Annotated in this window: 107 protein-coding genes and 3 pseudogenes (2 of these 110 cut by a window edge); 57 read left to right on the forward strand and 53 right to left on the reverse strand. The window is 41.8% G+C overall.

The genetic code is table 11. The features are described from left to right. The 5 genes from JFY49_RS10485 to JFY49_RS10505 form a co-directional block, all read right to left on the reverse strand. On the reverse strand, positions 1 to 187 hold the 5' end (the start) of the coding sequence (locus JFY49_RS10485) for a DUF4845 domain-containing protein (protein WP_200222771.1). The gene continues 188 nt to the left of window position 1, outside the view; the window shows 187 of its 375 coding nt (coding positions 1-187); its start codon is at positions 185 to 187; the stop codon falls past the left edge of the window. 22 nt (positions 188 to 209) lie between these two features. Next, positions 210 to 1,037: a signal peptidase I gene (lepB, locus tag JFY49_RS10490; RefSeq protein WP_200222773.1), complete on the reverse strand. Its 828-nt coding sequence runs from the start codon at positions 1,035 to 1,037 to the stop codon at positions 210 to 212. 20 nt (positions 1,038 to 1,057) lie between these two features. Next, on the reverse strand, positions 1,058 to 2,875 hold the full coding sequence (gene lepA, locus JFY49_RS10495) for a translation elongation factor 4 (protein WP_200222775.1): 1,818 nt from the start codon (positions 2,873 to 2,875) through the stop codon (positions 1,058 to 1,060). 172 nt (positions 2,876 to 3,047) lie between these two features. After that, entirely contained in the window at positions 3,048 to 3,509 is a 462-nt protein-coding gene (locus JFY49_RS10500) for an acyl-CoA thioesterase (RefSeq protein WP_200222777.1), read from the reverse strand. A 137-nt stretch (positions 3,510 to 3,646) separates the two neighbouring features. Then, positions 3,647 to 5,029: a Do family serine endopeptidase gene (locus tag JFY49_RS10505; RefSeq protein ID WP_200222783.1), complete on the reverse strand. Its 1,383-nt coding sequence runs from the start codon at positions 5,027 to 5,029 to the stop codon at positions 3,647 to 3,649. Between the two features lie 201 nt (positions 5,030 to 5,230). Between JFY49_RS10505 and JFY49_RS10510 the strand changes: the two genes are divergently transcribed. Both JFY49_RS10510 and nadB read left to right on the forward strand, forming a co-directional pair. Next, a complete protein-coding gene (locus JFY49_RS10510; protein WP_001223318.1) occupies positions 5,231 to 5,932 on the forward strand; it encodes an IS1-like element ISPa14 family transposase in 702 nt (233 codons plus the stop codon). A gap of 122 nt (positions 5,933 to 6,054) precedes the next feature. Next, entirely contained in the window at positions 6,055 to 7,698 is a 1,644-nt protein-coding gene (nadB, locus tag JFY49_RS10515) for an L-aspartate oxidase (protein ID WP_200222785.1), read from the forward strand. A 67-nt stretch (positions 7,699 to 7,765) separates the two neighbouring features. Here nadB and JFY49_RS10520 read toward each other — a convergent pair whose 3' ends face one another. From JFY49_RS10520 to pabC, 4 genes are all read right to left on the reverse strand, one after another. Next, the gene (locus JFY49_RS10520; RefSeq protein WP_200222787.1) at positions 7,766 to 8,182 is read right to left on the reverse strand and encodes a PaaI family thioesterase; all 417 of its coding nucleotides are present in this window, start codon (positions 8,180 to 8,182) and stop codon (positions 7,766 to 7,768) included. 74 nt (positions 8,183 to 8,256) lie between these two features. Next, positions 8,257 to 8,862 (reverse strand): dTMP kinase, encoded by a 606-nt coding sequence (gene tmk, locus JFY49_RS10525; protein ID WP_200222789.1) that lies wholly within the window; start codon positions 8,860 to 8,862, stop codon positions 8,257 to 8,259. 9 nt (positions 8,863 to 8,871) lie between these two features. Then, positions 8,872 to 9,918, reverse strand: a complete 1,047-nt coding sequence (mltG, locus tag JFY49_RS10530) for an endolytic transglycosylase MltG (protein WP_200222791.1) — start codon at positions 9,916 to 9,918, stop codon at positions 8,872 to 8,874. Position 9,919: 1 nt separating this feature from the next. Next, positions 9,920 to 10,732, reverse strand: a complete 813-nt coding sequence (pabC, locus tag JFY49_RS10535; RefSeq protein ID WP_200222793.1) for an aminodeoxychorismate lyase — start codon at positions 10,730 to 10,732, stop codon at positions 9,920 to 9,922. Positions 10,733 to 10,892: 160 nt separating this feature from the next. On the opposite strand from pabC, the gene JFY49_RS10540 reads away from it, so the two are divergent. The 8 genes and pseudogenes from JFY49_RS10540 to JFY49_RS10575 all read left to right on the forward strand — a co-directional run bounded on the left by JFY49_RS10540 (position 10,893) and on the right by JFY49_RS10575 (position 18,295). Continuing rightward, positions 10,893 to 11,897, forward strand: coding sequence for a sulfate ABC transporter substrate-binding protein (locus tag JFY49_RS10540; RefSeq protein ID WP_200222795.1), 1,005 nt, complete (start codon positions 10,893 to 10,895; stop codon positions 11,895 to 11,897). 178 nt (positions 11,898 to 12,075) lie between these two features. Next, positions 12,076 to 13,089, forward strand: a complete 1,014-nt coding sequence (locus JFY49_RS10545; RefSeq protein ID WP_200224860.1) for a sulfate ABC transporter substrate-binding protein — start codon at positions 12,076 to 12,078, stop codon at positions 13,087 to 13,089. 27 nt (positions 13,090 to 13,116) lie between these two features. Then, on the forward strand, positions 13,117 to 13,722 hold the full coding sequence (locus JFY49_RS10550; protein WP_200222797.1) for an alpha/beta hydrolase: 606 nt from the start codon (positions 13,117 to 13,119) through the stop codon (positions 13,720 to 13,722). Between the two features lie 85 nt (positions 13,723 to 13,807). Then, entirely contained in the window at positions 13,808 to 14,641 is an 834-nt protein-coding gene (gene cysT / locus JFY49_RS10555) for a sulfate ABC transporter permease subunit CysT (protein ID WP_200222799.1), read from the forward strand. Continuing rightward, positions 14,638 to 15,536, forward strand: a pseudogene (gene cysW, locus JFY49_RS10560) (sulfate ABC transporter permease subunit CysW). Before cysT ends, cysW begins: the two are co-directional and overlap by 4 nt. An 11-nt stretch (positions 15,537 to 15,547) precedes the next feature. Beyond that, positions 15,548 to 16,609, forward strand: coding sequence for a sulfate/molybdate ABC transporter ATP-binding protein (locus tag JFY49_RS10565; RefSeq protein ID WP_200222801.1), 1,062 nt, complete (start codon positions 15,548 to 15,550; stop codon positions 16,607 to 16,609). A 53-nt stretch (positions 16,610 to 16,662) separates the two neighbouring features. Next, a complete protein-coding gene (locus tag JFY49_RS10570) occupies positions 16,663 to 17,586 on the forward strand; it encodes a CysB family HTH-type transcriptional regulator (protein WP_166167198.1) in 924 nt (307 codons plus the stop codon). A gap of 499 nt (positions 17,587 to 18,085) precedes the next feature. Then, complete coding sequence (locus JFY49_RS10575) at positions 18,086 to 18,295, forward strand: hypothetical protein (RefSeq protein ID WP_227609439.1); 210 nt, start codon at positions 18,086 to 18,088, stop codon at positions 18,293 to 18,295. Between the two features lie 70 nt (positions 18,296 to 18,365). On the opposite strand, the gene carO is transcribed toward JFY49_RS10575, so the two are convergent. After that, positions 18,366 to 19,118 (reverse strand): ornithine uptake porin CarO, encoded by a 753-nt coding sequence (gene carO / locus JFY49_RS10580; RefSeq protein WP_200222809.1) that lies wholly within the window; start codon positions 19,116 to 19,118, stop codon positions 18,366 to 18,368. Between the two features lie 301 nt (positions 19,119 to 19,419). On the opposite strand from carO, the gene dapD reads away from it, so the two are divergent. From dapD to JFY49_RS10605, 5 genes are all read left to right on the forward strand, one after another. After that, positions 19,420 to 20,241, forward strand: a complete 822-nt coding sequence (gene dapD, locus JFY49_RS10585) for a 2,3,4,5-tetrahydropyridine-2,6-dicarboxylate N-succinyltransferase (RefSeq protein ID WP_086196159.1) — start codon at positions 19,420 to 19,422, stop codon at positions 20,239 to 20,241. Positions 20,242 to 20,371: 130 nt separating this feature from the next. Further along, on the forward strand, positions 20,372 to 21,082 hold the full coding sequence (gene queE, locus JFY49_RS10590; RefSeq protein ID WP_086196160.1) for a 7-carboxy-7-deazaguanine synthase QueE: 711 nt from the start codon (positions 20,372 to 20,374) through the stop codon (positions 21,080 to 21,082). Between the two features lie 38 nt (positions 21,083 to 21,120). Next, positions 21,121 to 21,792, forward strand: a complete 672-nt coding sequence (gene queC / locus JFY49_RS10595) for a 7-cyano-7-deazaguanine synthase QueC (protein ID WP_086196161.1) — start codon at positions 21,121 to 21,123, stop codon at positions 21,790 to 21,792. Between the two features lie 13 nt (positions 21,793 to 21,805). Beyond that, positions 21,806 to 22,219: a hypothetical protein gene (locus tag JFY49_RS10600; protein WP_166167210.1), complete on the forward strand. Its 414-nt coding sequence runs from the start codon at positions 21,806 to 21,808 to the stop codon at positions 22,217 to 22,219. A 155-nt stretch (positions 22,220 to 22,374) separates the two neighbouring features. Further along, entirely contained in the window at positions 22,375 to 22,833 is a 459-nt protein-coding gene (locus JFY49_RS10605; protein WP_200222810.1) for a peroxiredoxin, read from the forward strand. A 76-nt stretch (positions 22,834 to 22,909) separates the two neighbouring features. Here the strand turns inward: JFY49_RS10605 and JFY49_RS10610 are convergent, their stop codons facing one another. Next, on the reverse strand, positions 22,910 to 23,509 hold the full coding sequence (locus JFY49_RS10610) for a LysE/ArgO family amino acid transporter (RefSeq protein WP_200222812.1): 600 nt from the start codon (positions 23,507 to 23,509) through the stop codon (positions 22,910 to 22,912). Positions 23,510 to 23,630: 121 nt separating this feature from the next. Between JFY49_RS10610 and JFY49_RS10615 the strand changes: the two are divergent. Then, positions 23,631 to 24,521: pseudogene (locus JFY49_RS10615) on the forward strand (LysR family transcriptional regulator ArgP). A gap of 40 nt (positions 24,522 to 24,561) precedes the next feature. On the opposite strand, the gene JFY49_RS10620 reads toward JFY49_RS10615, so the two are convergent. Further along, a complete protein-coding gene (locus JFY49_RS10620; RefSeq protein WP_200222813.1) occupies positions 24,562 to 25,131 on the reverse strand; it encodes a YceI family protein in 570 nt (189 codons plus the stop codon). Positions 25,132 to 25,170: 39 nt separating this feature from the next. Then, positions 25,171 to 25,758: a nicotinate-nicotinamide nucleotide adenylyltransferase gene (locus JFY49_RS10625; RefSeq protein WP_200222814.1), complete on the reverse strand. Its 588-nt coding sequence runs from the start codon at positions 25,756 to 25,758 to the stop codon at positions 25,171 to 25,173. A gap of 104 nt (positions 25,759 to 25,862) precedes the next feature. Here JFY49_RS10625 and JFY49_RS10630 point away from each other — a divergent pair, with 104 nt between their 5' ends. Continuing rightward, positions 25,863 to 26,663: an enoyl-CoA hydratase gene (locus JFY49_RS10630; RefSeq protein ID WP_200222815.1), complete on the forward strand. Its 801-nt coding sequence runs from the start codon at positions 25,863 to 25,865 to the stop codon at positions 26,661 to 26,663. A 98-nt stretch (positions 26,664 to 26,761) separates the two neighbouring features. Further along, on the forward strand, positions 26,762 to 27,523 hold the full coding sequence (locus JFY49_RS10635; RefSeq protein WP_200222816.1) for a nitroreductase family protein: 762 nt from the start codon (positions 26,762 to 26,764) through the stop codon (positions 27,521 to 27,523). A 194-nt stretch (positions 27,524 to 27,717) separates the two neighbouring features. On the opposite strand, the gene JFY49_RS10640 is transcribed toward JFY49_RS10635, so the two are convergent. The 4 genes from JFY49_RS10640 to purL form a co-directional block, all read right to left on the reverse strand. Further along, the gene (locus tag JFY49_RS10640) at positions 27,718 to 28,035 is read right to left on the reverse strand and encodes a YqfO family protein (protein ID WP_086196170.1); all 318 of its coding nucleotides are present in this window, start codon (positions 28,033 to 28,035) and stop codon (positions 27,718 to 27,720) included. A gap of 331 nt (positions 28,036 to 28,366) precedes the next feature. Then, the gene (locus JFY49_RS10645) at positions 28,367 to 29,068 is read right to left on the reverse strand and encodes a hypothetical protein (protein WP_200222817.1); all 702 of its coding nucleotides are present in this window, start codon (positions 29,066 to 29,068) and stop codon (positions 28,367 to 28,369) included. A gap of 310 nt (positions 29,069 to 29,378) precedes the next feature. Beyond that, a complete protein-coding gene (locus JFY49_RS17660; protein ID WP_265092667.1) occupies positions 29,379 to 29,510 on the reverse strand; it encodes a KGW motif small protein in 132 nt (43 codons plus the stop codon). A gap of 221 nt (positions 29,511 to 29,731) precedes the next feature. After that, complete coding sequence (gene purL / locus JFY49_RS10650; RefSeq protein WP_200222818.1) at positions 29,732 to 33,568, reverse strand: phosphoribosylformylglycinamidine synthase; 3,837 nt, start codon at positions 33,566 to 33,568, stop codon at positions 29,732 to 29,734. Between the two features lie 532 nt (positions 33,569 to 34,100). On the opposite strand from purL, the gene JFY49_RS10655 reads away from it, so the two are divergent. The 3 genes from JFY49_RS10655 (at position 34,101) to ruvB (ending at position 37,427) form a co-directional block, all read left to right on the forward strand. Further along, a complete protein-coding gene (locus tag JFY49_RS10655) occupies positions 34,101 to 35,441 on the forward strand; it encodes a deoxyguanosinetriphosphate triphosphohydrolase (protein WP_200222819.1) in 1,341 nt (446 codons plus the stop codon). A gap of 122 nt (positions 35,442 to 35,563) precedes the next feature. Then, positions 35,564 to 36,166, forward strand: coding sequence for a Holliday junction branch migration protein RuvA (ruvA, locus tag JFY49_RS10660; protein ID WP_200222821.1), 603 nt, complete (start codon positions 35,564 to 35,566; stop codon positions 36,164 to 36,166). A gap of 253 nt (positions 36,167 to 36,419) precedes the next feature. Then, on the forward strand, positions 36,420 to 37,427 hold the full coding sequence (gene ruvB, locus JFY49_RS10665) for a Holliday junction branch migration DNA helicase RuvB (protein WP_200222822.1): 1,008 nt from the start codon (positions 36,420 to 36,422) through the stop codon (positions 37,425 to 37,427). Positions 37,428 to 37,441: 14 nt separating this feature from the next. On the opposite strand, the gene JFY49_RS17550 is transcribed toward ruvB, so the two are convergent. Together JFY49_RS17550 and JFY49_RS10675 are read right to left on the reverse strand one after the other, a co-directional pair. Continuing rightward, complete coding sequence (locus tag JFY49_RS17550) at positions 37,442 to 38,170, reverse strand: hypothetical protein (protein ID WP_227609441.1); 729 nt, start codon at positions 38,168 to 38,170, stop codon at positions 37,442 to 37,444. Between the two features lie 318 nt (positions 38,171 to 38,488). Further along, on the reverse strand, positions 38,489 to 39,070 hold the full coding sequence (locus tag JFY49_RS10675; RefSeq protein ID WP_180081481.1) for a hypothetical protein: 582 nt from the start codon (positions 39,068 to 39,070) through the stop codon (positions 38,489 to 38,491). A 304-nt stretch (positions 39,071 to 39,374) separates the two neighbouring features. Here JFY49_RS10675 and JFY49_RS10680 point away from each other — a divergent pair, with 304 nt between their 5' ends. The 7 genes from JFY49_RS10680 to pal all read left to right on the forward strand — a co-directional run bounded on the left by JFY49_RS10680 (position 39,375) and on the right by pal (position 45,999). Then, entirely contained in the window at positions 39,375 to 40,730 is a 1,356-nt protein-coding gene (locus tag JFY49_RS10680) for an amidohydrolase (protein WP_413784582.1), read from the forward strand. 240 nt (positions 40,731 to 40,970) lie between these two features. Then, positions 40,971 to 41,381: a tol-pal system-associated acyl-CoA thioesterase gene (gene ybgC / locus JFY49_RS10685; protein ID WP_086196177.1), complete on the forward strand. Its 411-nt coding sequence runs from the start codon at positions 40,971 to 40,973 to the stop codon at positions 41,379 to 41,381. Between the two features lie 25 nt (positions 41,382 to 41,406). Beyond that, positions 41,407 to 42,105, forward strand: a complete 699-nt coding sequence (gene tolQ / locus JFY49_RS10690) for a protein TolQ (RefSeq protein WP_200222823.1) — start codon at positions 41,407 to 41,409, stop codon at positions 42,103 to 42,105. Further along, entirely contained in the window at positions 42,105 to 42,554 is a 450-nt protein-coding gene (tolR, locus tag JFY49_RS10695; protein WP_086196179.1) for a protein TolR, read from the forward strand. Before tolQ ends, tolR begins: the two co-directional genes overlap by 1 nt. Positions 42,555 to 42,557: 3 nt before the next feature. Further along, positions 42,558 to 43,883, forward strand: a complete 1,326-nt coding sequence (gene tolA / locus JFY49_RS10700; RefSeq protein WP_200222824.1) for a cell envelope integrity protein TolA — start codon at positions 42,558 to 42,560, stop codon at positions 43,881 to 43,883. Positions 43,884 to 44,089: 206 nt separating this feature from the next. Beyond that, positions 44,090 to 45,373 carry a Tol-Pal system beta propeller repeat protein TolB gene (gene tolB, locus JFY49_RS10705; RefSeq protein ID WP_180042297.1) on the forward strand — a complete coding sequence of 428 codons (1,284 nt, stop codon included), beginning with the start codon at positions 44,090 to 44,092 and terminating at the stop codon, positions 45,371 to 45,373. Positions 45,374 to 45,429: 56 nt separating this feature from the next. Then, on the forward strand, positions 45,430 to 45,999 hold the full coding sequence (pal, locus tag JFY49_RS10710) for a peptidoglycan-associated lipoprotein Pal (protein ID WP_200222825.1): 570 nt from the start codon (positions 45,430 to 45,432) through the stop codon (positions 45,997 to 45,999). A gap of 39 nt (positions 46,000 to 46,038) precedes the next feature. On the opposite strand, the gene JFY49_RS10715 is transcribed toward pal, so the two are convergent. Then, positions 46,039 to 46,233 (reverse strand): NF038105 family protein, encoded by a 195-nt coding sequence (locus tag JFY49_RS10715; protein WP_086196183.1) that lies wholly within the window; start codon positions 46,231 to 46,233, stop codon positions 46,039 to 46,041. A 186-nt stretch (positions 46,234 to 46,419) separates the two neighbouring features. Here JFY49_RS10715 and JFY49_RS10720 point away from each other — a divergent pair, with 186 nt between their 5' ends. From JFY49_RS10720 to JFY49_RS10740, 5 genes are all read left to right on the forward strand, one after another. Further along, on the forward strand, positions 46,420 to 47,394 hold the full coding sequence (locus tag JFY49_RS10720; protein ID WP_166167271.1) for a class 1 fructose-bisphosphatase: 975 nt from the start codon (positions 46,420 to 46,422) through the stop codon (positions 47,392 to 47,394). A gap of 56 nt (positions 47,395 to 47,450) precedes the next feature. Then, the gene (locus JFY49_RS10725; protein WP_166167274.1) at positions 47,451 to 48,227 is read left to right on the forward strand and encodes a TrmH family RNA methyltransferase; all 777 of its coding nucleotides are present in this window, start codon (positions 47,451 to 47,453) and stop codon (positions 48,225 to 48,227) included. A gap of 166 nt (positions 48,228 to 48,393) precedes the next feature. Next, positions 48,394 to 49,008 (forward strand): RNA polymerase sigma factor, encoded by a 615-nt coding sequence (locus JFY49_RS10730; protein WP_086196186.1) that lies wholly within the window; start codon positions 48,394 to 48,396, stop codon positions 49,006 to 49,008. Beyond that, complete coding sequence (locus JFY49_RS10735; RefSeq protein WP_086196187.1) at positions 49,005 to 49,325, forward strand: hypothetical protein; 321 nt, start codon at positions 49,005 to 49,007, stop codon at positions 49,323 to 49,325. The genes JFY49_RS10730 and JFY49_RS10735 overlap by 4 nt, the downstream gene beginning before the upstream one ends. Next, complete coding sequence (locus tag JFY49_RS10740) at positions 49,315 to 49,719, forward strand: DUF3106 domain-containing protein (protein ID WP_086196188.1); 405 nt, start codon at positions 49,315 to 49,317, stop codon at positions 49,717 to 49,719. Before JFY49_RS10735 ends, JFY49_RS10740 begins: the two co-directional genes overlap by 11 nt. A gap of 61 nt (positions 49,720 to 49,780) precedes the next feature. Here the strand turns inward: JFY49_RS10740 and JFY49_RS10745 are convergent, their stop codons facing one another. From JFY49_RS10745 to cxpE, 4 genes are all read right to left on the reverse strand, one after another. Further along, entirely contained in the window at positions 49,781 to 52,198 is a 2,418-nt protein-coding gene (locus JFY49_RS10745; RefSeq protein WP_200222826.1) for a CSLREA domain-containing protein, read from the reverse strand. 18 nt (positions 52,199 to 52,216) lie between these two features. Further along, entirely contained in the window at positions 52,217 to 54,019 is a 1,803-nt protein-coding gene (gene rbtA, locus JFY49_RS10750) for a rhombotarget A (protein ID WP_200222827.1), read from the reverse strand. A 118-nt stretch (positions 54,020 to 54,137) separates the two neighbouring features. After that, positions 54,138 to 54,842, reverse strand: a complete 705-nt coding sequence (hda, locus tag JFY49_RS10755) for a DnaA regulatory inactivator Hda (RefSeq protein WP_086196191.1) — start codon at positions 54,840 to 54,842, stop codon at positions 54,138 to 54,140. 15 nt (positions 54,843 to 54,857) lie between these two features. Then, positions 54,858 to 56,078: a chloramphenicol efflux transporter CxpE gene (gene cxpE, locus JFY49_RS10760; RefSeq protein WP_200222828.1), complete on the reverse strand. Its 1,221-nt coding sequence runs from the start codon at positions 56,076 to 56,078 to the stop codon at positions 54,858 to 54,860. 134 nt (positions 56,079 to 56,212) lie between these two features. Between cxpE and purM the strand changes: the two genes are divergently transcribed. Then, the gene (purM, locus tag JFY49_RS10765; RefSeq protein ID WP_086196193.1) at positions 56,213 to 57,280 is read left to right on the forward strand and encodes a phosphoribosylformylglycinamidine cyclo-ligase; all 1,068 of its coding nucleotides are present in this window, start codon (positions 56,213 to 56,215) and stop codon (positions 57,278 to 57,280) included. A 9-nt stretch (positions 57,281 to 57,289) separates the two neighbouring features. After that, positions 57,290 to 57,919 carry a phosphoribosylglycinamide formyltransferase gene (purN, locus tag JFY49_RS10770; RefSeq protein WP_180042193.1) on the forward strand — a complete coding sequence of 210 codons (630 nt, stop codon included), beginning with the start codon at positions 57,290 to 57,292 and terminating at the stop codon, positions 57,917 to 57,919. 79 nt (positions 57,920 to 57,998) lie between these two features. Here the strand turns inward: purN and JFY49_RS10775 are convergent, their stop codons facing one another. Both JFY49_RS10775 and sppA read right to left on the reverse strand, forming a co-directional pair. Continuing rightward, positions 57,999 to 58,802 (reverse strand): alpha/beta fold hydrolase, encoded by an 804-nt coding sequence (locus tag JFY49_RS10775; RefSeq protein WP_180042191.1) that lies wholly within the window; start codon positions 58,800 to 58,802, stop codon positions 57,999 to 58,001. Further along, positions 58,799 to 59,824, reverse strand: coding sequence for a signal peptide peptidase SppA (gene sppA, locus JFY49_RS10780; RefSeq protein ID WP_200222830.1), 1,026 nt, complete (start codon positions 59,822 to 59,824; stop codon positions 58,799 to 58,801). Before sppA ends, JFY49_RS10775 begins: the two co-directional genes overlap by 4 nt. A gap of 131 nt (positions 59,825 to 59,955) precedes the next feature. Here sppA and JFY49_RS10785 point away from each other — a divergent pair, with 131 nt between their 5' ends. Further along, positions 59,956 to 60,939, forward strand: coding sequence for a lysophospholipid acyltransferase family protein (locus JFY49_RS10785; RefSeq protein WP_200222832.1), 984 nt, complete (start codon positions 59,956 to 59,958; stop codon positions 60,937 to 60,939). A 7-nt stretch (positions 60,940 to 60,946) separates the two neighbouring features. Here JFY49_RS10785 and JFY49_RS10790 read toward each other — a convergent pair whose 3' ends face one another. From JFY49_RS10790 to JFY49_RS10800, 3 genes are all read right to left on the reverse strand, one after another. After that, positions 60,947 to 63,397 carry a DNA internalization-related competence protein ComEC/Rec2 gene (locus tag JFY49_RS10790; RefSeq protein WP_200222834.1) on the reverse strand — a complete coding sequence of 817 codons (2,451 nt, stop codon included), beginning with the start codon at positions 63,395 to 63,397 and terminating at the stop codon, positions 60,947 to 60,949. A gap of 85 nt (positions 63,398 to 63,482) precedes the next feature. Then, the gene (gene lolD / locus JFY49_RS10795) at positions 63,483 to 64,166 is read right to left on the reverse strand and encodes a lipoprotein-releasing ABC transporter ATP-binding protein LolD (RefSeq protein ID WP_086196199.1); all 684 of its coding nucleotides are present in this window, start codon (positions 64,164 to 64,166) and stop codon (positions 63,483 to 63,485) included. Then, the gene (locus JFY49_RS10800) at positions 64,159 to 65,394 is read right to left on the reverse strand and encodes a lipoprotein-releasing ABC transporter permease subunit (RefSeq protein ID WP_086196200.1); all 1,236 of its coding nucleotides are present in this window, start codon (positions 65,392 to 65,394) and stop codon (positions 64,159 to 64,161) included. Before JFY49_RS10800 ends, lolD begins: the two co-directional genes overlap by 8 nt. A 23-nt stretch (positions 65,395 to 65,417) precedes the next feature. Between JFY49_RS10800 and JFY49_RS10805 the strand changes: the two genes are divergently transcribed. Further along, entirely contained in the window at positions 65,418 to 65,987 is a 570-nt protein-coding gene (locus tag JFY49_RS10805; protein ID WP_086196201.1) for a PilZ domain-containing protein, read from the forward strand. Positions 65,988 to 65,991: 4 nt separating this feature from the next. Here JFY49_RS10805 and JFY49_RS10810 read toward each other — a convergent pair whose 3' ends face one another. Continuing rightward, on the reverse strand, positions 65,992 to 66,903 hold the full coding sequence (locus JFY49_RS10810) for a DMT family transporter (protein WP_180081501.1): 912 nt from the start codon (positions 66,901 to 66,903) through the stop codon (positions 65,992 to 65,994). Positions 66,904 to 66,915: 12 nt separating this feature from the next. Then, positions 66,916 to 67,386 (reverse strand): YaiI/YqxD family protein, encoded by a 471-nt coding sequence (locus JFY49_RS10815; RefSeq protein ID WP_200222836.1) that lies wholly within the window; start codon positions 67,384 to 67,386, stop codon positions 66,916 to 66,918. 270 nt (positions 67,387 to 67,656) lie between these two features. On the opposite strand from JFY49_RS10815, the gene JFY49_RS10820 reads away from it, so the two are divergent. Both JFY49_RS10820 and JFY49_RS10825 read left to right on the forward strand, forming a co-directional pair. Beyond that, entirely contained in the window at positions 67,657 to 68,586 is a 930-nt protein-coding gene (locus JFY49_RS10820; RefSeq protein ID WP_200224862.1) for a hypothetical protein, read from the forward strand. A gap of 486 nt (positions 68,587 to 69,072) precedes the next feature. After that, positions 69,073 to 69,213 (forward strand): hypothetical protein, encoded by a 141-nt coding sequence (locus JFY49_RS10825; protein ID WP_200222837.1) that lies wholly within the window; start codon positions 69,073 to 69,075, stop codon positions 69,211 to 69,213. An 84-nt stretch (positions 69,214 to 69,297) separates the two neighbouring features. On the opposite strand, the gene serC is transcribed toward JFY49_RS10825, so the two are convergent. Then, complete coding sequence (gene serC / locus JFY49_RS10830) at positions 69,298 to 70,377, reverse strand: 3-phosphoserine/phosphohydroxythreonine transaminase (protein WP_200222839.1); 1,080 nt, start codon at positions 70,375 to 70,377, stop codon at positions 69,298 to 69,300. A 351-nt stretch (positions 70,378 to 70,728) separates the two neighbouring features. On the opposite strand from serC, the gene JFY49_RS10835 reads away from it, so the two are divergent. The 5 genes from JFY49_RS10835 (at position 70,729) to gltP (ending at position 77,216) form a co-directional block, all read left to right on the forward strand. After that, on the forward strand, positions 70,729 to 72,219 hold the full coding sequence (locus JFY49_RS10835; RefSeq protein WP_200222843.1) for a TolC family protein: 1,491 nt from the start codon (positions 70,729 to 70,731) through the stop codon (positions 72,217 to 72,219). Positions 72,220 to 72,237: 18 nt separating this feature from the next. Further along, on the forward strand, positions 72,238 to 73,416 hold the full coding sequence (locus JFY49_RS10840; RefSeq protein WP_200222844.1) for an HlyD family secretion protein: 1,179 nt from the start codon (positions 72,238 to 72,240) through the stop codon (positions 73,414 to 73,416). 2 nt (positions 73,417 to 73,418) lie between these two features. Then, a complete protein-coding gene (locus JFY49_RS10845) occupies positions 73,419 to 74,549 on the forward strand; it encodes an ABC transporter permease (protein ID WP_200222846.1) in 1,131 nt (376 codons plus the stop codon). Then, a complete protein-coding gene (locus JFY49_RS10850; RefSeq protein WP_200222847.1) occupies positions 74,546 to 75,652 on the forward strand; it encodes an ABC transporter permease in 1,107 nt (368 codons plus the stop codon). Before JFY49_RS10845 ends, JFY49_RS10850 begins: the two co-directional genes overlap by 4 nt. Before the next feature lie 268 nt (positions 75,653 to 75,920). After that, positions 75,921 to 77,216: a glutamate/aspartate:proton symporter GltP gene (gltP, locus tag JFY49_RS10855; RefSeq protein ID WP_200222849.1), complete on the forward strand. Its 1,296-nt coding sequence runs from the start codon at positions 75,921 to 75,923 to the stop codon at positions 77,214 to 77,216. Between the two features lie 647 nt (positions 77,217 to 77,863). On the opposite strand, the gene gyrA is transcribed toward gltP, so the two are convergent. The 4 genes from gyrA to JFY49_RS10875 form a co-directional block, all read right to left on the reverse strand. Then, positions 77,864 to 80,869 (reverse strand): DNA gyrase subunit A, encoded by a 3,006-nt coding sequence (gene gyrA / locus JFY49_RS10860; protein WP_200222851.1) that lies wholly within the window; start codon positions 80,867 to 80,869, stop codon positions 77,864 to 77,866. Between the two features lie 535 nt (positions 80,870 to 81,404). Further along, the gene (locus JFY49_RS10865; protein WP_200222853.1) at positions 81,405 to 82,337 is read right to left on the reverse strand and encodes an FAD-binding protein; all 933 of its coding nucleotides are present in this window, start codon (positions 82,335 to 82,337) and stop codon (positions 81,405 to 81,407) included. 18 nt (positions 82,338 to 82,355) lie between these two features. Further along, complete coding sequence (locus tag JFY49_RS10870) at positions 82,356 to 83,108, reverse strand: electron transfer flavoprotein subunit beta/FixA family protein (RefSeq protein WP_200222855.1); 753 nt, start codon at positions 83,106 to 83,108, stop codon at positions 82,356 to 82,358. Positions 83,109 to 83,611: 503 nt separating this feature from the next. After that, positions 83,612 to 84,217 (reverse strand): LysE family translocator, encoded by a 606-nt coding sequence (locus tag JFY49_RS10875; RefSeq protein WP_180042169.1) that lies wholly within the window; start codon positions 84,215 to 84,217, stop codon positions 83,612 to 83,614. A 113-nt stretch (positions 84,218 to 84,330) separates the two neighbouring features. On the opposite strand from JFY49_RS10875, the gene JFY49_RS10880 reads away from it, so the two are divergent. After that, positions 84,331 to 84,825 (forward strand): Lrp/AsnC family transcriptional regulator, encoded by a 495-nt coding sequence (locus JFY49_RS10880; protein ID WP_180042167.1) that lies wholly within the window; start codon positions 84,331 to 84,333, stop codon positions 84,823 to 84,825. A gap of 196 nt (positions 84,826 to 85,021) precedes the next feature. On the opposite strand, the gene JFY49_RS10885 is transcribed toward JFY49_RS10880, so the two are convergent. The 7 genes from JFY49_RS10885 to JFY49_RS10915 form a co-directional block, all read right to left on the reverse strand. Next, a complete protein-coding gene (locus JFY49_RS10885) occupies positions 85,022 to 85,393 on the reverse strand; it encodes a hypothetical protein (protein WP_166167842.1) in 372 nt (123 codons plus the stop codon). A gap of 276 nt (positions 85,394 to 85,669) precedes the next feature. After that, complete coding sequence (gene xerA, locus JFY49_RS10890) at positions 85,670 to 86,563, reverse strand: site-specific tyrosine recombinase/integron integrase (protein ID WP_180043199.1); 894 nt, start codon at positions 86,561 to 86,563, stop codon at positions 85,670 to 85,672. A 35-nt stretch (positions 86,564 to 86,598) separates the two neighbouring features. Further along, on the reverse strand, positions 86,599 to 87,222 hold the full coding sequence (locus JFY49_RS10895) for an alpha/beta fold hydrolase (protein ID WP_180043194.1): 624 nt from the start codon (positions 87,220 to 87,222) through the stop codon (positions 86,599 to 86,601). A 105-nt stretch (positions 87,223 to 87,327) separates the two neighbouring features. After that, entirely contained in the window at positions 87,328 to 88,170 is an 843-nt protein-coding gene (dapF, locus tag JFY49_RS10900; RefSeq protein ID WP_180043193.1) for a diaminopimelate epimerase, read from the reverse strand. Between the two features lie 14 nt (positions 88,171 to 88,184). Continuing rightward, complete coding sequence (gene lysA, locus JFY49_RS10905) at positions 88,185 to 89,429, reverse strand: diaminopimelate decarboxylase (protein ID WP_180043192.1); 1,245 nt, start codon at positions 89,427 to 89,429, stop codon at positions 88,185 to 88,187. A 38-nt stretch (positions 89,430 to 89,467) separates the two neighbouring features. Continuing rightward, on the reverse strand, positions 89,468 to 89,689 hold the full coding sequence (gene lptM, locus JFY49_RS10910) for an LPS translocon maturation chaperone LptM (protein ID WP_180043191.1): 222 nt from the start codon (positions 89,687 to 89,689) through the stop codon (positions 89,468 to 89,470). A 134-nt stretch (positions 89,690 to 89,823) separates the two neighbouring features. Beyond that, on the reverse strand, positions 89,824 to 91,227 hold the full coding sequence (locus tag JFY49_RS10915) for an amino acid permease (protein ID WP_200222857.1): 1,404 nt from the start codon (positions 91,225 to 91,227) through the stop codon (positions 89,824 to 89,826). Positions 91,228 to 91,511: 284 nt separating this feature from the next. On the opposite strand from JFY49_RS10915, the gene radA reads away from it, so the two are divergent. The 3 genes from radA (at position 91,512) to JFY49_RS10930 (ending at position 94,628) form a co-directional block, all read left to right on the forward strand. Next, positions 91,512 to 92,903, forward strand: a complete 1,392-nt coding sequence (radA, locus tag JFY49_RS10920) for a DNA repair protein RadA (protein WP_086196223.1) — start codon at positions 91,512 to 91,514, stop codon at positions 92,901 to 92,903. Between the two features lie 114 nt (positions 92,904 to 93,017). After that, positions 93,018 to 93,974 carry a Tim44 domain-containing protein gene (locus tag JFY49_RS10925; protein ID WP_200222858.1) on the forward strand — a complete coding sequence of 319 codons (957 nt, stop codon included), beginning with the start codon at positions 93,018 to 93,020 and terminating at the stop codon, positions 93,972 to 93,974. A gap of 138 nt (positions 93,975 to 94,112) precedes the next feature. Then, a complete protein-coding gene (locus JFY49_RS10930; RefSeq protein ID WP_200222860.1) occupies positions 94,113 to 94,628 on the forward strand; it encodes a tetratricopeptide repeat protein in 516 nt (171 codons plus the stop codon). 93 nt (positions 94,629 to 94,721) lie between these two features. On the opposite strand, the gene JFY49_RS10935 is transcribed toward JFY49_RS10930, so the two are convergent. Both JFY49_RS10935 and JFY49_RS10940 read right to left on the reverse strand, forming a co-directional pair. Beyond that, positions 94,722 to 95,297, reverse strand: a complete 576-nt coding sequence (locus JFY49_RS10935) for a hypothetical protein (protein WP_200222861.1) — start codon at positions 95,295 to 95,297, stop codon at positions 94,722 to 94,724. A gap of 140 nt (positions 95,298 to 95,437) precedes the next feature. Continuing rightward, complete coding sequence (locus JFY49_RS10940) at positions 95,438 to 95,944, reverse strand: cysteine peptidase family C39 domain-containing protein (RefSeq protein WP_200222862.1); 507 nt, start codon at positions 95,942 to 95,944, stop codon at positions 95,438 to 95,440. Between the two features lie 223 nt (positions 95,945 to 96,167). On the opposite strand from JFY49_RS10940, the gene ahcY reads away from it, so the two are divergent. The 7 genes from ahcY (at position 96,168) to JFY49_RS10975 (ending at position 106,932) form a co-directional block, all read left to right on the forward strand. Continuing rightward, positions 96,168 to 97,550, forward strand: coding sequence for an adenosylhomocysteinase (gene ahcY / locus JFY49_RS10945; RefSeq protein ID WP_166167372.1), 1,383 nt, complete (start codon positions 96,168 to 96,170; stop codon positions 97,548 to 97,550). Between the two features lie 227 nt (positions 97,551 to 97,777). Then, positions 97,778 to 98,614 (forward strand): methylenetetrahydrofolate reductase [NAD(P)H], encoded by an 837-nt coding sequence (gene metF, locus JFY49_RS10950; protein WP_180043186.1) that lies wholly within the window; start codon positions 97,778 to 97,780, stop codon positions 98,612 to 98,614. A 29-nt stretch (positions 98,615 to 98,643) separates the two neighbouring features. Continuing rightward, positions 98,644 to 99,360, forward strand: coding sequence for a 16S rRNA (uracil(1498)-N(3))-methyltransferase (locus tag JFY49_RS10955; protein WP_200222864.1), 717 nt, complete (start codon positions 98,644 to 98,646; stop codon positions 99,358 to 99,360). A 171-nt stretch (positions 99,361 to 99,531) separates the two neighbouring features. Continuing rightward, positions 99,532 to 102,393, forward strand: coding sequence for an EAL domain-containing protein (locus JFY49_RS10960; RefSeq protein ID WP_200222867.1), 2,862 nt, complete (start codon positions 99,532 to 99,534; stop codon positions 102,391 to 102,393). A gap of 145 nt (positions 102,394 to 102,538) precedes the next feature. Then, positions 102,539 to 104,818 (forward strand): NADP-dependent malic enzyme, encoded by a 2,280-nt coding sequence (locus JFY49_RS10965; protein WP_086196232.1) that lies wholly within the window; start codon positions 102,539 to 102,541, stop codon positions 104,816 to 104,818. 81 nt (positions 104,819 to 104,899) lie between these two features. Next, complete coding sequence (locus JFY49_RS10970) at positions 104,900 to 106,135, forward strand: multifunctional CCA addition/repair protein (protein ID WP_200222870.1); 1,236 nt, start codon at positions 104,900 to 104,902, stop codon at positions 106,133 to 106,135. Positions 106,136 to 106,245: 110 nt separating this feature from the next. After that, positions 106,246 to 106,932 (forward strand): hypothetical protein, encoded by a 687-nt coding sequence (locus JFY49_RS10975; protein WP_200222872.1) that lies wholly within the window; start codon positions 106,246 to 106,248, stop codon positions 106,930 to 106,932. A gap of 42 nt (positions 106,933 to 106,974) precedes the next feature. Here JFY49_RS10975 and epmA read toward each other — a convergent pair whose 3' ends face one another. The 4 genes and pseudogenes from epmA to JFY49_RS10995 all read right to left on the reverse strand — a co-directional run bounded on the left by epmA (position 106,975) and on the right by JFY49_RS10995 (position 110,798). Next, positions 106,975 to 107,955: an EF-P lysine aminoacylase EpmA gene (gene epmA, locus JFY49_RS10980; protein ID WP_200222874.1), complete on the reverse strand. Its 981-nt coding sequence runs from the start codon at positions 107,953 to 107,955 to the stop codon at positions 106,975 to 106,977. Continuing rightward, complete coding sequence (locus tag JFY49_RS10985) at positions 107,952 to 109,019, reverse strand: 4-phosphoerythronate dehydrogenase (protein WP_200222876.1); 1,068 nt, start codon at positions 109,017 to 109,019, stop codon at positions 107,952 to 107,954. Before JFY49_RS10985 ends, epmA begins: the two co-directional genes overlap by 4 nt. Positions 109,020 to 109,232: 213 nt before the next feature. Next, positions 109,233 to 109,798 (reverse strand): annotated as a pseudogene (locus JFY49_RS10990) (CoA transferase). Positions 109,799 to 109,940: 142 nt separating this feature from the next. Then, positions 109,941 to 110,798 carry an SDR family oxidoreductase gene (locus JFY49_RS10995; RefSeq protein ID WP_200222878.1) on the reverse strand — a complete coding sequence of 286 codons (858 nt, stop codon included), beginning with the start codon at positions 110,796 to 110,798 and terminating at the stop codon, positions 109,941 to 109,943. Positions 110,799 to 110,925: 127 nt separating this feature from the next. On the opposite strand from JFY49_RS10995, the gene JFY49_RS11000 reads away from it, so the two are divergent. Both JFY49_RS11000 and JFY49_RS11005 read left to right on the forward strand, forming a co-directional pair. Beyond that, positions 110,926 to 111,285, forward strand: a complete 360-nt coding sequence (locus JFY49_RS11000) for a winged helix-turn-helix transcriptional regulator (RefSeq protein ID WP_200222879.1) — start codon at positions 110,926 to 110,928, stop codon at positions 111,283 to 111,285. A gap of 106 nt (positions 111,286 to 111,391) precedes the next feature. Beyond that, positions 111,392 to 111,832: a winged helix-turn-helix transcriptional regulator gene (locus JFY49_RS11005; protein WP_200222881.1), complete on the forward strand. Its 441-nt coding sequence runs from the start codon at positions 111,392 to 111,394 to the stop codon at positions 111,830 to 111,832. Positions 111,833 to 111,894: 62 nt separating this feature from the next. On the opposite strand, the gene JFY49_RS11010 is transcribed toward JFY49_RS11005, so the two are convergent. The 4 genes in view from JFY49_RS11010 to JFY49_RS11025 are tightly spaced (at most 49 nt apart) and all read right to left on the reverse strand, a layout consistent with a single transcriptional unit that may run on beyond the window. Next, on the reverse strand, positions 111,895 to 113,145 hold the full coding sequence (locus JFY49_RS11010) for an NADH:flavin oxidoreductase/NADH oxidase family protein (RefSeq protein WP_200222883.1): 1,251 nt from the start codon (positions 113,143 to 113,145) through the stop codon (positions 111,895 to 111,897). An 18-nt stretch (positions 113,146 to 113,163) separates the two neighbouring features. Continuing rightward, complete coding sequence (locus JFY49_RS11015) at positions 113,164 to 113,541, reverse strand: helicase (RefSeq protein ID WP_200222885.1); 378 nt, start codon at positions 113,539 to 113,541, stop codon at positions 113,164 to 113,166. Between the two features lie 49 nt (positions 113,542 to 113,590). Continuing rightward, positions 113,591 to 114,454 carry an alpha/beta fold hydrolase gene (locus JFY49_RS11020; RefSeq protein WP_200222887.1) on the reverse strand — a complete coding sequence of 288 codons (864 nt, stop codon included), beginning with the start codon at positions 114,452 to 114,454 and terminating at the stop codon, positions 113,591 to 113,593. A 24-nt stretch (positions 114,455 to 114,478) separates the two neighbouring features. Beyond that, positions 114,479 to 115,343: the 3' portion of an alpha/beta fold hydrolase gene (locus JFY49_RS11025; RefSeq protein WP_200224863.1), read on the reverse strand. The gene runs 149 nt beyond the window's last position; the window shows 865 of its 1,014 coding nt (coding positions 150-1,014); its start codon lies off the right edge, out of view — the gene reads right to left on this strand; its stop codon occupies positions 114,479 to 114,481.

Below are 115,343 nucleotides of genomic sequence, written 5' to 3' on the forward strand. Positions count from 1 at the left end.
GACTTGCAAACTTTGAAGGATCAGTATCGGCAGGGCTACTTTGCAGCAACTCTGTAATCTGGCTATCTACAACCCGATCATCCCAGTATGGTGACCAAACAGCGATGGCAATTTTTGCTAAGAAAGCAAAGCCAATGATTGCAATTAAAATTGCAATATAAGATGCCCCTTGTTGATTTTTACGCATTTGTTATTTTTTCCAATCATGCTTAATCAATTACACCGTTGCGCTTAAATGACGGTAATTTAAATCCAGGTTCTTTATGCATCCAGATATAAAATGCACGACCTGTTAGATTCTGTTCCGGAACGAAGCCCCAAAAACGGCTGTCAGCACTCTGATCACGATTATCCCCCATCGCGAAGTAGTGACCTTCAGGTACTTTCACTTCCCAATATAAACCATTTTCAGATGAATATTTACCATTTTCAACATAGTTGATAAAGGGTGCTTGACGGGCCACATTTACACCTTCAAGCTCACGCATTTTAAAGGTATGCTTGCCTAATGTTTCATGATGGTAAATTGAAGTTGGTGTGTCGAGAATATCTTTTTCGCGGCTAAATTCTACCGGAACTTTCGCCACTTTTTGTCCATTGATAGTGAGTTGACCATGATCATAAACAATATGATCTCCCGGCAAACCCACCACACGTTTGATATAACTGATGGTCGGTTGTGGCGGATAACGGAACACAATCACATCACCGCGTTCCGGTTCACCTACATCAATAATTTTAGTATTTACGATGGGTAAACGCACACCATAATTAAATTTGTTGACTAAAATAAAGTCCCCAGTTTCCAGGGTCGGAACCATCGAATCTGAAGGAATATTAAACGGTTCATATAGAAATGAACGCAGCACCAGCACAACCGCCAGAACTGGCCAGAAGTCATATGCCCATGTGATAATGAAATTTTCATTCCCCTTACCTAAGGTTTGTCTTTGTTTGAAAACAAACTTGTCGAGTAGCCACACCAAGAAAAAAATCAGCGTGACGGGAACGAGAATTAAATTAAAATCAAAATCCATGAGCTATATGACCTCTATTATTATCTTTCTACTTTCAACACAGCAAGGAACGCTTCTTGCGGGATTTCAACACTACCCACCTGCTTCATACGCTTCTTACCTTCTTTCTGTTTAGAAAGAAGTTTTTTCTTACGTGATACGTCACCACCATAACATTTGGCCAATACGTTCTTACGCATCGCTTTTACAGTTGAACGGGCAATAATTTGCGCACCGATGGCAGCCTGAATCGCCACATCAAACATTTGACGCGGAATTAGGTCTTTCATTTTTTCAACCAGGGCGATACCACGGTGACGTGCATCCTGACGGTGACAGATCATGGCTAAAGCATCCACCTTTTCACCATTAATGAGCACATCCACTTTCACCAGCGATGAACTTTCAAAACGGATAAAGTTGTAATCGAGTGAGGCAAAACCGCGTGAACATGATTTCAATTTATCGAAGAAATCCATCACCACTTCAGCCATTGGAATTTCAAAGGTAATCGAAACCTGATTCGCCATGAACTTCATGTCTTTTTGTACACCACGGCGTTCCACGCACAAGGTCATCACGTTACCCAAGTATTCTTGTGGTACAAGGATATGACATTCTGCAATCGGTTCACGCAAATCTTCTACCGTTGAACCGTCTGGCATTTTTGATGGACTGTCGATATAGATCGTTTCACCATTCTTCATCACGGCTTCGTAAATTACGGTTGGCGCAGAAGAAATGAGGTCAAGATCGTACTCACGCTCTAAACGCTCCTGTACGATTTCCATGTGCAACATGCCAAGGAAGCCACAGCGGAAACCAAAACCTAAGGCATCTGAACTTTCAGGTTCAAAGAATAATGCCGAGTCATTGATTTGCAGTTTATGCAGTGCTTCACGGAACGGTTCAAAATCGCTTGAATCAATCGGGAATAAACCTGCATACACCTGAGGTTTAACCTTTTTGAAACCAGGTAAAGTTGCAACATCAGGCGTAGTCGCAAGGGTAATGGTATCACCGACAGGCGCACCAAAAATATCTTTAATCCCTGCAATGATAAAGCCGACTTCACCCGCTTCAAGCATGCCTGTTTCAGTATGTTTAGGATTGAAGATACCTACCGAGGTAATGATGTGCGATTGGCCTGTTGATTTAATCAACATTTTATCGCCCTTACGCACACGCCCCTGTTTGATACGCACCAAAGACACCACGCCCAGATAGTTATCAAACCACGAGTCAATAATCAAGGCTTGTAGCGGTGCTTCGCGATCACCTGTAGGTGCAGGAATAACATTCACCAGCGTTTCAAGCACGCCTTCAATGCCGAGACCTGTTTTCGCTGAACAGGTCGGTGCATCAGTTGCTTCAATCCCGATGATGTCTTCAATTTCTTGGATCACACGCTCAGGTTCAGCTTGCGGCAAGTCAATCTTGTTGAGTACTGGTAAAACTTCGAGTCCCTGTTCAATCGCGGTATAGCAGTTTGCTACAGACTGGGCTTCAACCCCTTGCGCAGCATCGACAACCAGAAGCGCACCTTCACATGCTGCAAGCGAACGTGATACTTCGTAGGAAAAGTCCACGTGTCCTGGAGTGTCAATAAAGTTTAATTGGTATTCTTGACCGTTCGGATGAGTATAATACAACGTCACTGATGCCGCTTTAATGGTGATACCGCGCTCACGTTCCAATTCCATAGAATCCAGAACCTGAGCCTGCATTTCGCGATCTTGCAAACCTCCACAGGTTTGAATAAAGCGATCTGCCAGTGTCGATTTACCATGATCGATATGCGCAATAATCGAGAAGTTACGAATGTTTTTAATATCAACAGATTTTTTAGCTTGCGCCATGGGCTACCTTGAGAAAAAACACGCCATGCAACCAATAGTTAATGCATGGCAAAAGCTGAATAGAAATTGCGTAGGATTATAGCAGATGGATTTTTCAATGTATCCTAAATAATGAGTTCGTTTTTTGCTTTGACTGTTATTTTCAAAATAAAACCGGATTGTAGTCATGTACTCAATTTGAAGCCATCGCATCATACTGACTAAAATCCAGCGGATTCAGCTGTTCCGATATCGGCTGGTAGGCTTGGCTAAAAGTGGGAGACATGCGTTTTGGCCGACCTGTGGCAATTTCCACACAGGCCCATTTGGTATTCCCCATAAATAAAACGCTTTGGTCTTGGGGACGATAAAACACATATTGCCGGAAAGAATACAAGGCATTGATATCATCCAACCAAGTACGCAAGATAATCTTTTCGCCTTCAAATGCCGCTTTACGGTATTGCACATGGTGCTCTACCGCAACCATGGCATGCTTCAGTTCCAGGTATTCCTTCAGCCCCAAACCCAGGGCCTCAATATGTGCAGTAGCGATATCCTGCATCCAGTGCATATACACTACGTTATTTACGTGTCCCAAACTGTCAATATCTTTTGCTTGAACGGTGATTTCCAAATCAAAAACTGTGCTCATCTATTTTACCGCCCCTTACACTATGCAAAAAATGACCTTCAAGGCTACACAGTCTACGTAATTTTGCATTGCAGTAGAATTGCAAAATATAAAAAACCACTCATCTATAGAGTGGTTTTCTGTTCGATGGATTCATGCTATTCAATACGCATGCCTAAAATTGCGCGCTGATCTTGACGAATAATAGAAACACGTGCAATTGAACCTTTTTTCAATTCGGATACTGTCTTAATAAAGTCATTACTATTCAAAATGGTTTTATTATTGATTTGAGTAATGATATCACCTACAGCGATACGGGATTGTGATGCGATCCCTCCCCGTTTGACTTCTTGAATCAGAATACCGCCTTTAAGATTCAGTTGGGATTGTTCACTGGCAGTCAAATTACGAATCGTCACCCCCAAAACAGGACCTTTATTTTGTGCTGCCTGTTCCACTGGTGCCGGTGTATCATCCGGTGCAGTGGTCAATGTTGCCGAGATATTACGGGTTTTATCATCACGTAAAACTTGCAATTGAATGTTTTGATTCGGTGAAGTCCGGTTTAAGTAGTTGAGCAAATCAGAGGTTCTGGAAATAGGCAAGCCATTATATTTCAGGATCACATCACCCGCCTTAAAGCCTGCTCTGGCTGCCGGGGAATTGGGAGCGACCTGGGTCACCAATGAACCTTCAGGCTTGGACAGATTATAAGATTCAGCAAGGTTACGATCGATATCTTGCAACATCACTCCCAAATATGAACGGGTGACCTTGCCATTCTTTTTCAGCTGCTCTGCCACATCCATCGCCACATCAATCGGAATGGAGAATGACAAGCCCATATATCCGCCAGTACCGCTGAAGATACGCGAGTTTACTCCCACCACTTCACCATTTTGGTTAAACAAGGGACCGCCTGAGTTACCCGGATTTAATGCCACATCGGTTTGAATAAAAGGCACCGAAGTTTCGCCCATCATGTTACGCATTTTCGCACTGACAATACCGGCAGATGCAGAATAGTCAAAACCGAAAGGTGAACCAATCGCCAGTACCGGCTCACCGACTTTCAACCGGTCTACATTGCCTGTACGCAATTCAGGGAAATTGGAACCATTGACTTTCAGTAGCGCCACATCAGTACGCGCATCACTTCCGACTATGGTGGCATCAATCTCACGGCGGTCATTAAACATAATGGTCACTTTGGATGCATCTTCAACCACATGATGATTGGTTAACAGATAACCATCCTTACTGATAAAAAATGCACTGCCGTAAGCGGTTTTCTCTTGCTGAGCCTGTTGCTGTGGAACAATCACCTGATTGCCAAAAAAGCGTTTCAAAATTTCAGGAATTTGCTGTTGAATCAGCTCTTCCTGAGTCATTTTTTTAACGACACTGACACTCACTACAGCAGGGCTGACCTGTTCAACCAGATTGGAAAAGTCTACCGAAGAAGCTGCTTGTGTTTGCATCGCTGCCATGGTGAATACAGCAGCATACATTCCTTTTTGTATATAGCGATTGTTCATATAAAGCATTCACTCCATTCATTATAAGTATGCGTAAACAGTATTTAGCATAAAACATGTCTGTCTTGGGTAATAATATGTTTGATTATATTTGTATAAACAACAGCTTAAATCTTTCTTAAAAGTTTGTTGCTTTATTACTGGTGGTGTTTCAAAAAGTATGCTGAAACAAAGCAGGTTGAATTTTGATAAAATAGAGAAATGCGAATAACTCTAGAAATCAAATGTCCAACCTGCCTCAGTGACAGTATAAAGAAAAATGGCATCAAAGTAGATGGGAAACAAAACTATCAGTGCAAAGACTGTAAACGTCAGTTTATTGGTGACCATGCTCTGAGCTATCTAGGATGTAATTCAGGCATTACTCGAAAAATATTACAGTTGATGGTCAGAGGTAGTGGTATACGAGATATCGCTGAAGTTGAGCGAATCAGTATCGGTAAAGTTTTACGTACTTTAACCGAATCGACCTACCAAATTCAGCCTAAACAAAGTCATTATGAGTCTCTTGAAGTTGATGAGTTTTGGACTTTTGTGGGAAATAAAAATAATAAACAATGGCTTATTTACGCCTACCATCGAGAAACAGGTGAGATTGTTGCTTATGTTTGGGGTAAAAGAGACTTAGCTACAGTTCAACGATTGAAGACAAAGCTTAAACAATTAGGTATTCACTACACCCGAATTGCAAGTGATCATTGGGACAGTTTCATAACTGCTTTTAAAAACTGCAAGCAAAGTATTGGTAAATTTTTTACTGTAGGTATTGAAGGTAATAATTGCAAAATAAGGCATCGAATTAGGCGCGGTTTTAGAAGGAGTTGTAATTTTTCAAAAAAGATTGAAAACCATTTTAAAGCTTTCGACTTAACCTTTTTTTACATCAATAATGGCTTCATTTAATGTCAGCATACTTTTTGAAACACCACCGCTTTATTACTTTTTCTCATCATACATTAGCATATTAGCTCTTGTTTTTTGATGAAAAAAGGGGTGTTATTAGCAAACTTTTTTCAAATTAGCTGATGAACATGTCTAATTTAAATACAACACATCATTTTGACGTGATCATTGTAGGCAGTGGTGGTGCAGGTTTAAGCCTGGCTTTATCATTACCAGATCATTTCAATATTGCTGTTTTGGCCAAATCGGCACTCACCGAAGCCAGTACTTTTTATGCACAAGGCGGTGTCGCGGCGGTTTTAGATGAAACTGACTCAATTGAACAGCATATTGATGACACCATGATTGCAGGTGCACATTTATGTGAGCGTGAAGCGGTCAAGCAGACTGTAGAAGGCGGCAAACCTTCGGTCGACTTTCTGCTAAAACATGGCGTGCAATTTACCTTGGATGAACAGGAACAATTGCATTTAACCCGTGAAGGCGGTCACTCCCAACGCCGTATCATCCATGCTGCAGATGCGACAGGTCGCGCCATTTCAACCACTTTGGTGCAACGTGCCCGTGAAAAGCAAAACATCACTATTTTTGAAAATTATATTGCCATTGATTTAATTACTTCAAAAAAACTCGGCCTGAAAGATCAAGAAAATCGTGCGTTGGGTTTATACGCGCTCGATGAAAAGACTGAAAAAGTCCATACCTTCTTGGCACCTTCTACAGCCTTGGCGTGTGGCGGGGCGATGAAAGCCTATCTGTATACCTCCAATCCGGATATTGCGACCGGTGATGGTATTGCCATGGCCTATCGTGCAGGTTGCAGGGTTGCCAATATGGAATTTAACCAGTTCCATCCAACCTGCCTGTATCATCCGCAAGCACGCTCCTTTTTAATTACCGAAGCCATGCGTGGTGAAGGAGCTTATTTACGCTTGCCTGATGGTGAACGTTTCATGCTGCGTTTTGATGAACGTGCTGAACTGGCACCGCGTGATATTGTGGCACGTGCTATTGACTATGAAATTAAACGTTTGGGTATCCGTCATGTCTGGCTGGATATCACGCATAAACCAGCCGAGTTTGTGAAAGAACATTTCCCTACCCTGTACGCACGTTTATTGGAACTTGGCATCGACATTACCAAAGACATGATTCCCGTGGTTCCTGCGGCGCATTATACCTGTGGCGGTGTGGTGGTCGATGAAAACAGCCAGACCGACCTTCAAGGTTTATACGCCATTGGTGAAACCTCTTATACCGGCTTACACGGTGCTAACCGGATGGCGAGTAACTCACTTTTAGAATGTTTTGTCTACGGCATGAGTGCAGCCAAACATATAGAAAGCCTGTTCAATCCAGATTATGTTTCTCGTGATGCACCAAGCTGGGATGATTCCCAAGTTATGAATCCGGATGAAAATGTCGTTATTCTGCAAAACTGGGATGAACTGCGTCAGACCATGTGGAACTATGTTGGTATTGTCCGCACCACTAAACGTCTGCAACGTGCCTTACATCGTATCGAAATGTTGAAGCGTGAAATCACTGAATATTATCAGGATTACCATGTCAGCAAAAACCTGATTGAATTACGTAACCTGGTACTGGTTTCAGAGATGATTGTACGCTGTGCCATGGCACGCAAGGAATCACGCGGTTTGCATTACACTCTGGATTATCCGGAGCTTGGGCCTGAATTACGTAAAACGGTACTAACTCCACCCAACTTCCAGGTGGAAACTCCGTTGGTCAATGTAGATGCTTAAACCCGTGTAGCCTAAATAAAAAAGCCGAACATCTTTGTTCGGCTTTTTCAATTTGCATGATATCTTTTTATTGCCGGGATGGTATGGAATAAGTACCCACTGCATGTGCAATCGGTTCATCTAAATTCATGGAATATAACCATACATCACCCACAATGAGAGCCTTGCCCACTTTCATTAATTGACAGACCGCACGAATATCCTGTGCTGCCGTCGGTTTTCTTAAAAAATTAATGGATAAATTAGTGGTGACCGCCAAGGCCACAATACCGATTTCACCCAGTATGGCAATATACAGTGCATAATCAGCAGCGGTCATCATGGTCGGCCCTGATACCGTTCCACCCGGTCTTAAATCGGCTTCATCCACATGATAGAGGATGGTGGCTCCTTTTTCAGTGACTGTTTCTATTTCACATTTTTCCAGGCTTTGCGGAAATTCACGTTGCAAAAATTCAATAATTTCGACTTTATTACTTTTCATTGTTTATAAAAAAATCTTCCATAATGTTAGCCACTATAGAAGATTTTTCATTTAAACCCAATTGCTGGGGATGACTACACCGATTGCAAACACGCAAGTGCCTGGCTAAATACCTGTTCTGGTGTTTGGGTAGCATCCAGACGTTTAATCCGTTCCCCCTGCTGTTGCCAAAGCTGCTGATAGCCTGAACGTACTTTCTCAAAGAACGTGGCTTTCTCCTGCTCAAAGCGATCTAATGCACCCCGTGCACGCGCACGTGACATCCCTAACTCAGTCGGCGCATCCAGCCAAAAAGTAACGTTCGGCATATGCGAGACAAAATTTGCATTTAATAAAGCCAGTTTTTCTTTGCTTAAGCCACGCCCTGTACATTGATAGGCAAAACTGGCATCAGTAAAACGGTCACACAGTACGGTCTTACCTGCTTTCAATGCAGGAACAATCACCTGCTGTAAATGCTGTGCACGTGCTGCGTACATTAAAAGCAGTTCTGTGTCATTCGACATGCTTTCTTCATGATTGACTGACAACAGCAGGGAACGGATTTGTTCTGCCATCGGCGTACCCCCCGGCTCACGCGTCAGTACAACTTCATGACCTTGCTGTTGCAGATAATCATAAATTTTACCAATGAGTGTGGTTTTCCCGACACCTTCAGTGCCTTCAAAACTAATAAACATCCCCACTCCTTAATTTTTTGAACGAATGACAGTTAGATATTCTTGCACAGCACGATTATGCTCATCCAAAGTTGCGCTAAATTTATGCCCACCATTACCCGTGGCGACAAAATAGATATTGCTGGAATTGTCCGGGTGCATGGCAGCTTCAATAGCTTTTTGACTTGGCAAGGCAATCGGCGTTGGCGGCAAGCCATTGTTGGTATAAGTATTATATGGCGTAGGCGTACGCAAATCGGTACGGGTGATATTGCCATTATAACGGTCACCCATGCCATAGATCACGGTTGGATCGGTTTGCAGACGCATCCCCTGTTGCAGACGACGGATAAACACCCCCGATACCTGATTTAACTCATGATCCAGACTGGTTTCTTTTTCCACAATGGAAGCCATAATCAGTGCTTCATATTTATCCTTATAAGGTAAACCACTGGCACGATTGGCCCATGCTGTATCCAAAGCCTTCATTTGACGTTTATATAAATCGGTCAAAATCTTTTTATCAGTTTCACCTTTGGCAAAGAAATAGGTATCTGGCGCAAACAGGCCTTCGGGATGGTTAAACGGAATACCCAAGGCTTTTAGCATTTGATCTTGCGGAAGATTCAACACTTCTTTAGTGACTAAATCATCTTTCTTTAGAATTTCAATTAACTGTTTAAAGGTCGTACCTTCAATCACCAGAATGCGGTTCATCTGTGCATTTTCAGCATTCGAGACCAGTTCCAGCACTTCACGTACCGACATGCCTTGACGAATTTCATAAACGCCAGCTTTCATGCTGTCATGAATCATGATTTTTTGATAAATCTTCAGGATAATAGGAAAACTGACTTTATCTTGCTGAGCTAGACGGTCAATAAAGCCTGAATAACTGTCACCATCTCCAATCGCCAGCATTTGCTTTTCACCTTGCACTGGATAGGACTTGAACAAGCTGGCACCCAAGATAACCGCAAATAATACCGTCAGACCTGCAATTAAAATAAGGATGCCTTTTAAAGGAAATCCTGATGCAGTTTTATTTTTCGATTTTTGCTTTTTGCTAGACATATTAATGAATCTGATTCAATTGAAGGATATTAAAGAGTTCAATACACGGCTGAATATTCAACGGTTTCCGGTTAAGTTCAGTCACAGCTTTCATGGGACTTAAGGCATTACAAAAAAACAGGCTTTCAAATTTTGCAATGTCTTCCATTTCAATAAACCGCTGTTCACAGTGAATACCATGCTGCTGCATTCGGGACAAAATTTCGGCCCGCATCACCCCATGCACGCCATTATAGCGAAGTTCTGGTGTAATCCAGGCATTGTTTAAACGAATGAAACAATTACTGCTTACTCCCTCCACAACAGTGCCTTGTACATCGGTCACTAAAGCTTCAGCCCATCCGCGCTGATCTGCTTCATGTTTTAACAAGACCTGTTCCAAACGGTTCAGGCTTTTCAAGCCCACCAGATTGGGCATGCTCAGCCCTAATGCTTGCTGTAACACCCCGGATTTAATTTTCTCTATCTGAAAATCACCGACTGCTTGGGGATAAAAAAACACCCAGAAATCTGCCGGATGATCAGGCAAGCTATAGCCGCGTTGTCCCTCACCACGACTGATGATGATTTTTAATGTGCCATTTAGTTCAAGAAACTGCTGTTGTAGTAGAGCCAAAGTTTTTTCAATGCAGCTTAAATCTGCCTGCAACATCAGCCGTTCACAACTTAACTGTAGCCGTGCCCGATGCAAGCTTTCAAGTTCAATTTTGCCATGCCGAACACGTGCCGTGGTGAAACAGCCATCTCCGTAATGAAAAGCACGGTCCTGTAATGACACTTCATTTATTTCCCGTGCATTCTTAAAACATGGCATAACAAACATCCTGCAAATGATGACCTAGTTTAAAAATAGTGGCGCTTAATTGATAGCTTTTTTATTCATATCAAATTCGTTTCTTATTATTTTTTCAACAAAAAAGATGACGCTATGCTTGGCTCCGTTACAAAACATTAATAATTCAAAGGATAGCAAAATGCGCTCACTAAAAATCGGGGTTTTAGCAGCTCTTATTTCAGCAACGTCTTTTACTGCACTGGCAAAAGACTTTTTAAACGTTTCCTATGATCCAACGCGTGAATTGTATGAAAACTACAATAAAGAGTTTGCTGCATACTGGAAGAAAACCACAGGCCAAGATATTAATTTTAAACAGTCACACGGCGGTTCTGGCAAACAGGCACGTGCCGTGATTGATGGTCTGGGTGCCGATGTGGTGACGTTGGCACTTGCAGCAGATATCGATGCAATTGCAGCAAACTCAAATTTACTTCCAAAAGACTGGCAAAAAAAATTTCCAAATAACTCTACTCCCTATACCTCTACCATCGTCTTCCTTGTACATAAAGGCAACCCGAAAGGCATTAAAGACTGGGGCGATCTGGTCAAAAATAATGTCGGCATTATTACCCCAAACCCAAAAACCTCTGGTGGCGCCCGCTGGAATTATCTGGCAGCATGGGCTTGGGCGAAACATCAGCCAGGCGGTAACGATGCCAAAGCACAGGAGTTCGTACGTCAAATCTATAAGAACACCAAGGTCCTCGACTCTGGTGCACGCGGTGCAACCACGACATTTGCTGAGCGTGGCATTGGAGATGTATTGCTGGCCTGGGAAAACGAAGCTCATTTAGCTATTCGTGAACAACCGGGCAAGTTCGAAATTATCACACCGTCGTTGTCTATTTTGGCTGAACCCCCTGTGGCGATTGTAGAGAAGAATGCACAGAAAGACGGCAACCTGAATTTAGCCAAAGCTTATCTCAACTATTTATATTCACCTGCAGGTCAAACCATTGCTGCCAATAACTTCTACCGTCCGCGCAATGCAGCAATACTGGCAAAACATAAATCCGTATTCAAACCCTTGAAACTAGTCACCATTAATAAAGAATTTGGCGGCTGGAGCAAAGTTCAAAAAGCACATTTTGAAAATGGCGGCGTATTTGACCAGATCGTAAAAGCCAATAGCACCAAATAATCTCAGTCAAGCAAACAAAGCATCAGTTTTATTCATAAGGCTGGTGCTTATTTTATGAACCCAGCCTTATTTATCTTTTTTATTCATATAAAATTCATTTTTTATTATTTTTTATGCATAAAGAATATAGCTATTCTATACCCCTGTAATGAAACACATTAAGAATATTGAGGTTCGCATGAGCATTTCGGCAAAATTGAAACTTGGAGTTTTAGCAGCAGTTATATCTACCATTTCTTTAGCTGCTGCAGCGAAAGATTTTCTCAATGTTTCTTATGACCCAACACGTGAACTTTATGAAGACGTGAACAAAGATTTTAGCAAATACTGGGAAAGCCGTACCGGACAGAAAATTAACTTCAAGCAGTCACACGGTGGTTCTGGCAAACAGGCACGTGCGGTCATTGATGGGCTGGATGCCGATGTGGTGACTTTGGCACTTTCTGCCGACATTGATGTAATTGCGGAAAAAACCAGACAGTTACCTGCAGACTGGCAAAAGAAGCTGCCACATAACTCAACGCCATATACCTCTACCATCGTATTTTTAGTACGTAAAGGCAACCCAAAACACATTAAGGACTGGGGTGATCTGGTTAAGCCGGGGATAGGCATTATTACACCAAATCCTAAAACCTCTGGCGGCGCACGCTGGAACTATTTAGCGGCATGGGCCTGGGCAAAACACCAAGCGGGTGGCAATGACAAAACTGCTCAAGAATTTGTGCGTAAAATTTATAAAAACACCAAGGTTCTCGATTCTGGCGCACGCGGTTCAACCACAACATTTGCAGAACGTGGCATTGGTGATGTGCTGTTGGCTTGGGAAAACGAAGCTCACTTAGCCCTTCGTGAACAGCCAGGAAAATTTGAAATTATCACGCCATCTCTGTCTATTTTGGCTGAGCCACCCGTGGCGATTGTAGATAAAAATGCAGAGAAGAAAGGCAATAAATACCTGGCTCAAGGCTACCTAAACTTCCTTTACTCGCCACGCGGCCAGCAACTTGCGGCTGAAAACTTTTACCGTCCACGCAACGCAAAAACATTGGCGCAATACAGCAAGGTATTCAAGCCCTTAAAACTGGTCAGCATCGATCAGGAATTTGGCGGCTGGAGCAAAGTTCAAAAAGCGCACTTTGAAAATGGCGGCGTATTTGACCAGATTGTTAAAGCCAATAGTGCAAAATAATAGCGTTCGATAAACAGGAGCATCGACATGATTCATACCGTAATTGTTCCAGGCGTAGGTGGCAGTGAACATGCACACTGGCAGTCGTGGCTGCAACGACAACTCATGTCATGCTCCCGTGTGCAACAACAGGACTGGAACACACCTGTGTTACAAAACTGGATTGCCGAGTTTGTAAAGACCGTGGCACCTATTCAGGGCAGCATCCAGATTGTCGCGCATAGTTTTGGTTGTTTAACTACTGTGGCAGCTTTAGCCCAGCATACGGAACTCAATCAAAAAATTAAAAATTTGATTCTGGTTGCACCTGCCAATCCTGCCCGTTTTGGTGAAGCCGGTTTTTCACGTGATAGTCAGCAAGATTATCAATACTATTTTCATCAGCTGAAAATTGCTGTGCCAACAACTTTACTGATCAGTGAAAATGATCCCTGGTTAAATTTTGAAGATGCCCAGCAACTTGCAAAGGCGTGGGAACTTAATCCGGTTAATCTGGGTCAGGTTGGACATATTAATGTTGCTTCCGGTTTTGGGCCTTTTCCTGAAATTTATGATTATTTAATTTCAGAAAATGTGCTGCAACATATCAATTTTACTGATGATAGCAAGTGCTTTTTCAAATTTGCAATTTAAACCCTGCAAATTATGCTTGTGCCGAATTAAACTTTTATTTTCGCTGACTTTATTGGTCAGTAGTCGCTCTTTTTAAGGAATCATCATGTCGCAGCGATCCCGAGTGCTGCCAGGATTTGGTCTTTCTCTAGGCTTTACCCTAGCGTATCTGTCATTAATCGTGCTTATTCCACTATCTGCGGTGTTTATCAAATCGCTAGGTATAGGCTGGGATGGTTTATGGGAAATTTTAAGTTCAGAACGTATCTTAAAATCTTTGCAGTTAAGTTTTAGTGCTGCCCTATTTGCAGCCTTAGTCAATGTCGTGTTTGGCTTGTTACTGGCATGGTGCTTGGTCCGTTACAGTTTTCCCGGTAAACGTATTATTGATGCTTTGGTCGATTTACCCTTTGCCCTGCCAACAGCGGTGGCGGGTATTGCCCTAACCTCATTATATGCACCTACAGGCTGGGTCGGTCAGTATCTGGAACCCATCGGAATTAAAGTAGCCTATACCCCGATCGGGATTACTCTGGCGCTGATTTTTATTGGCTTGCCTTTCGTTGTACGTACCGTACAGCCTGTACTGAGTGATCTTGAAACCGAACTTGAAGAAGCGGCTTCTGCTCTGGGTGCCAACCGTTTTCAGATTGTCAGCAAAATTATCCTGCCCATTCTGTTTCCAGCACTACTGACTGGTTTTGCCCTAGCCTTTGCACGTGGTGTGGGTGAATATGGTTCCGTGATCTTTATTGCCGGTAACCAGCCATTTGAAACTGAAATCGCGCCCTTGATGATTATTTCCCGTCTGGAAGAATATGACTACGCAGGTGCAACCACCATTGCCGTGGTGATGCTGGTCCTGTCATTCGCGATTTTATTCCTGATTAACTTGCTCCAAGCATGGGCAAACAAACGTACCGGGAGAACAGCACGATGAGTTTAATCACTAATAGCAATGCTTTGGCTGAGAAATTACAGTCCCGCGATGCGACGCGTGAACCAGTCTGGGTTCGCTATTTACTGCTTACGATTGCGCTGATTTTCTTTTTAAGCTGCTTGATTCTGCCCTTAATTCTGGTCTTTGTTGAAGCATTTAAACAGGGGGTTGGGGTTTATTTTCAGGCACTGGTGCATCCAGACACCTTGTCTGCTGTGAAACTGACCTTATTGACCGCTGTAATTGCCGTGCCATTAAACGTGGTGTTTGGCGTAGCAGCCGCATGGTCGGTGGCGAAGTTTAATTTCCGTGGCAAATCCATTCTCACCACCATTATTGATCTACCTTTCTCGGTTTCTCCAGTTATCGCAGGCATGATGCTGGTACTGATTTTCGGTACTCAAGGCTGGCTTGGCGGCTGGCTAATGGACAATGACATTAAAATTTTGTATGCCGTTCCTGCCATTGTACTGGCAACCGTATTTATTACTGTGCCTTTTGTGGCGCGCGAACTGATTCCCCTGATGGAAGCCCAAGGTACCGAGGAAGAAGAAGCGGCAATTGTACTGGGTGCTTCAGGCTGGCAAACGTTTTGGAAAGTGACCTTACCCAACATTAAATGGGGTCTGATTTACGGCGTGATTCTGTGTAATGCCCGTGCCATGGGTGAATTCGGTGCCGTATCGTATCGGTGGTGTCAGGTCACATTCGTGGTGAAACCAATACCCTGCCGCTACATGTTGAAATCCTTTACAACGAATATACCTTTAGTGCGGCATTTGCGGTGTCATCGCTTCTGGCTTTACTGGCAATTGTGACCCTGGTTTTAAAAACATGGGTAGAAGTGCGCCAGGAAAAACAAAACAAACGTAATGAAGATTCAACAGTTTCTTAAGGAATGACATCATGAGTATTCAAGTTAAAAATATTGAAAAACACTTTGGTGCATTCCATGCACTTAAAAACATCTCACTGGATTTTCCAGATGGTCAGCTGGTGGCATTACTCGGACCATCAGGCTGTGGTAAAACCACCCTGCTGCGTATTATCGCAGGACTGGAATCGGCAGATGGCGGTCAGGTGATTCTTGAAGGCGAAGATGCAACCAATGTGCATGTACGTGAACGTGAAGTCGGCTTTGTATTCCAGCATTATGCCTTGTTCCGTCATATGACCGTATTTGACAACATTGCCTTTGGTTTACGTGTGCGCCCGCGCTCTACCCGACCATCAGAAGCTGAAATTAAAAAACGTGTGACACGTTTGCTTGATCTGGTTCAGCTGGGCTTTTTGGCCGACCGCTATCCTGTACAACTCTCGGGCGGTCAACGTCAGCGTATTGCTTTGGCACGTGCTTTGGCGGTTGAACCTCGTGTATTATTGCTGGATGAACCTTTTGGCGCACTCGATGCCAAGGTGCGTAAAGAGCTGCGTCGCTGGTTACGTACTTTGCATGATGAATTGCATATCACTTCTATTTTTGTTACCCATGACCAAGAGGAAGCTTTGGAAGTAGCCGATCAAATCGTGGTGATGAATAAAGGCAATGTCGAGCAAATCGGTTCACCGCGTGAAGTTTATGAAAAACCGGCAACGCCTTTCGTATTCGACTTCCTGGGTCAGGCCAACCGTTTTGAAGGTCAAAACCTGCAAGGCATTATCCAGATTGGTGACGACCGTCTGCAACTACCGCAGGTGAAAGATGCTCCGCAAGGCAATGTGATTGCCTTTGCCCGTCCAAATGAATTACGCATTCATGCAACACCGCAAGAAAATGCCATTCAGGCCACTTTCCTGCGTGAAATCTGGATTGCCGGCAAGGTTATTGCTGAACTTCAGGATCGTCAGGGCAATTTAATTGAAATTTCGCTTAATTCTGAAGAGGCGAAGTTACATCAATTTAAACCAAATCAAACAGTGTGGTTAAGTCCAACGGCATTGCACCTGTTTGCCAATGACGTCGCTTAATAACAAATAGATGGGGCAAAAACAGCCTCATCCTCTTTAGGGTAAACAGCATTATGAATTTCCAACAATTAAGAATTATTCGGGAAACTGTTAGACAAAACTTTAATTTAACCGAAGCTTCAGCAGCACTTTATACCTCGCAATCTGGCGTCAGTAAGCACATTAAGGATTTAGAAGATGAACTGGGCGTACAGCTGTTTATCCGTAAAGGTAAACGTTTGCTGGGCTTGACCGAACCTGGCCAGTCTTTACTCGGGATTGTAGAACGCATGCTGGTTGATGCCGACAATATTAAACGTCTGGCAGATGATTTTAACCGCGTCGATGAAGGTACGCTGACCATTGCAACCACGCATACCCAAGCGCGTTATGTTTTGCCGCCAATTGTGAACCAGTTTAAAAAAGAATTCCCAAAAGTTCATTTGATTCTGCAACAGGCCAGCCCGGTTGAAATTACCGAAATGTTGCTGCAAGGTGAAGCAGATATTGGTATTGCAACCGAGTCTCTCACCACTGAGGAGAACCTGGCCAGCGTACCTTATTATAATTGGCAGCACAGTATTATTACCCCGCAAAACCATGCACTTGCCAACAAGGTAGACATTACGCTGGAAGACTTGGCGCAATATCCGATTATTACCTACCATGGCGGTTTCACAGGTCGTTCTAAAATTGATAAAGCCTTTGAAGAGGCAGGTATTGATGTTGATATTGTCATGTCAGCACTGGATGCGGATGTCATCAAAACCTATGTTGAATTGAATATGGGCGTCGGTATTGTCAATAATGTCGCTTATGATGCTGAACGTGACTATCGACTCAAACAGATTCCAACCGATATCTTTGGGGTAAATACCACCTGGATTGCGGTGCGCAAAGGTCATTTGCTGCGCGGTTATGGTTATGAGTTTATTTCACTCTGCTCGCCAGAAGCCGACATTAAGGCCCTGAAAAAAGTAGCTTATCCAGAAGAATAAGCATTTCATGATTTTTTAAAATGAGGGATATAAAAAATATCCCTTTTTAAATTCATCCGTCGCTACAAAACCAGATTTATAAAAATAATTTAATTTTTCAATCATTTAAATATAAAAAACTTCACATAATACTTGCTCATTCTATATAAAATCACAAAAGAAAAAATTGAATGGGGAGATCTATATAAGCTAAGGCATTTGGTCTCAGTATTGGCATTTTCATGACTAGAGACTTCTATGCTGCGGCACTAGAAAGCTCTAACCAATCCATTGCCTCTTTGTTACAGCCGCATCATTAAGCCGAGTTCTCAACGGCCATTGTAGATGCCAATATTTCAGGTAAAACACTTCAGCCAAACCAGAATACCCCCTCAACATTTACTTAAATTTCTACCCCAAATTTTGCCCCATTCTTTTTATACTTCAAATGTTGTATTTAAATTGCAAGCTCACACTCACTGATCTTTTGGGCTCATCTACGATCACACTTTTGCTACAGATGTCGGCTATGCCTTATAGTTTGGATATTGGTAGTTTTTATCCTATGTACTCTAATGTATTTATTGTCGCGGGTATAAAATATTTCAGACTCAACAAAGCCAAAGTTAAGCAAAATCAGGAAGGTTCAGGCAGTCTGTTTGGTATGTTATCTTCAGTAAACCATAACAAGGCTGTTGTTTATAGCCTTAAGCCAGGTTACCGTTTCTAGAGAATATAACTGCATTTTCTAAAAATAAAAAACGAGCCGAAGCTCGTTTTTTTTAAAGGCTACTATTTTATTACCAATGATAACTTACACCAATTTTACCTACAGGAAGCCATTTGTGTTTGTCATCAGTCGCAATTTTATTTTCATCAGCTGCAATATTTTCAACCAGTGAACCGCGTGTTGGGTTATCAGCCGCACCACCACTGACTAACTGTAAGTTAACATCTGGATTATCGGCATAGTAAGCACCGACTTCACCAAATACGCCCCAATTTTTATTAATCTTAGGCGCCCATCCTAAGCCTAAATATGGAGCAATGTCATTTTTGTAATCCATGGTCCCTTTAATATGAGCGCCATCTGCACCCGCTACAAAGTCTGTATGGTTAATGGTAAAACCTTCTCCCGCACCTACACGGCGATCAAGTTCATACTCATTATCTAAATAGGCTACACCAGCGGCCATATATAGACCTTGCACCCATCTATTTTCACTTGCACCCCAAGGACGAATTTCAGCATTCAAATAGGTATTTTTATTTTCCATATCAATGTCATAGTCTGAACCATTGACCGAGATATCATCAGACCAAGAGATATCGCCGCCATTATAACCCAACGCCAAACCGACATATGGGTTTGCAGTCCAGAGTAATGCACCACCATAACCGGTTGTACCTACTTCAGCACGGACACCAGTTGGAATAAGCTGGTTACGTTCAAATGTATAGCCATCTTGAACGACTGCATCATCAGCTGCCATGACTGTTCCAGCGACAGAGGTCAATACCGATACTGCTAAAAGCGTAGCTAAAGTTTTCATTGTAGATCTCCTCAAAAAGGTTTCTATTTCGTCATTAGTGCTTTTCTATCTAATAGTTAGAAGTATAAAATATTAATTGCTCAACTTTTATTCGAAATTTGCTTAGTTTTTGTTATTTTTTGATACATTTTCTATTTGTTTTTGATTATTAACTCATTTTTTGTTTATTTATCTGTGTAGCCGATTTTCGCTCCCATTTTGCCCATCTTTCATAATTAATTCCGATCCAAAGCCACTTTTTCATCTATTTATATCTCAATATAGTGTAAAATCTTGAAAAATTTTTTCTGGAAGGAAGATCATGTCTCAGCTTTCAACAATCATTGAACAAGCGTTTGAAGACCGTGCGAATTTCACAGCAGCCGATTGCCCTGCTGAAATCCGTCAAGCAGTTGAGGAAGTCATTGCTGGCCTGGATAATGGTACTTTACGTGTTGCTGAAAAAATCGACGGTGAATGGGTTGTTCATCAATGGATTAAGAAAGCGGTATTGTTATCATTTAAATTAAACGACAACAAACCAATGGAAGCTTGTGATCTTCGTTTCTATGACAAAGTCGATACTAAATTCTCTGACTGGACTGAAGAACAGTTTAAAGCTGCTGGTGTACGTGTAGTACCTCCTGCTGTTGCTCGTAAAGGTTCATTCCAGGCGAAAAACGTGGTATTGATGCCTTCTTATGTGAACATTGGTGCTTATGTGGATGAAGGTACCATGGTGGATACATGGGCAACTGTAGGTTCATGTGCACAAATTGGTAAAAACGTTCACTTGTCGGGTGGTGTAGGTATTGGTGGTGTACTTGAACCGCTTCAAGCCAACCCAACCATTATTGAAGACAACTGCTTTATTGGTGCACGTTCTGAAATCGTGGAAGGCGTGATTGTAGAAGAAGGTTCTGTAATTTCAATGGGCGTATTCATTGGTCAATCCACCAAAATTTATGACCGTGAAACTGGCGAGATCCATTACGGCCGTGTACCTGCAGGTTCGGTAGTTGTTTCTGGTAGCCTGCCATCTAAATGCGGTAAATACAGCCTGTACGCAGCTGTAATCGTGAAAAAAGTAGATGCGAAAACCCGTGCCAAAACTAGCCTGAACGATTTATTGCGCGAAGACTAAGATGTAATCTTTTGCGGAACATTAATTGTTCCTCGGAGCTTCAGCCGCTCCTCGTCTCTACGGTTAGCAATAGCCGTAGGGATTTTTATTTTTATACTGTGTTATTTATCCTGAGCTGGATTATGTTGTTATGAGTACTCTTCGATCTTCCGCTATTCCTGTTACCGATCCGTCTGCGGGGTTACGTATTACGGAGATTTTCTATTCATTACAAGGTGAAGCCAACGCTGCAGGATTACCGACCGTATTTATCCGTTTAACCGGTTGCCCTTTACGTTGTACTTATTGTGATACCACTTATTCCTTTGAAGGTGGCGAACGCCAGTCCTTAGATGACATTATTCAAACTGCACTCGATTTTAAAACGCCCTATATTTGTGTGACCGGTGGTGAACCATTGGCACAGCCTAACGCCCTGCCCCTGATGCAGCGTTTAGCTGACTTAGGCTGTGAAGTGTCGCTCGAGACCAGTGGAGCTTTGGATGTATCCAAGGTTGATCCGCGAGTTTCCAAAGTACTGGATTTAAAAACGCCAACTTCTGGAGAAGTTGCACGAAATTTGCTTAGTAATCTTGATTCTTTAACCCCACACGATCAGATCAAGTTTGTAATTTGTAACCGTGAAGACTATGAATGGTCAAAACAGCAGGTTGAACAATACCAGCTTGCCGATAAAGTCAGTAACGTCTGGTTCTCTCCTGCTTTTGCCGTAGAAAAAGGTGCGGTGAAATTACCTCAACTTGCCCGTGATTTAGCTCAATGGATTTTAGATGACCATCTCCCTGTCCGTTTCCAGCTACAGTTACATAAACTGCTCTGGAATGATGAAACCGGTCGTTAATCCATTTTTGTTGTTACTTATTTTTTGGAGACTTTAATATGCGCCCTCGTGCCATAGTTTTATTATCTGGCGGCTTAGACTCAACGACTTGTTTGGCTTGGGCGCAAGCACGTTATGAATGTATTGCTTTAAGTTTCATGTATGGGCAGCGTTCAACCACTGAACTCGATGCTGCTCGAGCATTAACCCAGCGTGCTGGTGTAGAACATCGTGTGATTAATATCGATTTGGGTAACTTGGGTGGCTCTGCGTTAACAGACCATAGCATTGACGTACCAGAACATGAACAAGAAGGTATTCCTGTAACTTATGTTCCAGCACGGAACACAATATTTCTCTCCTATGCGCTCGCAGCGGCAGAAGTTTTTGGTGCAGAAGCCATTGTGATTGGCATCAATGCCGTTGATTATTCGGGTTATCCAGACTGTCGTCCTGAATTTATTGAGGCTTTTGCCAATATGGCACGTCTGGCCACCAAGGTTGGAGTAGAAGGTAAACCGCTTAAATTTGAAACACCTTTGTTACATTTATCCAAAGCAAATATCATTCGCTTAGGTATAGAACATGGCGTAGACTACAGTCAAACAGTGTCTTGCTACCAGGCAGATGACCAAGGACGTGCATGTGGCAAATGTGATAGTTGCCGCTTACGTAAACAAGGTTTTGCTGATGCAGGTATCGTAGATCCGACACGTTATATACCGTCATAATAGGGTACAGTAAATGAAAAATTTGAAATCAAACATTATTCTTTCTACATTGGTTTCTGCAGTCGCATTGATGGCGACTGCTGCAAATGCAGCCGAAACGAATAAGCTTCAGGAAGCTTATAAAAGCACCAATGTAAAATCTGCGTTAATTAATGTTTGTAAGGAAGAAACCGCTAAAGGTAAAAAACTTACTTCTGCTGAAGTCAGCAAATACTGTACATGTGCAGTGGAAGCAGATGGTAAATTAACCAACGCACAAAAATGGGAAATCCAAAGCACCATTAACCAGAAGAAAAGTCCTGCAACTTTAGCTTTTGTGCAAAAACAAAATAAAGATCTGCAAGCGTGTTTTGGACCAGAACTTACTGGCAAACTTAAAAGCTTAAGTGAAGCGGCAATGAAATCGGCTCAACAACCTAAAAAATAAGTTGATTTAGATTGAATAAAAGCCTGCATAATTGCAGGCTTTTTTATTTGTGAAAATTACCTTCCCTACTTCAGCATAAACATCGTTAAATTCGCTATCATGGCAGCATAAACTTAAGATCAATATGACAAATTCGACTTTATAAGGATGAAGCCATGTCTGCTATTACGCTGCCTAATCAAGCCTTCCCGACCACAACCGGTGAAATTAACCTGACTGAAATACCAACCGAATGGCTGATTGTTTATTTTTATCCTAAAGATTCCACTCCGGGCTGTACTACACAGGCGATCGGTTTTTCATGCCTGAAAGACCAGTTTGATACCTTAAATACCAGCATTCTTGGGATTTCACGTGACTCGGTGAAAGCTCATCAGAACTTCACTGAAAAACAAAATCTGAGCATTAACCTGATTAGCGACAAAGAAGAAGTGCTGTGCAATCTTTTTGACGTGATTAAAGAAAAGAACATGTATGGTAAAAAAGTGATGGGTATCGAGCGCTCTACCTTTATTTTCCATAACGGTCAACTGGTCAAAGAATACCGTAAAGTCAAAGCTGCAGGCCATGCAGAGCAGGTACTGGAAGACTTAAAAGCACTGCAAGCAGCTTAATTTTTCATTATCAAAAGGCATGATTTTTAACTAGAAATAGTATTGCTCATGCCTTTTTCTTTTGTGTTCTGCTCACTTATTTTAATAGGGAAATGGCAATGGACCACATCACACAGCCAATCATAATATCCAGTATTTTCCAGGCTTGTGGCCGTTGAAAAACCGGTTGCAAATAGCGTGCTGCATAGCCCAAGCTAAAAAAGAATAAGAACGATGCCGTTATAGCCCCCAAGGCAAAATACAGTTGCGTGTCTGGATATTGTGTCGAGATCGAGCCCAATAATACCACCGTATCCAGGTACACATGCGGGTTAAGCCAGGTTAAGCTTAAACAGATGAATAAGATCTTGCATAAAGCAGGCACTTCGTTTTGACTGACATCTAAACGCTGCTCACCTTTCCAGGCCTGAAAAAAATGTTGCGCGCCATAAATGCACAAGAAAATTGCACCGAAATATTTGGCAACATTCAGCCAATCCGGATGCAACATGACCAGCTCTGAAAAGCCCAGTACTCCGGATGAAATCAATATCGCATCAGATAAGGCACAACACAGGCAAATGGCAAACACATGTTGCTGTTTTAAACCCTGTTTCAACACAAAAGCATTTTGTGCGCCAATCGGGACGATCAGACTTAAACCCATGACAAAACCATGTAAGGCACTATTTAACATACACAATAAAACTTAAAAATCATTCAAAAATCGTGTCTTGAATTATCCCAGCTTGAAGCATAAATTAAGTATGATTAAGAAAATATCAATTTAACTTAGTTTTTCTTAGGTAGTACCCTATATGCTTTCAAGTAAATCCTGCGAAGCTTTTCTTGCTGTGGCTGAATCCGGTAGTTTTGACGAAGCTGCACAGTGACTGTGTATTACCGCTTCTGCAGTCACCTTAAGGGTGCAGGCTTTGGAAAAAGATTTGGGACAGATTTTATTGCTGCGCGAACGTCCTTGTCGGGTCACGCAAGCTGGTCAAAAGCTACTAGAACATCTACAGCATCAGCGTCTACGTGAACAGAATCTTTTACAACAATTTATGGGGCAATCCAGCCAGCATGAATTTCATCAGTTTAGTATTGCTACCAATGCGGACTCTTTACCGACCTGGTTACTGAAAGTCCTGCAAAGCACATTGATTGAGCACAAAATTACCCTAAAACTGTCGCTGGATGACCAGACCCAAACCCATCAACTGCTTGAAACCGGTTTGGTCAATGCCTGCATCTCGACTGAATCCACAGCTATGAAAGGCTGTGAAGTACATTATCTGGGACAGATGACTTATCGCATGGTCGCAACACCTTCCTTTGTAGAAAGGTGGTTTAAAAATGGTATTCACCGCGATGCCTTAAAACATGCCCCAGCCATTATTTTTAATGGCAAAGATCTGATGCATCATCAGGTGATTCTGAACTTGTTTGGATTAAATCAGCAAAGTTATCCGCATTATTTTATTCCCTCCTCCACTGCATTTGTGGAAGCAGTACATTTGGGTTTAGGCTTCGGTTTGGTGCCGGAATATCAAATTGGTGATGATCTTCAAACCGGGAAACTGGTTGAAATTATGCCAAATGCCCAAACCGAGATGAAATTGTATTGGCATCACTGGAAGCAGCAATCTGCGCTATTGCAACAATTGACGATTGACCTGCTGGAAAAGGCTCAACATCAGATGAATTAAAAACGGAAATGAGCAGATATTTTATGGCAAATTTTACAGCTTATTTGCGTTGCCATTGTCCAGATACTTCAATATTGACTTTCTCTCCGATGCCGCCAAATGCCTTTTTCATACCGAAATCACTGCGCTTAACCATGGTTGTAGCTTCTACATCCATGAGTTTTGAATCAGATGGATTGGGTTCTAGAGACGTATCTAGAATAACTGGCCGGGTGATACCGCGCAAAGTCAGATCGCCTTTGATCTTGTATTGATAATTCCCTAAAGCGAGAAATTCATGACTGTTAAAAGTCGCTGTTGGGTACTTCTCTGCATAAAATAAATCTTCACCTAAAATCATATTTTTCAGTGAAGGCTTGCTCAAGCTTAGGCTATTTACTTGCATCACAAACCGTGCCGAGGCATTCTTAGGTGCTACAGGGTCAAAGCTCATACTGGACTGAACCTGTTCAAACTTTCCTTTTACGGTTGAAAAGCCCATCGACTTCACCTCAAAGCCCACATAGCTTTGTGGAGTCAGTGTCCATTCCTGTGCATTGACCTGTGCGACGATACCTAGATGGATTACACTGACAATCAGGACACTTTGTAAGCTGGTTTGGATATTCATCTTATCCACTCCTGGGTCTTGACAATGCTGTGCCTCGACCTAAAAGCTTACTAAAGATTGTTCCAGATTAGTTTTATCTTGGGTCAGGTATTTGTGCTGCAATTGTTGATAAATGGCAGTTTTCTGAAATTTGTGTAAAAACTCACTGGTGCCGAGCGGCAAAGCAGATTCGATAATTTCACCACGATAATATGCTTCACGCAGCGGCGTTGCTGAAATTGCCCCGACCAGGCTGGCAAGTTCCACCATCTCCCATTCCGGAAACAGCTTCAGATAATAAGAAGATTCATCTTTAAAATGACCGATCAAGCCGACTTTGGCTTCTGGTTCAGCAACTTCTTTTACTAGAGATTTAACCAGTTGTTGCCATTTTTGGTCATCATAAACATCAATCACATGCACAAACTTGATCCGCTTCTGGTCCACTTCCGAAAAATTGGACAAGATCATCTGTTCACGTTCAGCAGCACTAAACGGATTTTTAATATTGCGTTCATTTTGTGCTGAACCTAAGGCCAAAATCACCTTTTGGCTTTGCTGCAATGCAATTTTAATCGTTTGCATATGTGCCAGATGAAAAGGCTGAAAGCGACCAATGAAAACCAGATAATCAAATGTATAGTTCATAACAGATCAAGTTTTTTATGACTCGTGAGTTGTGCCGCTAAAATAAATATGCGACATAATAACTGCCATAAAATCAAATTAAATTTTAAAGCAAGGATAGTACGATGACACTGAGCTGTATTCAACAACCACATCAACATTTAAATGCGAATTTAGACAATGGCGTACTGACCTTAGCCATTCATCGTCCTGAAGCTAAAAATGCGTTATACGGTGAACTGTATCTAAAAATTGCCCAGGCACTGGATGAAGCCGATCAGGATAAAGACGTTCGCGTGGTGATTTTACGTGGTGAGGATGCCGACTTCAGTGCCGGTAATGATATGCAGGATTTCATGAAGTTTATTCAAACTCCACTGGCAGGCAAAGCGGGAGATGCGCCTCCATTTGTTGTTTTAAAATCTGCGGCAAAATTTTCCAAACCGTTAATTGCTGCTGTTCGTGGTGTGGCGATTGGCATTGGAGTAACGATTTTGCTGCATGCCGACCTGGTTTATAGTGATTCTACTGCCCTGTTCCAGATTCCATTTGTGAGCTTAGGTCTATCGCCTGAAGGTGCCTCGAGCAAATTGCTGATTCAGCAAGCGGGTTACCATAAAGCGGCTGAGCTGCTGTTTACTGCACAAAAGTTCAATAGCGACAAAGCCTTAAGTGCTGGAATTGTGAATAGCATTGAAGATGATGTATATGCAACTGCATTGAAACAGGCACAAACTTTAGCAGCACTACCGCTCGCTTCAATCAAGCAAACCAAAGCCTTAATGAAACATAATCTGCAGGAAATTATTGACTGTATTGATAACGAAGCCGAGATTTTTATGAAGCGTGTAACCTCACCGGAAATGGCAGAAGCTGTTGCTGCATTTATGCAGAAGCGTAAACCGGATTTCACTCAATTTAATTAATTGAAAGATACATAAAAAACCACTGGGTAATTTGCATTGCTTGGTGGTTTTTTTCATTTCTACCCCCACATCAAATAAAAATTGTTACGGAATACACCATGACCAGCCAAGCCAAGACTGAAAAGAAACGCTACTTTGAGCCAGCCCCACAAGATATTGATGTCGAAAACTTTAAGAAAGTCATAAAAAGCCGTCGTTCAGTACGAAAATTTACTGACAAAGCCATTCCTGCTGAAGTGCTAGATGAATGTTTAGATCTGGCTTTACTTGCACCGAACTCATCCAATTTACAGCCTTGGACCTTTTATGTGGTTCAAAACCCTGCCAAGAAAAAGCAGTTGGTAAAAGCCTGTCTAGGTCAATTGGCTGCAAAGACTGCGGCTGAACTGATTGTCTGCGTGGCAAGAACCGACCGTATTGATGAAATGGCAAAGAAAAACATCACTGAGTTTCCATTTCCGGAAGCGCCTGCTGCTGTGCAGAAGTATTACAGGTTTATTCCTTACAATTATAAAACCGGTTACTTTAATGCAATAGGTAACTTTAAGAAAGTGGCTTTCAAAGTTGCACGTAAACTTGACAAGCAATTGCCAGTGACGGCTTTTAACCCTGCTGATGCAAAGTTATGGGCCAGTAAGACCACGGCTTTGGCTTGTGAGAATTTGGTGCTAGCTTTACGTGCTTATGGCTTTGATAGCTGCATGATGGAAGGCTTTGATGAACCGATGGTCAATAAAATTTTAAATCTGAATGATCAGCAATATCCAGTCATGGTGATTGCTGCCGGTGAACGTGCAGCAGATGGCGTGTTCTTCCCGCAATACCGTTTTGAGCGTGAGTTGTTTGTTCAGAAGGTTTGATTTTAATTGCAAATCGGCACAGCCCCGTAAGCTGTCATAACTCACTTTTAATTTGTGTAGGCGTTTACGTTACTTTGAAAGGTGAGGAATATATTCCGTAAGGTAACCAAAACCCTTTGCTAGCCAGAAGGTTCATCCCTGAACCTCTGGCTAGCGAGTGACATGGATGTCACTCTTTCCCAAATCAAATATCGTCAATAATTTATATCTACTATCTGAACAAACTCAAACGCAGGCTCTTCATACGGATGGCTGGCCTTGAGTGCTTTTGCCACATTAGATGCTTGATTTTCAGGCACAATAGTTTCTACCCGCCATTCCTCGACCTGTTCCAGTTCCCCCACTTCACCAATAAAAGGATCAGCGCCTTTTAACGGCTTAAACTGTCCTGTACCCAACACCTGCCAGGCACAATGCTCATAGTTGCCTATCCCACCTGCCCCTGCTTGAAACACGGCGTTTTTGGTGGAGTCAAGATGAGATTCAGGAACGTAATAAATCAGTTTAAGCATGCTATCAATAAACAGAATAAAGATAGGATTATCTTAGCGCTTAAACCTGAATTAATCTCTATCAGATTTCATGGAGCCCTTATCAGAACATCAAAAATTAAAATCATTTTAAATACAATTACCTATCACCTTTCTTGACATTTCTTTGACAATTCAATATTTCACATTGCTCAAAAAATGCTCTATGTTTAATTCTAACCCTTTGAATTCATTTTTTCTTTTCATCTCGGTCACCATTATCACCTTAGAATTTCAGCAATAAAAACGGCTGATTGAGGCCGTTTTTTTATAAGCTAATGATGAAACTTAGAACAAAATTTTAAATATTTTTCTATGATTCTGGTGCTAATTTATCGAGTTTAATTTTTATAGCATATAATTTTGCATACACTTCAATAGCATCATTTAATTCTGATCTTCCTTCTTCCATGGTGAATTGATTAAACTTCCTTGAAATATATTTCTGTATACATTCATCGCTTATTTTAATTCTTAAATCTCGAGGGTTATCATAACTTTCAAGTGAATCTGTGTGCTTCTTATTTGGCAAATGAAGCATATACAAGTTATTGTACTGCCGAGATAATATTAATCTTAATGATTTTTCAACATCTAACCTTAATTTATTTAAACAGTTAAATTTTTCAATTTGTTCAATTAACTCACAAAATGATTCAGCACATTCATCTACTATACAATCACTACAAAACCCACCTGATCCATAAATACTTTTTTGGACTAAAACTCTAAATAATTCTGTTCTAGCTTCTTTTAATTCCTCTATGGTCTTTTCAGCTTCCGACCTTAATTCTTTCAATTTGACGCCATTTCCTACAATTGAAAATTCTTGAACCTCAGCTGCAAAGGCTATGATCAATCCAATCACAGCAAATCCAAGACTAAAACCTACAAACTCAGTTCCTGATAATTTCTCCAAAGAGATTAGAAGCCACAAACCACAAGCAATCCCCGCTAAGCCAACAACAGCTCCAAAAACTATATTATTTTTTAATTTATATTCTTTCTTTTTCAATTTTTATTCCGTATGTTTTTAATTAACTAATTCATTATAACAAATAAATAAATTCTAAAATTCAAAAAGTTATTTTATAAAAAACTGAAATCCAATCACATGACTTACGACATGGATGTCGCTCGTTTGGTAGGGATACAAGGATATATCATCTAGCAAACAAAGCAGTTTTGTTACTTTTGCTGCATCAAAAGTAAGACATCGCCTACGCGTTATTTATTAAAATTTCGCACAATCAGCGAAGCTGTGACTTTATTAAAATATCCAACACAAAAAAAACCACCTCACGGTGGCTTTTTCAATTTAAAAATTAAGAACTTTGCAGCAAATAACTACCGATCAAAAACAGCATTTGTAGCCCTACGACTGCCATAAAAAACATCCACCCTTTCTTACGTAAAGTCGCTTTATCAATATTTGTATATATTGCAGTTTTTGGCATTGTGTCACCTCGCTTAGAGATTCAATCCTGAACTTGTATTTAGTGAACCATCTTTCTTCCATATTGCATCGTGATTGTGCATAAAACACACAAATACCCTTTCACTCCAATATAAAAGCAAAATTCAAACCAAGTCCAGCGGGAGAAATAAAAATAAAATAAAAAATAGATACAAAATAAAAAAGCCACCCGAAGGTGGCTTTTTTCAAAACACTTCAGAATTAACCAATGAACTTACGTGCATTGCGGAACATGCGTAACCATGCACCATCTTCAGTCCATTCTTCAGGTTTCCAAGAATGCTGAACAGCTCGGAAGTTACGTTCAGGATGCGGCATCATAATCGTTGCACGACCGTTAGTAGATGTCACACCAGTAATCGCTTCTGGTGAACCGTTCGGGTTCAATGGATATTGCTGTGTAGCATTACCCAAGCTGTCTACATAACGCAGGCTGACTTGATTGCCTGCATTTAATGCAGCAATTTTGTCTTCAGTTGCAACTACACGGCCTTCACCATGTGCTACCGCGATTGGAAGAATCGAACCTTCCATACCGTCTAACAGGATCGAGTGAGATTTTTCAACACGAACGTTCACTGCACGCGCTTCAAATACTTCTGAAGTGTTACGGTGGAAACGAGGCCAGTTTTCCGCACCCGGAATCAGTGGAGCCAATTGCGACAACATTTGACAACCGTTACAGATACCCAAAGAGAAGGTTTCTTGACGATGGAAGAATTTCTCGAACTGGTCACGCAGTTTAGGGTTAAACAATACTGATTTCGCCCAGCCACCGCCTGCGCCCATTACGTCACCGTAAGAGAAACCGCCACAAGCCACAATACCTTCAAAGTCATCCAGACTGATACGGCCAGCAAGCAAGTCGCTCATGTGTACGTCAACAGTGTTGAAGCCGACTTTATCGAATGCCGCAGCCATTTCCACATGACCGTTTACGCCCTGTTCACGCAAGATCACCATGTTTGGACGACGTGAATTGATATACGGCGCTTCAACAGGTTCATTCAGGTCGAATGTCGGCTGTGCGATGATACCTTTGTGGTTCTTGTCAGTGATTAAAGCAAACTCAGAATCCGCAGTTTCAGAGTTGTCACGCAAACGTTGAATTTGATGTGATACTTCAGTCCAAGCTACTTGCAAATCAGCACGTTCAAGTACCAGACCGTTGATAGTCAATTGGTCAGTATTGTTCACTTTACCTACTACAGAGATAGCATCTTTAAGTGAAGATTCAGCGATTTCTGCCTGTAATGCTTCCCAATCAGCAGTAGCAATTTGCAGTACTGCACCAATTTCTTCAGCAAACAGGCTTGCAGTCGATTGATCTTCCAGTGCTACACCCAAACGTGAAGCAAACATCATTTCTGCAACAGTCGCGAGTAAGCCACCATCACCGATGTCATGATAAGCCTTGATCAGGCCACGGTTATTCCAGTCCTGAACCAATGCAAAGAATGCTTTGAAATCTTCGAAACTGTCTACATCTGGAGTTACAGAACCAATGGCTTTATACACCTGAGCCAGAATCGAACCACCAAGGCGGAACTGACCTTTAGAAAGATCAATACGTACCAGTACTGAATCCAGGTTTTTCAATTCAGGGGTCAATGTTTGACGTACATCAGTCACCGGTGCAAATGCAGTAATTACGCCAGACATTGGAGATGTTACAGACTTGTCTTCACCTTCATCATTCCAGGTGGTACGCATAGACAGTGAGTCTTTACCAACAGGAATTGCAATACCCAGCGCAGGACACATTTCCATACCGATGGCTTTTACGCCTTCAAATAACGCTTGGTCTTCACCCGGTTGGCCTGCAGCCGCCATCCAGTTTGCAGACAATTTAATGTCGCTAATCTGCTCGATTTTTGCAGACATGATGTTCGAGATCGACTCTGCAACTGATAAACGTGCAGATGCAGCAGGGTTTAAAAGCGCAACTGGTGGACGTTCACCCATCGCCATCGCTTCACCCGTGTAACCGACAAGGCTTGTTGTAGTGACTGCAGCATCTGCTACAGGAACTTGCCAAGGACCCACCATCTGGTCACGCGCAACCATACCGGTAATTGAACGGTCACCGATCGTAATCAGGAACGATTTAGATGCAACGGTCGGGTTTTTCAGAACACGGAAAATCGCATCTTTCAAATCAGTGACTTTAGCTGCATCAAAGTCATCGCCTTTACGTTCAATCGTCTCGTAAGAACGGCTCATGCGTGGTGTACCACCAAGCATCACTTGCATTGGCATATCCACCGCTTTGTTTTCAAACAATGGATCTTCAACAGTCAAATGACGTGCTTCAGTCGCTTCACCCAATACTGCAAACGGACAACGTTCACGTGCACAAAGAGATTCAAACAGACTTAAAGAACTTGGACGAATCGCTAAAACATAACGTTCTTGTGCTTCATTCGACCAGATTTCCATTGGAGACATGCCTGGCTCAAGTGATGGAATCTTACGAAGGTCAAGCACTGCACCCAATTCATGGTCATTGACCAATTCAGGCATGGCATTGGAGATACCGCCCGCACCGACGTCATGCACAGACACGATCGGGTTGAAATCTTCCATGCGCCAGCAAGCATCAATCACTTCCTGGCAACGGCGTTCCATTTCCGGGTTTTCACGCTGTACAGAAGCGAAGTCGAGGTTTTCACCCAATTTACCGCTATCTACAGAAGATGCTGCACCGCCACCTAGGCCGATCAACATTGCAGGACCACCTAGCACGATCAACAAGTCGCCCGGCTGGATGGCATCTTTTTCCACATGGTCAGGACGGATGTTACCGTAACCACCAGCGATCATGATTGGCTTGTGGAAACCTTTCACTTCACCATTGACGTTTTGTTCGAAAGTACGGAAGTAACCATTTAAGGCAGGACGACCAAATTCGTTGTTAAACGCAGCACCACCCAATGGACCTTCAATCATGATTTGAAGTGGAGATGCCATACGTGATGGTTTACCGTAATTTTCTTCCCAAGGCTGTTCGAAACCCGGAATGTTCAGGTTAGACACCGTGAAACCGGTTAAGCCAGCTTTTGGTTTACCACCACGACCAGTTGCACCCTCGTCACGGATTTCACCGCCCGAACCGGTCGCAGCACCAGCAAATGGTGCAATCGCTGTTGGATGGTTGTGGGTTTCCACTTTCATCAGGATGTGAGCAGCCTGGCTCTTGTATTTATAAACGTGGTGACCTGTTTCATTATCTTTTTTAGGATAGAAACGTTGTGTGTCAAAGCCCACGATGACAGATGCGTTGTCTTTATAAGCGGACAATACGTCTGTTGGTGATTCTTTATAGGTGTTCTTGATCATTTGGAACAATGACAATGGCTGTTTTTCACCATCAATTGTCCATTCAGAACCAAAGATTTTGTGACGGCAATGCTCAGAGTTGGCTTGAGCAAACATCATCAATTCGATGTCGTGCGGGTTACGACCCAGCTTGTTAAATGCTGCGGTTAAATAATCAATTTCTTCATCTGACAAGGCAAAACCAAATTCAGAGTTGGCTTTCACCAGCGCTTGTTTACCCTGACCTAAAATATCAATGCTATTTAAACGTTTTGGTGCAGTTTCGACAAATAAAGCCGCAGCGTCATCAATATGATTGAACACGCTTTCAGTCATACGGTCATGTAAAACCTGTTTAACTTCATTGGATACTTCAGAAATACCTTTTAAAGTAAACAAAACACCGCGTTCTAGGCGGTGTATCGGGGTATTACAGTTGGCAAAAATATCAGTCGCTTTAGAAGACCACGGAGAAATCGTGCCTAGACGTGGCGTTACAAGAATCTGAATTTCATCACTTGCTGCCTGACGAACTTCAAAAGAAGCACCATCATTTAATAATTGTAATGCAGATTGATGCTGCTGTTCGTTGAGCGCTTGATCAAACAGATAAATCCATTGACTTTCAATTGATTGAACAGAACTCATTGACGCGAGACGGTTTAAGAGTTGAGTTTTCTTAAAAGAAGAGTGTGCTGGTGCACCGGCCACGATAAACATGCTGATTTTGGCTCCACGGGCAGGTCTATTGGACCCTACCGCCAATGTGACTTAGAGAGAGCGCATATTCTACTGTGTATTGGCAAAATCAGCTAGATAGAAATTCACGAATGTGCCATCTATTCACTCAAGAACATGGAAGAATATTTTATTTTTCAGATAAAAATTTTGAATCTTATATAAATTTAAGCCTGCACTATCTTGTTTCTAAATATTATTTCAATACTGCGGCTTATGCTCAATTCCGTATCTTTTAGCCAGTGTTACATAATTCTGCATCTTTTCTTTCTTGATGTCTTAGCGTTCTTTCATAAATCATTTTTCAATAACCATAAACTATTCTTAAAGTTAAAAGAAAAAATAGATTTTAGCAGGCATTGGGTTCATGAAAGAGATCTCTTGAGTAAATGATCAAGCTCAAACACTAACACAGTTCAGAGCATTATCAGAAAGACAAATCATGTCGCCCTACTCTAGTCGCTTGGACTTTTTTTTGGCATGATGAATTCAGCTCTTTACTGAATAACGATAAATGGAACAAATGCGTTGGTTGGAACTGCTTTCGACAGTTCGTATTGGTAGCAAAAAACAAAGTTCAGAACAGGCACGTAGCCCATTCCACAAAGATTATGACCGCATTATCTTTTCGCAAAGTTTCCGCCAGCTCAACCGTAAAACCCAAGTGCATCCGCTAACACAGCACGATGGTATTCACACCCGTTTGACCCATTCGCTCGAAGTATCGTGTATTGGCCGTTCATTGGGCATGCTGGCAGCAGAAAAAATTAAAGATCAACTCCCGGTGTGGATTTCCCCTGCCGATGTCGGTGCCATTATTCAGGCTGCATGTCTGGCACATGATATTGGCAATCCACCTTTTGGTCATGCCGGAGAATACGCGATACGTGAATGGTTTGACGATGCCTCACATGGCAATTTTTTAAAAAAACTCACCCCGGAAGAACAGGCCGATGTACGCCAGTTTGAAGGTAATGCCCAAGGTTTACGTTTACTAACCAAAATTGACTATCATCCCAATGATGGCGGCATGCGTCTGACTTATGCCACTTTAGGCGCTTATTTAAAATATCCGTGGTTATCTAAAACCATTGCCTCACAAGGTGATCGCCCTGCCAATCAGCGGGCAAAATTTGGCTGTTACCAGTCTGAAAAAGAGACTCTCAAGCAAATTACAGAACAGCTCGGTTTAATTCAGCTCAGTGACTATCAGTATTGCCGTCATCCGCTGACCTATTTACTCGAAGCTGCGGATGACATCTGTTATGCCCTGATTGATCTGGAAGATGGCATTATTTTAAATATGCTATCTTATGAAGAAGTCGAACCGGTTTTCCTCGACCTGATTGCAGATTATGGCAAGCCCGAAGAACTGTCTATGCCAACCACGACCTGGCAGCAAAAAATTGCTGCTTTACGCGGCCGGGTGATGAAACGTCTTGTGGATGAAGTGACCACTGCTTTTGCCAAACATCACTTTGAGATTTTATCAGGACAACTCAAAGGCAGCTTATTGCAATATTGTTCTGAAGATATTGAACGCGGCATTGAACGGGCAAAAAACTTGGCGCGTGACAAGATTTTTGAACATCCGCAAAAGGCTGGTTTAGAGATTATTGCCCATCAAAGTCTGCAAAATATTCTGGATGCCTTTATCCCGTTGACCACACCACATAAAACCTTGAGCTTTAAAGAACAGCGTTTAATGTCCATGCTGCAACGCGCCGGAGTCAATTTTCAAAGTAATCACTATGAAAATATTATGCAGGTGCTGGATATTATTTCGAAATTCTCAGACCATCAGGCCTATAACCTGTCGCAAGAGTTACAGGGCAATAAAGCCGGCTTGATGTAAAAATGTTGCAGATATGCTGGCTAAAATTTTCACCAGATTTAAAAAATTATACCTGAGCATTTTGCCTTTCGTGCAAATGCTCACTACTATGCAACCAACGATAGATAAGTGAATAAATAAACATGATTGGATGTCTTATTGGCGAGGTGTTGGCTCTAGAAGCACCGACAGTATTATTAAATGTAAATGGCGTGGGCTATGAAATCGATACCCCGCTTTCAACATTTTGCCAATTACAAAAAGGCCAGAAAGTTACCTTATGGACGCATCTCGCCGTTCGTGAAGATGCTCAGCTTTTATATGGCTTCTTGAATGCTCAGGAAAAAACCATCTTCCGTACCCTGCTTAAAGTCAACGGTGTGGGTCCTAAAATGGCTTTGGGTATTCTTTCTACTCTCAGCGTCGACATGCTAATTCATACTGTAGAACATGAAGATGTGAATACGCTAGTTAAAGTACCGGGTGTAGGCAAAAAAACCGCTGAACGCTTGATGATTGAACTGCGTGACCGCTTCAAAGCCATGTCAGCTGGCACGACACCAAACAATTCTACTGTAGAGCAAATCCAGTTTAGTGGTAACTCTGCTGTGGCAGAAGCTGAAGCAGCGTTACAGTCATTAGGTTATAAACCTTTAGAAGCACAAAAACTGATTAATGCCGTTAAAGCGGACTTTACCGAAGCAAGTGATATTATCCGTGCTGCACTTAAGTCGATGAACAAGTAATTCAAATAGATAAACCGATCTATCCTTAAGTTTGATACGCGATAGGCGACATGGATGTCGCCAAGTTGGATTGGGATATAAGGACATATCCTCAATCCAACAAAAGATTTTTGTTACTTTTGATCTTTCAAAAGTAAGGCATCGCCTACGCGAAAGTAGTGAATATCTTTCATCATTCGCGGCCGTGCAACTAAATGTGGTATTTATGACCATAACGCGATAATCGAATTCACGAAAATAGAACTGACTTAATATGCAAGACCGTCTCATCAGTGGTTCTGAAAAACCCGAAGATCATTTTGATCGTGCCATTCGCCCCACTTCCCTGGAAGACTACATTGGTCAGCCCGTGGTACGTGAGCAAATGGAAATCTTTATTGGCGCAGCACGAGGTCGTGGTGAAGCACTCGACCATACCCTGATTTTTGGCCCACCGGGTTTAGGTAAAACTACACTGGCCAATATTATCGCACGCGAAATGGGCGGCAATCTAAAATCGACTTCTGGCCCAGTACTGGAGCGTGCCGGTGATCTGGCTGCCATGCTGACCAATTTAGAAGAAGGTGACGTTTTATTTATTGATGAAATTCACCGTCTTTCTCCTGTAATTGAAGAAATTCTGTATCCAGCCATGGAAGATTACCAGCTTGATATCATGATTGGTGAAGGCCCGGGCGCACGTTCCATTAAACTGGACTTACCGCCATTTACCTTGGTTGCGGCTACCACACGTGCAGGCTTGCTCACCTCGCCGCTACGTGACCGTTTTGGTATTGTGCAGCGTTTAGAATTTTATTCAGTTGCCGACTTAACTCATATTGTGTCGCGTTCTGCCTCGTTAATGGACGTTCCCATGACGGATGATGGTGCAAAAGAAATCGCGCGTCGTGCCCGTGGTACACCGCGTATTGCCAACCGCTTGTTGCGCCGTGTTCGTGACTATGCACAAGTGAAAGGTACAGGTGAAGTCACTCAAGAAATGGCTCAACGTGCACTGGATATGCTGAATGTCGATAAAGATGGCTTGGATACTTTAGACCGTCGTTATTTAAGCATGTTGTTAGAACGTTTTGATGGTGGCCCTGCCGGTGTGGAAGCTTTGGCTGCTGCAATGGCAGAAGATTCAGGTACTTTGGAAGATGTGATTGAGCCTTATCTGATTCAGCAAGGCTATACCATGCGTACTGCACGTGGCCGTATTGCTACTAATATGGCATATTTGCAGTTTGGCATGACGCCGCCTGAGCCGAAAGACAAGTGATTGATAAGGGAGATTTATTCTCCCTTTTTAACTCTTTCCCATTCTTTTTTTAATAGTTTTTGAATGTTTTGTACAAGAGTTTTAGAAATAAGTATTTTGCTTAATTCATCCAACTCGTTATCGGTAATATCTTTATTAAAGCGCTTAGCAACTAGAGAGTCGATTTTTCTCATATCTGATAATATGATTTCCGATAATTCCTCCAAAGGATTTAAATATAAGGTAACTTTATGAGTAAGTTTTCTAAATTCCACTAAATAATCTATTAATACCTCCTTACTTTGAACAGAGAAATCATTTGCTATTACTATATTCATTTTTGTTCTTACAATTAAAATTTCACTAAATAGCTCTCTAATATTATTTATCCAATCCTGTCGATGTGTAGACTTAATCTGCATTAATTGCAAGTCTTTCTGACTTTGATAAAGTTCTCTATTAGAATTTAGTGTTTGCTCTACTGACTTTCCTATTTGCTCTAATGTCAAATTAAAGCCTTGTTTAGTTAACTCAAAACTCTTACGTCCATACCAATAAGCAAGCCACGTTGCCAATGCTCCTAAAATCAGAGCAATCACTACTGAAAGTGCAAAAGACGAAATTGCTGTTTTATCTGTAGAAGCATTTAACTCCATATGTGTTTTAGCAGGTTGTTGTAAAATAATCGTTTGTACATTTGGCTGTTGTGGCAGAGTCCAAGGAAATTGGATCGCTAAATCTGAATTTTCTTGTTGATTCGCCAATTTCTACCCCTAAAAAATTAAAATATTACCTAAAAACATTTTATTACAACTCATCAACTTATATTTTTATTTTTAAAATCATCACTTTTAAAAAATCAATTGACAGGCGACATGGATGTCGCACGTTGGATTGGGGTATATGGACATACCCTCAATCCAACAGAGGGGTTTATTTACTTTTGTCCCGTCAAAAGTAAATAAACCGAAGCACATAGAAAATTAATCACATCCGACATTTGAAGGAGTGCTTAGAACCAAGTTCAATTAGCTCATCCTCTCTACAAATCATATTCTTGCTTAATTCAACAAATAAAAGATTTAAGACTTAGAAATCACCCTCACCTCTTCCACCAGCATCAACTCGCACGCACCATTCCCCGTATCTTCACGACTTAAAGAACTACGCCAAGTCCAGCCATCAGCAGCCGTGACCTCAACCAGCTGTCCTTTTAAATAAATCAAATCATCTTGATCAATAGCTTTGAGCTGCTTTGCAATCTGTTTCGATGCAGGGATCAAGTGTGTATTGGCACTGTGCGTTGAAATTTCATTGACTGGAATGGGTGGTGCATTTTCATAACGCCAGTAATACCAGCGATTACTCTGACTGATCGATAACTGTTTATAAACAGCAGGATTGGTCATGCTGCCCCATCCCAAAGCAAAATCAACTGGACTAAGTTCCGCCTCTCGTCCAAAACTATAATCTTCTCTGGATAAAACCCGAAACTCGCCAGCATACGCTTCCAGATTTTTCATCCTATAGCCATCAAACTGATGAATTCCTTGAGCAGACTGATAATCAGCAGCCTCTGAAATACCTTTATCCGGTTTCAGCCAGTAATTCCACAGTGCAAACCCCAAGGCAAAAATAATTATATATTTCAAAAAGCGACTCATTTTAAACTCGAATGTCATGCAGTGTTGTAATGCCCTAATAATGGATTGAATCAAATAAAATTGTTGTGTCACAGATCCGAAAATTAAGAGGGATAAACAAAATTGATAAAAGCTAATTTCACATAAATCGCAAAGTATTTATAGTCTCGAAGTCCTTATAAAACCTTTGTATTCCAGCAACTAACAACAAATATACCTTAAAAGTATATTAAGAGCACTCAAATAGTTTTGTCTAAATTTCCTTCATTATGCAATGCTATAGACTCACTGAAAATGATCTCAACCTTTAAGGACTCGTTAATATATGGACATATATAAGCAGATCTCCCTTTGTCTTCCACTTTTTCTTTGCAGCCAGTTGAGCCTTGCAGACTGGATTGATGATTCCGTTAAAAATGTAGAAGCCCACACCATTCAGCTTCGACAGCATATTCATCAAAATCCAGAACTGGGCAATATGGAATTCAAAACCTCCGAGCTGGTACAAAAAGAGTTAAAATCTTATGGAATAGAAGTGCGTAAAGGCTATGCCAAAACCGGTGTCATCGGGGTACTTAAAGGGGCTAAGCCGGGTCCAGTGATGGCTTTACGTGCCGACATGGATGCTCTTCCGATTGAAGAAAAAACTGGACTTCCTTATGCCAGTAAAGTCAAAGCCATTTATCAGGGCAAAGAAACCGATGTCATGCACGGCTGTGGTCATGATGCCCATACCGCGATGTTACTGGGTGCAGCCAAGGCCTTAGCAGCCAATAAAGATAAAATTGCAGGTACTGTGGTATTTGTTTTCCAACCGGCTGAAGAAGGCGGTGCTGATATTGATAATTTTACTCAAGGTCATTTGATCGGTTCACGTAAAATGATTGCCGATGGTGCATTGAACAATCCCAAACCGGAAGTTATTTTTGGTATGCACGTAATGGCAGGTATGCCAAGCGGTAATATCTCCTATAAAGATGGTGCCATTCTGAACAGTGCGGATCATTTACGCATTCAGGTCAACGGCAAGCAGGTACATGGTTCCATGCCCTGGCTGGGTCGCGATCCAATCTATGCTTCTTCACAAATGATCAACAACATGCAAAGTTTGATCAGCCGTAACACAGATTTGACCAAAGGCATGGGCGTAGTCAGCATTGGTAGTATTCACGGGGGAACAACGGGTAATGTCATTCCCGATCAGGTGAATATGGTGGGTACCATTCGTTCTAACAGTGAAGATGTTCGCCAGAGCATTTTAAAAACTTTACCCAACATGCTAGAACATAATGCCGCTGCCAATCAGGTCACAGCAAAAGTGGAAATTGCACCCTACGCGCCTGTTACGACCAATGACAAAACATTAACCAAATTGATGCAACCTACGCTGGCTCAGGTGAGTGGCGAAGATAAACTGCATGTGCTGGACAACAACGCCAGTGCCAGCGAAGATTTTGCTTATTATGGTCAGCTGATGCCATCCTTGTTTGTCTTTGTGGGTGCAACTCCTGCCGATCAGGACATGACCAAAGCCGCACCTAACCATAACCAGTTATTTATTGTCGATAATAAGACTTTAAAAACCGGGGTAGAAAGCCATGTGCGTTTTATTCTGGATTATCCAAAAGTTGCCGAACAGGTACAGACTGACTGGAAAAAGAGACAAACCACAAAAAAATAAGTACATTTAAAAAAGTGAGCATCCTTTGCTCACTTTTCGTATTTACAGGTTTTGCGAATTCAATACAGAATAAATTTCATTTGAAACCTTGTGCCATTGGACTCAATTCTCATAATGATAAACTGCCACGCGTTACACAGCTTGACTCTTGGCAAAAAAACCGTCATTTTCACAGTTTTTTTAAAACCGCTAAAAGCACAGCTAAAACCATAAAACTGAATTGAAAAATGGGACACAATCATGGCGAATAAATTCGAATTCAACATTCGTGTATATATTGAAGACACCGATGCCGGTGGCATTGTCTATCATGCAAACCATATTCGTTTTATGGAACGTACCCGTACCGAATGGCTACGTGCTTCAGGCGTAGATCACTACTGGCACCAAAAAGATTACAACTTTGTCGTTCATAAAATTAACGTGAAATATTCACGCCCTATCCTGATGGATGACCTGATTACTGTTACCGCGAGTGTAGTTTCGTGTAAAGCGACATCATTTGTATTGCAACAGAATATTTATCGTGGTGAAATCATGCTTGCTTCTGGTGAAGTCGAATTGGCATGTATCAGCGTAGATGGTATGCGTCCAACCCGGCTTCCTGAGGAAATCCGTACACTAATTCTGAAAGAGTTAGGACAAGACTAAAAAAATTTATTGGCACATTGTAACTATGGCAACACAACTAGAATCTTCGCTACACGTATCAGATCTTATTTTACAAGCAAGTCCTGTGGTTCAATTGGTAATGCTGCTGCTACTTCTGGCATCATTATATAGTTGGTATCTGATTGCCAAGTTACATATGAGTTATAAAAAGGCCCAGGCCGAAGATCAACACTTTCAAAAAATCTTCTGGTCGGGGGCTGAATTAAATACCCTGTATAACAATGCCCAACTCAATTCCAAACGTGTCGGTCTGGAAGATATTTTCTATCATGGCTTGGGTGAATTTTTTAAACTTAAAAAACACAATGCGCCTGCCCAGCAAAGTATTGAAAGTACTGAACGTATCCTGCGTGTGGGTCTTAGCCGTGATCAGGGACACCTTGAACAAGGTTTGGGTGCGCTGGCAAGCATTGGCTCAGTTGCGCCTTATGTCGGACTGTTTGGTACGGTTTGGGGCATCATGAATGCCTTTATTGGTCTGGCAGAGGTCGATCAGGTTACACTGGCAACCGTAGCTCCAGGTATTGCCGAAGCATTAATCGCCACTGCAATTGGTCTGTTTGCAGCCATTCCTGCTGTTTTGGCCTTTAACCATTACACCGCAAAAGGTGAAGCGGTTTATTCAGACCGCGCTTTATTTGCTGAAGAAATGGTGGCGCTGTTACAACGTCAAACTGTGGGTTCTACACAGGAAAATGACTGATGGCAATTCAACGTTCCGGACGCTTTGAGCGTATTAAAAAACCATTAAAAAGTGACATGAATGTTGTCCCTTATATCGACGTGATGCTGGTGCTGTTGGTGATTTTTATGGTCACTGCACCCATGATTACGACTGGTGTAAAAGTTGATTTGCCTCAAGCAAATGGTGCACCCATGCAGGCCGAAGACCGCCCTGCCATTGTCACGCTTGAAACAGATGGCACCATTAAACTTGAAGATAAATCACATAATAATGATGTACTCACACTCGATGAATTAAAAGCTGTACTGACTGAGTCACAACGTGAAGCGTCAGCACAGAAAAAACAAATGAGTGTACTGATTAACGGCAGTGAATCTCGTCCTTATGGTGAAGTCATGAAACTCATGTCTGCCTTACAGGATGCAGGATTAACTCAAGTGGGTTTACTGACTGAGCCATTAAAATAATTTATGAAAGATTTTAAAAAGCCGCCTTTTAAACAAAATGCAGTTGCGATTGGCTTCACCCTTGGGGTGCATGTTATTGCAGTGGTTGGCTTGCTTTATCTGGGCATGAGTCAACCACCTGAGCCTCCCAAAAAGATCACTACCATTTTAGTTAAACCTGAAGATTTAAAACCTGTCACACCTGAAGTCACAGAGTTTGATGAAACAGCAGACAAAAATGTCGCTGAACAAATCACCCAAACAGCTGAACCAAGTGTTGAAGCTGCTCCTGTGATTCCAGTTACATCACCTACTCCAGCGCAAGCAAAACCTGATAGCAATAAAGCTGCACAGCAAGCGAAGGCTGCACAGCAAGCGAAGGCTGCACAGCAAGCGAAGGCTGCACAGCAAGCGAAGGCTGCTGCCGAAGCGATGCAAAAGGCTGAACAGCAGGCTGCTGAAAATGCAAAAGTCACTGAAGCGAATAAATTAAAAGTCCAAGCTGAGGCTGCTGCAAAAGCTCAGGCGAATGCTGCCGAGAAAGCCAAAGCCGATGCAGCTGTAAAGGCTAAAGCTGATGCTGCAAATAAAGCCAAGGCTGATGCCGCTGCAAAAGTGGAAGCAGATGCCAAACGTAAATTAGATCAGGCTGAACGTGCAAAAGCAGAAAAAGTAAAAGCGGATGCATTAAGAAAAGCAGAGGCGGATAAACAACATGCTGAAGCTGCTGCAAAAGCCAAAACTGATGCTACGAATAAAGCCAAGGCCGATGCCGCTACAAAAGCAAAAGTCGATGCTGCAAATAAAGCCAAGGCTGATGCCGCTGTAAAGGCTAAAGCTGATGCAGCGAATAAAGCCAAAGCAGATGCCTCTGCAAAAGCAAAAGTCGATGCTGCAAATAAAGCCAAGGCCGATGCTGCAGCAAAAGCTAAAGCCGATGCTGCAAATAAAGCCAAGGCTAATGCCGCTGCAAAAGCTAAAGCGGATGCGGAAGCACGTGAACGTGCCGCGGAAGAAGCCAAGGCATCAGCCGCCAAACAGGCAGCGGAAGAAGCTGCAACCAAAAAGGCTGAAGCCAAGAAAATTGCCTCAACAGCAAAACGTGATTTTGAAAATAAAATCAAACGTGCATGGGACATCCCAAGTGGCTCATCAGGTCAAAAAGCCACTGCCAGAGTCACTTTAAGTGATAGCGGTTCGGTTCAGTCCGTGATTGTCAACTCGAGCGACCCTGACATGAAAGCCAGTGTAGAAGCTGCTGTTCGAGCAGCTGCACCTTATCCAATGCCTTCAGACCCCGATGCACGACGTGAAGCAAGAACCTTTACTTCAAGCTTTACGGCGAGATAACTAGAAGCCACATCAAATTCTGGTTGATGTGGCTTTTTTTGGCATTTAAACTGGATAGTCGATAAAACAGCCAAAATTTTATTCACTTTTCACAGTCTTATAACAGTTTAGTCATTATGATGGGCTTTCAATCACTCAAAATCATGCCATTATGTGACACAAGCAGATTCACAATAATTTATATTTTTTAGAGTACGTAGCAGATGATGGAAATGACGCGTAAACATCTACTTTGCCTAACCATTTTGGCCGCTTTAAGCCCGGTATTAGCCACGCAATCCTATGCTCAATTACATCTGGAGATTGCTAAGGCACCTGAAGAAGCGCCAAAAATTGCCATTATTCCATTTAATAATGATCAAAGTATTTACCCAATCGTCGAAAATGACCTGAACCGTTCCGGTAAATTTTCCAGCGCTTCCAAAAATCTTCCTGCCACTGCAAGCATGAATAATCCGAATACAGAAGCATGGAAAGCTGCCGGTGTGCCTTATGTGGTAACCGGTACGGTAAAAACTACTGATAATGGCAGTTTTGAAGTTCATTATCAGCTCTATGACATAGAAAAACAGCAATACCTGTTAAATGAATTATTGACTGTACCGGCTTCGCGTATCCGTCAAGCTGGTCATATGATCAGTGATGCCATTTACCAGGCATTGACCGGTATTCCAGGTGATTTCAGCGGTCGTATCGCCTATGTACTGCGTAACCCAGCAACACCGGAACAACGCTATACCCTACAAATTGCCGATACCGATGGTGAGCAGCCGAGAACCATTCTGACTTCCCGTGATCCTATCCTGTCACCGGCCTGGACCCCAGACGCAAAAAAAATTGCTTACGTTTCATTTGAAACCAAACGTCCGGCCATTTATGTACAGGACTTGGCTACAGGAAACCGTGAAAAACTGGCCAGCTTCCGTGGACTGAATGGTGCGCCAAGTTTCTCACCGGATGGCAAGAGCATGCTATTTACAGCTTCCATGCATGGCAATCCTGAAATCTATCAAATGAACCTGGATACACGTGAACTACAGCGCATGACCAATGACAGTGCCATTGATACCGAAGCACGTTATGCTCCAGACGGTAAATCTTTTATTTTCACCTCTGACCGCGGTGGTTCAGCACAGATTTATAGCTATAATTTTGCCAATAGCACAAGTAAGCGTCTGACCTTCCGTGGCGCATTTAATGCCCGTGGTACCTTAAGTGCAGATGGCAAAAAAATTGCTCTGGTTCATCGTCCAAGTGGTAGCAACTATAAAGTGGCCATCCAGGACATCAACACCGGTATTACTAACATTCTTACCCCGACCAGTCTGGATGAGTCACCAAGTTTCTCTCCAAATGGTCAAATGGTGGTCTATGCAACCCGTGAAGGAAACCGTGGTTTATTGTCTATCATGTCACTGGATGGTCGTTTCCGCATGAACCTGCCAAGTGAACAAGGTGAAGTACGCGAACCAGCTTGGGCCCCTAAATAACAATACAAGCGAATTAATTTTATTAATCTAAAGCAATGATAATCATGGAGATAAAGATGAAAGTAGTTCAATTATTGGTACTTCCTGTTCTGGCTACAGCATTGGTGATGACAGGTTGTGCCAGCCGCAAGCCTGCTGCTGAAATTCAGGCAGGACAAAATCCGAGCGGGGCCACTACCGTCAGTACTGAAGGTTTAAGTGAAGATGCAGCCTTAAATGCACAAAACCTGGCAGGTGCGTCATCTAAAGGTGTGACTGCTGCGAACAAAGCATTCCTAGCCAAGCGTGTGGTTCACTTTGACTATGACAGCAGTGAACTTTCAAATGAGGACTATCAAACCCTTCAGGCACATGCCCAGTTTCTTGTAGCCAATGCCAACTCAAAAGTTGCTTTGACCGGTCATACCGATGAACGTGGTACCCGTGAATACAACATGGCCTTGGGTGAACGTCGTGCCAAGGCAGTAGAAAGTTTCTTGCTGACTAACGGTGTAGCTGCAACCCAGTTGGAAGCCGTAAGCTATGGCAAGGAAATGCCGGTTAATCCAGGTCATGACGAAAATGCATGGAAAGAAAACCGCCGCGTAGAAATCAACTACGAAGCCGTTCCGCCTTTATTAAAATAAGGGTTACCATAAAAAAAGCGCTCAATTTGAGCGCTTTTTTTAAGCTTTCTCAGATGCCTGAGATGCTTCTTGCGGATGCTGCATGGATTCAATCAGATCATGCTTGTTGAATTTTTTGTATTCAGGTTTAGCTTCATATGCTTTCCACGCCTCTTTCACTTTTTCGGCAGAAATATCATCTAAACTCATAGCTTCATTTGGCGTTGGAGTCGCATCAAACTTTTGCGTTGTCATAATTATGCTCCTATCACGTTTTCCATAACCTATAGAACTCAACATAGCATTTTCCACAGAACTTACAAGAGTAAAATCGCGACAAATAGCAGAGTTTAATTGTTCTTTTGCCACGTTCTCATCTAAAATAGCTGCCCATATTCATTTGATAATTTTTTATCATTTTCTAATTGGAGCTTTCCTGTCATGTCATACCTCACCCTTTCCCAATATTTACAACAACAAAACGGGAATCTTACACCTGAATTGGCTCAAGTTATTGAAACAATTGGCAATACATGTAAAGACATCGATCAATTATTGCAAAAAGGTGCTTTGGCTGGTGTTTTAGGGAGTGCACAACACGAAAACGTTCAGGGTGAAGAACAAAAGAAACTTGATGTAATTTCAAATGATTATTTAATTAATGCTTTAAAAGTTCATCCACATGTGGGTGGCCTAGCTTCTGAAGAATTAGACGAATTCACTCCTGCACAAGAAAACGGCAAGTATCTGGTATTGTTTGACCCATTGGATGGTTCCAGCAATATCGATATCAACATGTGTGTCGGGACCATTTTCTCTATTTTGCCTGCTAAAAATGCAGTGACTAAAGCTGAGGACTTTATGCAAGCCGGCACAAACCAGGCTGCTGCAGGTTACGTGCTTTATGGCCCATCCACCATGATGGCGCTAACTGTAGGTGCCGGGGTGGTATTCTTTACTTTCGACCCTGAAAGCAAAGAATTTTTAATGACTTCTGAAAATATTCAGGTTGCTGCCGATACCAAAGAATATGCCATCAACGCATCGAATCAACGTCACTGGGAAGCACCGGTAAAACGTTATATTGATGAATTGCTTGCAGGCAAAACAGGCCCGCGTGAAAAAGACTTTAACATGCGTTGGGTGGCGTGTATGGTGGGTGATATTCACCGTATTCTTTGCCGTAGCGGTATTTTTATGTATCCATATGACACTAAAGATCCGAAAAAAGCCGGTCGTCTACGTTTAATGTATGAAGCAAACCCAATGAGTATGCTGATGGAACAGGCAGGTGGTGCATCTACCACTGGTCGTGTACGTATTCTGGACATCCAGCCGACTGAACTTCACCAACGTGTACCTGTAGTGATTGGTTCTAAAAATGAAGTTGACCTCGTAACTGGCTATCATAATTAATTTTTCTTATAGCGGAAGTAAGTCCTCATAACTTGCTTCCGTGGATTTATTCTCCCATGCCGACTATTTTTCTAGAATCAAAAGATAATCCCAAAATTAAACACTTGCGTGGCTTAATTGAGCAGAATTCATATCGCAAAAAACAAGGTCAAACCGTACTTGAAGGCACCCATTTGTGTCTGGCCTGGTTAGCTGAAGATAGAAAAATCAAATCTATTTTTACCACCGAACAGGCTTTAAGCCATCCTGATTTTGACCGTATTGCCGAGCAATACCAAGGTGCAGTCTTTGTCATTGGTGAATCCCTGTATAAAGATTTAAGTACGCTGGGCACCACACTGGCTTGTCTTGCCATCGTCGATTTACCCACTTCCCGTCATGCTTTAGATTTCACGGCAGACACCTTAATTCTGGAAAATATTCAGGACCCTGGCAATGTCGGTACTTTACTCCGCTCCGCTGCTGCTGCCGGTATTCGACAAATTGTCTGCACCAAAGGTTCAGCTTCGCTTTGGTCACCACGAGTACTGCGTGCCGGAATGGGTGCACATTTCTCCTTGCATACTTATGAAAATGTGACACTGGAAGATATTTTGTCTCAATTCAAGATTCCGGTATATGTAACCAGTTCACATGAATCAGAAAGCTTGTATACGAAAGATTTGACCCAATCCTGTGTCTGGATTTTAGGCAACGAAGGTCAAGGGGTTTCTGAGTACGCCCTTGCACATGCACAAGCCGTTTCCATACCCCAGCCCGGCGGACAAGAATCCCTGAATGTTGCTATTGCGGGTTCAGTCTGTTTCTTCGAAATGGTTCGTCAGCGTTTATAAACTGATCTTTCGTTACTTTATTTTAAACATCACTGATGGATGTTAAAAAATAGACTACACTAGAAAAATAATATTATTTTTGTCAACCAAACCATTATTTTCAACGTTATATAACTATGAAATTGGAAATAATGGTGGGTATCCAATGACAGGATTTTCCATCTCTATGGATTCAGCACCAAAACAGTCTCAGTCAGAAAATTTAAGTACTCTGAAGAGTACGGCTGAACAACGCCTGAAGACTTTTATGCAGGATGTGACTGGACGTGCCTTGGTCATGATGGAAAGTGCGACTCAAGGTCAACAAGGTATCGCGATGGATTTGGTACAGGAAGCATTTATTTCCTTGCACAAAGCTTATGCTGATAAATCGACTGATGAATGGTATCCCCTGTTTTACACCATCTTAAACCATAAACTGCAAGACTGGCGCAGAAAAGAAGCTCGTCGGGTGCAACCTTTTTCTTTTTTCAAGAAAGTCAGTCTGGATGATGACGATCTTGAGTTAAATGATATTGTCGATGAGACTACTCCTAGTCCATTCGATTTTCTTAATCAAGCCGTGACTGCCGAAGAAATCAAAGAAGCCATCGCTCAGCTTCCTGTTCGCCAGCAGCAAGCTTTTATGCTTCGTGCTTGGGAAGGTTTTGATACACACACAACTGCACAAATCATGCAGTGCAGTGAAGGGAGTGTAAAAACCCATTATCACCGTGCTATTCAAGGCCTCAAAGCTTCTTTAGCACATTTGAATCCATATCGTGGAGGGTCATCCGAATGAAACAAGATGATTTCTTAAAACAAGTTACTTCCAAACTCGATGGGCTCGCACAACATCACAAAGCCAAACCCGTGGTGATGAATCATGTCATTGAAGAAATTCAAGCACGAGAAACATCCCGTTATGGGCTTTGGAAAATGTCAGGTTTTGCTCTTGCCGCCGCAATTGCAGGATTCGTGGTATTGCCAAACTCCTTTGAAATGTCAGAAAAACCGCAAAATCAAGTGGTAGTGACCCCAAAACTATCTCCTCAAATGGTTGAAGATTTGGAAATGTTAATGGTTTTAGGTGAGGATAAGGTTCCACATGGCAGCTAAAAAATTAGCCTTTGCTTTTTGTGCACTCGGATTTTTACAAACCAGTTTTGCTGGTTTCGAACGTTTTTGGATTTTTTCCAAAGATGCTGATACACAAGTTGCAGAAACCTGGGAAACATTATCCGATAGTGAACAACGTGCACTCATTCAACGTTACCAATCGCTCAAAGAATTACCCGAAGCACAAGGCACTACTTTACAGCAGCGTATGGATTGGTTTACTCAACTTCCAGAACAAGAAAAACAGAAAATGCGTGAAACCTGGCAGAAAATGAGCAGCCAAGAACGTAAAGAATTGGGTATTCGTATGCAAAAAGCGACACCTGAAGAGCGCCCGCTCATTCGCGAAGAATATATCAGTAAATATTTCCCACAAACGACTAAAAATCATTAATTATTTGATTATATTTAAAAAATTAAAATCAAAAAAGCCGCTGAAGTCAGCGGCTTTTTTATTATTTCATTCGATAACGTCGATATAAAGTTAAACCTAGAATAGCAAATACACCATATACTCCAAATGACCCACCACCACTCGATGATGAATTGGTATTTTTGGCAGTGTTGTTCAGATAAATAGTGGCAGTATTTGATCCCAATCCCTCAGCATCATATATTTTATAAGTCACCGGATAATCGAATTGACTGAGATTATTCTTAACTGCAAAATGCAATTTTCCACCATAACATATATTACTGGCATCAGTACCCGGACAAGGACCCTGGCGTTCTGCCGTCATAGTCAACCCAGCTGGTAACTTCTCAATTTGGATTGGAATCTCTTGACCTTGTTTATTTTGATAAAATGCTGGTTTTGCTACAGGTAAAGTAGAGGTTAGACCATCACCATCATCATGGTCATTTTCTAGAGGATTAACCGTTACTTCTAAATTAGAGCTTGAACTAATAGAATAAATATCATCCTTTGCAACAGGAGTAATATTTACAAAGCTTGCCTGTAAAATACCTGAAGACTGCTTGGCTTCACCACCCTTTTCTTTAAGCGTGTATTTACAATAGGCATAATCAGCAGTATTAAGCAATTCACCACTTGTACGATAGATCATGATCTGTTTGAAATCTGCATTCCATTCGCATTTTAAGTCATCTAGTTCACCTTTTAGCACAGCATTACCATCGGTTACGGTGAGTGTACCAATGCCATAAGGCTCAACCTCAACAGTATAGTTATCGGCATTTAAACTCTTGATGCGATAATCTTCACCTGATGTATCACTTACCCGCTCTTCTGCTGGAATCGCCAGTACAAATGGGTCAAAATAAATAGCACGGTATTTTTGGTGCTGCTTGGTATATTTCAACAGATTTTCGTATTGAGCTAATTCCTCTTTGAAATCATTGATTCCGGTTGAGTTTTTAACTCCTTCGTCAATTAATGCCTTAAGTTCATCAATATTGGACTGATAAAATTCCAGTAAACTAATAATCGAGCTATTTTTTAAATCTGTAATATCTATAGCGGATAAATTCATACGTTCAACCGAACCGATATCGCAACTATTCTTTTTGCTTGGTTCAAGTTGTAAAACCGTATCTAAAAAACGGCTTAAACCGCGTTGATCATAATCACTACAACCTGAACGATTAACATCAATTAAATCTGCCGCACTTTGATTATCTCTTGGATAATATAAAGGCAAGAACATATTATAGGCTGATGATTCCGTCATCTTAGACAGTAAGCTAGAAAAACTGGTGCTAGAGACATCTAAATTTTTCGAACTTTCAACCGTGGACTCTAAAGTAATTTCAGGTAACACACATTGATCTGTTCCTGATGCCAAGTTCAAGGCATTATTGCTTGCAACAAAAATCATTTTTTCACTCGGAACACCATTATCCGAGTTATAACGACAGGATTTATCCGAATTATTAAAAGCCAGAATATTGAATGCGAAAACTTTGCTGCCCGATTGATCATATAAAAAGGTGCTGTATGCTGAATTTTCTACGATCGTATTACTAATGGCGGTTAAAGTTGAATAAGGACTAAAACGATCTAAACCGTCAGTCACTGCCCGTAAAATACTACCGCCACTTGAGTTTGCTATATTTTGTGCAATCGTATTCGCAGATAAATTTACCTTTGCAACACCACAAAAATCTAATGCACTCGCACTGGCGATTGAACCATTCTGAATAATACTGCTTTGAGCAATGGTCACCGCAGGTTTGGTATCTCCCAGATTGCCGTAACAGTCCATTGCAATAACACTGCCTTTATTGGCCTGATTCCCTTGAATTAAGCTGTTACTTATCTTGACTTCTTTTTCAATATCTTGCGCAATATTATAAATTGCACCCCCTGCAATATCCGCCTTCGAGTTTAGAATTGCACCCTTATTGAAGCTTAAAGCTCCACCGAGTAATAATGCCCCGCCCCGACCATTTTCAGCATAACCTTTTTCAAGTTGAATATCATTTAGCGTTAGACTGGTTTCACTAATACTGGTATTAAAAATTCTTGAACGATTTTCACCGCTAATAATAGTTTTGATCTGTTCAAATGCAGGATATTTTTGCGTCAGTTTATCTTTTTCATCATAGTTAAAACGTGAAACGCCACTAATCACCAAAGCCGATTCCGGCACGAGTTCTGAACTTAATTTATATGTACCGGCATCTAATTGAATTTTATCTGCTACACCATTAAGCGTATTTCCAGCTGTACACCCCCCATAACCTATATTTTTTTTCGCAGTAATGATTGCTTCACGCAATGAACATGCATTACTGTTTTCACCATTTTCGTCTGCAAACGTCGTGACCTTAATGGTTTTATCCTCCGCTGCCATTAATGACATAGCAGATAAAACCATAATGCAGAGCAATCCTTTTTTATAATTGTGCATTACTTTTTTCCTACTTTTTTATTTCTTATAATGACGCAGACCAATCAGACCTAATAAAGCCAATAAATTCAACAGCCCAAATGCACCACCTGATGTTTTGACGCTCTTGCTATCCATAGCATTACTTTGCTCTTGCACCATATTTGCACTAAGCACCAGATATTTTTTATTTTCATTAAAACGCGTAGAAGATGTAACGACACGCAGTTCAAAAATATCTGCACCGCGCCAACTACCATTTGGCGTGTAAACCAAATTACCATCAATATCTAAAGTCAGTGAACCTTTGCTCTCCGTTAAGGTTTGATCAACATATACACAGCCATCTTGCCATTGTTCACCATTGGGATGTTTGCCCAATAGCGCTTCACATTTTTCTTTCGGATATAAGTCACTGTCACCCAAGTATTGCAAGATATTGATTTTCGCTATTTCACCTACTTTTAAGTCCTGACCAATACGTGCAATGGTCGTGGGTACAATAATCTCAATAGCACCGCGGTCACACCAGCTGTTATCAGTGGTTCTGCTCTTATCGCGCTGATCTAATCCTTCACAGATCACCTGAACATGCTCAGTATCCGAATCGACTCGCCCTTTATTTAAAATGAGCGTGTCAAACATGTTATTTGCGCTAAGTAAAATACGTGGCCGTATATATCCTAAAAAAGTATCTTTTGCTGTTGCATAAGGACAAAGTAAGGCTTCTTGGTCTGCAATGAGTGATTTACAACTGCCCTCGCTACTGTCTCCTGCAAAAAGTTTATTACCAGTCCAAAATTCATTCGGATAATTGGCATCACCACTTCTACATTCAGAAGTAACCAAGTTATTTTGCAAAATACTTTTATCATCACTACTAAATTGGCAATTATTATTTGTTCCATTTGGATTACCAATCAAAATACTGTTAGCCATATAGCCTTGAGCATTTGGTGCTTCAAACTGCACACCTGCAGTATTTGCAACAATAGTCAGATTATTTAAGCCTATTCCATCCCGAATATTAACAACATAGCCTGTATTATTCACAAAGGTACTGTTGGTAATCATATTTATCTTAGAAGGAAAGGTCAGTTTAGAGGGATCTAGAATATTCTTTTCACTAAAAATGTTGGCAGTGCCCGAAGTGGTTTTATTATTTTTAAAAACAACATTCGTGATGGTGAAATTTGGACGTTGACTGTATAAAATACCACCACTCATCGCTTCGTTATTTTCAATCAGACTGTTGCTAATCGATACACGGCTACTATATACATCGGCATCGGTATTCTCACCTACATTATAAATAGCTCCTCCTAAACGCGCTATTCCTCCCGTGAGTTTTACATATTTTAAGACCAAGTTTTCATTATTATATAAAATACCGCCGCGATCAGCACAGACACTCTTTTGACAACCTTCAAAACTGACTTCTTGTATGTTTACTATAATGCGTTCTTTGGCATTATCATCAATATTAAAAACCTGATCTTGGCCTGTCATACGAATAATGGCGTTATTTAAACCGGCAACAGCTGTGTCACTAACATTGGTTTCATAATAAGTTTTCAAATTAAGTGCTGATGTAATATTAATTTTACTTGTCAGCGTATAGACTTTTAATTTATCTAGCAGAATAGTCGAGGTAGAGTTTTCTCCTCCACAGCCATAAAAACCTTCTTTCGGCAACCCCAAATTAACGTATTCTATTGCTTCACGTAATGAGCATTCCTTGTCATCTTTTTTAGTATCTTCAGTCGTATTTACGATAATATCTGCACTATAAGCATGTCCTGCAAAGCATAACATCCCTATACCTATGCTCCGCTTGAGCATATTACTCTCCTTATATTCTTTAATTTTTTTTATTCTTTAGTTGCAATATCCCTGCAACATCGAATTATTTTCCTGTACTTTGTCACAGCTTGAGTAATTACTCAAGATTTTTTATTTTTTACCGATATTCATCGATTAAAGCATAAATTTGTCTTAAATTCGCATGACTAATCTTAGTTTTCTCACCTTTTAATAGCTGAATAAGCTGTTCCAAAGTTTGCAGTAAAACCGAAGTCTGATGAGGCCCATGAGCCAATAAATAATCAATAATCTGCTGGTCAATATGAATTCCCCGACGCGATAACACCGAGTTCACCAATGCATAACGGTCAGCATATAAACTCCCTGAGGGTACCTTGACACTGACTGCCTGAGTCAGGCGGGACTGTAAATCCGGAAGTTCAAGTTTCAATTCAATCGGGGCCATACGGGAAGAAAAAACCAGCTGTCCACCACCTTCATTATTGTAATTAATTAAATGAAAAACTGCTTTTTGCCAATGTGGAACACCGCTGATCGCTTCGATATCATCCAGTGCAACCAGATCATATTGATCTAATGAGCTAATCGCTTCAGTCGGTGCATCCAGCAATTCAAGCAGTGAAACCTGAATTGCAGACTTGCCAATTTCCAGATAGGAATCACAAATAGCAGAAAGCAAATGACTCTTGCCAGATCCTGCACCACCATAGACATAAAAGCGGTTCATTAAACCGGCATGGAGTTGTCGAACTGCATCGATCACATGCCCCCATCCCGGCCCAGAAAAATCGCTAATTCTGGCGTCCAGTTGAGGTTCAATATCGAGTTGCAGTTGACGCATATATGAGTTTTAACCTTAAGGTTCTTTATTATCTATCGATTCAATCTTACTCGATTTTTCAGTCTCTTGCAGATTTTTTGCAGGATGATTTTTGACTTCAATATCAATATCAATCTGTTCGCTTTCAATTGAAACCGACCCTATATCAGTGTTCTCTATCACCACTTGAGGGTGCCCGTAAACACGGCTCTTTTCATAATACTCTCGTGCATGACGTAGCAGTACGACAATGACGGCGGCTACAGGCAAGGCAATCAGCATTCCCAAGAAACCTGCAAGCTGGGCACCTGCCAATACTGCAAACACTACAGCAACTGGTGATAAACCAATTTTATCACCTAACAGGAAAGGTTGCAGAATATAACCTTCTACCATCTGCCCCACCATGAAAACTACAACCACCAAGGCAAGATGGGTCCAGTCCAGACCAAATTGAAATAGTGTGGCGATTACGGCGGCAATGATTCCCACAGCAAAACCCAGATAAGGAATAATACTGGCCAGACCTGCAATCATGCCGATAATCAGACCGACTTCAAGCCCGATCATTTGCAAACCCACTGCATAGACCACGCCCAGCAAAAACATCACCAAAAATTGACCTTTAACAAAAGCACCTAAAACACTGTGACATTCACTGACAATATTCAAAGTTGCCTTTTCATAAGGACGCGGAATCAATCTACGGAAACTGTCCAGCATGCGCTCCCAATCCAGCAGGAAATAGAAAGCAATAATTGGAATTAATATTATTGTTCCACCAATTTGAATAAAATTCAGACCAGACTGGGCAACCTTCAGCACGACCGCCTGAATACTGTCTGCACTGTAATTGGTTTGAATGTAATCCATAATGGCCGAGGACATCTGCTCGGTGTCTATTTCCATCGGCACCAGATTAAATGTATGCGACAACCACGGCAGGAAAGTATAGTTCACCCAGTGCATACCTGCGGGAATACTGGTTTTGGCATACATTAGCTGTTTCCAGACCAGTGGAACCAGATACCACATTGCCCAAGTCAATACGACCCCAATCCCTATAAACACCACACTAATTGACACCCAGCGCGGTAAACCGATACGATGTAACTTATCTACTAAAGGACTAAACAGATAGGCAATTAAAAATGCCCCGATGAAAGGTAATACTACCGGTTTAAGCAGATACACAACCCAAAGGATAAATGCGATTGCTGCAAGTATAAAAATGCGTCGTGAAGTGCGATCGACCATAGAAACTCGCCTTTTTTCGGTTTATTTGTTCTAGACAGTAAAATATTTTAATAAAGATAGCATTTTAGCGCATAAATAACATAAGAGTTTCGTATATTCGGGTATAATCGCGGCGCGAATGCGGAGACTTCATTATGAGCAACTCAACTTCCCCTAACACTGGTTTAAGCTATAAAGATGCGGGTGTCGACATTGAAGCGGGCGACTTACTCGTCGATCGTATCAAATCTGTCGCAAAACGTACTTCTCGTCCTGAAGTCATGGGCGGACTAGGCGGCTTTGGCGCACTTTGTAAAATCCCTAAAGGTTATGAAGAACCTGTTCTCGTATCTGGCACAGATGGTGTTGGTACAAAATTACGTTTGGCATTGAATTTGAACCGTCATGACACGATTGGTCAGGACCTGGTAGCAATGTGTGTCAACGATCTTCTTGTATGTGGTGCAGAACCATTATTCTTCCTCGATTACTATGCAACAGGTCACTTGAATGTTGATGTTGCAGCAAATGTAGTAACAGGTATTGGTGCGGGTTGTGAGCTTGCGGGCTGTGCACTTGTAGGCGGTGAAACTGCTGAAATGCCAGGCATGTATGAAGGCGAAGACTATGACCTTGCTGGTTTCTGCGTAGGTGTAGTTGAGCAAAGCAAAATTATTGATGGCTCTAAAGTTAAAGCGGGTGATGTTTTAGTGGGTGTTGCATCTTCAGGTGCACATTCAAATGGTTACTCTCTTCTTCGTAAAATTCTAGACGTGAAAAATGTTGACCTCACTCAAATTGTTGACGGTCGTCCACTTGCAGATGCTGCAATGGAACCAACACGTATTTATGTGAAGCCAATTCTTGAATTGCTTAAACAGGTTGATGTTCACGCGATGGCACACATCACGGGTGGCGGTTTGCCAGGTAACTTACCTCGCGTACTTCCAAATGGTGCTCAAGCAGTGATTAATGAATCTTCTTGGCAATGGCCGGAACTGTTCAAACTTCTTCAAAAAGAAGGTGGTGTTGAACAATTTGAAATGTACCGCACATTCAACTGTGGCGTAGGTATGGTACTTGCTGTTGATGCAGCAGATGCTGACAAAACTGTTGAGTTGCTAAACCAGCTTGGCGAAAAAGCATGGACCATGGGTCATATCGTCGACAATGCTGAATCTGTTGAAGGTGCAGACGAAAAAATCCGTGTAGTTTTTGCATAAGTACTTCGCATGATTAAAATTGCTGTCCTTGTTTCAGGGAGTGGAAGTAACCTGCAGGCCCTGATTGATGCCAATCTCTCAGGTCAAATTGTCGGGGTCATTTCCAACAAACCTGAAGCATATGCTTTAGAACGTGCTGCAAAAGCGGGCATTCAAACTGCCGTTATTGAACACAAGCAATATCCTAACCGTGAAGCCTTTGATGATGTCATGCATCAGCAATTGCTTGATTGGGATGTTGATCTGGTCGTGCTTGCAGGCTTTATGCGCATCCTGAGTGCCAAATTTGTCAAAGCATGGGAAGGGAAAATGCTCAACATTCACCCTTCCCTGCTGCCGTACTACAAAGGCATGCATACCCATCAACGTGTACTTAACACCGGTGATGTACTACATGGCTGTACGGTTCACTATGTCACTGCCGAACTGGATGCAGGTCAGGCTTTGGCCCAAGGCGTGTTGAAAGTGAATCTGCATGACAACGTTAGCAGTCTTGCCAACCGTGTGCATGTACTTGAACATGTCATTTACCCGCAAGTGGTGGAATGGATCTGTAATGGAACCATTCAGCATACTGAACAGGGTATATTGTATCGAGGTCAGACAATGAAAGAGCCGGTACAATTCTGCAAGTTTTAAAGAATATTAACGCATAAAAAAACGCATCCTCGGATGCGTTTTTTTATTGCTTCATTTTTTACTCATTAACTGGCGCAGATTACACTGCCGGCTGTTGAATCAGTTGCTTGATCAATTCTACAGTCTCAAGCGGTTTTTCCAGTGGAAACATATGACTTCCCGAAACAACCGTATATGCAATACCAAACTTCTTTTTCGCGATTTGCGGAAAGCCCCGCCCAATAAACGGCCCTTGTTCCGCCATCAGCAGCTGGACAGGCACTTGAGGTTTTGGCTGTGGCAGCCACCATAATGATGGATTGGTTCTAAAAATATTCACCTCATCCATTTTGGAAATGGTCAACTCCACACCGCCTCGCACCTTGTCTTCCGTTAAAGCATGATCAATATAGGCCTGGAAACAGCTTTCATCAAAGTGTTGATAAAAGCCTTTAGGACGCAGCAATTCAGCGGCCTGTTCACGACTCTCCCAATGGTCTCTGCGACGTAAGGACAAAGAAGCTGGCGACATTTTATCCATGGCTTTCAGCTTCAAGGTTTTGGCCACATGCAAAGCAAAGGCGTCTTTCCCCATAATTAAAGGCGGATCAATCATAATGACCTGCTCAAACAGTTCAGGACGTTTTAAGGCTGCCTGAAAAGTCAACACTGCTCCCAAAGAATGACCAAGGCCAATGACTTTGCTGCCATTAGCCTGGCGGACAATACTGTCAATCACTTGATTGGTCAGACTGTTCCAGTGATTGTCTATGGGGTAACGCTTGTCCGGACCAAGCAAGGGGACATAAATAATGTCATATTCATCTTTCAGTCCATCAAACAGCTTTTGATAAACTTTCGATGGCACGCCATTGGCGTGCGCAAAGTGGATTACTGGTTTCATTGCAGTTTTGTCGTTTGTTCAGATTGGACTTGCTGTGAAATCGAGCTAGCAAAACCCTGTCCAATTGAACTTCCCATACGTCCTAGTACTGAATCGAAAGGATTATATTCAATGGTATAATTTACTGCTTTTTCCAGTTTCAGTTCTCGTTTCAAACTATTTAAACTGCCGGTACGGTCTGCAATGCCCAATTTCACTGCCTGTTCACCTGTCCAGAACAAACCTGAGAAGATTGCAGGATCAGTTGATTTCAATTTTTTACCACGTCCTTGTTTTACGGCATTGATAAAATGGTCGTGCACATTATCCAGCACCCCTTGTACATGGGCCTTTTGTGTAGCATCAACCGGTTGAGTCATCGATAAAAGAGCTTTATTTTCACCTGAAGTCATGGTGCGGTCTTCAACACCTAATTTCTGCATCAAACCTGTTACCCCATAGTTTGGCATAATCACACCAATAGAGCCGACCAGACTTGAAGGGTTGACAATGATCTCATCCGCAGCAGAGGCGATATAATATGCACCTGAAGCACCGGTATCACCAATAATGGCATACAGTTTTTTGTCTGCATGGGCTTTTTTCAAATATTGAATTTCTTGCCAGATTTCATCCGATTGCACAGGTGACCCGCCTGGCGAATTAATATTTAAAACCACAGCTTTACTTTGTTTATTTTCAAAGGCTTTTTTGAGTGCTTTGATTGTATCGTTACTATTCACGCTTTGCTTGTCTGCAGCAATGGTACCAATAATGTCGACCACGGCAATATGTGAGCTGGTGGTCGCCGTTGGATCTGCCGTAGATGTACTACAGCTTTTAGCCAGTAACACCAAAATAAAAAGAATATAAGCAAAGGTGAGAAATTTAAAAAAGATTCCCCAACGGCGCGCACGGCGCTGTTCTTCTACAGAGGCTAAAACGGCTTTTTCTAAAATATGCCATTCTTTGCCAGTTATATTTTGCGAATTATGTTGTGTATTTTGAATTTCATTTTCTGGTTTTGGTGGCCAATCGGACATGGAAAACGATCCACTGTTAAGTTAAATTAGAGTCATTATATACACTGATCGGGTTAAATCTGTCTAAATTATCTGTTTTCCCTTATAATAAATTTATCTTTTCCATTCCTGATGCAATTGACAATATAACAATGACCGATCGAAGCTCCCAGAATACAACTTATCGTCTTTTGCAATTTATTAGCCGACAACCTATTCAAATTTCTCGATTTATAGCGCGTGGTTTAGCTGGTCTGGTCAATACTCTTAAAATTTCCAAAACGTCAGAAACCATTCAATTGAATTTAAATATTGCGCTGCCTGAACTGAGCGATACAGAGCGGGAAAAAATTACGGCTCAAGCCATCCGTAATGAGCTGATCTCTTATTTTGAATTTTTCAGTATCTGGGGTTCAAGCAATGAGGCCAATCTGGCGCGCATTCATAAAGTGCATGGTAAGCAGCTGCTGCTGGATGCACTCGCAGCAAACAAAGGTGTGGTTTTAATTGTTCCGCATTTTGGTACCTGGGAAATCATGAATGCCTATATTGCCCAATTTACCAAAATGACCATCATGTATAAGCCAGTCAAAAATGAGGCGGCCGATCTGTTTGTGCGTAACGCGCGCAGTCGCGAACAGGCAACATTGGTACCCACCGATGAATCTGGAGTTCGCCAGATTTTTAAAGCCTTAAAGCAAGGTGGAACAACGGTAATTTTGCCAGACCATACACCCAATGTTGGCGGTGAAATGATTCCTTATTTTGGACTGCCTTTGGCCACCAGTAATTTAAGTGCCAAACTGATTCAAAAAACCAAAGCCAAAACATTGTTTTTGTATGCACTGCGTAATGATGATCAGGGCTTTGATCTACATTTTGAAGCAATTGATGAACGCATTTATTCGGTTGATACCAATCAAGGCACAAGCATTATTTTTCAAGCCATTGAGAACCTGATCCGTCGTTATCCTGAACATTATCATTGGAGCTATAAACGCTTTAAAGCCAATCCTGAATTGGATGGACTGTATTATCTCAATAAAACAGAGGCCTTAGCACTGGTCGAAAAAGTCCGTGCTGAGACTGCAGCCCAAAATACAATGTTTCCAGTAGAAAATGATCAGGTCATATAATCAGGCCTTATGATTTAAGCTTTACTGCTGCACGTTTTAACCATAGCTTTTGTTCACGTGCATAATGTAATTGCATTTGTCCATTGGCCTGTCTGCTAAATTGAATGCTGCCCTGCTGTACTGTGCTCAGTACAGGAATATCCAGCTGCTGTAGACGTTGCAGGGTCATTTGACTGGGATGTCCATAACGATTGTTAAAGCCAGCCGAAGCGATCACGATTTTTGGTTTTAATTGCTTTAAAAAAGCATAGGCCGAACTGTGCCGACTACCATGATGCCCCAAAACCAGCACATCAACGTTTAAGTCTGGATAATCCTGCAGAATTTGATATTCCGTTCGCCAACCGGCATCTCCCATGAGCAAAAAATTTCGATAGGGTTGGGCATTTTTCACCTGCACATAAACCACGCAGGACATTTCGTTTTGATCAGTTTTGACATTTGCCAAATTCTCTGCTTTGGGTGATAACACGGTTATGTTCATCCCATCATTCCATGACCATTGCTGCCCTTGATGACAATAATCAAACTGGCTGCTATCGGGAATGGGAACTTGCTCATTTGAATAAACATACTTAATGGGTAAATCCTGTTTAATCGATGCATACGCCCCGCTATGATCCTGATCTAAATGTGTCAAAATCAGCTGATCCAATTGATCCACACCCTTCACCGATAAAAAGGGCAAAATAATTTGCTTACCAATACTAAATTTAGCTTCATTATAATTACCACCAGTATCAATCATCATGGTCTGGTCTTGATCCCGAATAAAAATTGCCTGTCCTTGTCCAACATCCAATACATTTAATTCGAATTGATTTTTACTGGCATCAAGACCAATTAAAGGAATAAAACACAATATGGACCAGGTTTTAGGTAACACAGCACGCGGTAAAAACAGGATTATCAAGCCTAGACATAAACTCAGCCACACGGCAAATGTCATCGCAATCGGCTGTAATGTCGGGGCAAACAGCCCATCTAAAAGTTGCAATAACCACAGCAAAGCTGCAAGACACAGATCGTTGATTTGAAAAACAAGGCTACCCAAAGGTTCAGCCATGAAATAGCACAACGCTGCGATCACATCTAAGGGAACAATCACCAGACCAATCCATGGAATGGCGAATAAATTGCTCAATGGCGTAATCCATGCAATCTGTTTAAAAAACAGCATCATCAGTGGAAATAAAGCCAGAAATATTTTCCACTGCGATTCGATTAAAAGTTTGAGTTGCATTGTGATGTATTGTGTTCTGGTTTTTAACTCATCCATCCCCCTTCGCTGCTGCAAGGTCTGGTAAATGCGTAGTAACACAAAGCATGCACCATAGGACAGCCAGAACGCAGCCGATAAAATACTGAAGGGATCAAAAATTAATAGAATAGAGGCACTAGAAAGCAAAATATTGAATGGCCGAACCTTTTGCTTGAATAAGATAAATGCACTGATCAACAAGCAGCTCAACAGCGTTCTCAATGCTGGAATTTCAAAGCCGACAAATGCACAGTACAGCGCTACACTCGCACAAAAAGGCCAGATCAGCAGATATTGCTTTGGCCATTTCAAATAGAGTTGTGGTCGATCATGACGAATGAGCTGATGCAGCCCCCAACACAGCAGTACAGCAAAAATCAGCACATGTGGACCCGATATGGCGAGCAAATGACTCATACCAAAGCGCTGAAACAGTTGCTCGGTTTCTGTATCCAGTAAACTTTTATCCCCGGTCAATAAAGCCAGCATCAAACCTTCATGCTGCACGGGTTGCTGATGAATAAAATTGCGTAATGCCAAACGCTGCTGCTCAACCCAGAGTTGTATCTGACGGGAAACAGAAGCTTGTTGTTTTAGGTATTGTCCATACCCTAAAGCATAAACCTCTTGTTCTGTCAGCTTGTGTATTGATGAAACTTTAAATCCAGACATGATATTTTGCTGGATATACCATTGCTCCTGATCAAAAGCACCCTCAGTGGCATAGCTATGCGCAGGCAGGATTTGTCCCTGCAAACGGTAATATTGACCTAACTCAAGTACAGATTTGGAACCAGAATGCATTTCATTTTTTAAAAATGCCTGCCATTGCATGACTGCTGTATGGCGGTTCAGTACCTGAATTTTTTGCTGGATGGTCTGATCGCCTAATTCATTGATGTGTTTAATATAAGCAATCACCTCCACTGCTTCAGGCTGTTGTTCCCGAAACAGCAAACGCTCATTTAATTGATGATTGGCATAACTATAGCCAAGTGTGATCCCCAGACTTAGCCCAATACAGTACTGTAAAAATTTAAAAGATAGAGTATGAATCTGTTTTAAAACAGTCAGCTTTAAAAGAAGAAGCACGATAAAAAGAGCGACAAATGGAAGGAGTAAAGACTGCAAGATTGGAAGAGTTTTTCCCATTATTGCAATACCCAGCACCCAGCCGATACAGATTATTTGAATCATTGTGATTATAATTTTTTTTATTTTAGGCAATATTAAAGCCCACCGCAGTGAGCTTCAATTGTTTTTTAAATTTATCGATCAGTGTCTAATCATCAATCCAGACACCGTCTTGCATATGCAAAATCGAATCGGCAGTCTGGGCCAACTGTTCATCATGCGTCACAATCAACATCGCCATATTGAACTCATCACGTAACTCACTGAGCAGTTCAAAAATTTTCACTGCCGTTTTACGATCCAAGTTTCCCGTTGGTTCATCCGCCAGCATCAGTTCCGGCTTTGCCACCAGTGCACGTGCCAAGGCTACACGCTGACGTTCACCACCAGACAGCTCACCCGGTTTATGCGTCATGCGATGCGACAGTCCAACCCGATTGAGCAAGTATTCAGCCTGTTCTTTAGACTGTTTATAGGTCGTTCCTGCACGCAGCATCAGCGGCATGGCGACATTTTCCAGCGCAGTAAATTCAGGCAACAGATGATGGAACTGATAGACAAAACCTAAATGCTGGTTACGTAAATAGCCACGTTCAGCTTCACCTAAATTATCGAAGCGCTTGCCATTTAAAAACACCTGTCCTTCTGTTGGACAGTCCAGCCCCCCCAACACATGTAACAAGGTACTTTTACCGGAACCACTGGAACCGACAATCGACACAAACTCGCCTTTTTTGACCTGTAAGGACAAGTTTTTAATCACTTCAACTGTGGTTTTGCCATCGGTAAAACTTTTCGAGATATTTTTCGCTTCGAGGACAAGATTACTCATAACGTAAAGCCTCTGCTGGTTGGGTTTTTGCAGCCCGCAGTGCCGGATAAATCGTGGCAAGGAAACTTAAAATAAGTGACAGGCTCACAATCACCACGACATCTTGCCAACGCAAATAAGACGGCAAGTAATTAATAAAATAGGCATCAAACAGGTTCAAACCAAATGCGGTATTTAACCAGCCGATAAAGCCACTGATACTTGAAGCGAAGATAATCCCCAGAATGGCACCTGAAACCGTACCGATGACGCCAATAATAGTACCCTGTACCATAAAAATCCGGGTAATGGTTGCAGGTGAAGCTCCCAGGGTACGTAAAATGGCAATATCAGATTTCTTGTCGGTGACGACCATCACCAGTGAGGACACAATATTAAATACTGCCACCAGTACAATCAGGAACAGTAGCAAGCTGACCATAGCTTTTTCCATCTGAATGGCACTAAACAAATTACCGTGGGTAAAGGTCCAGTTCGATGCGTAGAAATTGTTTGGCAGATCTTTGACAATATCATCCGCCACTTCTGGGGCAAGGAAAATATCATCCAGTTTTAAACGTACACCTTGAGCACCGTCCGGCAAACGCAATAAAGTGGATGCATCATTCAGGGCGATATAGCCCATCATGGAATCCACTTCTGCCCCAATACTGAAAATACCGACAATCTTGAAACGCTTGAAACGAGGCACCACCCCTGCAGGCGACGGTGTAGCTTCAGGCAGCACTAAAGTAATATTATCGTTTAATCCCAAGCCCAGTGAATCGGTCATTTGTTTACCCAAGACAATGCCAAATTCACCTTTTTTCAGGCTATCAATACTCCCCGCAATCATGTGATTCTGGATAATTGACACTTTCTTTTCATATTCAGGTTCGATACCCGTGACCATAATTCCGGCCACTTGCCCCTGTGCTGTCAGCATGCCCTGTAACTGGGTAAATGGCGCTACACCTTTGACATGCTCATGCTGTTCAACTTTCTTTGCAAGTTCTGGCCAATTTGTTAATATTTGTGTTGAAGAAACAGTAGCTTGAGGTATCATTCCCAATACACGGTTTTTCAGCTCGCGGTCAAAGCCATTCATTACAGACAAGACTGTAATTAACACGGCCACACCCAAGGTGAGACCGATCATAGACACCAGAGCAATAAAAGAAATAAAGTGGTTGCTACGCCGTGCACGAGTATATCTCAACCCGATGTACAGCGAGATTGGTTTAAACATACCATTTAGTCCGAGGAATAATTATGGAAAATTTACAGCATCAAAGCGGCAATATGGAACGCCGCGTTATGTCGCGTATCGATGCTGCTTTGCGAATTAATTATCAGATTATCTCTGATGATGTCGCACTTAATGACCCTTATGATCCTAACTTTGTGCTGCCCCGCTATTTTCTACTACTCGCAGAATTAGATCAATTTGATCATGCTGTAAACTACGAATTAGAACAATTAAATGAAAAAGATCAACAAATTGCTAGAATATTATCTTTATTCAACCAAAAATTAAACCTTATTACCGGCTCTTTATACGATGCAATTGTACAATCCATGTTACCAATCCCGGAACATGTCAATTTTTCCGAAACTGGTTTCAGTTTTTTTAGCGAGCACCCTATTCAGGAAGGCACTTATGTGCATGTGACCTTGAGCCACCCTGAAAATTTCTTCCATATTGCAGCAACGGCCCAAGTCGTCTATAGCCGTACAGAAGATAATGGCAAGTTCCGTACTGGTGCTTATTTCATTACATTGCATCCACAAGACCGGGTAAAACTTGCCGAGTGTGTCAACCTCAGCAAAAATAAAGATTAGAGATTTAACTGCTGGACTTGATCTTGATGGCGAGATTCTGGCTCGCCTTAAGATCACGATAAAAATAAACAAACAGGCCAAACAATAAAATAAAAGCGCCAACAAAAACCATCACCGATAATTTTTCATTATTCAGCATCGCTCCAAACAACATGGCCAACATGGGTGTCAGCACAGTAGTCAATGATAAGGTCGTCGCCTTAATGTTCTGTACCAGTTTAAAATAACAGAACATCGCCAACAGTGATGCCATAATCACCGCATAAAACAAACCGATCAATGCCTTGGTATTCGGAATATGATCTGGCGCATGCTGCCAGATCAACGGCAACATGCACAGTGCAAACAGGCTGGAGACCAGAATGGAACCCGTTGCTTGAGCCATGGGTTTCAGCGGTGCATTGACTTTTTTGACCCAGAAAATGGATGCGCAATATACAAAAACACTGATCAACATCAATCCTATGCCCATTGGCTGGACGTGATGGTCACTGCCACCCAGACAGATAATCCCCAGCCCCAATACTGCAATGCACATCCCCATCCACTGCAAGCGATGCAAATGAACGTTAAAAGCAAAACGGCCAATCAATCCAGTCATAATCGGAGCCAGACCGAACATCAAGGCAATAATGCCTGAACTTAAATAGGCTGTGGCTAAATAGGTAAAAATTTGTGAACCAATAAAACTGCAGGCACCGGCAATATAACTATGCAGGGAGATTCCATTCAAAGGTAATCTGACTTTAAGAACGACCAGCAAGCCCAATGCTAAAGGCATTGCAATAAAAAAGCGCAGTGCCAACGCCCACAAACTATGCAAGTCCGAAACACTCCAGACAATTGCCAGTGGCGTGGTTGCCCAGATAAATACCAATAAGGCATACGTGGACATGATATTGGTTTTTGATGGCATGAGAAGCTCAAGTTAGACTGCAGTTTTACGTTTCTGTTTCTGAATGGTTTGATCCAGTGCACTGGAAAATTCACGTTTATCCCGTTCAGAAATTGGTGGTGGACCACCCGTATTAACACCTGCTCCGCGTAATGAATCCATGAAATCACGTAGATGCAGACGCGCTTTTACGTTGGCAGAGGTATAAATCTCGCCGCGAGGATGAATGGCAATTCCACCTTTTTCAATCACTTGAGCAGCCAATGGAATATCCTGGGTCATGACAATATCATGCTCTTTCATGCGCTCGATAATTTCTTTATCTGCAGCATCTGCGCCACTCATCACCTGAATGGAATTAATCCGTACTGACGGGGTAATCCCCACATTTTGATTCGCGACAAAAGTCACTTCCAGCTGATAACGGTCAGAAGCGCGAATGATTACATCACGCAGGATTTTAGGCAATGCATCGGCATCGACCCAAAGTTTAAATGGCAGCACACCACATCCATAGTCAAAAAAGAATAGCCTGTAGTTTAGCAAATTCCATACGACAGGAGGATGGCTAAATTGATTCAGCTCATTTGCTGTTTTTAGATTTAACTCACATGGTCATGCTTTCCATGGCACACTTGCAGGCTTCATCGCATCCAGATACAGGATTTTGAGTTTATTTTAACGACTTTAATGGTTAAATTTAGTCCCTTGACTTGAAATTTAACAATAACCCTCGATTTAATAGATAAATACAGCCCAACATCAATTGTGAATATGAAAAATCAAAATAGACCAGAACTGATCACCATTGAAGACCAGAACTTTGGCAGTCATGTCGAACATTGGAATCTGCTTACAGATCACCCATGTACCGATGTGCCCAAGTGGTTAGGCCTGGCACTTGATGCACCAGTGATGCCAATGGGCTTATGTAAAGAAGAAGCTGACATGGATGCGTCAGCCTGGCTTATTCAAGGACCTAAACAGGCAACCGTGCAAATGACCCAAGTCATTGCTGTTGAAAACAACAAGCCCCAAGCGGTCAAAACAGCCTTTCCAAGTTTTGAAAGTCCCTACAAAGTGAATGCCACCATTGAACGGATTATCACCTGTAAATCCAACACTCAGGCGGTACTGCGCTTGAATCTGGGTGCGAATACCATTGTCTATGCCTTTGACACACTGTATAGCGTCAATCATGACCAGTATGAAAAAGATCAACTCTATCTTGCGCAGCTCAATGCCTGGGCCTATGAACTGGAAGCCGTTTCAGATCATGAACAGCTGGTAGTGGATGATCCGGCCTCCATCAAACATCACCGTGCATTAAATGACATTCTGGCCGCCAATAACGGCGTGGCACCTGCCAATCTGCAGGAACAGATTGATGCCTGGGAACCCAAATCGGAAGATGACAAAGAACCGGTGACTGTCGATTTTTCCAAAATGGTGGCCTATCTGTATGGCGAAAATATGGGACAGGAAGATGAAGCCTGGTTTCAGGGCAATATTGTCGGAAAAACCTCGATGTCATTTATGGATCAGGACTATACGCTTTATGATGTCGCCCTGATTCATGATGAAAATCAGGCAGCCACCCTAATTCGTATTGCCACCAAGAATCCTGCTTATAAAGACTTTACAATTGGCCAATTCATTCGTGGCAATTTATGGATTCAAGTGAATATTTACGCTAAAAAATAAATCTTCTAACCATAGCAGCACCACAACAGGATTATCCTCTCAGGTTATGGTGCTGCTTTTTATTTTTTTAATACTCTTCTTTCATAAATTCCTTTTATTTCTCCCAGAGGGAGAAATAAAAGGAATTTATGAAAGAAGTCTAAGTTTTATTATCTCTATCTACAGTGTGATTAAAATTTATCCACAAACCAACATTATATGGGTGGTTTTGAATTTAAATTAAACTAACTTACCCACAATTTTAAATTCAAAATTTTATTTTAACAAACTACTACAGCTATTATATTTTTATACCTTATTTTTAATTATGTTATCCACCACAACCCTGTAGGGACAAGAATCTGACAAGCCAGCTGATCTTCTGGCCAATAAAATAAATATTTTAATTACATATTTTTATTTAGTACTTTATTTAATCAATTTTTTATGCTAAAAATAAAAACCATCCATATAAATTAACGATAAATAAATCGGAATAGAATTTCCATGAAAATCGTGCAAGAAGAAAATATACCAACAGTTGGCCATCAACTGACTAAACGCTTCCAGTTAGACGGCATTTCATGCCTGTTTTTTGTCTTGGGTATGTTTATGTCTGCCTATATTTTGCATCACTTTATTTTTTAAGCTTATTTTAACTACTTATTTTTACCATGCTTATTTCAGCCAATAAAAAGCCCATCATGTGATGGGCTTTTTTAGCTTTAGCAATTAAGCATTGCGTTTGGCAAAGTCATCCATAAAGTTAACCAGAGCCTGTACTCCTTCTAATGGTACAGCATTGTAAATACTTGCACGCATACCGCCCACTGAACGGTGACCTGCCAGATTCAGCAGATGATTCGCTTCAGCTTCTTTCAAGAATTGTTTCTCAAGCTCAGCTTTTGCCAAGGTAAATGGTACATTCATGATAGAACGGTTAGCTTCTGCAATCGGGTTGGCATAGAAATCACTAGCATCGATATAACCATACAATAATTTGGCTTTTTCAAGGTTGACCTGATACATGGCATCTACACCACCATTTTCAAGCAGCCATTCAAATACCAGACCAGACAGGTACCAAGCATAGGTAGATGGTGTGTTGACCATAGAACCGTTTTTCGCCTGATCTGAATATTTCAAAATGCTTGGAATTTCAGGTTTGGCCTGATCAAGTAAATCTTCACGAATAATGACTAAAGTTAAGCCGGCAGGACCAATATTCTTTTGCGCACCTGCGTAGATTAAACCGAACTTAGATACATCTAATGGTGCAGATAAAATGCTAGATGAAAAGTCACATACCAGTGGTTTATCTGTTTCAGGAATACCCGCAAACTGAAGGCCGCCAATAGTTTCGTTATCGGCATAATGGACATAAGCAGCATCATCAGACAAGTTCCAGCTGCTTTGCTCTGAAATAGCCAATTTACCGTTAATGCTGGTACCAGCTTCTACAACATTGATGTCGCCATAGCGTTTTGCTTCTTTCAGCGCTTTTTCTGACCAGATTCCAGTATGAATATAATCAGCCTTGTTGTTTTTACCCAACAGGTTTAAAGGAATAGCAGAGAATTGCAGCGAAGCACCACCTTGCAAGAACAATACTTTATAGTTCTCGGGAATGTTCATCAGTTTACGCAAATCTGCTTCTGCTTTTTCTGCCACAGCCACATAGTCACTGCTACGGTGACTCATTTCCATGATCGAAAGGCCTTTGCCATGCCAATCAAGCAATTCAGCCTGAGCTTTTTCTAAAACGGCAGTAGGTAATGCAGCAGGACCAGCACAGAAGTTGTACGCGCGCATGATTTTTCCTTTCAAAGTGAAACACAATAAAATGATGGCATTTAACCACAGATAGGCGTTGCTTGCAGTAAATTATCCTGAAAATATTTCAATGCTGTCGGACATTTAAAGTCAAAATCTCAATAAAGATTGATTTTAGCAACTCCTTTTTCACGACTTGGGACGTAGTTTAAAAGTGCAACTGCATCTTATTACTTCTCTTTTCAAATTCTGCTGTCATATCTTCGCATTAGCGATCTAATCACGTGATTGCTATACACATGCACATTAAACAAGACAACAACTTATTGATTAGACATACAATTAAATCTATGCCATATAATTGTTACAAAGAAATTGAGAGTTTGAGTGATGTTATTGCGTTTACATGCACAACCAAAAAAAATTGCACTCCTCATACAACAAAATTTTCGTGTTGGCATTTGTACTGTTAGCCTGCTTTTTGCTTGTCCAGCCTTTGCCGAAAGCATCAGTTATGCACAGGCTGAACAGTCGATTTTAAAGGATTCCTATAGCACACAGGCCAATCAGGCTTTGCAACAATCTGCACAATTACAAGCTGAAGCGGTCAAGGGTTTAGGTCTGCCCCGGGTCGATTTAAATGTGCGTGCCTATGCTTTCCATAATGAAGTCGACCTGCCACTTGATTCTTTTAAAAACAATCTGGAACAGACACTTTCTCAAGGCATCAACGATCGTATTAATCAAGAAAACCTTCCATCCACTATTTCTGATCCTTTAAAGCAAGGTCTGAATCAAACCATTCATAGCGGTATTGGGCTATTCCCTGACTCGGCCAACGTGATTCTGGAAGATCAAGTGATCCGCCCTACCGTTTCAGTGTTAATGCCTTTATATACCGGTGGTCTGACCTCCAGCACCAAGGAAATAGCTCATCTCAGGGCACAACGTAGTCAATTGAATACCAAACAACAGCAAGATGTACAACGCTTTGAACTAATTCAGGCCTATTTTAATGCTCAACTGCAAAAGCAGCTTTTAGCCTCTAGCCAGTCCAATTTCAACGCTATGCAGACCCACTACAGCAATGCCTTAAAGCTGGAACAGCAGGGTTTTATCAGCAAAGGGCAACGTATGCAGTTTGAAGTGGCAAAGAATAATGCCGAGCGTAGTGTGCAAAATACAACGGCCAATTTCAGATCAAGCCTGTTTCAGCTTAATAACCTGTTACAGCGCAGCCAGATTACCGAACTGAGCACCCCGCTATTTGTCAATTCCAGCCAAAGTCAGAATCTGAATGCCCTATTAAAAAGCTATCCGGAACAATCTGCGCTGATCCAGAAAATGCAGATGGACACTCAGCTGGCCAATGCCAACGTCAAGGTACAAAGTGCTGCGAAAAAACCTAATTTTTTCGCCTTTGGCGAATATAGTCTGGATGAAAAGCAAAACTGGATTGTCGGTGTAGCGGCACATTATAACCTGTTTTCAGGCGTGAATAACAACAAAAATGTTCAGGCCGCAGAATTGCAACGTTATGCTTCTGAACTGATGACCGAACGCACCAAGCAGGAAGTCGAAAACATCATTTATAGTTCGTACAATGAAATGACCTCAGCCCAGCAAAGTCATCAACTATTACAGCAAAATATGAAAGCTGCTGAGGAAAACCTGCGCATTCAGACTTTATCTTTCAAAGAAGATATGGGAACGGCCACCCAGCTGATTGATGCACAAAATAGCCTGAATGCTTTAAAAAGTGAGATGGCACTGAATGCCTATAAATATGTGATGTCCTTGGCCACTTTGCTACAAAGCCATGGCTCGATTGAGCAGTTTCAAAACTATGTCAGTCAAAGCAATACCAGTTATATTCGTTAATTTTTGATGGGGAACAGCATGACTCAAGATCAAAATAGGCCTGATCAAGATGTAGAAAATACCTCATCAAAAGGAACTTCTACCCTTACTTCAGCTCCAAGCCATCAACAAGACACTCAAACGGCCTCTGAACAGCAAAGCAAGACGGATGATGGATTTTTCAGTTATTCAGAACAAGTGCAAGCGCCGGCCGCTGAAAAGACAGGTTCAAAATCTTCAGCTGCCATTAAAGTAGTTGGTATCATCATCCTGATCTTGCTTTTAGGCCTCATTGGCTTTGGGTTATGGAAAAGTTATCAGCCCAAGGAAGTGGAGCTACAAGGGCGGGTTGAAGCTGAAACTATCCATGTCAGCACTAAGGTGCCGAGCCGCATTGAAGAAATATATATTCACGATGGACAAAAAGTGCTTAAAGGTCAGTCACTGGTCCGCTTGTTTAGTCCGGAAGTTGAAGCTAAAAAACAGCAGGCTTTGGCCAGCCTGCAATCTGCTTTAGCCTTGCAATCCACAGCAGATCGCGGTTCACAACAGGAAAATATCGACAGTCTATATGCCAACTGGCAGGCCATGAAAGCCCAGCAAGAGCTGGCTCAAACCACCTATCAACGTGGTGCCAACCTGTTTAAAGAAGGCGTCATTTCACGCCAGCGCCGTGATGAAATGCATGCTGCAGCACGATCTGCCGCACAAATGACCGAAGCATCTTATCAGCAATATGCACGTGCCAAACGTGGCAGCACGCCAGAACAGAAATCCTCCGCAGATGCACAGGTGGAAATTGCCAAAGCAGCCGTTGCAGAAGCCAATGCGCTGGAAGCTGAAACCAAGCTGGTTTCCCCGATCAATGGCACCATCTCCAAAACTTATGGCAAGGTGTCGGAACTGGTAGCGATGGGCGTGCCCGTGGTGAGTATTATTCAGGATGATGATCTCTGGGTCAGCCTGAATATTCGTGAAGATCAATATGCACAGGTCTATCAGGCCAAATCGATTGAAGGCTTTATTCCTGCATTAAACAAAAAAGCTCTGTTCAAGATCAAAAATATTGATGCTGAAGGTGAATTTGCCACCATTAAAACCACACACCAAACCGGTGGCTATGATATTCGCAGTTTCAAGATGCAGCTTACTCCTGCCCAGCCGATTCAGGATTTAAAAGTCGGCATGAGCGTACTGTTTAAAGTGCAAGAGTCTTGATCATGCTGCATGGCATACTGCGTGAACTTGGCTATTTGCTCAGGCATAAGTGGGATTCATGTATGGTCACCCTAGCACCTGCCTTTGTGATTGTGCTGTTCGCAAGTATGTTTGCTCAAGGCAAACCGAGCCATCTGCCGATTGCAATTATTGATCAGGATCAGAGTGAACTGAGCCGTAATATTGAATACTATGTCCGTCAGAACAACACCCTGAGCATCCGCACCATTTCCAGCAGTCAGGACCAGGTTGAACAGCTACTCAACCAAAATAAAATCTGGGGTTATATCAGCATTCCAGAAGGTGCCGAACAACGGCTGGTTCAAGCCAAGGATGCCCAGATCAGTATTGCCTATAACCAAAGTTATTTTAGTGTCGGTAATAGCATTTCATCCGCGATGCTGATCAGCACCTTGCAGGCACTGGCCGACTTTACTGGACACAGTTATTTGCAAAACCAGATCCCTTATTTGGACGCACCTACGCCGAATGTCAAAATTTCGCCGCTGTTTAATCCCGGGCTAAGTTATGAATTCTATTTAGAACCGTACATGATTCCGGCGATTTTGCATTTATTGCTGTGTTGCTGCGTGGCTTTTGCCGTAGGACAAGAGTTGAAATTTGGCACGACAAAAACATGGATAACTGGGCAAAATGTCTTCTTAGCCTTGCTTTCCAAAAATATGACTTATGTGCTGATTTTCAGCTTTTGGACCTGGTTATGGATGTTCTGGCTGGTGGAAATTCGCGGCTGGTTTATACAGGGACAGCTCTGGCCTATTCTATTGGGACAATTTCTTCTCTATAGCGCTTATGCCTTGATCAGCAGCAGCGTAGTTTTGGCCACACGTGATCTGGCGAAAAGTTTTGGTTTTATTGCCGTGTATGGCGGGTCATCTTTAAGTTTTGCCGGGGTGACTTTACCGCTGAATAATGCGCCCTTATTTACCCAGTTCTGGTCGAATATTATTCCTTATACCCCTTATGCCAAATTACAGACAGAACAATGGGTCATCGGCAGTCCTGTATCCATTTCACTGTTACCACTTGCAATTTTAGCCGTGTATTGCCTGATTTATCTGGGCACTGCCTACTTCTTCCTTAAAAAATATCTAAAGGGAGTTCAGGCATGAAAACCCTTAAAAACTTTCTGCACTTTTATTTTAAAACCTTTAAAGATATTACTTCAAATAGCTCAATCTTGACCACGTTGGTGCTCTCGGTATTTTTATATAGTTTCTTCTACCCAACGGCTTACCAGGCAGAACATGCCGAATCCTTACCGATTATTATTGTCGATGAAGAGCAAAGCTTGGTAACGTCCCGCATTATTGGCGAAGTGGCTAGAAGTCCCAATGTTGAAATCCGTGCAGTGACTGGCAATTTTGCCGAAGCAAAACAGATGATCAAGCTGCAACAGGCAGACGGGATTTTACTGCTTCCAGATAATTTATCTGGCAGTCTGCGTCATGGTGAAGTGGGTGGCATCGGTTTATATTTAAGTGCCGCCAATTTCTTAAAAACCCAGAAGATCGGTTTGGGACTGGCTGCATCGGTGGAACATGCGCTGGTTGAACAAGCCGAAAAATTTCAGCATATTTCCGAATTTGCTCCAGCGCTGTCGATCCATCAAATTCCCTTGTTCAATACCCTGTCTGGCTACGGCAGTTATATTTTTCCGGCCGTTGCCCCACTGATTATCCATCAAACCATTTTGCTGGGTTTGTGCATGTTAATTGCGACTTATCGTGAAAAGCACTGGACACCGAGTCGAACCGAATTCTGGGCATTATTCAGTGCCATTTTGACCATTGGTTTTCTGGGCTGTTTATATTTATTTGGATTTACTTTTTGGCTGAATGACTATCCAAGGGGTGGTAACTTCTGGGGCATGCTCATTGCGGTCCCTATCTTTGTGAGCTGCGTGATTGGCCTCAGCATGCTGATTGCCTCTTTTCTGGATATGCCGGAACGTGCAGGTCACGTGATTGTATTTAGCTCTATTCCGCTGTTCTTACTTTCAGGTACGGCGTGGCCACATGCCGCAATGCCGGAATGGATGCAGTGGCTAGGCCAAGCACTGCCTTCTACTCAAAGCATACAGATGTTTATTCAATTGAACCAGATGGGAGTGCCTACCCAGCTGGTCATTCCAAAAATGATTTATCTGGCCACCTTTGCCGGCATTTGTCTAGTTTGGGCATATTTTCGCCTGATCCGATCTGGTCAAAAGTAAGCTTTTAGCTATGAACTGATAAGATTATTAAATAAAACTTTACCATTTGGTTATTTTTAATACCAAAATTGATCTTTTTTTGATCTTTTAAACCAATTATGAAGAAAAAAGTTAGATTGAATATACTAATCGATGCAAAATAGCCCCCTGTTCATATTTCATGAATTTTTTTTATATTATTCATTCCCACGCTCCCCGTAACATGCCGATGTGAGATCGACAGTGTTATAGCAGCTTTTTTATTGAAATTTGATTTTAAGGGCTTAGCATGAAAAAGATTAAGATTAGTCTTGCTTGGCAAATCGTCATTGCGCTCATTTTAGGTGTGCTTGTAGGCTCCTTTCTACATTATTCTCCCGAATATCGTGAAACTCTGATTAATAATCTGCTGAGCCCTTTGGGCGCAATCTTTATTAATTTGATTAAGATGATTGTCATTCCACTTGTACTTTCAATGCTGATTTTAGGTATTGCCAATGCAAGTCATGGTCAAAACTTGGGTAAACTGGGTTTCAAAACTATTGTCTATTTTGAAATTATTACCACGGTTGCGATTATTGTCGGCCTAGTTGCTGCAAACGTATTCCAGCCAGGTGCCGGTATTGACATGTCGAGTTTGACCCAAACCGATATCTCTAAATATCAGCAAACCACCCAGGAAGTGAGTAGTCACTCGCATGGTCTGGTCAATACCATTTTATCTTTAATCCCGTCTAATATTTTTGGATCACTGACCGATGGGCATATGTTGCCAATCATCTTCTTCTCCGTGATCTTCGGTGTTGGTTTGGAGTCTTTGGCTAAAGAAACCAAAAAACCGCTGATTGATGTGTTGCATGCGGTTGCTGAAACCATGTTCAAAGTCACCCATATGATCATGCTTTTTGCACCTTTCGGTGTATTTGGCCTGATTGCGGCGACTGTTGCGAACTTCGGCTTTAGCTCACTGCTTCCATTAGTCAAATTGGCATTATTGGTTTATGGTGCTATTTTCTTCTTCATCTTTGTGATTTTAGGACTTGTTGCCAAATTCTGTGGTTTCAGTATTTGGGAAATTATTAAAATTCTAAAAGATGAGCTGATTCTGTCTTATTCAACTGCAAGTTCCGAGACAGTATTACCGCGCCTGATGGAAAAAATGGAAGCCTATGGTGCACCGAAATCCATTACCAGTTTTGTGATTCCAATCGGTTATTCATTTAACCTGGATGGTTCGACCTTATATCAAAGTATTGCAGCCATCTTTATTGCGCAGCTTTACGGTATTGATTTAAGCATGACTCAGCAAATCATTCTGGTGTTAACCTTGATGATTACTTCTAAAGGTATTGCCGGTGTGCCTGGAGTATCTTTCATTGTATTGTTGGCAACCTTGGGTAGTGTGGGTATTCCGCTTGAAGGCTTGGCATTTATTGCAGGTATTGACCGTATTCTGGATATGGCTCGTACTGTATTGAATGTAATTGGTAACTCGTTAGCTGTTCTTGTGATCAGTAAATGGGAAGGTCAGTTCGATGCTGAAAAGCAAAAAAATTATGCTGTTGAAATCAAAGAAGCAGCATAATTTATAAATCGAAAGAAGGAAGCTTCGACTCACTACTGTCCTACAGTTGAGAATTTCAGGTGTTTGATTTGTGAGTGTGGCAAGGATGCCACACATTCCCCATCACGACAGGATGTCGTGTATGGGGGAATAAAGACTTTTGCCTACTTTTGGTCTCTCAAAAGTAGGGTTCAGCCTACATAAAGTGACTTAAACTTTTAAAGAAAAGACAAGGCTGTAAAAAAAATATAAGTAAATATCAAATATTTAAATTTAAAAATATCACCATATTGATTCGGTGCTGCAATATAATTCAAATTATGGGACAGTGGTGGCTTCGGCTTCTTTTTTATTTCTTAAAGATTTATTAAACCTATTGCTTTGATCCGACGACTTACTTTTCAATATCCTCAATTCATCTAATTATTTGATTCTTTAAGAAAAATAGCTTATGTAAATCCTAGCTATTGGCTTTTATTATTGTTTTTAAGAATAATGAATCATGCTCTCCTAAAACCATTAAAATCACCTATTCAGAAATTAATTTTTTAAAAATCTAAACATTCTTATTCTAAGTAATAATTATTAGTGGTAAGGAAAACATCCTGCTAACAAATCATAAGCATAAAAGAAGAGCGCCTAAGCGCCCTTCTTTTCAATATCAAAACTTAGTCGTCAGAATCTCTTAAATCTGATTCAGTATCAGCTTCATCAGCGATAGTTTCATCATCCACCAAAGTTTCAGAATCAATTAAAGCTGTAGAGGCAACAACTTCTTCGCCTTCCACTGCTTCAATAAACTCATCTTCTTCTACAGCTTCAACCGAAACTACGCCTACAAGTAACTCGTCATTACCTAAACGGATCAAACGTACACCTTGTGCGTTACGACCAGTTTGAGCAACTTCAGAAGCACGGGTACGTACCAAAGTGCCACCATCAGAAATCAACATCAGTTCTTTAGAGGCATCAATCGCAACTGCACCCACCAACTGACCGTTACGTTCAGAGGTCTTGATCGCAATCACGCCCTTACCGCCACGTTTCTTGGTTGGGAAGTCATCTACCGGGGTACGTTTACCGTAACCGTTTTCAGAAGCACACAGCACTTCACCTGTTTCAGGGACAACCACCAATGAAACGATACGGCTGATTAAGGCTGAATCTGAACTATCTTCATCATCAGACTCGATATCGGCATCTTCGGCATCTTCAACTTGCGCTGCACCAATGGTCACACGCATACCGCGTACACCTTTGGCTGAACGTCCCATTGAACGCACATCGGTTTCAGCAAAACGGATTGCTTTACCTTCATTCGAGAACAACATGATTTGCTGTTCGCCATCGGTAATTGCAACACCAATCAAGGTATCATCGCCAGTGAGTTCAATGGCACGCAAACCGTTTGAACGGACATTACTGAACTGTTCAAGTTCTACACGCTTGATCGTACCGTATTCGGTCGCCATAAATACATAGAAGTTTTTACGTACCGCTTCGGCTTGCTGCGCAAAGTCAGCAATGATTTCATCATCCAGATCGCTTGCTGAAAGCTCAACACCCAATTGCTTCAATTGAACACGTAATGCATCAGACAAGTCATCTGCACCATCTTCAAGTTCAGCAAGTGCCGCTTCAAGTTCAGCATAATGTGAATGAATGATTTCATTTTCTTGCAGTTTCGCAGCATTGGCTTTTACAAATGTCTTGAAGTCCGCCAGACGTTCTTTGAATTTCTTCGGTGCATCAATCACCGGAAGAATTGCAGTAATGGTTTCGTTGGCATCTAAAGGTAACAGGTTCACCATTGGACGACCTTTGGCACCACGCGACGCTTGCGGCACTTCAAATACTTTCAGACGATAGACCTTACCGACATCGGTGAAGCAAAGCACCATGGCATGGTTCGAAGTCACAATCAGATGCTGGATGTAATCATCTTCTTTCATTGAAGTCGCAGACTTGCCACGACCACCACGACGCTGTGCAGCGTAATCAGAAAGTGGTTGAGTTTTCGCATAACCGGTTTTAGAAACGGTCAATACTACTTGCTCTTCAGGAATCAAATCTTCGCGAGAGAAATCAATACGTGATTCAACAATCGCGGTACGACGTGCATCGCCATATTGTTGCAGGATTAACGCCAATTCTTCTTTAATCACTGCCATCAATAAATTGAAATCGTTCAAAATTGCAGTTAATTCCGCAATTTGACCCAAAATTTCAGAATATTCAGCATGTAACTTGTCTTGTTCCAGACCAGTTAAGCGGTGTAAACGTAGTTCAAGAATTGCACCAACCTGTGCTGGAGATAAACGGTAAACATTACCATCTAAACCGAATCGACGGTTTGGATCTTCACCTTCAATCTCATCAGGACGTACAGAAACCGACCCCGCTTTTTCCAGCAAGGCAACTACGCCACCCGCAGCCCATTCACCCGCCTGTAAACGCTCGCGCGCTTCGCCCGGGTTGGCAGAGGTCTTGATGGTTTCAATAATCGCATCGATGTTTGCGAGTGCAACGGTCAAGCCTTCCAGGATATGGCCACGTTCACGCGCTTTACGCAGTTCGAACATGGTACGGCGAGTCACCACTTCTTGGCGGTGACGGATGAACGCAGCAATGATGTCTTTCAGGTTCATCAACTTCGGCTGGCCGTTGTCTAGGCAGACCATGTTGATGCTGAATGAATTTTCTAACTGGGTATTCAGGAACAGGTTATTGACAATCACTTCAGCGTTTTCACCACGCTTCAGGTCAATGGCAATACGCATCCCTTCTTTATCGGATTCATCACGAAGCTCAGAAATCCCTTCCAGTTTCTTCTCTTTCACCAATTCAGCAATACGTTCAATGGTTTTTGCTTTATTGACCTGATAAGGAATTTCAGTGAATACGATGGTGTTACGGCCAGTCTTCTGGTCTTCTTCAATGTGATATTTACCACGAATATGAAGACGACCTTTACCGGTACGGTAAGCATCGACAATGCCTGATTTACCGTAAATGATACCGCCTGTAGGGAAATCTGGGCCAGAGATATGTTCCATCAAGCCTTCAATGGAAATATTCGGGTTTTCCGCATAGGCCAAACATGCATTGATCACTTCTGTCATGTTGTGTGGCGCCATATTGGTCGCCATACCTACTGCAATACCGGTTACACCGTTAATCAGCAAGTTAGGAACACGTGTAGGCATGACTTGTGGAATGCGTTCAGAACCGTCGTAGTTGTCTTCCCACTCGACTGTGTCTTTTTCCAGATCGGCCAAAAGCTCATGGGTCAGCTTACGCATACGCACTTCGGTATAACGCATTGCAGCTGCACTATCGCCATCAACAGAACCGAAGTTACCTTGACCATCTACTAGTTGATAACGCAGGCTAAAGTCTTGCGCCATACGAACAATGGTTTCATAAACAGCAGAGTCACCATGTGGGTGATATTTACCGATCACGTCACCGACGACACGGGCTGACTTTTTGTATGCTTTATTGTAGTCATTGCCCAATTCGTGCATAGCGAAAAGCACACGACGATGAACAGGCTTTAAGCCATCTCTCACGTCAGGTAATGCACGAGAAACAATAACACTCATGGCATAGTCGAGATATGAGCTTTTGAGTTCATCCTCAATGGCAATCGGTCGAATTTCCGATACGCTCATGCATACTCCTTATTACAAACAACCGTTCAGACTGTTCGTTTTATATAATCAATCTAGCAAAAAATTAACTCAAAATAAGCTGAGTTAAAATCTAAATACAGCCATAAATTATAGCATAAATTCTGTTGTTTTTGTGCCATATCTCTTATCTTAATCTTGTTAATTTTCTATAATTTATCGTTTATTTTTTAGGCACTTTCATTTGTCGGGATTTTATGTGAATTCGTTCATTTTATTCAGTGTCTAGCCGCAAATTTTAGCGCTTAATGTTCAGGCGGTTTATTCAGTTAAAATGGTCTTTTTACCTTTAAAAAAATGTAAATCGATTAAATACAGGCTCTCCCCTAGCTACGCAAATGCATTAAACCTGTATCACCTTGTACCACCATAAAAGATGTACATTCGTTTGCTGCCCCTGCAATGCTATCTATTGAGTCAGAATAGCCACATCCCCCCTAGAAATAGATGAGCTACGAACATCTCGGCATAAAAAAACGCTCCTTGCGGAGCGTTTTTTGAAGCATGTAGTGCTGAATTAGATTTTAGAAACCAATTCCGGAACTACAGTGTTCAAGTCACCCACTAACCAGTAGTCAGCTACTGCGTTAATTGGCGCTTCTTCATCCTTGTTGATCGCAACGATCACTTTAGACTCTTTCATACCCGCCAAGTGCTGGATTGCACCAGAAATACCAACAGCGATGTATAACTCAGGCGCAACGATTTTACCCGTTTGACCAACCTGCATGTCGTTAGGAACGAAGCCAGCATCTACTGCAGCACGTGAAGCACCTTGAGCAGCGCCAAGTTTATCCGCTAATGGATCCAGGATTTTGTGATAGTTTTCACCTGAACCCACACCACGACCACCAGAAACCACGATGCGTGCAGCGGTTAATTCTGGACGTTCAGATTTCACAATTTCTTCTGAGATGAATTTAGAAAGACCCGCATCACCAGTAGACACAGCAGCTTCAACACTAGCCGCACCACCATCGCTTGCTACAGCATCAAATGCTGTACCACGAACGGTAGCAACAACAACAGACTCACCAGACTCTACGGTTGCAATTGCGTTACCGGCATAGATTGGACGTTTGAAAGTTTTAGGACCTTCAACAGCGATAAGGTCAGTGATCATACTCACATCAAGAAGCGCAGCTGCACGTGGCAGAATGTTTTTAGCCGTTGTGGTAGAAGCAGCAAGGATATGGGTATAGCCTTTGCCCAATTCAGCAACAAGTTTAGCCACATTTTCAGCCAGCTGGTTTGCATAAGCAGCGTCATCAGCAAGTAATACTTTGCTTACACCTGCAACTTTAGCTGCCTGGTCAGCAACAGCTTGCGCGCCAGAACCAGCTACCAATACAGTGATATCACCACCGATTTTTTGCGCCGCAGCAACAACGTTTAAAGTAGCAGCGTTTAATGCTTTGTTGTCGTGCTCAGCGATAACTAAAATACTCATGATTTTTATCCTTCCGTATTAGATCACTTTCGCTTCATTTTTCAATTTTTCTAGAAGCTCGTCTACAGACTTCACTTGTACGCCCGCTTTACGTTCAGCAGGAGCTTCAACTTTCAGTGTTTTCAGTTTAGTTGTCGCAGTTACACCGAAATCTGCAGGAGACTTGATATCAAGCGGTTTTTTACGCGCTTTCATGATGTTTGGCAGAGCTGCATAACGTGGCTCGTTCAAACGTAAGTCAGTGGTGATAATTGCTGGAAGTGCAAGTTCAACAGTTTGTAGGCCACCGTCGATTTCACGAGTGACTTGTACTTTGTCGCCTTCAACTTTCACTTCAGAAGCGAATGTACCTTGACCTGCGCCAAGTAGAGCACCAAGCATCTGACCAACCTGGTTAGAGTCGTCATCAATGGCCTGTTTACCAAGAAGGATTAATTGTGGTTGTTCAGCGTCAACAACACCTTTCAGGATTTTAGCCACTTCCAAAGCACCGAGCTGGCTGTCATCAGCTTCAACCAGGATACCGCGGTCAGCACCAAGTGCCATTGAAGAACGGATTTGTTCTTGCGCTTCTTTAGGACCGATAGCAACAACAACGATTTCTGAAACAGTTCCTTTTTCTTTTAAACGAACCGCTTCTTCCACTGCGATTTCACAGAATGGGTTAATTGACATTTTAACGTTTGTTAAGTCAACACCACTGTTGTCCGGTTTAACGCGAACTTTAACGTTGGCATCAACCACACGTTTTACAGCAACAAGAGCCTTCATGTAATCCTCGGCTGTTTTAGCAAATGTAAATATTGAGAAAAGTTATAATAACTCTTCACTTAAATTTTTTTAGGTGCCCTATCTTGCAATGTGTACGGCATTTGGGTCAAGTCACAATTATCGAAACAGCTGTAAAAAAGCATCATTTTCCTTGAACTTGGCGTTCATATTTTTTTCACACACTTTTATTAAGATGAAATTCCTGAATATTTATTTATTTTTTAACCATTGATTTTTATTATTTTTTTATTTGATTAACTTCATCAAAAGTTCTGATTTAATACTTCTTTTCGATCAGTTTCTGACAGGTCTGGCACACATTGCTGACAGAACAACCAAAGTAATGAATTGTCATTTAAGACAGATTCCGCTAAATTTTTCAGTCTGTTTGCCCTAAAATCGACCTCTTTTTCAAGTTAAAGATGTAACAAATTACTTTATTACGGCTAAATACCCTTCCATACAGGCAAGCATGCCATAACAGCATACTTGCTTGACATTTATCAGTTCATGATCAGCCAGGTTGCCGCCAGCATTAACAAGCCGCCTGAAGCGCCATCAATCCATTTCTGTTTACGCTCATCAATATGGGTTTTTTGGGTCACTTTGGCAAAAATCACACTCAAACTGCCATACACCACAAAGATGAGTCCAATAAAGATCAAGGACAGGATTAAACCCTGATTCACCATGTTCCCGGCTTTATCAATAAATTGCGGTAAAATTGCAAAATAGATCAGCATACCTTTGGGGTTCAATAGCGCAGTAAAGAAACCTTTTTTAATGGGATTGGATGATGATTTTCTCTCGATGATGAATTTATTGTCACTGAATACCGACTTAATCAAACTCGCAGACAGAAACAATAGATAAGCGATCCCGAGCCAGCGAATACTTTCAAATAACACCGGGAACGAGACTATAAGGGCTGCAATGCCCAAAGCCATCAAAACAGAATGGACCAAATAGCCCAAGCAAATCCCTACAGTTGCCTGCATGCCTGCTTTTGCATCTTTCCCCATCACTTGAGACAGGATAAACAGCATATCTGGTCCAGGGGTGAAAATAAGTGGAATAACCGTTAAGGCAAACAGTACCAATACAGACATTTTCTTTTCCCTTTCCATGTCTTGAAAGTGAAAATCAGTATCGGATAAATAGTACAAAATAGGATTTCAAATATTCTATAATTATGATTATCTTTCGAATTATATTCTAATTTATGAAACTATCTTCCAAATTTGTTTCAGTAAAACTGGATCGTATTGATAAAAATATCATTCGTGCCTTGCAGAATAATGGCCGTATGCAAAATAACGATCTGGCCTGCGAAATTGGACTGTCGCCATCATCGTGTCTGCGTCGGGTGAAATTACTGGAAGAAGCAGGCGTAATTCAAAATTACACCACTGTGGTAGACCCGCAAAAAGTTGGCTTGCAGCTGATTTTGTTTTCACGCATCTGGCTGGTAGGTCAGGATGCCGAGACGATTGACTGCTTTATTGAAGCGATGAAAGAACTTCCTCAAGTGATGGAATGCTATATCATTTTAGGGGAATGCGATGCCATGCTGAAAGTGGTCGTGCCCGATCTGGAAAGTTACCGTAAATTTCAGTCGGTGCATCTCACCAAGAAAAACGGCATAACCAGTGTAAAAACGGATTTACCCAGTCAGATTATTAAACAGAGTTTCCAGTTACCGCTCGATAATCTTTAGGCACGTTCATAATTTTTCAGTATGTTAAAAATTGCCGTGCAAATAAATCTGTTATTGCTTAGATTGAAAATTGAAGTGCAGCAACAAGAACTTACTTAGCTTTGAGCTTGATAACCTTATAAAACTTTAGGGCTACATCAATGATATCGCATGAAATCAGGTAGCCCTTGATCAAGTCTGCAAATTAAAAGGCTGCTTATACAGGCTGACTTTGTAAAAAGTCACGATGGATGTGGCTTAAATCAATTAAATCATAAGCCTGAAGATTAAATATGTTCCAGACTGCTAAAAAGTCTTCTTTTAAATCTACATTTGATGTGGCAATGGGACGTTCCTGCCATTGCAGGTCTGAAATCCACAGATAGGTCTGTTGGGTCACATCATTAATGGCCTGTACCTTACCTTCTGCATTGATGCCCTGGACATGCGCACCTGCAGGTAAAACCGGTTCGATATTAGGCAAACTTATTTCGACAAAATGTTTAACTTGACGAAGGCCATAACCTGCAAAAATTTCTTTTTGCGCAGCCGTTAACTGGTCATATTTCTCTAAAATATCTGCAATCATTGTTCCGCCTATCATTTTCCTTTCCAATATTTAACTGACCAGTAGTGAAAGCATACATAATTTCATTGCTATACATGATTCATGCAATTCACTGTATGGTTAGAGGTGATTCTTATACCTTATAAATTGACTTTTTATTATCCGACAATAGTTCAAAATGTCATCTTTATGCCCTGATATTTTTTCATACGCTTATTTAACTTTAATGAACTCCGGTGACTGCTGCTAAAATAATTAAGCAAAGTCCGGACCAGATTGATTCAAATTTTAACATTATTACGGTTTTTTAACCTGTGCTCGCGGATGTGCCTGATCGTACACCTGAGCCAAATGATCAAAATCAACATGGGTATATATTTGCGTGGTGGTTAAATTGCTATGTCCCAGCATTTCCTGTACCGCACGTAAATCCCGGCTGTTGGATAGCATATGACTGGCAAAGCAATGACGTAACAAATGTGGATGCAAATCAACATTCACCCCGGCACGCAGGGCTTGCAGTTTCACCCGGTTTTCAATTTGCCGCGCACCCAGCGGATTGCCCTTTTGGGTAATAAACACATGGGCATCCGGGACAAAATCACCGTGCCATAATGGATAGACTTGCAGCCACTTCATTACTGCATCTCGAGCCTTGCTGCCAAAAGGCACCACCCGGGTTTTATTGCCTTTACCGGTAATACGTAACAGCTGACGGTTAAAATCGATATCTTTAATCCGCAAACCTTGCACTTCAGCCAGACGTAAACCACTGGAATACAATAGTTCTAAAATGGCTTTATCCCGTAGCCACATTTGTTGCTGTGCTTCGGTTTCAGGTGCCGGCTGATCCAGAATCTGGTTCACGGTTTCAATATCGACCATGCCCGGAAGCGGTCTGGGAATACGTTTTAACTGAAAATCATCCGCCGGATTAAACGCCAGATACTGCCCCTGCTCGGCCCATTTCATAAATTGGCGTATGGATGAGAGCATCCGCTGTAAACTGCTGGAACTTAAGCCTTGCTGTTCCACTTTATGGGCCAAATATTCACGCAGATCTGTAGTTTCGATATTGGCCAGATCCAGTTTTTTAGCTTCACAAAAGTTTAAAAAATCGGAAACGTCACGTTCATAAGCCTGCAAGGTATGTCTGGACTGATTTTGAATTTCACGTTCTTTGAGCCACATTGCGAGCAGTTCAGTTGTGTTTGTTTGTAATGACATTAACTATCCCTTGCTCTGCTTTCCAGTGAATTTAAAAAATCAGAGACCCACGCTGCTGTCTCTGTAGCGTGCTGCGCAGCAAATAAATGATCTCCACCCTGAATAACCTGAAACGATGAGTCTTTTAATGTCTGATGTAAATACTGCCCAACAGCCACAGGGCTGATGGGATCGGCATCTCCCCATAGCAGTAATGTTTTTTGCTGAATGGCTGAAAGTTGAGAGGAATAATCCAACTGTACAGTAGAAAACCAGTCCGGGTAATTCAGGAACTGGTTTTTATAGGCCGTGCGCCAATCCTCGACTTCAAATGGACTTAAATCAATCCCGCCTGATGTCGCAATCAGTACCATAGCTTTAATTAAATTAGATTTTTTCAATGCAGCCTGTATGGCAAAAATTCCGCCCATCGACTGTGCAATCAGTACCGAATCTTGCTGAATCTGGTCCAGCACATAATCACTCAGACTATTAAAATCATATACATCCTTCTGCGCTGGTTCTTGACCGAACCCAGGATAGGCAATCACTTGGACTGTATAATCTGCTGACAGCAGTTCAATCAGGGGCTGCCAAAATTCAGTACTTCCAGATGCTCCTGGAAGAAAAATCAAATGCGTCATTTAAGCTCTAGGCTAAAAGCAATAATCCGTACAGCATAACGCATTTAGAGGCATAAAAAAGCACCATCATAGGGACAGTGCTTTTTTCATCAAAACATGAGTTTACTATTGGTAATAACTCAAATCGATACGACCCTGATAGACGTTTGCTGTTGGACCAGTCATCCACACCACATCGCCTTCTTTCCATTCAATTTGTAACTTGCCACCAGCCAATTCAATTTCAACATTATTAGCCAACAGACCACGGCGCATTCCTGAAACCGCAGCGGCGCATGCACCTGTACCACAAGCAAGAGTTTCACCGACACCGCGTTCAAAAACACGTAAACGGGCATGCTTTTCATCAATGATTTGCATAAAACCGGCATTGACACGTTGCGGGAAACGCTCATGTGATTCTACTTGTGGTCCAATACGTGCGACATCTGCGGTAATCACATCGGGAACGATGGTCACTGCATGTGGATTGCCCATATTCACAACATCAATAGTCAACTTTTCATTGTCGGCCAGCTCAATGTCATACAAGTTTTCCGGTTCATCTGCCAAAAACGGAATTTCACTTGGCAAGAATTTAGGATAACCCATATTGACGCGAACCCAGCCATTGGCACCCAGCTCAGGCTCTACAATACCGGCTTTGGTCTGCACTTTAATTTTGGTTTTGGTGGTGAGCTGACGCTCATGCACAAAACGTGCAAAACAGCGCACACCGTTTCCGCATTGCTCCACTTCAGAACCGTCAGCATTGAAAATACGATATTTAAAATCGACATTGGGTAAATCAGGCGGCTCAACAATCAGCAACTGGTCAAAACCGATGCCAAAGTGGCGATCTGCCAAACGTTGAATGGTGACAGTATCCAGGTAGGCACGCTGACTGATCAGATCAACCACCATGAAGTCATTGCCCAGACCATGCATTTTGGTAAATTCTAAAAACATCTCAGACATCTCCATTATGGCAATAAACGTTCACGTTCCCACAAAGATTCAATGCTTTCGCGCTCACGAATCAGATGTGCCTGATCACCATCCACCATCACTTCAGCAGCACGTCCGCGACTGTTATAGTTCGAGCTCATCACGAAACCGTAAGCACCCGCACCCAACACAGCCAGTACATCATTTTCTTTGATTGCCAGCTGACGCTCTTTACCCAGGAAATCACCGGTTTCACAAATCGCCCCGACGACATCCCACTCTTTCGCTTCAACGTCAGTACGTGGAATCACTTCCTGAATATCCATCCATGCTTCATACAAAGCAGGACGAATCAGGTCGTTCATCGCGGCATCAATAATGGCAAAGTTACGGTGATTGGTCGGTTTGAGCAAATCGACTTTAGTCAGTAACACACCGGCATTGGCAGAAATACTGCGACCCGGTTCCATATACACTTTTAGACCCAGCTTTTCCAAAGCTGGACGTAATGCATTGGCATATTCTTCTACAGATGGAGGCGTTTCATCTTTATAGGTCACGCCCAAACCGCCACCGATATCAATGTGTTTTAGATTGATACCTAATTCTTTAAGTTTCTCAATCATCACAATCACACGATCCAGCGCATCAACAAAAGGCTGGGTTTCAGTCAATTGTGAACCGATATGACAGTCAATTCCCACAACATCCAGGTTTGGCAACGATGCAGCATATTGATAGGTTTCAAATACCGTATCGGAAGGAATACCGAATTTGTTTTCTTTTAAACCGGTTGAAATGTAGGGATGAGTTTTGGCATCGACATCCGGATTGACACGCAAGGAAATTGGGGCTTTTTTACCTAAGCTTGCTGCCACTTTTTGAATACGGTCCAGCTCAGCATAAGACTCGACATTAAAACATGCAATGCCTACTTCTAGCGCTTTTTGGATATCCGCTTCAGATTTACCTAAACCCGAGAATACAATTTTAGAAGCATCACCACCCGCCTTAAGAACACGCGCCAGTTCACCACCAGTAACAATATCAAAGCCCGCGCCACGCTTGGCCAGTACATTCAACACCGCAAGGTTAGAGTTTGACTTTACCGCAAAACAAATTTGATGATCGATAAAGCTAAAAGCACGATCCATATCTAAATAATGCTTTTCAAAAGTCGCTTTTGAATAAACATAAAGTGGCGTGCCAAATTGCTGCGCAAGCTGTTGTAGAGAACATTGCTCGGCATGCAAAACCCCATTGATGCGGGTAAAACTCATGAATGTATCCTTTCGATGACGCGTTTAGATATTAAAAATTAATTCGTTGCAGCAGATGAAGCAGGAAGCTCTGGTGCTACTGGAGCGGCTTCTTGCTTATTTGAGGATTGCTGTTTTGAATCTACATTGGGATATAACAAATATTTTGCACGTTTGTTGTAATTCGGATCACTCGGTAGCTGCAAAGCTCCAGACTGACCACAACCGACTAAAGCAAAACCTGTCGCCAATAAACTGATGCAGCAAATGACAAGACGCATCTGACCACCTATTTGATATTTTCGAAGAAGTATAACCTGATCATGGGACATGACCAAAGCCCTAAACGCTAGAGATTATAGTGAGATAAAAAAAAACGCCAGTTTCAAACTGGCGTTTTCATTTTCTAGCCTGATTATTTATGTTTCGGTTTGTAGAAACCAAAGTAACCAATAATCAAAATAATGAACCAGATTGGGCTGACCATCAGCGCTTTCATGGTGTCTGCTTCTAAAGACAACACATAAATCATGCCAATAAAGAAGATGATTACCAACCAGCAGGTAAACAATCCACCAGGAAGTTTAAAGGTTGATTTGGCATGCAGTTCTGGACGTGTTTTGTAATACACGATATAGCTCCAGATAATCATCAGCCAGACACAGATAAACAGGATGGTTGAAAGTGTGGTTGCAAGAGTAAACGCTTCAACCGTATTCGGTACAAAGTACTGAAGTGCAGCACCGAGTAACAAACAGATTGCCGAGAAATACAGTGCATTGGCAGGCACAGCACGTTTATTTAAATGACCGAAGGCTTTAGGACCCTGCTCTTCACGTGACAGACCAAACAGCATACGGCTGGTCGAGAACACCCCACTGTTCATGGATGACATCACCGAAGATAACACCACCAAATTCATGATAATCGCTGCAGCAGCAATACCGGCCTGGCTAAACAGGTTGACGAATGGACTGATGTTCGGATCAATCTTGTTCCATGGCGTAACTGACATGACAATGACCAGTGCCAGCACATAGAAAATGATAATACGAATAGGGATCGAGTTGACTGCTTTAGGCAAGTTCTGTTCAGGATCTTTGGTTTCAGCTGCTGTGGTACCCACCAGTTCCACACCGACGAAGGCAAAGATGGCAATCTGGAAACCGGCCAAGAAACCCGTTACGCCTGTTGGAAATAAACCGCCATGTGACCAGAGATGAGTAAAGGAAGCGACTTCACCTGCGGTAGAAGAAAACCCGGTAAAGATCATCCACAGACCCACAGCAATCAATACGACAATGGCAATAATCTTGATTAAAGCAAACCAGAACTCTAACTCACCGAACAATTTAACGGTAACCAGATTCAGCCCCATAATAAATACAATGGCGGCAACACTGATCATGACCCCTTCACCAGGCGTAAACGGCAGCCCCCCGTTAAAGAACTGCAGATAATAAATAATGGCCGACAAGTCAGCAATACCAATGGTGATCCAGCACAGCCAATAGGTCCAGCCGACAAAATAGCCCGCCCACGGACCAATCAAATCGGTTGAAAAATCAATAAAAGACTTGTATTTCAGGTTAGACAGTAACAGTTCGCCAAGCGCACGCATGACCAAAAAAACCATAAAACCAATAATCATATAAATGATCAGAATGGATGGTCCGGCCAGGCTGATGGTTTTACCCGAACCCATGAACAAACCTGTACCAATGGCCCCGCCAATTGCAATAAGCTGCAAATGCCGATTCGACAGACTCCGCTGCAGTTCACCACCTTCATTCGGTGAACTATGATTCTCATTTGACATTGTTATTTTCGTCTCTCAATTTCGTGTGATAAAAGTAGCTCAAATTAAAAAAAATAAATAAAGTTTTTTGAGCGTTTGTTAAATATTTTTCAAGCTTGACTGTGTTTTTGTCGCTTTTTCACGCAATTTCGGTCCATTTTGTATTCCTTTTCTGTATTTCCCTTCAAGTTAGCAGTTTACGTGCCAAGATAAAGTTTGGCGAGAATTCATGCAAGAAATTGTATTTCCATACAGCTATTGCTACATTCTTCATCCATCTTCTGATTTATATAGATACCACTCAAATGAGCAAAGTCAAAACTGTTTACCGTTGCGAACAATGTGGAACTGACCATCCGAAATGGGCGGGACAATGTTCAGAATGTGGTGAATGGAACAGCCTGCTCGAAGTCACTCTTGCACCCGCAACAACACACCGTGCCCAGCCTAAAATGGGCGGTGGCTATGCCGGTCAGGCAGCAACCATCACCACCCTGAATAAAGTTTCTGTTTCACATGAAACACGCTTGGCTACAGGGATAGGTGAATTTGACCGCGTTCTGGGCGGTGGTCTAGTCACCGGTTCAGTGGTTCTGATTGGCGGTGATCCCGGAATTGGTAAATCCACGATTCTTTTACAAACGGCGACCCATATGGCAGCTGCGCAGAGTTCTGCACTCTATGTGACTGGTGAAGAATCGCTGTCGCAAGTCGCTTTGCGTGCCCATCGTCTGGAATTGCCGACTGAGCATCTTAAAGTCATGGCAGAAACCTGCGTGGAACGAATCTGCGAGGTACTTGCGCAAGAACGCCCTGCTGTTGCCATTCTGGATTCGATTCAAACCTTATATACCGAAACCTTGCAGTCGGCACCGGGTGGTGTATCACAAATTCGTGAATCGGCAGCTTTACTGACCCGTTTTGCTAAAAATAGTGGCACGGCGCTGTTCATTGTGGGTCATGTGACCAAAGAAGGCGCATTGGCGGGACCCCGTGTACTGGAACACATGGTCGACTGTGTCCTGTATTTTGAAGGACAATCCGACTCACGTTACCGGATGATTCGCGCGGTAAAAAACCGTTTCGGGGCAGTCAATGAACTGGGCGTGTTTGGCATGACCGATAAAGGCTTACGTGAAGTCTCCAATCCGTCCGCTATTTTCTTAAGCCGTTATGATGAAGCCATTCCCGGTTCAATTGTGATGATCAGCCGCGAAGGCACCCGTCCCCTGTTGGTCGAAGTACAAGCTTTGGTGGATGATGCGCATGGTCAACCGCGTCGTGTGGCACTCGGTCTGGAACAAAACCGCCTGAACATGCTGCTGGCTGTCATGCACCGTCACGGCGGGGTGCAAACCTCTGGACAGGATGTCTATGTCAATGTTGTTGGCGGTCTCAAAATTACCGAAACTGGTTCAGACCTGGCTGTTTTACTGGCTTGTGCTTCAAGCTTGCGTGGCAAAGCCTTGCCACAACAACTGGCAGTATTTGGCGAAGTCGGACTGTCTGGTGAAATTCGTCCGGTGCCAAATGGTCAGGAACGTTTAAAAGAAGCCATTAAGCATGGTTTTAAATACATTATTTTACCGCGTGGCAATGCTCCCCAAAAGCCGATTCCAAATGTTCAGATCATTTCAGTGGCACGTTTGCATGAAGCATTAACTGAAGCGATGAACTTGAGTGAAGAGTTGGCTTAAGCTTAAACACATGAAAGGTTATGTAAAAAAATCACCAATTTGATATTGAAATTCGGTGCAAATGACTGCATAACTATAAAGCTCTAATTTACTTTTTTATTTAGGAAAAAATCGATGGAAGTTCGACAGCGTGGTTTGATGGCCGGTATTTTAATGGCAGCTATGGTGGTTGCACCAATGGCCGAAGCAAAACGTGCAGGTGGCGGTAAAAGTCATGGCATGAGCCGTTCTGCTGCTCCAACCCAATCTTACCAACAACCGCGTCAAGTTACTCCTGTTCAACAACCTGTTGCCCCTGCCCAACAAAAATCGGGTTCAGGTGTAGGTAAAATGGTTGCTGCTGGTGTTGCAGGTGCTGCAGTTGGTGCGGTAGCTGCAAATGCTTTAGCAGATGACAAAGCTGCAAGTGATGCACAGACTCAGCAAGAGGAAGAAAAAGGCGGAATTCCAGGCTGGATCTGGATTCTTCTGGCAGCAGCAGTCGCTTTCTTCTTGTTCCGTAAATTCGGAGCAAAAAAAAAATTAGCAGCTAATAATCCGTATGCACCAAACAATGCGGGTAATACAGCACCGTTTGGTCAGCAAACTGCGGCACCACGTACTTCAAATGACAGCACCAACATTTTTGGTCAGTCTGTAGGTGGTTCTGCAGCAACTCAAGTGCCTTTTGGTGCTGCTTCAACACAAAGTGGCAACCAGCTGCCAGACGGTACTGAACCTGCTGCTTTCTTGCGTGTTGCTCGTCAGCGCTTTAACCATATTCAGTCTATGAATACAGCAAGCAACATTGCTGAAATTCAACGTTATTTAACGCCTGATCTGTATCAGTCGATGTATAATGACATTATGGCGAATCAAGATCAGGACGTTGCCGAGTTCTCTAACCTGAATGCAATGGTGGTCGATTCTGCAACTGAAAATGGTCAATATGTGGTGAGCGTACGTTTCACAGGTACAGTAAGTGAAGATTTGAACAGCTTGCCACAGCCATTTACTGAAATCTGGCACTTTGTAAAACCTGCCGGTTCTAATCAGGACTGGTTGGTTGCCGGTATTCAGCAAGAACACTGAGTGTTTGTGAACACCCTCTCGGTTAAAAGCACTGACATGAGTTGATGTTTTTAGTCACGATACTGTAAAAGCCAATCTTCGGATTGGCTTTTTTATTTCATTCCTTTTAGGCTATAGCAAAAGTTTCTGGATATAGGTATGTCTAACCGAATTTCTCCTCCTGCCTCACTGATGAATTTAGCCATTACAGGAAATGCAAAAGCACAATTTGAACTGGCTGAGCTGTATATGCAAAGCGAGCATGATGATGACATTGTTCTTGCCGAAGAATGGGCACTAAAAGCCGCAGAAAATGGCAATATCGAAGCGATGTACTGGCTGGGTGAAGGTTATACCGTTTATGCCAAAGACTTGGCTGAAGAAGACCCGGAAGAATCCAAAGCACATTTTGAACTCGGCTATTACTGGCTGAGCAAAGCCAATATACAGAAACACCCTGCTGCGACTTTAGAATTGGCGGGTTATTTCCGTCGTGGCGATGTGATTGAAAAAGATGTGGCCAAATCTGTGTCTTTAGTCAAGCAGGCTGCTGAATGGGGCGAAGTTCAAGCCATGCGTGATTTGGCTTTTATCTATGAAAATGGTTTAGGCATAGAAATAGATGAAGAAAAAGCGGATTACTGGACTGAAAAAGCACAAGCAGCTGAAAAATAAATTAAAGATGAAAAAGCCCATCATTTGATGGGCTTTATTTTTCATATATTCGACTTTAATGATGAAAAAAATTTAGTTTTGACTTAATCCTGATTATATTTTACTGACAATTTTTTCAATTTTGGGTTTGATATATTCCAAAAGTTCTAAATACTTTTCTAAATCTCTTACTCTCATTATACTATAATTACTTAAGTCTAATTCAAACGGCTTATTTATCAACGCTTTCGTTCTACTGAGATCCCGATACTTATAACCATCTCTATTCGCTTCTACTCTCATCTTTTTAGCTTCAATAAAATCATGAGACAAAAATAGAATATATTTATCCTCAATTATTTTAGGGATAGAATGTGCAATTAAATTTCTTAAAAATAAATTCACATGTAATTTCTGCAATAATAAAACCACGTCATCATCAAAATATTTAATAATTTCAATATTTAACAATAGTTGTGCTAGTGGAAGCGTTTTTATTTCATTTTTATATGTTTTTATTCCTTCATAGGCTACTAACCTTTTAATCTCATACTCTAACTCATTAAATTTAATCAAAATATCTATAAGTAGAATTTTTTCAGAATTTGGCAATGTACTTGAAAGTAGTTCACTCCAATTTTCTTCAGTAAAACTATCTACTTTTAATGTAGTGTCATATAAATCATCCATACTCATTCCCTAATTTTTTATGTCCACTAAGTACCTTATACACACCGAAATCCAAAACCTCTATTCCAGAAATTTCAAAATTCGAAGGATTTAAATTCTTCTAATTGAACTTTATTTAATGACTGAATTTATAAAAAACTCTAATAATCAGCAACAATCACTTGTCTGCAAATCCCTTCTGCATTTCGTTGTTGTTCAAATATAGCCGTAGGCATCGCATCAAAACTGTCAAAGAAACAGATTTCATCTTCATTGACATCATAAACAAGGGAGTGATTACCCACACCTTCTAATGTGTCGTAATAGGCAATCACAAATTTATTTTGATCAAATGCTTGTTGAATTTGCTGATAATTTAATGCAGGAAGAATAGGTAAATTCAGTTGCTCAGCTTCCTGGTAACTAAGCTTTTCACTCTGCTGAAGATCAGGATCAGGATCGGTATAAAACTGCACATGAAAACCAAACTTTTTCAGACCGACAGCTAAGCCGATGGTCGTCGTGCCATTTTCTGAATCATATCTACATACCTCTACCAGCTGCTGAATATCGGCATCAATACCTAAATGTTGCAGCAGCATCCATACTGCAAAAATTCCGCCATTTGCTTCCAGACGGGCTAATTCTTCAGGCATTTCTAAAGCCATAATAAAAGCTCAAAAATATAATTGTGTTGATAATAATCAATTTCAGATTGGAACAAAATCAATTTCCAAGTACAATACTTCGCTAGTCGAGGGATGCTGCGACGTTTTACAGGTACAAAATGTAAAAGCGCCAGGCTCGACGATCGGTTGAACTTGTCTGATCAACCAACAACGGCATCCGCGAACTGAATGATCAATTTTTGTTTTTTATAAGGAGATCGTGATGAACGCGGTTAATGCTTCATTTACAGATTATAAAGTTGCCGATATTTCCCTAGCTGACTACGGCCGTAAAGAAATCAAACTTGCTGAAGCAGAAATGCCAGCGCTGATCGGCTTACGTAAACGCTACTCAGCAGCAAAACCACTTGCAGGCGCGAAAATTCTCGGCTGTATTCACATGACCATTCAAACTGCAGTTTTAATTGAAACTTTAGTTGAATTGGGCGCTGAAGTACGTTGGACTTCTTGCAACATCTTCTCTACTCAAGACCACGCTGCTGCTGCAATTGCTGCACGCGGTATTCCTGTTTTTGCCTGGAAAGGTGAAACCGAAGAAGAATACATGTGGTGTCTGGAACAGCAAATCAATGTCAATGGCAAACCTTGGGATGCCAACATGATTCTGGATGATGGCGGTGACTTGACTGCTCTTGTTCACGAAAAATATCCTGAAGTGTTAGCGAAAATCCATGGTGTGACTGAAGAAACCACCACGGGTGTGCAACGTCTTTATGAAATGTTACGTGACGGCACTTTAAAAGTTCCTGCAATCAACGTAAATGACTCAGTAACCAAGTCTAAAAACGACAACAAATACGGTTGCCGCCATTCTCTAAACGATGCGATCAAACGCGGTACTGACATGTTGATGTCTGGTCGTCGTGCATTGGTGATTGGTTACGGTGACGTAGGTAAAGGTTCTGCTCAATCACTTCGTCAAGAAGGTATGATTGTTCGCGTAACCGAAATCGATCCAATCTGTGCGATGCAAGCATGTATGGACGGTTATGAAGTTGTATCTCCATACAAAAACGGCGTGCAAACAGGTAAAAAAGAAGACGTAAATGCGGATCTTCTTCAAAACACTGACTTGATCGTAACGACTACAGGTAACTACCACGTATGTGACGCTGCAATGTTAGATACATTAAAAGCAGGTGCAGTGGTGTGTAACATCGGTCACTTCGATACTGAAATCGATACCAACTACCTACGTGGCTACAAATGGGTTGAAGTTAAACCTCAAGTACACCAAGTGTATCGTTCAGAAAATGAAAACGATTATTTAATCCTCCTTTCTGAAGGTCGTTTAGTGAATCTGGGTAATGCGACTGGTCACCCATCACGTGTGATGGACGGTTCATTTGCTAACCAGGTATTGGCTCAAATGCACTTGTTCGCCGAAAAATTTGCTGATCTTCCTGAAGAGCAAAAACAGGCTGCAATTCGTGTAGAACTGCTTCCTAAGAAACTGGACGAAGAAGTTGCTGCTGCAATGGTTGCCGGTTTCGGTGGTGTCTTGACTCAATTAACTCAAGAACAAGCTGACTACTTAGGTGTTCAAGTTGAAGGTCCATTCAAATCTGAGACTTATAAATACTAATACCCCTCACCCCATCCCTCTCCCTGAGCTTGTTTTAAGCACTGCTTTAAAACAAGTGCAAGAGAGGGTGAGCACCAGATTTATTTCCGATGGATGTTTAATTTCATCATATGAATAAATATGGCTTAAACCCTGCATAATTCAGTAATGAATTCTCCTCTCCCTTTGGGAGAGGTCAGGGAGAGGGTGAAAAATTAAAACAGTATTGATAAAAAAGGATTTGAAAAATGACCAAACGTGTTCCAATTTCTTTTGAGTTTTTCCCGACTAAAACTGATGCCGGGGCGGAAAAACTTCGTGTTGTTCATAAAGAATTACAACTGTTAAATCCTGAGTTCTTTTCAGTGACTTATGGTGCCGGTGGTTCCACTCGTGAACGTACACTTGCTGCAATCAATGACTTTAATGGCAAAGGCACGCCTGTTGCCCCTCACCTGTCTTGTATTGGTGATGACAAAGCGCGTATTGCAGAGTTGCTGGATTTGTATAAATCACAAGGTATCGACCGTATTGTTGCACTGCGTGGTGACTTGCCTTCAGGTCAGGTTGGCTTGGGTGAATTACCTTATGCGCAGGATCTGGTTCGTTTTATCCGTGAACATTCAGGTGATCACTTCCACATTGAAGTGGCCGCTTACCCGGAAATGCACCCACAGGCAGAAAACTTTGATAAAGACATTCAACACTTTGTCGAAAAAGCCAATGCCGGTGCCAATGCCGCTCTAACCCAGTTCTTCTTTAATCCGGATGCCTACTTCTATTTTGTAGATCGCATTCAGAAAGAAGGTGTGAACATTCCGGTGGCTCCGGGTATTATGCCAATTACCAATGCCAGTAATCTGATTCGCTTCGCAGATGGTACCGGTGCAGAAATCCCGCGCTGGATTCGCAAGCAATTGGCGACTTATGGCGATGACACGGCAAGTATCAAAGCCTTTGGTCATGAAGTTGTGGTGAAATTGTGTGAACGTCTGCTTGCAGGCGGTGCACCGAGCTTGCACTTCTACACCATGAACACGACAGATCCAACACGTCAACTCGTGACTGATCTTGGTCTAGCTTAATTTATATCTGATTTGTGAGTAATACTTAAATGCCACGTTTTTATATTGAAGCTGACTTAGCAGTGGATATGAATGCTGAATTAACTGAAACGGTTTTTCATCACTGGGTCAAAGTATTACGTGCACAAGTCGGTGAAAAAGCCACCTTGTTCAATGGACGGGGTGGTGAATATGAAGTTACGCTTATTGAAGTCGCAAAAAAATCAGCCCGTGTTTCTGTCGATTCCTTCAATCCTGATGACCGTACTCCAGCTTTTAGTACATTGCTTGGACAGGTAATGAGTAAAGGGGATCGAATGGATTATGCCATTCAAAAAGCCACAGAACTTGGCGTATCCAAAATCCAGTTGCTGACTTCTGAACGCTGTGAAATGCGCCTTAAATATGATCGTGACCAAAAGAAAATAGATCACTGGCAAGGCATTGCCATCGCTGCCTGTGAGCAATGCGGCATGAACAAAGTTCCCGAAGTGTTAGCACCTGTATCTTTACAAGACTGGTTAGAAACAGAACTCCCGACCACAAAACTGGTGCTTGCTCCGAATAAAGATCAAGTGAATGTGCTGGAAAATGCGACACAAGACATTGCGCTATTAATTGGACCTGAAGGTGGTCTAAGTGAAGCGGAAATACAATTATTCAACCAAGCAGGCTTTATAAACTGGTGCATCGGCAATCGTGTATTACGAACAGAAACGGCGCCGATTGTTGCTTTATCTATTTTAAATTATAACTTAACTGTATAGTTCATCAAAATTTGGATGAATAACTTGTGATGTGATTGATTTTTTTCAACAACATTATTACTCTTGAATTAAAGATACAAATGTATATTTAAAATACAGTTTATTTTTTTAACTCAATCAATATTTAGAAAGTAAATTTATTGCAAAATAATAATTAAGGTTTTTGCCTGTATGTCAGATCTTCAAGACGAGTATATTAAACAGCATGTGAATGCTGCACAAATTAGCAATACAATTCGACTTAGCCGCTTCTTTATAGTCAGTATTGTGATTGTATCGGCATATGTTTATGGCATTTACCAATTTTATTTTATAAAACCTTCTTTTTATTTCAATTTTTGGTTTATAGGCACTGAACTCTTGTGTTGCCTGTGTTTACTGATTAACAGTGTTTATTTTAAACCCGACCAATTTGCCTTAGCTCATGCGCATCGTTGGCTACAAATTCAAAGTTTAGTGATTGGTAGCTGTATTGCCTTAGGTATGGGCTTGGTTTACTACTATTTACCTCAATACAACCCTGCCTTTAGTCATGTTCATGCCTTAATTTTGTCAGCATTATTACTGATTGTGAGTCAGGCATTTGCCCTGACCTTTTTAACCCAGCGCTTAACTTATTTCTGTCTGGCATTTATACCTGCTATTTTCCCTTATCTGGCTTCACAATTTATCAGCACAGAAACATCCGATCCTTTATTCCATCTCACTATTAATTTTGCACTGATTGTCATTTTATTATGCGCCAATATCACATCGCGTATTCATCAGCGTATTTCTGCACTTTACTCAAAAAACAACCGTTTAGTTGAAAATGCCAAACAACAGGTTTTATGGACGGATGAATTATGCAAACAGTTACAAGCTGAAATTAATAAATCAAAAGATATAGAGCTGCAATTACAATTAAACAATCAGCTGCTGGAGCAAAAAGTTAAAGAACGAACTGTTGATATTGCCAAAATGAATGCCGATCTGGAAAATCAGCAACAGAATCTGGTTTTGGCGCATGAAATTGCCGGACTGCGCCCCTGGGACTGGAATATCAAAGATCGTGAAATTCTGGTGACGGATGCAAAACAGCAAAAAACCCTGAAGCCCTCTAAACTGCATCATCATCAACTGCAAAACATTATTCATCTGGATGATATTGAGCAGTTCAAGCATGCAATGAAACAACATTTACGTGGTCAGTCACCACTTTATGAAGCGAGCTATCGAATTCAGAACAGCAATGGCAAGTGGAAATGGGTTCATGATATTGGTCGGGTCATTGCTCGTGATCCGGTCAATAAAAAGCCCCTGCGCATGGTGGGTATCCGTCGTGACATTCATCAGGAACGTACCGATCAGGAACGCTTAAAATTAGCTGCCAGTGTACTTCAGCAAGCAACTGAAGGCATTTTTATTCTCGATGATCAGCTATGCTACATTGATGTCAATCCATTTTATGAACAACTCACCGGTTTTACTCACCGACATATTATTGGCAAAAATTTATTTGATATTACGGAAAATTATCAGTCACAACAAAGAAACAGCCACTACTCGATTCTTCAGCAGCTGGGAAAAATCGGTGAGTTTGATGGTGAACTGCAGGAAACATTCCTTTCAGGTGAAGAAGCAACCATCTGGATGCGCATTAATGCCATTAGCGATGAGCAGAACCGTGTCACTCACTATATCGGTATCGTCTCCGATTTAACTGAACGTAAACTGCAAGAACAACGGTTGTCTTATTTAGAAAATTACGATCCTTTAACCGATTTGCCGAACCGTTTTTATTACAACTACCAGTTACATCAATATTTAATTAGTCAAAAAGATTCCATTAAACAGCTGGCCGTTATTCGTTTAAATATCGATCGTTTCAGGCCTTTAAATGAATTTTTAAGTAATAGTGGTGGTGACGAACTGTTACGCCAAGTTGCACAAAGACTGCGACTGACCAATACCGAAGCATTATTTGTAGCGCATCTGAATGGCGATGATTTTGCAATTGTGTATGAGATTTCACCTACTCACCCGTCAATTCAACATCATTGTGAACGTATAAGTAAAGCTTTTTCCTTACCCTTTAACATTTTCGATCAGGACCATATTATCACCCTGTCCATGGGCGTTGCATTCTATCCGGAAAATGGACGTCAGCTGGATTATCTGAATAATTGCGCTGAGCAGGCCTTGACTGAAGCAAAAAACCTAGGCGGCAATGCCTGTCGTTTCTACTCCAATAACAGTAGCGCTTTACTTGAACAAGGCATTTATCTGGAACGCGATTTGCGCCATGCCATCAATAATAACGAGCTCATTGTTTACTATCAGCCGAAAATAAATTTCAGTGATCAGAATATTTACGGTTTTGAAGCACTGGTGCGCTGGAATCATCCAAGCAAGGGCATTATTCCACCCAACCTGTTTATTCCCTTGGCAGAACAAACCAGCCTGATCTCGGATATTGGCCGGATTGTGATTCAACAAACAGCCAAACAGATCCGCTACTGGAACAATATCGGGTTTGACAATATTTGCATATCCGTCAATGTGGTGGCCCAGCAATTACAACGCGGACAATTGCTGGAAGATCTGGATCATGCCATCCAGACCTATAACATTTGTGGTTCCAGCCTGGAACTTGAAATTACCGAATCATCGTTACTGGAAAATTCAGTCACGGTGAAAAACCTGTTGAATGAAATTAAAAAACGGAAAATTCATATCTCGCTCGATGATTTTGGCACAGGCTACTCGTCCCTGTCTTATCTTGCCGATTTCCCGATTGATATACTTAAAATAGATCGCAGTTTTATATCTAAAATCGGAAAAAATAAGCAGGAAGCAATTGTCAGTGCTATGATCGCCATGGGCAAAGCCATGGGAATGATGGTGGTTGCAGAAGGTATTGAAACCAAGCAACAGCTACAGTACCTGCAAGATCTGGAATGCGATATTGCTCAAGGTTTCTTTTTTTCCAAGCCGCTTCCTGAAAAAGAAGCCACCACATACCTAGAACAACATCGACTTATACCTTCTTGATATAAGTCAACCTTTCATCCCCCAACTTTGCCTGAAAAAGACACATACGCGACTGTGATAAGGTCGCAACAAATGTTATATTCGATGCAACCAAGCAGAAAACCAGCAGCTTTGCTGAATTACTCCAGTAACAAACGAGATACAGATGGAAGATCAATCTTTAAAACAACAGGCATTGTATTATCACGAATTCCCAACACCAGGAAAAATCAGCGTCACGCCTAGCAAGCAACTGGTCAATCAACGTGACTTAGCGCTTGCCTACTCACCAGGTGTTGCTGCACCATGTCTTGAGATTGAACGTGACCCTTCAACTGCTGCCCTTTATACTGCACGCGGTAACCTTGTAGCAGTGGTGAGTAATGGTACTGCAGTACTGGGTTTAGGAAATATCGGTCCTTTGGCATCTAAACCGGTAATGGAAGGTAAAGGCGTACTGTTCAAAAAATTTGCCGGTGTCGATGTATTCGATATTGAAATTGATGAAAACGACCCTGACAAAATTGTCGACATCGTGGCCGCGCTAGAACCTACTTTTGGTGGGATTAACCTTGAGGATATCAAGGCACCAGAATGTTTCTATATCGAGCAAAAACTTCGTGAACGCATGAACATTCCTGTGTTCCACGATGACCAGCACGGTACCTCTATTATTGTGGGTGCAGCTCTTCTGAATGCATTGCAATTCAACGGCAAAAAAATTGAAGAAATCAAGATTGTCGCTTCAGGTGCAGGTGCAGCAGCACTGTCTTGCTTAAATCTTCTTTGTGCCCTGGGTGCTAAGAAAGAGAATATTATCGTTGCCGATTCACGTGGTCTATTAACCACTCAGCGTGAAGGTCTGGATGAATCTAAAAAAGCATACGTACAAGACATCACCGCTACTCAGCTCGGTGAAGTACTTGAAGGTGCTGATATGTTCCTGGGTCTGTCAGCTGCCGGTATTCTCACCAAAGAAATGGTGAAAACCATGGCTGCAAATCCGATTATCTTTGCCTTGGCAAACCCGGATCCAGAAATTCTGCCTGAACATGCACATGAAGTTCGTGATGACGTGATCATGGCAACTGGTCGTTCAGACTATCCAAACCAGGTAAATAATGCACTGTGCTTCCCATATATCTTCCGTGGCGCGCTTGACGTTGGCGCAACCACCATCAATGAAGAAATGAAGATTGCCTGTGTACATGCCATTGCGCGCATGGCACATGTTGAAGCAGACGCAGCATCGTATGGTGAAAAATCAGCATCATTTGGCCGTGATTACTTAATCCCGCGTCCACTCGATCAACGCTTGATTCTTGAAATTGCCCCGGCAATTGCACAGGCAGCGATGGACTCTGGCGTAGCCACTCGCCCGATTCAGGACTTCTCTGCTTACCGTCAACGTCTGTCTGAGTTTGTTTACAACTCTGCATTCATGATGAAACCAATTTTCGCCCAGGCGAAAACTGATCCTAAGCGTATTGCCTATGCTGAAGGTGAAGACCTGCGTGTACTTCGTGCCGTACAAATTGCAGTCGATGAAGGTCTGGCGAAACCCATCCTTGTCGGTCGCCCTGCAGTGATTGAAGCAAATATCAAGAAATTAGGTCTACGTCTTGAAGATGGGGTGAACATCACCATCATCGATCAAGAAAAGAACCCACATTACGAAATGTTTGCTGATGACTACTACAGCATCATGCAACGTAAAGGTGTGACACCTGAGTATGCGCAACGTGAAGCACGTCGCCGTTCTACCTTAATTGCATCTATGCTGGTGAAACACGGTCTTGCAGACGGTATGCTGTGTGGTACCTACTCAAGTTACGACATTCATCTGGACTTCGTAAGCAACATCATTGGTAAGAAAGAAGGTCATAACACATTCTTTACGCTCAATGCATTAATGCTTGAAGACCGTAACCTGTTCATCGCGGATACATACATTAACCGTAACCCGACAGCTGAACAGCTTGCTGAAATGACCATTTTGGCTGCTGAAGAAGTACGTCGTTTTGGTGTAACACCACGTATCGCACTTCTTTCTCACTCAAGCTTCGGTAGCGACCAAGATGACTTAAGTGCGCAAAAAATGCGTAAAGTGTATGACATCTTGTCTGAAACTGCGCCTGAACTGGAAGTTGAAGGTGAAATGCACGGCGATGCGGCACTTGATGAAAACATCCGTCACTTTGCTTTCCCGAACTCACGTTTCAAAGGTTCTGCAAACTTGCTGATTATGCCAAATCTGGATGCAGCCAACATTTCGTTTAACCTGTTGAAATCGACTTCAGGGAATAACGTTACCATTGGTCCTATCCTGTTAGGTGTATCTAAACCTGTCCACATCCTGACACCAACTACGACTACACGTCGCTTGGTGAACATGACTGCATTAACCGTTGCTGAAATTCAGGAAAATGAAAAATTAGCCCTTTGATTTAGTCAGCTAGATCACATTTTGTGACTTGAGAAAACCTCTATTCTGTAGCATGATTGCTTGAAGAATAGAGGTTTTTTCATGCAAGTTTATTTAGTAGGCGGTGCGGTTCGAGATCACTTGCTCGGGCACCCCTATCACGAGAAAGATTATGTTGTAGTCGGTGCAACACCGGAACAACTTCTTGCTCAGGGCTATCAGCCTGTGGGTAAGGATTTCCCTGTTTTTTTACATCCAGAAACAAAAGAAGAATATGCACTGGCACGCACTGAACGTAAATCAGGTCGTGGCTATCATGGCTTTGAATTTTATACCGATCCGAGCGTTAGTCTTGAAGATGATCTGATTCGTCGTGACCTGACCATCAATGCCATGGCCATGGATAACGAAGGCAATATTTATGATCCTTATGCGGGTCAGCAGGACTTGGAACAACGCATTTTACGCCATGTATCCGATGCCTTTGTTGAAGATCCACTCCGTGTTCTACGCATCGCCCGCTTTGCTGCACGTTATAAAAGTTTAGGCTTTAGCGTGGCAGAAGAAACCCTCACCTTAATGAAACAATTGGTGGAATCAGGTGAACTCAATGCGCTAATTCAGGAACGTGTCTGGAAAGAAACTTCCCGTGCGCTGATGGAAGATCATGCCGATGAATATTTTACCGTTTTACGTACCTGTGGTGCGTTAAAAGTCCTGTTCCCGGAGCTGGATGCTTTATACGGTATTCCACAGCGTCCTGAATATCATCCGGAAATTGATAGTGGCATTCATACCATGATGTCATTACAGCAAGCTTGTAAAGCCAACTATTCTTTAGATGTCCGCTTCGCAGTGCTGGTTCACGACTTAGGTAAGGCCTTGACACCGGCAGATGAATTACCGCGTCATATCATGCATGAAGAACGCGGGGTCAAACCGGTGACTGAAATCTGTGACCGTTTGAAAGTCCCAACCAATACCAAACAGCTGGCCATTGCAGTCTGTAAAGAACATTTAAAATGCCATCAGGCTTTAAGCCTGAAACCGGGTACTTTATGGCGTTTACTGCAACGTCTGGATGTGTTGCGTCGCCCTGAACGAGTGGAGGCGTTTATACAGGCTTGTGAATGCGACTCCCGTGGCCGTTTAGGGCTGGAAGATCGTGACTATCCTCAGGCCACTTATATACTTAATGCAATGGAAGTGGTCCGCAATATTAAAGCGCAAGACTTACCTGCCGATGTGAAAGGTCAAGAAATTGGTGAGATGTTGATTGAGCGTCGCATTAAGGCTTTGGCTGAATTGAAAGCGCATCATACGGCTCTTGCTGAATAAGCATGTTCCTAAATAAAAAGGCTCCTATTGGAGCTTTTTTTATTTACCTACTAAATATAATATTTATCATTAATATAGAGTAACTTGTACCTTTTTATTAGGTAAAAAACATGATAAATAAAGAAATAAGCTCTTTTCTAAAAAGTATTTCTATATTTATAGAAAATGCTTCATCGCAAAAAAAATTAAATGAAGAATTAGTTCAACAAGGATGGTATCCAAATACCATTACAATTCGACATAAAAAATTTGTTAACGAGTCTATCGATGATTTTATGATCCGCTGTCTAACTGAACATTATTATGAAGACATAAAATCAGAATATTTTTATAACTCTTATCCTCATAGACGTAAAATTTATGAAGAAGCATTTAAACTCTATGAAGAACAACGATATTTAGCAGCAATACCTTTATTTTTATCACAAATTGATGGAATTATTTCAGAGTCTGGATTATCTGGAATGTTTTTAGGTGATAACAAATTGAATAACAATTCTAAACCTGAGAAATTGAAGTTTTTTGAATATTTAAAGTTCCATATTCATTCACACTCAGGCAAAAGTTTAATTAAATATAATGAAAACATAATTGAATTAGGAGGTGAATTAAGCATATCAAAAGGCACAAGTCAAATTCAAAACCCTGATGAAATTGAGCATTTAAACAGACATGGGATCTTACATGGCAATAAAAAATTCTTAGATTACGGTACCCAAATAAATACGCTTAAGGTTATCTCTTTAACTTTATTTATTATGAACGCCATTGAAAAACTTAAAATTGAGAGTACTTAACCTCACTTAGTGAAATTAAGTACAAATTTCATATTCTTCTAATTACGACACGTCCGCCGGAAAAGCAATCACTTTTTCAAGCTTCATTTGCTCTGTAGCGACCATTAACAAACGGTCAATGCCTAAAGCAATACCGGAACACTCTGTCATGTGCGGTAATGCAGCAAGCAGATATTCATCAACCGGCATGACATGTAAGCCCAGTTTTGCACGTTCGGCATTATCTGCTTCAAAACGGGAACGCAGCACATCGGCATCAATCAATTCATCATAAGCATTGGCCAATTCCAGACCTTCAATATACAGCTCGAAGCGGGCAGCCACCAGTTCCCCATCCTCATCGATTCGGGTTTTGGCCAAGGAAGCCAGTTCAGCGGGGAAATCGGTTAAAAATACTGGCGTATCAAAACCCAGACTCGGTTCGACAAAATGCGAAAAAAGCAAATCGATATAACCCAGGCGGTCATCACCTAAGTCCAGGTTGAGGCCAACCCGGTTACAGCAGTCTTTCAGCTCTTTTAAACTGGCTTGTAATGGATTGATATTCAGACGATCCATAAAAGCGTGTTTATAGCTGAGGATCGTTGGACGAACTTCACCAAAACGCTGTTTTAAAGTCACATTGAGCAAATCGGTTACTTCAAACATCAAATCTTTCAAGCTAAATCCGGGACGGTACCACTCCAGCATAGTGAACTCGCTATTGTGTTTACGCCCATGCTCATCATCACGAAAAACTTTGCAGATTTGATAGATCGGACCACTGCCACTGGCCAGCAGCCGCTTCATGGCAAATTCGGGCGAGGTTTGCAAATAGTGGGTGTGTAATTTGCCTTGTAAATGACGCTGTGCCTGTATAGAGGCCAGATGTACATCGGTCACTCCGGCCTGCGATAAGACTGGTGTTTCAACTTCCAGTACATTCCGTTCAGCAAAGAACTGACGGATTTGCGCATACATTTTGGCACGTGCCTGCATGGCCTTTAAGTCACAAGTCGGCTGATAAGCAATAGACTGACTCATGCCTTCGGCCCTCCATGTGCTGCCCATTCACGGCGTAAGGGATAGGTTTTACGCAAATAATCAAAGGCTTTTTGCTCAACCTTGCCATCTTTCAGGCAGGCCCTTAAGTTTGCATCATCACGGGCAATATCATAGATTTGGGTTAAATATTGCTTTAACACAGCCTTTAAATCACGCTCTTTAAAATATGGTTCACAGACAGGCAATTGCGTTTCAAATTGCTTTGTCGCTGGGTAATTAAAGGTACTGCAGAATGCATCGTAGATCATTTGTGTACCACGTGCCTTTCCTTCCAAGCTATACCCGGCAATATGCGGTGTGACCAAACGAATTAAATTTAACAGCTGTTCTGAAATTTCAGGTTCGTGCTCAAATACATCGAGAACTACTGGACGCTGGGTCTGTTGAATATCGACAATTAAAGCCGATTCTTCAACCACCGGTCCTCGTGCCGAATTAATTAAAATCGCTGTAGGCTTCATCTGTGCTAAAGCTTCAGCATTGATGAGATGGTAAGTTGGATGATTGCCTGTTTTAGTTAAAGGCACATGGGTGGAAATCGCATCGGCTGTTTTTAATAGGGTATTTAAATCTACTTGCTCAATTTGTTCACGCTGTACGAAGGGATCATGACCAATCACCTTCCAGCCCAGAAATTTGGCCATAACAGCCAGACGTGAACCGACATTGCCCAGACCGATAATGCCCAAAGTAAAGCTGTCATTGGCATCGATCAGTTCAGGTTTTAAATGCAGTAAAGCGGTAATCACATATTCCGCAACGGCCTGCGCATTACAGCCGGCAGCATTCGACCAGACAATGTTGCATTGTTCTAAAGCAGCTATATCCAGATGATCGGTGCCAATGGTCGCACTGCCGACAAATTTTAATTTTGTGTCCTGAACCAGCTCGGCATTGACTTGGGTCACAGAACGCACCAGTAACGCTTCTGCATCTTTCACATCCGCATGGGTTAAGGTTCGTCCTGCAGCCTGCTGAATTTCTCCAAAATCGGCAAAGAAATATTCAGTAAATGCCAGATTTTCATCTGCGACAATTTTCATAATGCAATCCAATGATCTTATGCTGATTATGATAACGCTTAGCACTACATCTGACCAAGCACCTTGTAGGTATCGCTTTCTTGCATTGGATAATTTCACAAACACCATGATGCATAAAATGGATGTCATCTTTCCTTGCAACAAAAAAGGACCGAATGCTTTAACATTCCGGTCCAACAGAAGCAAAACCAATATGGATCACAAGAATGCTGCTTAAGCTACCTCTCCATCAATAATGCCTTGCAATTTTAAGGCACGCAGCTCATCTGTCATTTTAAAATGTGACAGAATCTGTTGAGTATGTTCACCCAACTGTGGTGGTGCATTGCGATATTCTACCGGTGTATCTGAAAGTTTGATTGGCGAAGCAATCACTTTGAAATTTTCATTCAAGGCATGTGGTCCATCCTGACCAAAACCGGTAATCGAGTAATAGACCACATTGGGATTCAGTGCACTTAAACTTGCATAATCAAGTCCATATTTTGCCAGTAAGCCCGCTTTATAGTTTTCAATGACTACATCAGCAGTTTTGACAATTTCCCGAATAATTTCTTGACCTTGAGCCGAGGCAATATCAACAGAAACCGAATATTTATTGCGATTAGCACACTGAAAATAGCCAGATTCACGTGTGGCATGCCCTGCTGGTCTGGCATCCATGATGGTCCCCACATGCGGGTATCATCTCCTACCTGTGGACGTTCAATTTTAATGACTTCAGCACCTAAGTCTGCAAGAATTTGCCCACACCAAGGACGAAATGTTTGAATAAGAATATAGTTTAATTTGAATAACGTTGTTTAAACTGCATTGCACTATATTCCAAATACGTATCCAAAGAATCCAATTTAATCCAATGTTTAAAGACCTAAATCATAAAAATTTAAGCCTTTTTTAGATAAGAATTATAGCGCTGACTTAAGATAAAAATTCTTTAATAGTTTCTTGCATACTTGTAGTGGGACGACCAATTAACTGGTGCAGGTCTTTGCTATCACTATATAAAGCGTCTTTAGATACGCCTTCATCTGAATCTGCCAAGATACTCGCAAAACCTTCTGGTAAACCCATTTGTATCAAGAGCGCTTTATATTCCTCTTCCGATAAATCTTGGTAAGTTACATCTTTTTTACTGATTTCACTTGTCCATTTTGCTACGTCATCAAGGCTGTAACTTGTATCACCAGCAAGTTCATAAACTTTATTTTCATGCCCTTCTTGAGTTAATACTACAGCAGCAGCTGTTGCATAATCTAAACGTGAAGCAGAAGCAATTTTGCCGTGATGCGTTGCCCCGAAAATTTTGCCCTGCTCAACTGCTTGTACAAGTCCCATTGCATAGTTTTCGCTGTACCAGCTATTACGTAGTAGTGTATGTGGAATATTCGCTGCTTTTAAATATTGTTCAGTCTCAACATGCTCTTGTGCCAATAAAAGCGGTGATGTATCTGCTTTTAATAAACTCGTATAAGCAATAAATTTTAAGTTTGCAAGTTTTGCTGCATGAATAACATTCTGGTGTTGTACTGTCCGTTGACCAATTTCACTCGATGAAATTAATAAAAGCCGATCGACACCTGCCAATTGAGCTGAAAGTTTATCTGCATCATGTCCATAATCAAAAGCACGGACTTCGATCCCTTTTGAACTTAGTTCTGATGCTTTTTCTGGATTACGCACTAATGCCACAATATTTTTTGCCTCAGTTCGTTCGAGTAATTGAGAAATAATAAGTTGGCCGAGCTGACCTGATGCACCAGTAACTGCGATACGCATGATGAACTCCATCTGATGTAGTTGATATAATTTAATCATCCTAGTACCATACCTAACTAAAAGTAAGTACTTACCTAAAGGTAAGTTTAAAAACAAATGTAAAATTTTGTAATTAAGGTATTATGCGATGAAAGGATACGTTTTTTCAGCAGATTGTCCGTCTCGAAAAATTTTGTTAACACTGACTAGTCGTTGGAGTGTCTTGATTTTAGTTGCGCTTAGAGACCAACGTCTGCGTTTTAATGAATTAAAAAAAATAATTGATGGCATTAGTGAAAAGATGTTGGCTCAAACCTTAAAAATGCTTGAGCAAGATGGTTTTATCTTACGTCAGGATTATGCAGAAATACCGCCTCGTGTAGATTATCAATTAACAGAGTTTGGACGAGAGGCTGCTGAACGACTCTTTGATTTAACTACTTGGCTTGAAAATAATTTATCTAAATTATTAGAAAATCAGCCTAGTACAGACATAGTTCGGAACTGACTTGGGAAACAAAAGCATTCTCCTATGTTAAGCATTCAAACTGGCTTAGCTTAGCACCTTATGTTAGTATTTTTTTAGTAGTTACTATTGGTTTTATTAATTCGATATGAGTAAAAATAGCAATCTTGAAGTCTGCCCAATCGCTAGAAGTCTTTCTGTTCTAGGCGATGCGTGGAGTATGTTGATTTTACGTGATGCTCATGCGGGTTTCACACGTTTTGATCAGTTCCGTAAAAGTTTAGGTATTGCACCAACCATGCTAACTAAACGTTTGTCTGTTTTAGTAGAGGAAGGCTTACTCGAAAAGAGACAATATTCTGAACATCCGCCGCGTGAAGAGTATCTATTAACTCAAGCAGGTCAAGATTTTTTACCAGTTCTGTTTGTGATTGGTGCATGGGGCAAAAAATATAAGCCCTTTGAACAACCCGAAAAAATGGTGACTTTTCTGGATGCAGAACAAGGCACTGAAATTAAGCCGATTGTGATTGATCAAATCACTGGTGCCGAAATTGGTACTCGCCCTATTCGCCAAAAAACCGAATAAGATTTTAAATAAAAAGCACTCAATTAGAGTGCTTTTTATTGGGCTCATATAAATTAAATCGGTTATTTTGCCCGTGCCCGTTGGGTTGCATACATTCCCCAACCACTACGTAAAATCGATTTAATAAATGCCCATAAACCACTTTCATGAGGTTTTGGTTCTTTAGCTTTACCCATACGTTTTAATTGTTGGGTGTACCAAAGTACTTCCATAATACCTAGACTATCGACCTTCTTAATGCCTGTTTTGATTGGATGCACCGACTGAAGACCATTTTTGCCTGCCAGCAAATATTTAGGTACATCAGGTTCAATCGCCATAATTCTTGCAATCCCAATAACATCACACGCTTGAGACTGCAAAGCTTGGTTCATGCCTTCTACGGTCCGAAAACCACCTGTAACCATGAGTGGAGTTTTTACAAGTTTTCTTACCTTTTCTGCGAAATCAATAAAGAAAGCTTCACGGGCAATAGTCGAAGCTTTTTGTGGTGCTTTGGCTACGCCAGATTCATAAGTACCGCCTGATATTTCTATAAGGTCAATGCCTGCATCTGCTAAAGCCTGAATGGTTTCTAAGGAGTCCTGTTCGGTAAAGCCGCCTTTTTGAAAGTCTGCCGAGTTTAGCTTAATCGCAATGGGAAACTCTTTACCGACTTGTTTGCGGATTTCTGCATATACTTCCATTAAAAAACGACGGCGTTTTTCAGGTGTACCGCCCCATTCATCATTTCTTAAATTATGTAAAGGCGATAAAAACTGATTAATCAGATAACCATGTGCAGCATGAATCTCAACGCCACTAAATCCAGCCTTTTTACAGATCGCTGCGCTACGACCAAAACGCTGAATAATATCGATAATCTCTGTATGTGTGGCTTCATCAGGCGTCGCAAATAAAGATTGCATTTCTGGCCCAAATGGCACTGCCGATGCAGAAATAGTACGGACATTTAATCCTTTGGTTGATTGTTTTCCCGGATGATTTAACTGTGCCCACAATTGAGAACCTTGCACGGTCACGGATTTTGCCCATTTTTGCAAAATCGCAAAATCACGCTCATCCTCGACTACCACATTACCAGCCTCACCTAAGGCACGTCGGTCAATCATAATGTTGCCACTGATGATCATCCCAATTCCTGATGCAGCCCAGCGCTGATATAACCGCACATGTTTTTCGGTTGGATTATTTGAATAGCTAGCCAAGGTTTCACTGGTTGCAGCCTTCGCTAGTCGGTTTGGAATGCTAAAGCCATTTGGCAACGTTAAAGGCTGATTCAAGAGATTGGTTTCTAATTGCAGTTGAGTCATGGTCTTCTCTCACACAGTTCAAGATGGTTTTGAATGAGGCTGAATAAAGTCCACTAAACTTTGAAACCACATCACATCCACAAAATTTCCGCTAATGACAAGGTCTTGTGTTTTAAGTGCAGTTAAAAACGTATTCATGCTGTCTTTAGCAGACAATACGGCGAATCCTTTACTCGCAGTCTTAAATGTAAAAATAAAACTAGGTGACTTGGTTAGCCCAGAGTAAGAGTTAATCTTGCCATTCTTGACTTCAAAATAGCGCCCTTCACCACTTGCCGTCTGAATCTGAAAGGTGACATTTTTGTCATTCACATAAGCCGCACATTTCGGATTCTTTTTTACCGCACGCTGCATGAGCTTGGTGAGCATCCACAGCAACAATTTAAATTTCATCATCTTTTGTCTTCTTGATTCATCAAATTAACTGGACAGAACTCAAAAGCATTTATTCATCTAAAAACTGGATTGCATGCTTTACAAAGCGTTCAGGGTATTGAAATTGAGCGCCATGTCCTGCGTCTGGATAGATAAATAGCTGCGCGTTTGGAATGTTAAGTGCCATGTGATAGGCATTGATGGTCGGAATCATCACATCATCAACACCATTTAAAATGAAAGTTGGTTGTTTAATCTCACGTAAATGCGCAAATGGATCTTGTTCATCAAGTTTAGGTAAAAAATGCATATTGGCTTCGATTTGTGCCTGCATGACTTCAACTGAGCTTGGTGTATCTTGATTGTTGCGTTCATGTCGACGTTGCCAAAAATCACGACCTGCTTGAATCGCGGCTTTTGATCGACCAAAAAATAAAAAGAGAAAGTCTTGTTCAGAAGGCACAGCACTGGTGGCATGTTTCAATACCAACGTAGCCACTTCTGGATCGTCACCGCGTGGTTTACCGCCTCTTGGCCCCGTACCTAAAAGCATCAGCTTTCTTACAAGTTCAGGATGACGGCGTACTAAATCTTGTGCCTGAAACCCGCCGAGTGAAAAGCCTAATAAATCAACTTGTTTTAAGCCCAATGCACGAATGACTGCTGCTGCATCATCGGCCATGTCTTCAATTCGAATTCGTGGTTGCCCTGTAGATGAAGCAACGCCTCGACCATTAAACAAAATGACTTCACGCCCTTGTGCCAAACCATTGGTAATGATTGGGTCCCAATTGTCTAAACCACCTCGAAAGTGTTGAAGAAAAAATAGCGGTGGTTGCCCTGTGTTTGAGTTACCCCATCGACGATAGGCAAATTTTGCTCCATCTACTTCAATCAATTGGGTCTCGGCTGTTTGGTGTGTAATTGTTGTCATCGTCATTGTCCTAAATTTAAGTTCTTATTTATTTAAGAATGTAAGTGACTGTTTTACAAAATCTTCATGGAACTGAAAAATTCCGCCATGGCCAGCATCGGGGTAAATAACAACAGAGCTATTTGGCAAACGTTTTGCCAAATCATAGGTGTTCACGGTTGGGACCATTCGGTCATGATCACCATTAGCAACTAACACAGGTTGTTGAATCACAGAAAGGTCGGAAGGTTTCTTACTTCCCCATTTTTTGAGTGCTTTAAGCTGAGCACGATAGGCAGAAATGGTGATTTCTTTATCGCGGTTTTCGGTACGTTCGTTAATACGTTGAATAAACTGTTTTGCAGCAGCTTTACCATTTTCTGTACGTGTGAAGAAAAGATAAACCTTAGGGTCTTGACCGGTAGCCATTCCACGGACTAAATCCCAATTAGAAATTCGCCCTACGGTACTAATGCCTGTACCTCCCGCGGGGCCAGTTCCCGACAAAATCATTTTTCGAACTAAATTCGGCTGCTTCAAAGCAATCTCTTGTGAAATCATGCCGCCCATCGAGAAGCCAAATAAATCAACTTGCTTAAAGCCTTTTGCTTGAATGAAAGTAATCGCATCGTCTGCCATTTGCTCAATTGACTGGGCTGGTTTACCTGTAGAAGCACCGACCCCACGATTATCAAACACCACCACATGATGTTTAGCGGCAATTCCATCAATAATTCGTGGGTCCCAATTATCTAGAACAGCCGCCAAGTGATTTAAGAAAATGACAGGTGTTCCACCGTTCTGTTGACCATATTCTTGGTAAGCGAAGTTAACGTCACCTGCACGAATAAATTGAGTGGGTACATTCTTCCAATTTGTATCTTGCTGAGCGTTTTGCCCTGCTTGCGGA

The sequence above is a fragment of the Acinetobacter sp. CS-2 genome (genome assembly GCF_016599715.1).
In the GTDB taxonomy this organism is placed as follows: domain Bacteria; phylum Pseudomonadota; class Gammaproteobacteria; order Pseudomonadales; family Moraxellaceae; genus Acinetobacter.

Excerpts from the sequence above, each read along its gene's own strand:
- lepB (WP_200222773.1), bottom strand. The coding sequence starts at position 1,037 with ATGGATTTTGATTTTAATTTAATTCTCGTTCCCGTCACGCTGATTTTT.
- lepA (WP_200222775.1), bottom strand. The coding sequence starts at position 2,875 with ATGGCGCAAGCTAAAAAATCTGTTGATATTAAAAACATTCGTAACTTC.
- JFY49_RS10500 (WP_200222777.1), bottom strand. The coding sequence starts at position 3,509 with ATGAGCACAGTTTTTGATTTGGAAATCACCGTTCAAGCAAAAGATATT.
- JFY49_RS10505 (WP_200222783.1), bottom strand. The coding sequence starts at position 5,029 with ATGAACAATCGCTATATACAAAAAGGAATGTATGCTGCTGTATTCACC.
- JFY49_RS10510 (WP_001223318.1), top strand. The coding sequence starts at position 5,231 with ATGCGAATAACTCTAGAAATCAAATGTCCAACCTGCCTCAGTGACAGT.
- nadB (WP_200222785.1), top strand. The coding sequence starts at position 6,055 with ATGAACATGTCTAATTTAAATACAACACATCATTTTGACGTGATCATT.
- JFY49_RS10520 (WP_200222787.1), bottom strand. The coding sequence starts at position 8,182 with ATGAAAAGTAATAAAGTCGAAATTATTGAATTTTTGCAACGTGAATTT.
- tmk (WP_200222789.1), bottom strand. The coding sequence starts at position 8,862 with ATGTTTATTAGTTTTGAAGGCACTGAAGGTGTCGGGAAAACCACACTC.
- mltG (WP_200222791.1), bottom strand. The coding sequence starts at position 9,918 with ATGTCTAGCAAAAAGCAAAAATCGAAAAATAAAACTGCATCAGGATTT.
- pabC (WP_200222793.1), bottom strand. The coding sequence starts at position 10,732 with ATGCCATGTTTTAAGAATGCACGGGAAATAAATGAAGTGTCATTACAG.
- JFY49_RS10540 (WP_200222795.1), top strand. The coding sequence starts at position 10,893 with ATGCGCTCACTAAAAATCGGGGTTTTAGCAGCTCTTATTTCAGCAACG.
- JFY49_RS10545 (WP_200224860.1), top strand. The coding sequence starts at position 12,076 with ATGAGCATTTCGGCAAAATTGAAACTTGGAGTTTTAGCAGCAGTTATA.
- JFY49_RS10550 (WP_200222797.1), top strand. The coding sequence starts at position 13,117 with ATGATTCATACCGTAATTGTTCCAGGCGTAGGTGGCAGTGAACATGCA.
- cysT (WP_200222799.1), top strand. The coding sequence starts at position 13,808 with ATGTCGCAGCGATCCCGAGTGCTGCCAGGATTTGGTCTTTCTCTAGGC.
- JFY49_RS10565 (WP_200222801.1), top strand. The coding sequence starts at position 15,548 with ATGAGTATTCAAGTTAAAAATATTGAAAAACACTTTGGTGCATTCCAT.
- JFY49_RS10570 (WP_166167198.1), top strand. The coding sequence starts at position 16,663 with ATGAATTTCCAACAATTAAGAATTATTCGGGAAACTGTTAGACAAAAC.
- JFY49_RS10575 (WP_227609439.1), top strand. The coding sequence starts at position 18,086 with ATGTCGGCTATGCCTTATAGTTTGGATATTGGTAGTTTTTATCCTATG.
- carO (WP_200222809.1), bottom strand. The coding sequence starts at position 19,118 with ATGAAAACTTTAGCTACGCTTTTAGCAGTATCGGTATTGACCTCTGTC.
- dapD (WP_086196159.1), top strand. The coding sequence starts at position 19,420 with ATGTCTCAGCTTTCAACAATCATTGAACAAGCGTTTGAAGACCGTGCG.
- queE (WP_086196160.1), top strand. The coding sequence starts at position 20,372 with ATGAGTACTCTTCGATCTTCCGCTATTCCTGTTACCGATCCGTCTGCG.
- queC (WP_086196161.1), top strand. The coding sequence starts at position 21,121 with ATGCGCCCTCGTGCCATAGTTTTATTATCTGGCGGCTTAGACTCAACG.
- JFY49_RS10600 (WP_166167210.1), top strand. The coding sequence starts at position 21,806 with ATGAAAAATTTGAAATCAAACATTATTCTTTCTACATTGGTTTCTGCA.
- JFY49_RS10605 (WP_200222810.1), top strand. The coding sequence starts at position 22,375 with ATGTCTGCTATTACGCTGCCTAATCAAGCCTTCCCGACCACAACCGGT.
- JFY49_RS10610 (WP_200222812.1), bottom strand. The coding sequence starts at position 23,509 with ATGTTAAATAGTGCCTTACATGGTTTTGTCATGGGTTTAAGTCTGATC.
- JFY49_RS10620 (WP_200222813.1), bottom strand. The coding sequence starts at position 25,131 with ATGAATATCCAAACCAGCTTACAAAGTGTCCTGATTGTCAGTGTAATC.
- JFY49_RS10625 (WP_200222814.1), bottom strand. The coding sequence starts at position 25,758 with ATGAACTATACATTTGATTATCTGGTTTTCATTGGTCGCTTTCAGCCT.
- JFY49_RS10630 (WP_200222815.1), top strand. The coding sequence starts at position 25,863 with ATGACACTGAGCTGTATTCAACAACCACATCAACATTTAAATGCGAAT.
- JFY49_RS10635 (WP_200222816.1), top strand. The coding sequence starts at position 26,762 with ATGACCAGCCAAGCCAAGACTGAAAAGAAACGCTACTTTGAGCCAGCC.
- JFY49_RS10640 (WP_086196170.1), bottom strand. The coding sequence starts at position 28,035 with ATGCTTAAACTGATTTATTACGTTCCTGAATCTCATCTTGACTCCACC.
- JFY49_RS17660 (WP_265092667.1), bottom strand. The coding sequence starts at position 29,510 with ATGCCAAAAACTGCAATATATACAAATATTGATAAAGCGACTTTACGT.
- purL (WP_200222818.1), bottom strand. The coding sequence starts at position 33,568 with ATGTTTATCGTGGCCGGTGCACCAGCACACTCTTCTTTTAAGAAAACT.
- JFY49_RS10655 (WP_200222819.1), top strand. The coding sequence starts at position 34,101 with ATGGAACAAATGCGTTGGTTGGAACTGCTTTCGACAGTTCGTATTGGT.
- ruvA (WP_200222821.1), top strand. The coding sequence starts at position 35,564 with ATGATTGGATGTCTTATTGGCGAGGTGTTGGCTCTAGAAGCACCGACA.
- ruvB (WP_200222822.1), top strand. The coding sequence starts at position 36,420 with ATGCAAGACCGTCTCATCAGTGGTTCTGAAAAACCCGAAGATCATTTT.
- JFY49_RS10675 (WP_180081481.1), bottom strand. The coding sequence starts at position 39,070 with ATGAGTCGCTTTTTGAAATATATAATTATTTTTGCCTTGGGGTTTGCA.
- JFY49_RS10680 (WP_413784582.1), top strand. The coding sequence starts at position 39,375 with ATGGACATATATAAGCAGATCTCCCTTTGTCTTCCACTTTTTCTTTGC.
- ybgC (WP_086196177.1), top strand. The coding sequence starts at position 40,971 with ATGGCGAATAAATTCGAATTCAACATTCGTGTATATATTGAAGACACC.
- tolQ (WP_200222823.1), top strand. The coding sequence starts at position 41,407 with ATGGCAACACAACTAGAATCTTCGCTACACGTATCAGATCTTATTTTA.
- tolR (WP_086196179.1), top strand. The coding sequence starts at position 42,105 with ATGGCAATTCAACGTTCCGGACGCTTTGAGCGTATTAAAAAACCATTA.
- tolA (WP_200222824.1), top strand. The coding sequence starts at position 42,558 with ATGAAAGATTTTAAAAAGCCGCCTTTTAAACAAAATGCAGTTGCGATT.
- tolB (WP_180042297.1), top strand. The coding sequence starts at position 44,090 with ATGGAAATGACGCGTAAACATCTACTTTGCCTAACCATTTTGGCCGCT.
- pal (WP_200222825.1), top strand. The coding sequence starts at position 45,430 with ATGAAAGTAGTTCAATTATTGGTACTTCCTGTTCTGGCTACAGCATTG.
- JFY49_RS10715 (WP_086196183.1), bottom strand. The coding sequence starts at position 46,233 with ATGACAACGCAAAAGTTTGATGCGACTCCAACGCCAAATGAAGCTATG.
- JFY49_RS10720 (WP_166167271.1), top strand. The coding sequence starts at position 46,420 with ATGTCATACCTCACCCTTTCCCAATATTTACAACAACAAAACGGGAAT.
- JFY49_RS10725 (WP_166167274.1), top strand. The coding sequence starts at position 47,451 with ATGCCGACTATTTTTCTAGAATCAAAAGATAATCCCAAAATTAAACAC.
- JFY49_RS10730 (WP_086196186.1), top strand. The coding sequence starts at position 48,394 with ATGGATTCAGCACCAAAACAGTCTCAGTCAGAAAATTTAAGTACTCTG.
- JFY49_RS10735 (WP_086196187.1), top strand. The coding sequence starts at position 49,005 with ATGAAACAAGATGATTTCTTAAAACAAGTTACTTCCAAACTCGATGGG.
- JFY49_RS10740 (WP_086196188.1), top strand. The coding sequence starts at position 49,315 with ATGGCAGCTAAAAAATTAGCCTTTGCTTTTTGTGCACTCGGATTTTTA.
- JFY49_RS10745 (WP_200222826.1), bottom strand. The coding sequence starts at position 52,198 with ATGCACAATTATAAAAAAGGATTGCTCTGCATTATGGTTTTATCTGCT.
- rbtA (WP_200222827.1), bottom strand. The coding sequence starts at position 54,019 with ATGCTCAAGCGGAGCATAGGTATAGGGATGTTATGCTTTGCAGGACAT.
- hda (WP_086196191.1), bottom strand. The coding sequence starts at position 54,842 with ATGCGTCAACTGCAACTCGATATTGAACCTCAACTGGACGCCAGAATT.
- cxpE (WP_200222828.1), bottom strand. The coding sequence starts at position 56,078 with ATGGTCGATCGCACTTCACGACGCATTTTTATACTTGCAGCAATCGCA.
- purM (WP_086196193.1), top strand. The coding sequence starts at position 56,213 with ATGAGCAACTCAACTTCCCCTAACACTGGTTTAAGCTATAAAGATGCG.
- purN (WP_180042193.1), top strand. The coding sequence starts at position 57,290 with ATGATTAAAATTGCTGTCCTTGTTTCAGGGAGTGGAAGTAACCTGCAG.
- JFY49_RS10775 (WP_180042191.1), bottom strand. The coding sequence starts at position 58,802 with ATGAAACCAGTAATCCACTTTGCGCACGCCAATGGCGTGCCATCGAAA.
- sppA (WP_200222830.1), bottom strand. The coding sequence starts at position 59,824 with ATGTCCGATTGGCCACCAAAACCAGAAAATGAAATTCAAAATACACAA.
- JFY49_RS10785 (WP_200222832.1), top strand. The coding sequence starts at position 59,956 with ATGACCGATCGAAGCTCCCAGAATACAACTTATCGTCTTTTGCAATTT.
- JFY49_RS10790 (WP_200222834.1), bottom strand. The coding sequence starts at position 63,397 with ATGATTCAAATAATCTGTATCGGCTGGGTGCTGGGTATTGCAATAATG.
- lolD (WP_086196199.1), bottom strand. The coding sequence starts at position 64,166 with ATGAGTAATCTTGTCCTCGAAGCGAAAAATATCTCGAAAAGTTTTACC.
- JFY49_RS10800 (WP_086196200.1), bottom strand. The coding sequence starts at position 65,394 with ATGTTTAAACCAATCTCGCTGTACATCGGGTTGAGATATACTCGTGCA.
- JFY49_RS10805 (WP_086196201.1), top strand. The coding sequence starts at position 65,418 with ATGGAAAATTTACAGCATCAAAGCGGCAATATGGAACGCCGCGTTATG.
- JFY49_RS10810 (WP_180081501.1), bottom strand. The coding sequence starts at position 66,903 with ATGCCATCAAAAACCAATATCATGTCCACGTATGCCTTATTGGTATTT.
- JFY49_RS10820 (WP_200224862.1), top strand. The coding sequence starts at position 67,657 with ATGAAAAATCAAAATAGACCAGAACTGATCACCATTGAAGACCAGAAC.
- JFY49_RS10825 (WP_200222837.1), top strand. The coding sequence starts at position 69,073 with ATGAAAATCGTGCAAGAAGAAAATATACCAACAGTTGGCCATCAACTG.
- serC (WP_200222839.1), bottom strand. The coding sequence starts at position 70,377 with ATGCGCGCGTACAACTTCTGTGCTGGTCCTGCTGCATTACCTACTGCC.
- JFY49_RS10835 (WP_200222843.1), top strand. The coding sequence starts at position 70,729 with ATGTTATTGCGTTTACATGCACAACCAAAAAAAATTGCACTCCTCATA.
- JFY49_RS10840 (WP_200222844.1), top strand. The coding sequence starts at position 72,238 with ATGACTCAAGATCAAAATAGGCCTGATCAAGATGTAGAAAATACCTCA.
- JFY49_RS10845 (WP_200222846.1), top strand. The coding sequence starts at position 73,419 with ATGCTGCATGGCATACTGCGTGAACTTGGCTATTTGCTCAGGCATAAG.
- JFY49_RS10850 (WP_200222847.1), top strand. The coding sequence starts at position 74,546 with ATGAAAACCCTTAAAAACTTTCTGCACTTTTATTTTAAAACCTTTAAA.
- gltP (WP_200222849.1), top strand. The coding sequence starts at position 75,921 with ATGAAAAAGATTAAGATTAGTCTTGCTTGGCAAATCGTCATTGCGCTC.
- gyrA (WP_200222851.1), bottom strand. The coding sequence starts at position 80,869 with ATGAGCGTATCGGAAATTCGACCGATTGCCATTGAGGATGAACTCAAA.
- JFY49_RS10865 (WP_200222853.1), bottom strand. The coding sequence starts at position 82,337 with ATGAGTATTTTAGTTATCGCTGAGCACGACAACAAAGCATTAAACGCT.
- JFY49_RS10870 (WP_200222855.1), bottom strand. The coding sequence starts at position 83,108 with ATGAAGGCTCTTGTTGCTGTAAAACGTGTGGTTGATGCCAACGTTAAA.
- JFY49_RS10875 (WP_180042169.1), bottom strand. The coding sequence starts at position 84,217 with ATGTCTGTATTGGTACTGTTTGCCTTAACGGTTATTCCACTTATTTTC.
- JFY49_RS10880 (WP_180042167.1), top strand. The coding sequence starts at position 84,331 with ATGAAACTATCTTCCAAATTTGTTTCAGTAAAACTGGATCGTATTGAT.
- JFY49_RS10885 (WP_166167842.1), bottom strand. The coding sequence starts at position 85,393 with ATGATTGCAGATATTTTAGAGAAATATGACCAGTTAACGGCTGCGCAA.
- xerA (WP_180043199.1), bottom strand. The coding sequence starts at position 86,563 with ATGTGGCTCAAAGAACGTGAAATTCAAAATCAGTCCAGACATACCTTG.
- JFY49_RS10895 (WP_180043194.1), bottom strand. The coding sequence starts at position 87,222 with ATGACGCATTTGATTTTTCTTCCAGGAGCATCTGGAAGTACTGAATTT.
- dapF (WP_180043193.1), bottom strand. The coding sequence starts at position 88,170 with ATGTTTTTAGAATTTACCAAAATGCATGGTCTGGGCAATGACTTCATG.
- lysA (WP_180043192.1), bottom strand. The coding sequence starts at position 89,429 with ATGAGTTTTACCCGCATCAATGGGGTTTTGCATGCCGAGCAATGTTCT.
- lptM (WP_180043191.1), bottom strand. The coding sequence starts at position 89,689 with ATGCGTCTTGTCATTTGCTGCATCAGTTTATTGGCGACAGGTTTTGCT.
- JFY49_RS10915 (WP_200222857.1), bottom strand. The coding sequence starts at position 91,227 with ATGTCAAATGAGAATCATAGTTCACCGAATGAAGGTGGTGAACTGCAG.
- radA (WP_086196223.1), top strand. The coding sequence starts at position 91,512 with ATGAGCAAAGTCAAAACTGTTTACCGTTGCGAACAATGTGGAACTGAC.
- JFY49_RS10925 (WP_200222858.1), top strand. The coding sequence starts at position 93,018 with ATGGAAGTTCGACAGCGTGGTTTGATGGCCGGTATTTTAATGGCAGCT.
- JFY49_RS10930 (WP_200222860.1), top strand. The coding sequence starts at position 94,113 with ATGTCTAACCGAATTTCTCCTCCTGCCTCACTGATGAATTTAGCCATT.
- JFY49_RS10935 (WP_200222861.1), bottom strand. The coding sequence starts at position 95,297 with ATGGATGATTTATATGACACTACATTAAAAGTAGATAGTTTTACTGAA.
- JFY49_RS10940 (WP_200222862.1), bottom strand. The coding sequence starts at position 95,944 with ATGGCTTTAGAAATGCCTGAAGAATTAGCCCGTCTGGAAGCAAATGGC.
- ahcY (WP_166167372.1), top strand. The coding sequence starts at position 96,168 with ATGAACGCGGTTAATGCTTCATTTACAGATTATAAAGTTGCCGATATT.
- metF (WP_180043186.1), top strand. The coding sequence starts at position 97,778 with ATGACCAAACGTGTTCCAATTTCTTTTGAGTTTTTCCCGACTAAAACT.
- JFY49_RS10955 (WP_200222864.1), top strand. The coding sequence starts at position 98,644 with ATGCCACGTTTTTATATTGAAGCTGACTTAGCAGTGGATATGAATGCT.
- JFY49_RS10960 (WP_200222867.1), top strand. The coding sequence starts at position 99,532 with ATGTCAGATCTTCAAGACGAGTATATTAAACAGCATGTGAATGCTGCA.
- JFY49_RS10965 (WP_086196232.1), top strand. The coding sequence starts at position 102,539 with ATGGAAGATCAATCTTTAAAACAACAGGCATTGTATTATCACGAATTC.
- JFY49_RS10970 (WP_200222870.1), top strand. The coding sequence starts at position 104,900 with ATGCAAGTTTATTTAGTAGGCGGTGCGGTTCGAGATCACTTGCTCGGG.
- JFY49_RS10975 (WP_200222872.1), top strand. The coding sequence starts at position 106,246 with ATGATAAATAAAGAAATAAGCTCTTTTCTAAAAAGTATTTCTATATTT.
- epmA (WP_200222874.1), bottom strand. The coding sequence starts at position 107,955 with ATGAGTCAGTCTATTGCTTATCAGCCGACTTGTGACTTAAAGGCCATG.
- JFY49_RS10985 (WP_200222876.1), bottom strand. The coding sequence starts at position 109,019 with ATGAAAATTGTCGCAGATGAAAATCTGGCATTTACTGAATATTTCTTT.
- JFY49_RS10995 (WP_200222878.1), bottom strand. The coding sequence starts at position 110,798 with ATGCGTATCGCAGTTACTGGTGCATCAGGTCAGCTCGGCCAACTTATT.
- JFY49_RS11000 (WP_200222879.1), top strand. The coding sequence starts at position 110,926 with ATGAAAGGATACGTTTTTTCAGCAGATTGTCCGTCTCGAAAAATTTTG.
- JFY49_RS11005 (WP_200222881.1), top strand. The coding sequence starts at position 111,392 with ATGAGTAAAAATAGCAATCTTGAAGTCTGCCCAATCGCTAGAAGTCTT.
- JFY49_RS11010 (WP_200222883.1), bottom strand. The coding sequence starts at position 113,145 with ATGACTCAACTGCAATTAGAAACCAATCTCTTGAATCAGCCTTTAACG.
- JFY49_RS11015 (WP_200222885.1), bottom strand. The coding sequence starts at position 113,541 with ATGATGAAATTTAAATTGTTGCTGTGGATGCTCACCAAGCTCATGCAG.
- JFY49_RS11020 (WP_200222887.1), bottom strand. The coding sequence starts at position 114,454 with ATGACAACAATTACACACCAAACAGCCGAGACCCAATTGATTGAAGTA.